Origin of the sequence: Sphaerisporangium corydalis (assembly GCF_025506355.1) — a bacterium.
Taxonomy (GTDB): Bacteria; Actinomycetota; Actinomycetes; order Streptosporangiales; family Streptosporangiaceae; genus Sphaerisporangium; species Sphaerisporangium corydalis.
The window spans coordinates 1-111327 of sequence record NZ_JANZYP010000002.1 but is presented as its reverse complement, the minus strand read 5'-3'; the positions used below and the strand labels follow the sequence as shown (position 1 = coordinate 111327).

At 70.4% G+C, this 111327-nt stretch carries 105 protein-coding genes, 3 tRNA genes, 2 pseudogenes and 1 riboswitch (1 of these 111 only partly in view); of the genes and pseudogenes, 50 read left to right on the top strand and 60 right to left on the bottom strand.

Annotated features, from left to right (window positions below; all coding sequences use genetic code 11):
- Positions 1–494: the 5' portion of an NADPH-dependent F420 reductase gene (locus NYZ98_RS02045; RefSeq protein WP_262840702.1), read on the bottom strand. It extends 277 nt beyond the left edge of the window; the window shows 494 of its 771 coding nt (coding positions 1–494); its start codon is at positions 492–494; its stop codon lies off the left edge, out of view.
- Between the two features lie 26 nt (positions 495–520).
- Positions 521–1552 carry an LLM class flavin-dependent oxidoreductase gene (locus NYZ98_RS02040; RefSeq protein WP_262840701.1) on the bottom strand — a complete coding sequence of 344 codons (1032 nt, stop codon included), beginning with the start codon at positions 1550–1552 and terminating at the stop codon, positions 521–523.
- A 123-nt stretch (positions 1553–1675) separates the two neighbouring features.
- Here NYZ98_RS02040 and NYZ98_RS02035 point away from each other — a divergent pair, with 123 nt between their 5' ends.
- Entirely contained in the window at positions 1676–2164 is a 489-nt protein-coding gene (locus NYZ98_RS02035) for a MarR family winged helix-turn-helix transcriptional regulator (protein WP_262840700.1), read from the top strand.
- A gap of 53 nt (positions 2165–2217) precedes the next feature.
- Here NYZ98_RS02035 and NYZ98_RS02030 read toward each other — a convergent pair whose 3' ends face one another.
- Complete coding sequence (locus NYZ98_RS02030; RefSeq protein ID WP_262840699.1) at positions 2218–3369, bottom strand: alpha/beta hydrolase family protein; 1152 nt, start codon at positions 3367–3369, stop codon at positions 2218–2220.
- Positions 3370–3479: 110 nt separating this feature from the next.
- Between NYZ98_RS02030 and NYZ98_RS02025 the strand changes: the two genes are divergently transcribed.
- Positions 3480–4586 carry a sensor histidine kinase gene (locus tag NYZ98_RS02025; RefSeq protein ID WP_262840698.1) on the top strand — a complete coding sequence of 369 codons (1107 nt, stop codon included), beginning with the start codon at positions 3480–3482 and terminating at the stop codon, positions 4584–4586.
- Complete coding sequence (locus NYZ98_RS02020; protein ID WP_262840697.1) at positions 4583–5230, top strand: response regulator; 648 nt, start codon at positions 4583–4585, stop codon at positions 5228–5230. The genes NYZ98_RS02025 and NYZ98_RS02020 overlap by 4 nt, the downstream gene beginning before the upstream one ends.
- 39 nt (positions 5231–5269) lie before the next feature.
- On the opposite strand, the gene NYZ98_RS02015 is transcribed toward NYZ98_RS02020, so the two are convergent.
- The 5 genes from NYZ98_RS02015 to NYZ98_RS01995 all read right to left on the bottom strand — a co-directional run bounded on the left by NYZ98_RS02015 (position 5270) and on the right by NYZ98_RS01995 (position 12401).
- Positions 5270–6097: a class I SAM-dependent methyltransferase gene (locus NYZ98_RS02015; protein ID WP_262840696.1), complete on the bottom strand. Its 828-nt coding sequence runs from the start codon at positions 6095–6097 to the stop codon at positions 5270–5272.
- A gap of 357 nt (positions 6098–6454) precedes the next feature.
- Positions 6455–8068 (bottom strand): outer membrane protein assembly factor BamB family protein, encoded by a 1614-nt coding sequence (locus NYZ98_RS02010; protein ID WP_262840695.1) that lies wholly within the window; start codon positions 8066–8068, stop codon positions 6455–6457.
- A gap of 305 nt (positions 8069–8373) precedes the next feature.
- Positions 8374–8682, bottom strand: coding sequence for a muconolactone Delta-isomerase family protein (locus NYZ98_RS02005; protein WP_262840694.1), 309 nt, complete (start codon positions 8680–8682; stop codon positions 8374–8376).
- Positions 8683–9021: 339 nt separating this feature from the next.
- Positions 9022–11151 carry a peroxidase family protein gene (locus tag NYZ98_RS02000; RefSeq protein ID WP_262840693.1) on the bottom strand — a complete coding sequence of 710 codons (2130 nt, stop codon included), beginning with the start codon at positions 11149–11151 and terminating at the stop codon, positions 9022–9024.
- 818 nt (positions 11152–11969) lie between these two features.
- Complete coding sequence (locus tag NYZ98_RS01995; protein WP_262840692.1) at positions 11970–12401, bottom strand: MarR family winged helix-turn-helix transcriptional regulator; 432 nt, start codon at positions 12399–12401, stop codon at positions 11970–11972.
- A 111-nt stretch (positions 12402–12512) separates the two neighbouring features.
- Here NYZ98_RS01995 and NYZ98_RS01990 point away from each other — a divergent pair, with 111 nt between their 5' ends.
- The gene (locus NYZ98_RS01990; protein ID WP_262840691.1) at positions 12513–12917 is read left to right on the top strand and encodes a MarR family winged helix-turn-helix transcriptional regulator; all 405 of its coding nucleotides are present in this window, start codon (positions 12513–12515) and stop codon (positions 12915–12917) included.
- 120 nt (positions 12918–13037) lie between these two features.
- Here the strand turns inward: NYZ98_RS01990 and NYZ98_RS01985 are convergent, their stop codons facing one another.
- The 6 genes from NYZ98_RS01985 to NYZ98_RS01960 all read right to left on the bottom strand — a co-directional run bounded on the left by NYZ98_RS01985 (position 13038) and on the right by NYZ98_RS01960 (position 20746).
- Positions 13038–14321, bottom strand: a complete 1284-nt coding sequence (locus NYZ98_RS01985) for a Gfo/Idh/MocA family oxidoreductase (protein WP_262840690.1) — start codon at positions 14319–14321, stop codon at positions 13038–13040.
- Between the two features lie 18 nt (positions 14322–14339).
- Positions 14340–15206 (bottom strand): carbohydrate ABC transporter permease, encoded by an 867-nt coding sequence (locus tag NYZ98_RS01980; protein ID WP_262840689.1) that lies wholly within the window; start codon positions 15204–15206, stop codon positions 14340–14342.
- Positions 15203–16186, bottom strand: coding sequence for a carbohydrate ABC transporter permease (locus NYZ98_RS01975; RefSeq protein WP_262840688.1), 984 nt, complete (start codon positions 16184–16186; stop codon positions 15203–15205). The genes NYZ98_RS01980 and NYZ98_RS01975 overlap by 4 nt, the downstream gene beginning before the upstream one ends.
- Before the next feature lie 5 nt (positions 16187–16191).
- Positions 16192–17658 carry an ABC transporter substrate-binding protein gene (locus NYZ98_RS01970; RefSeq protein WP_262840687.1) on the bottom strand — a complete coding sequence of 489 codons (1467 nt, stop codon included), beginning with the start codon at positions 17656–17658 and terminating at the stop codon, positions 16192–16194.
- 124 nt (positions 17659–17782) lie between these two features.
- Entirely contained in the window at positions 17783–19597 is a 1815-nt protein-coding gene (locus tag NYZ98_RS01965) for an endo-1,4-beta-xylanase (protein WP_262840686.1), read from the bottom strand.
- A 117-nt stretch (positions 19598–19714) separates the two neighbouring features.
- Entirely contained in the window at positions 19715–20746 is a 1032-nt protein-coding gene (locus NYZ98_RS01960; RefSeq protein WP_262840685.1) for a LacI family DNA-binding transcriptional regulator, read from the bottom strand.
- A gap of 302 nt (positions 20747–21048) precedes the next feature.
- Between NYZ98_RS01960 and NYZ98_RS01955 the strand changes: the two genes are divergently transcribed.
- Entirely contained in the window at positions 21049–23040 is a 1992-nt protein-coding gene (locus tag NYZ98_RS01955) for an MGH1-like glycoside hydrolase domain-containing protein (RefSeq protein ID WP_262840684.1), read from the top strand.
- Positions 23041–23293: 253 nt separating this feature from the next.
- Positions 23294–24679 carry an MFS transporter gene (locus NYZ98_RS01950; RefSeq protein ID WP_262840683.1) on the top strand — a complete coding sequence of 462 codons (1386 nt, stop codon included), beginning with the start codon at positions 23294–23296 and terminating at the stop codon, positions 24677–24679.
- On the opposite strand, the gene NYZ98_RS01945 is transcribed toward NYZ98_RS01950, so the two are convergent.
- Positions 24676–25152, bottom strand: a complete 477-nt coding sequence (locus NYZ98_RS01945; RefSeq protein WP_262840682.1) for an ester cyclase — start codon at positions 25150–25152, stop codon at positions 24676–24678. The two genes, NYZ98_RS01950 and NYZ98_RS01945, sit on opposite strands and share 4 nt — an antisense overlap.
- Positions 25153–25459: 307 nt before the next feature.
- On the opposite strand from NYZ98_RS01945, the gene NYZ98_RS01940 reads away from it, so the two are divergent.
- On the top strand, positions 25460–26311 hold the full coding sequence (locus NYZ98_RS01940) for a DUF72 domain-containing protein (protein ID WP_262840681.1): 852 nt from the start codon (positions 25460–25462) through the stop codon (positions 26309–26311).
- Between the two features lie 95 nt (positions 26312–26406).
- On the opposite strand, the gene NYZ98_RS01935 is transcribed toward NYZ98_RS01940, so the two are convergent.
- From NYZ98_RS01935 to NYZ98_RS01915, 5 genes are all read right to left on the bottom strand, one after another.
- Positions 26407–27636, bottom strand: a complete 1230-nt coding sequence (locus NYZ98_RS01935) for a serine hydrolase domain-containing protein (RefSeq protein ID WP_262840680.1) — start codon at positions 27634–27636, stop codon at positions 26407–26409.
- 38 nt (positions 27637–27674) lie between these two features.
- Positions 27675–28436 carry a response regulator gene (locus NYZ98_RS01930; RefSeq protein WP_262840679.1) on the bottom strand — a complete coding sequence of 254 codons (762 nt, stop codon included), beginning with the start codon at positions 28434–28436 and terminating at the stop codon, positions 27675–27677.
- Positions 28437–28597: 161 nt separating this feature from the next.
- Entirely contained in the window at positions 28598–29785 is a 1188-nt protein-coding gene (locus NYZ98_RS01925; RefSeq protein WP_262840678.1) for a sensor histidine kinase, read from the bottom strand.
- Positions 29786–29897: 112 nt separating this feature from the next.
- Positions 29898–30425 carry an SRPBCC family protein gene (locus tag NYZ98_RS01920; protein ID WP_262840677.1) on the bottom strand — a complete coding sequence of 176 codons (528 nt, stop codon included), beginning with the start codon at positions 30423–30425 and terminating at the stop codon, positions 29898–29900.
- Positions 30426–30717: 292 nt separating this feature from the next.
- Positions 30718–31836: a helix-turn-helix domain-containing protein gene (locus tag NYZ98_RS01915; protein ID WP_262840676.1), complete on the bottom strand. Its 1119-nt coding sequence runs from the start codon at positions 31834–31836 to the stop codon at positions 30718–30720.
- Between the two features lie 179 nt (positions 31837–32015).
- Between NYZ98_RS01915 and NYZ98_RS01910 the strand changes: the two genes are divergently transcribed.
- On the top strand, positions 32016–33056 hold the full coding sequence (locus NYZ98_RS01910; RefSeq protein ID WP_262840675.1) for a C40 family peptidase: 1041 nt from the start codon (positions 32016–32018) through the stop codon (positions 33054–33056).
- Positions 33056–34075 (top strand): hypothetical protein, encoded by a 1020-nt coding sequence (locus NYZ98_RS01905; RefSeq protein WP_262840674.1) that lies wholly within the window; start codon positions 33056–33058, stop codon positions 34073–34075. The genes NYZ98_RS01910 and NYZ98_RS01905 overlap by 1 nt, the downstream gene beginning before the upstream one ends.
- 142 nt (positions 34076–34217) lie before the next feature.
- Here NYZ98_RS01905 and NYZ98_RS01900 read toward each other — a convergent pair whose 3' ends face one another.
- Complete coding sequence (locus tag NYZ98_RS01900; RefSeq protein ID WP_262840673.1) at positions 34218–34640, bottom strand: winged helix-turn-helix transcriptional regulator; 423 nt, start codon at positions 34638–34640, stop codon at positions 34218–34220.
- 102 nt (positions 34641–34742) lie between these two features.
- On the opposite strand from NYZ98_RS01900, the gene NYZ98_RS01895 reads away from it, so the two are divergent.
- Complete coding sequence (locus NYZ98_RS01895; protein WP_262840672.1) at positions 34743–35675, top strand: NADP-dependent oxidoreductase; 933 nt, start codon at positions 34743–34745, stop codon at positions 35673–35675.
- A 17-nt stretch (positions 35676–35692) separates the two neighbouring features.
- Here NYZ98_RS01895 and NYZ98_RS01890 read toward each other — a convergent pair whose 3' ends face one another.
- Positions 35693–36520, bottom strand: coding sequence for a zinc metalloprotease (locus NYZ98_RS01890; protein WP_262840671.1), 828 nt, complete (start codon positions 36518–36520; stop codon positions 35693–35695).
- A 130-nt stretch (positions 36521–36650) separates the two neighbouring features.
- Positions 36651–37256, bottom strand: coding sequence for an NADPH-dependent FMN reductase (locus NYZ98_RS01885; RefSeq protein ID WP_262840670.1), 606 nt, complete (start codon positions 37254–37256; stop codon positions 36651–36653).
- 147 nt (positions 37257–37403) lie between these two features.
- Between NYZ98_RS01885 and NYZ98_RS01880 the strand changes: the two genes are divergently transcribed.
- The 4 genes from NYZ98_RS01880 to NYZ98_RS01865 all read left to right on the top strand — a co-directional run bounded on the left by NYZ98_RS01880 (position 37404) and on the right by NYZ98_RS01865 (position 40829).
- On the top strand, positions 37404–38246 hold the full coding sequence (locus tag NYZ98_RS01880) for a helix-turn-helix domain-containing protein (protein WP_262840669.1): 843 nt from the start codon (positions 37404–37406) through the stop codon (positions 38244–38246).
- Positions 38247–38366: 120 nt separating this feature from the next.
- Positions 38367–39278 carry an NADP-dependent oxidoreductase gene (locus NYZ98_RS01875; protein ID WP_262840668.1) on the top strand — a complete coding sequence of 304 codons (912 nt, stop codon included), beginning with the start codon at positions 38367–38369 and terminating at the stop codon, positions 39276–39278.
- 102 nt (positions 39279–39380) lie between these two features.
- Positions 39381–39902 (top strand): DinB family protein, encoded by a 522-nt coding sequence (locus tag NYZ98_RS01870; protein WP_262840667.1) that lies wholly within the window; start codon positions 39381–39383, stop codon positions 39900–39902.
- A 105-nt stretch (positions 39903–40007) separates the two neighbouring features.
- Positions 40008–40829, top strand: a complete 822-nt coding sequence (locus NYZ98_RS01865) for an NmrA family NAD(P)-binding protein (protein WP_262840666.1) — start codon at positions 40008–40010, stop codon at positions 40827–40829.
- A 53-nt stretch (positions 40830–40882) separates the two neighbouring features.
- On the opposite strand, the gene NYZ98_RS01860 is transcribed toward NYZ98_RS01865, so the two are convergent.
- A complete protein-coding gene (locus tag NYZ98_RS01860; RefSeq protein WP_262840665.1) occupies positions 40883–41482 on the bottom strand; it encodes an ArsR/SmtB family transcription factor in 600 nt (199 codons plus the stop codon).
- 112 nt (positions 41483–41594) lie between these two features.
- Between NYZ98_RS01860 and lpdA the strand changes: the two genes are divergently transcribed.
- From lpdA to NYZ98_RS01840, 4 genes are all read left to right on the top strand, one after another.
- Complete coding sequence (gene lpdA, locus NYZ98_RS01855; RefSeq protein ID WP_262840664.1) at positions 41595–42995, top strand: dihydrolipoyl dehydrogenase; 1401 nt, start codon at positions 41595–41597, stop codon at positions 42993–42995.
- Between the two features lie 243 nt (positions 42996–43238).
- Positions 43239–43739, top strand: a complete 501-nt coding sequence (locus NYZ98_RS01850) for an RICIN domain-containing protein (protein ID WP_262840663.1) — start codon at positions 43239–43241, stop codon at positions 43737–43739.
- A 126-nt stretch (positions 43740–43865) separates the two neighbouring features.
- Positions 43866–44408: an RICIN domain-containing protein gene (locus NYZ98_RS01845; RefSeq protein ID WP_262840662.1), complete on the top strand. Its 543-nt coding sequence runs from the start codon at positions 43866–43868 to the stop codon at positions 44406–44408.
- An 87-nt stretch (positions 44409–44495) separates the two neighbouring features.
- Positions 44496–45146 (top strand): PadR family transcriptional regulator, encoded by a 651-nt coding sequence (locus tag NYZ98_RS01840; protein ID WP_262840661.1) that lies wholly within the window; start codon positions 44496–44498, stop codon positions 45144–45146.
- On the opposite strand, the gene NYZ98_RS01835 is transcribed toward NYZ98_RS01840, so the two are convergent.
- The 4 genes from NYZ98_RS01835 to NYZ98_RS01820 all read right to left on the bottom strand — a co-directional run bounded on the left by NYZ98_RS01835 (position 45109) and on the right by NYZ98_RS01820 (position 48703).
- Complete coding sequence (locus tag NYZ98_RS01835) at positions 45109–46344, bottom strand: AI-2E family transporter (RefSeq protein ID WP_262840879.1); 1236 nt, start codon at positions 46342–46344, stop codon at positions 45109–45111. The two genes, NYZ98_RS01840 and NYZ98_RS01835, sit on opposite strands and share 38 nt — an antisense overlap.
- A 190-nt stretch (positions 46345–46534) precedes the next feature.
- On the bottom strand, positions 46535–46927 hold the full coding sequence (locus NYZ98_RS01830; protein WP_262840660.1) for a Rieske (2Fe-2S) protein: 393 nt from the start codon (positions 46925–46927) through the stop codon (positions 46535–46537).
- A gap of 100 nt (positions 46928–47027) precedes the next feature.
- Complete coding sequence (locus NYZ98_RS01825) at positions 47028–48101, bottom strand: hypothetical protein (protein ID WP_262840659.1); 1074 nt, start codon at positions 48099–48101, stop codon at positions 47028–47030.
- 110 nt (positions 48102–48211) lie between these two features.
- Positions 48212–48703, bottom strand: a complete 492-nt coding sequence (locus NYZ98_RS01820; RefSeq protein WP_262840658.1) for a hypothetical protein — start codon at positions 48701–48703, stop codon at positions 48212–48214.
- A gap of 166 nt (positions 48704–48869) precedes the next feature.
- Between NYZ98_RS01820 and NYZ98_RS01815 the strand changes: the two genes are divergently transcribed.
- A complete protein-coding gene (locus NYZ98_RS01815; protein WP_262840657.1) occupies positions 48870–49403 on the top strand; it encodes a peptidylprolyl isomerase in 534 nt (177 codons plus the stop codon).
- A 193-nt stretch (positions 49404–49596) separates the two neighbouring features.
- Positions 49597–50472, top strand: coding sequence for a rhomboid family intramembrane serine protease (locus tag NYZ98_RS01810; RefSeq protein WP_262840656.1), 876 nt, complete (start codon positions 49597–49599; stop codon positions 50470–50472).
- A gap of 92 nt (positions 50473–50564) precedes the next feature.
- On the opposite strand, the gene NYZ98_RS01805 is transcribed toward NYZ98_RS01810, so the two are convergent.
- The gene (locus NYZ98_RS01805; protein ID WP_262840655.1) at positions 50565–50810 is read right to left on the bottom strand and encodes a cell division protein CrgA; all 246 of its coding nucleotides are present in this window, start codon (positions 50808–50810) and stop codon (positions 50565–50567) included.
- A gap of 325 nt (positions 50811–51135) precedes the next feature.
- On the opposite strand from NYZ98_RS01805, the gene NYZ98_RS01800 reads away from it, so the two are divergent.
- The 3 genes from NYZ98_RS01800 to NYZ98_RS01790 are packed head-to-tail and all read left to right on the top strand — an operon-like array spanning position 51136 to position 52511.
- Positions 51136–51759 carry a class E sortase gene (locus NYZ98_RS01800; protein WP_262840654.1) on the top strand — a complete coding sequence of 208 codons (624 nt, stop codon included), beginning with the start codon at positions 51136–51138 and terminating at the stop codon, positions 51757–51759.
- A gap of 24 nt (positions 51760–51783) precedes the next feature.
- Complete coding sequence (locus NYZ98_RS01795; protein ID WP_262840653.1) at positions 51784–51942, top strand: hypothetical protein; 159 nt, start codon at positions 51784–51786, stop codon at positions 51940–51942.
- Positions 51939–52511 (top strand): anthranilate synthase component II, encoded by a 573-nt coding sequence (locus NYZ98_RS01790; RefSeq protein ID WP_262840652.1) that lies wholly within the window; start codon positions 51939–51941, stop codon positions 52509–52511. The genes NYZ98_RS01795 and NYZ98_RS01790 overlap by 4 nt, the downstream gene beginning before the upstream one ends.
- A gap of 211 nt (positions 52512–52722) precedes the next feature.
- On the opposite strand, the gene pknB is transcribed toward NYZ98_RS01790, so the two are convergent.
- The 7 genes from pknB to NYZ98_RS01755 form a co-directional block, all read right to left on the bottom strand.
- Positions 52723–54573, bottom strand: a complete 1851-nt coding sequence (gene pknB / locus NYZ98_RS01785; protein WP_262840651.1) for a Stk1 family PASTA domain-containing Ser/Thr kinase — start codon at positions 54571–54573, stop codon at positions 52723–52725.
- Positions 54574–54655: 82 nt separating this feature from the next.
- Complete coding sequence (locus NYZ98_RS01780; protein ID WP_262840650.1) at positions 54656–56092, bottom strand: serine/threonine-protein kinase; 1437 nt, start codon at positions 56090–56092, stop codon at positions 54656–54658.
- On the bottom strand, positions 56089–57537 hold the full coding sequence (locus NYZ98_RS01775) for a peptidoglycan D,D-transpeptidase FtsI family protein (RefSeq protein WP_262840649.1): 1449 nt from the start codon (positions 57535–57537) through the stop codon (positions 56089–56091). Before NYZ98_RS01775 ends, NYZ98_RS01780 begins: the two co-directional genes overlap by 4 nt.
- A complete protein-coding gene (locus tag NYZ98_RS01770) occupies positions 57534–58883 on the bottom strand; it encodes an FtsW/RodA/SpoVE family cell cycle protein (RefSeq protein WP_262840878.1) in 1350 nt (449 codons plus the stop codon). The genes NYZ98_RS01775 and NYZ98_RS01770 overlap by 4 nt, the downstream gene beginning before the upstream one ends.
- A 33-nt stretch (positions 58884–58916) precedes the next feature.
- Entirely contained in the window at positions 58917–60215 is a 1299-nt protein-coding gene (locus NYZ98_RS01765; RefSeq protein WP_262840648.1) for a Stp1/IreP family PP2C-type Ser/Thr phosphatase, read from the bottom strand.
- On the bottom strand, positions 60212–60679 hold the full coding sequence (locus tag NYZ98_RS01760; protein WP_262840647.1) for an FHA domain-containing protein FhaB/FipA: 468 nt from the start codon (positions 60677–60679) through the stop codon (positions 60212–60214). The genes NYZ98_RS01765 and NYZ98_RS01760 overlap by 4 nt, the downstream gene beginning before the upstream one ends.
- A gap of 17 nt (positions 60680–60696) precedes the next feature.
- Positions 60697–61437: an FhaA domain-containing protein gene (locus NYZ98_RS01755; RefSeq protein ID WP_262840646.1), complete on the bottom strand. Its 741-nt coding sequence runs from the start codon at positions 61435–61437 to the stop codon at positions 60697–60699.
- A 92-nt stretch (positions 61438–61529) separates the two neighbouring features.
- Here NYZ98_RS01755 and NYZ98_RS01750 point away from each other — a divergent pair.
- Positions 61530–61612, top strand: a tRNA-Leu gene (locus tag NYZ98_RS01750).
- 374 nt (positions 61613–61986) lie between these two features.
- A complete protein-coding gene (locus NYZ98_RS01745; protein WP_262840645.1) occupies positions 61987–63132 on the top strand; it encodes an MFS transporter in 1146 nt (381 codons plus the stop codon).
- Here the strand turns inward: NYZ98_RS01745 and NYZ98_RS01740 are convergent.
- Together NYZ98_RS01740 and NYZ98_RS01735 are read right to left on the bottom strand one after the other, a co-directional pair.
- Positions 63110–64180, bottom strand: coding sequence for a hemolysin family protein (locus tag NYZ98_RS01740; RefSeq protein WP_262840644.1), 1071 nt, complete (start codon positions 64178–64180; stop codon positions 63110–63112). The two genes, NYZ98_RS01745 and NYZ98_RS01740, sit on opposite strands and share 23 nt — an antisense overlap.
- Positions 64177–65538: a hemolysin family protein gene (locus tag NYZ98_RS01735; protein ID WP_316249525.1), complete on the bottom strand. Its 1362-nt coding sequence runs from the start codon at positions 65536–65538 to the stop codon at positions 64177–64179. Before NYZ98_RS01735 ends, NYZ98_RS01740 begins: the two co-directional genes overlap by 4 nt.
- A gap of 439 nt (positions 65539–65977) precedes the next feature.
- Here NYZ98_RS01735 and NYZ98_RS01730 point away from each other — a divergent pair, with 439 nt between their 5' ends.
- The 3 genes from NYZ98_RS01730 to NYZ98_RS01720 all read left to right on the top strand — a co-directional run bounded on the left by NYZ98_RS01730 (position 65978) and on the right by NYZ98_RS01720 (position 68674).
- Entirely contained in the window at positions 65978–67177 is a 1200-nt protein-coding gene (locus NYZ98_RS01730; RefSeq protein ID WP_262840642.1) for an LCP family protein, read from the top strand.
- A gap of 148 nt (positions 67178–67325) precedes the next feature.
- Entirely contained in the window at positions 67326–68204 is an 879-nt protein-coding gene (locus NYZ98_RS01725) for an Fpg/Nei family DNA glycosylase (RefSeq protein WP_262840641.1), read from the top strand.
- A 137-nt stretch (positions 68205–68341) separates the two neighbouring features.
- Positions 68342–68674, top strand: coding sequence for a rhodanese-like domain-containing protein (locus NYZ98_RS01720; RefSeq protein ID WP_262840640.1), 333 nt, complete (start codon positions 68342–68344; stop codon positions 68672–68674).
- A gap of 444 nt (positions 68675–69118) precedes the next feature.
- Here NYZ98_RS01720 and NYZ98_RS41470 read toward each other — a convergent pair whose 3' ends face one another.
- Both NYZ98_RS41470 and NYZ98_RS01715 read right to left on the bottom strand, forming a co-directional pair.
- Entirely contained in the window at positions 69119–69658 is a 540-nt protein-coding gene (locus NYZ98_RS41470; protein ID WP_380707008.1) for an RloB family protein, read from the bottom strand.
- Positions 69659–69735: 77 nt separating this feature from the next.
- Positions 69736–71028 (bottom strand): AAA family ATPase, encoded by a 1293-nt coding sequence (locus NYZ98_RS01715; protein WP_262840639.1) that lies wholly within the window; start codon positions 71026–71028, stop codon positions 69736–69738.
- An 882-nt stretch (positions 71029–71910) separates the two neighbouring features.
- Positions 71911–72022: riboswitch (TPP riboswitch) on the top strand.
- Between NYZ98_RS01715 and NYZ98_RS01710 the strand changes: the two genes are divergently transcribed.
- Positions 72013–73404 (top strand): purine-cytosine permease family protein, encoded by a 1392-nt coding sequence (locus NYZ98_RS01710; RefSeq protein ID WP_262840638.1) that lies wholly within the window; start codon positions 72013–72015, stop codon positions 73402–73404. It overlaps the preceding riboswitch by 10 nt.
- Here the strand turns inward: NYZ98_RS01710 and NYZ98_RS01705 are convergent.
- Positions 73298–73861 (bottom strand): methylated-DNA--[protein]-cysteine S-methyltransferase, encoded by a 564-nt coding sequence (locus tag NYZ98_RS01705; RefSeq protein ID WP_262840637.1) that lies wholly within the window; start codon positions 73859–73861, stop codon positions 73298–73300. The genes NYZ98_RS01710 and NYZ98_RS01705 overlap by 107 nt on opposite strands.
- Before the next feature lie 197 nt (positions 73862–74058).
- Here NYZ98_RS01705 and NYZ98_RS01700 point away from each other — a divergent pair, with 197 nt between their 5' ends.
- Together NYZ98_RS01700 and NYZ98_RS01695 are read left to right on the top strand one after the other, a co-directional pair.
- A complete protein-coding gene (locus tag NYZ98_RS01700; protein WP_262840636.1) occupies positions 74059–75945 on the top strand; it encodes a sensor histidine kinase in 1887 nt (628 codons plus the stop codon).
- Positions 75946–76097: 152 nt separating this feature from the next.
- Positions 76098–76532 carry an ATP-binding protein gene (locus tag NYZ98_RS01695; protein ID WP_316249517.1) on the top strand — a complete coding sequence of 145 codons (435 nt, stop codon included), beginning with the start codon at positions 76098–76100 and terminating at the stop codon, positions 76530–76532.
- Here the strand turns inward: NYZ98_RS01695 and NYZ98_RS01690 are convergent.
- The 4 genes from NYZ98_RS01690 to NYZ98_RS01675 form a co-directional block, all read right to left on the bottom strand.
- A complete protein-coding gene (locus NYZ98_RS01690; RefSeq protein WP_262840635.1) occupies positions 76515–77714 on the bottom strand; it encodes an arginine deiminase in 1200 nt (399 codons plus the stop codon). The genes NYZ98_RS01695 and NYZ98_RS01690 overlap by 18 nt on opposite strands.
- Before the next feature lie 81 nt (positions 77715–77795).
- Positions 77796–78449 (bottom strand): YidC/Oxa1 family membrane protein insertase, encoded by a 654-nt coding sequence (locus NYZ98_RS01685; protein ID WP_262840634.1) that lies wholly within the window; start codon positions 78447–78449, stop codon positions 77796–77798.
- 87 nt (positions 78450–78536) lie between these two features.
- Positions 78537–78806 carry a DUF6412 domain-containing protein gene (locus NYZ98_RS01680; RefSeq protein ID WP_262840633.1) on the bottom strand — a complete coding sequence of 90 codons (270 nt, stop codon included), beginning with the start codon at positions 78804–78806 and terminating at the stop codon, positions 78537–78539.
- Between the two features lies 1 nt (position 78807).
- A complete protein-coding gene (locus NYZ98_RS01675; protein WP_262840632.1) occupies positions 78808–78975 on the bottom strand; it encodes a hypothetical protein in 168 nt (55 codons plus the stop codon).
- A gap of 141 nt (positions 78976–79116) precedes the next feature.
- Here NYZ98_RS01675 and NYZ98_RS01670 point away from each other — a divergent pair, with 141 nt between their 5' ends.
- The 8 genes from NYZ98_RS01670 to serS all read left to right on the top strand — a co-directional run bounded on the left by NYZ98_RS01670 (position 79117) and on the right by serS (position 90684).
- Positions 79117–79842, top strand: coding sequence for a response regulator transcription factor (locus NYZ98_RS01670; RefSeq protein ID WP_262840631.1), 726 nt, complete (start codon positions 79117–79119; stop codon positions 79840–79842).
- Between the two features lie 28 nt (positions 79843–79870).
- A complete protein-coding gene (locus NYZ98_RS01665) occupies positions 79871–80998 on the top strand; it encodes a sensor histidine kinase (protein WP_262840630.1) in 1128 nt (375 codons plus the stop codon).
- Positions 80999–81887: 889 nt separating this feature from the next.
- Positions 81888–82238: an STAS domain-containing protein gene (locus tag NYZ98_RS01660; RefSeq protein WP_262840629.1), complete on the top strand. Its 351-nt coding sequence runs from the start codon at positions 81888–81890 to the stop codon at positions 82236–82238.
- A gap of 42 nt (positions 82239–82280) precedes the next feature.
- Entirely contained in the window at positions 82281–83021 is a 741-nt protein-coding gene (locus NYZ98_RS01655; protein ID WP_262840628.1) for a glycosyltransferase family 2 protein, read from the top strand.
- Between the two features lie 127 nt (positions 83022–83148).
- A complete protein-coding gene (gene mptB / locus NYZ98_RS01650) occupies positions 83149–84726 on the top strand; it encodes a polyprenol phosphomannose-dependent alpha 1,6 mannosyltransferase MptB (RefSeq protein ID WP_380706916.1) in 1578 nt (525 codons plus the stop codon).
- 2387 nt (positions 84727–87113) lie between these two features.
- Positions 87114–88418: a glycosyltransferase 87 family protein gene (locus tag NYZ98_RS01640; RefSeq protein ID WP_262840626.1), complete on the top strand. Its 1305-nt coding sequence runs from the start codon at positions 87114–87116 to the stop codon at positions 88416–88418.
- 30 nt (positions 88419–88448) lie between these two features.
- The gene (pheA, locus tag NYZ98_RS01635; RefSeq protein WP_262840625.1) at positions 88449–89369 is read left to right on the top strand and encodes a prephenate dehydratase; all 921 of its coding nucleotides are present in this window, start codon (positions 88449–88451) and stop codon (positions 89367–89369) included.
- A gap of 52 nt (positions 89370–89421) precedes the next feature.
- Positions 89422–90684: a serine--tRNA ligase gene (serS, locus tag NYZ98_RS01630; protein ID WP_262840624.1), complete on the top strand. Its 1263-nt coding sequence runs from the start codon at positions 89422–89424 to the stop codon at positions 90682–90684.
- A gap of 159 nt (positions 90685–90843) precedes the next feature.
- Here serS and NYZ98_RS01625 read toward each other — a convergent pair whose 3' ends face one another.
- Positions 90844–91047 (bottom strand): cold-shock protein, encoded by a 204-nt coding sequence (locus NYZ98_RS01625; protein WP_262840623.1) that lies wholly within the window; start codon positions 91045–91047, stop codon positions 90844–90846.
- Positions 91048–91284: 237 nt separating this feature from the next.
- Between NYZ98_RS01625 and NYZ98_RS01620 the strand changes: the two genes are divergently transcribed.
- Positions 91285–92082, top strand: a complete 798-nt coding sequence (locus tag NYZ98_RS01620) for an HAD family hydrolase (RefSeq protein WP_262840622.1) — start codon at positions 91285–91287, stop codon at positions 92080–92082.
- A 39-nt stretch (positions 92083–92121) separates the two neighbouring features.
- Here NYZ98_RS01620 and NYZ98_RS01615 read toward each other — a convergent pair whose 3' ends face one another.
- Positions 92122–92640 carry a bacterial proteasome activator family protein gene (locus NYZ98_RS01615; protein WP_262840621.1) on the bottom strand — a complete coding sequence of 173 codons (519 nt, stop codon included), beginning with the start codon at positions 92638–92640 and terminating at the stop codon, positions 92122–92124.
- A 15-nt stretch (positions 92641–92655) separates the two neighbouring features.
- The gene (locus NYZ98_RS01610; RefSeq protein WP_262840620.1) at positions 92656–93612 is read right to left on the bottom strand and encodes an NAD(P)H-quinone oxidoreductase; all 957 of its coding nucleotides are present in this window, start codon (positions 93610–93612) and stop codon (positions 92656–92658) included.
- Between the two features lie 114 nt (positions 93613–93726).
- Here NYZ98_RS01610 and NYZ98_RS01605 point away from each other — a divergent pair, with 114 nt between their 5' ends.
- Both NYZ98_RS01605 and NYZ98_RS01600 read left to right on the top strand, forming a co-directional pair.
- Positions 93727–95238 (top strand): hypothetical protein, encoded by a 1512-nt coding sequence (locus NYZ98_RS01605; protein WP_262840619.1) that lies wholly within the window; start codon positions 93727–93729, stop codon positions 95236–95238.
- A complete protein-coding gene (locus NYZ98_RS01600) occupies positions 95235–96305 on the top strand; it encodes a MinD/ParA family ATP-binding protein (protein WP_262840618.1) in 1071 nt (356 codons plus the stop codon). Before NYZ98_RS01605 ends, NYZ98_RS01600 begins: the two co-directional genes overlap by 4 nt.
- Before the next feature lie 31 nt (positions 96306–96336).
- On the opposite strand, the gene NYZ98_RS01595 is transcribed toward NYZ98_RS01600, so the two are convergent.
- The 4 genes from NYZ98_RS01595 to NYZ98_RS01580 all read right to left on the bottom strand — a co-directional run bounded on the left by NYZ98_RS01595 (position 96337) and on the right by NYZ98_RS01580 (position 99111).
- Positions 96337–96426, bottom strand: a tRNA-Ser gene (locus NYZ98_RS01595).
- A gap of 97 nt (positions 96427–96523) precedes the next feature.
- Positions 96524–97198 (bottom strand): TIGR03943 family putative permease subunit, encoded by a 675-nt coding sequence (locus NYZ98_RS01590; protein WP_262840617.1) that lies wholly within the window; start codon positions 97196–97198, stop codon positions 96524–96526.
- A gap of 5 nt (positions 97199–97203) precedes the next feature.
- Positions 97204–98148 (bottom strand): permease, encoded by a 945-nt coding sequence (locus NYZ98_RS01585; RefSeq protein WP_262840616.1) that lies wholly within the window; start codon positions 98146–98148, stop codon positions 97204–97206.
- Positions 98149–98196: 48 nt separating this feature from the next.
- Positions 98197–99111: an NUDIX hydrolase gene (locus NYZ98_RS01580; protein WP_262840615.1), complete on the bottom strand. Its 915-nt coding sequence runs from the start codon at positions 99109–99111 to the stop codon at positions 98197–98199.
- Positions 99112–99172: 61 nt separating this feature from the next.
- Here NYZ98_RS01580 and NYZ98_RS01575 point away from each other — a divergent pair, with 61 nt between their 5' ends.
- Complete coding sequence (locus NYZ98_RS01575) at positions 99173–100420, top strand: hypothetical protein (RefSeq protein WP_262840614.1); 1248 nt, start codon at positions 99173–99175, stop codon at positions 100418–100420.
- Positions 100421–100467: 47 nt separating this feature from the next.
- On the opposite strand, the gene NYZ98_RS01570 is transcribed toward NYZ98_RS01575, so the two are convergent.
- The 4 genes from NYZ98_RS01570 to NYZ98_RS01555 all read right to left on the bottom strand — a co-directional run bounded on the left by NYZ98_RS01570 (position 100468) and on the right by NYZ98_RS01555 (position 103071).
- Positions 100468–101034 carry a hypothetical protein gene (locus NYZ98_RS01570; protein ID WP_262840613.1) on the bottom strand — a complete coding sequence of 189 codons (567 nt, stop codon included), beginning with the start codon at positions 101032–101034 and terminating at the stop codon, positions 100468–100470.
- Entirely contained in the window at positions 101031–101621 is a 591-nt protein-coding gene (locus NYZ98_RS01565; RefSeq protein ID WP_262840612.1) for a hypothetical protein, read from the bottom strand. The genes NYZ98_RS01570 and NYZ98_RS01565 overlap by 4 nt, the downstream gene beginning before the upstream one ends.
- The gene (locus tag NYZ98_RS01560; RefSeq protein ID WP_262840611.1) at positions 101618–102226 is read right to left on the bottom strand and encodes a DUF4352 domain-containing protein; all 609 of its coding nucleotides are present in this window, start codon (positions 102224–102226) and stop codon (positions 101618–101620) included. The genes NYZ98_RS01565 and NYZ98_RS01560 overlap by 4 nt, the downstream gene beginning before the upstream one ends.
- 65 nt (positions 102227–102291) lie before the next feature.
- Complete coding sequence (locus NYZ98_RS01555; protein WP_262840610.1) at positions 102292–103071, bottom strand: M15 family metallopeptidase; 780 nt, start codon at positions 103069–103071, stop codon at positions 102292–102294.
- Positions 103072–103416: 345 nt separating this feature from the next.
- On the opposite strand from NYZ98_RS01555, the gene NYZ98_RS01550 reads away from it, so the two are divergent.
- Positions 103417–104589 carry an AAA family ATPase gene (locus NYZ98_RS01550; protein ID WP_456115245.1) on the top strand — a complete coding sequence of 391 codons (1173 nt, stop codon included), beginning with the start codon at positions 103417–103419 and terminating at the stop codon, positions 104587–104589.
- A gap of 193 nt (positions 104590–104782) precedes the next feature.
- Here NYZ98_RS01550 and NYZ98_RS01545 read toward each other — a convergent pair whose 3' ends face one another.
- Both NYZ98_RS01545 and NYZ98_RS01540 read right to left on the bottom strand, forming a co-directional pair.
- Positions 104783–105619 carry a MauE/DoxX family redox-associated membrane protein gene (locus tag NYZ98_RS01545; protein WP_262840608.1) on the bottom strand — a complete coding sequence of 279 codons (837 nt, stop codon included), beginning with the start codon at positions 105617–105619 and terminating at the stop codon, positions 104783–104785.
- A gap of 2 nt (positions 105620–105621) precedes the next feature.
- Positions 105622–106563: a hypothetical protein gene (locus NYZ98_RS01540; protein ID WP_262840607.1), complete on the bottom strand. Its 942-nt coding sequence runs from the start codon at positions 106561–106563 to the stop codon at positions 105622–105624.
- 295 nt (positions 106564–106858) lie between these two features.
- On the opposite strand from NYZ98_RS01540, the gene NYZ98_RS01535 reads away from it, so the two are divergent.
- The 3 genes and pseudogenes from NYZ98_RS01535 to NYZ98_RS41465 all read left to right on the top strand — a co-directional run.
- On the top strand, positions 106859–107377 hold the full coding sequence (locus NYZ98_RS01535; RefSeq protein ID WP_262840606.1) for a SigE family RNA polymerase sigma factor: 519 nt from the start codon (positions 106859–106861) through the stop codon (positions 107375–107377).
- Positions 107378–107522: 145 nt separating this feature from the next.
- Complete coding sequence (locus NYZ98_RS01530) at positions 107523–109118, top strand: long-chain fatty acid--CoA ligase (RefSeq protein WP_262840605.1); 1596 nt, start codon at positions 107523–107525, stop codon at positions 109116–109118.
- Between the two features lie 16 nt (positions 109119–109134).
- Positions 109135–109200 (top strand): annotated as a pseudogene (locus NYZ98_RS41465) (pentapeptide repeat-containing protein); the annotation flags it as partial.
- Positions 109201–109434: 234 nt separating this feature from the next.
- Here the strand turns inward: NYZ98_RS41465 and NYZ98_RS41460 are convergent.
- Positions 109435–109656, bottom strand: a pseudogene (locus NYZ98_RS41460) (MarR family winged helix-turn-helix transcriptional regulator); the annotation flags it as partial.
- 182 nt (positions 109657–109838) lie between these two features.
- Between NYZ98_RS41460 and NYZ98_RS01520 the strand changes: the two are divergent.
- The 3 genes from NYZ98_RS01520 to NYZ98_RS01510 all read left to right on the top strand — a co-directional run bounded on the left by NYZ98_RS01520 (position 109839) and on the right by NYZ98_RS01510 (position 111118).
- Positions 109839–110402, top strand: coding sequence for a YceI family protein (locus NYZ98_RS01520; protein WP_262840603.1), 564 nt, complete (start codon positions 109839–109841; stop codon positions 110400–110402).
- A gap of 337 nt (positions 110403–110739) precedes the next feature.
- Positions 110740–110829: transfer RNA gene (locus NYZ98_RS01515), tRNA-Ser, on the top strand.
- A 112-nt stretch (positions 110830–110941) separates the two neighbouring features.
- Positions 110942–111118 carry a hypothetical protein gene (locus NYZ98_RS01510; RefSeq protein WP_262840602.1) on the top strand — a complete coding sequence of 59 codons (177 nt, stop codon included), beginning with the start codon at positions 110942–110944 and terminating at the stop codon, positions 111116–111118.
- Positions 111119–111195: 77 nt separating this feature from the next.
- Here the strand turns inward: NYZ98_RS01510 and NYZ98_RS01505 are convergent.
- The coding region (locus tag NYZ98_RS01505; RefSeq protein ID WP_262840876.1) for an integrase core domain-containing protein at positions 111196–111327 on the bottom strand (132 nt) is incomplete at its 5' end.

Below are 111327 nucleotides of genomic sequence, written 5' to 3'. Positions count from 1 at the left end.
GCGAGGTCGGTGGGGTCGTCGCCGGCGATCGCGACCGCTGTGCGGCCGGATTCTCCGCTGGGACGGGCTTCGTCCTCGATGTCGTGGTAGCCCACATGGTTGAAGGCCTTGACGACACGGGAGCCGGGAAGGAACGCCTGGACGATCTCGCTGGTGGAGGTGCGCGGGTCGGTGAGGTCGTCCCGGATGCCGTCCACCTCCCACCAGTAGTTCATGGCGTCGATGACGAGCTTGCCGCGCAGCGCGTCCGCGGGAATGGCGCGGTACTTGCCGAGCGGGAGGGCGAGGATGACGACGTCGGCACGCGCCGCGGCGTCGGCGGCGGTCGTGGCGACCGCTCCGGGGGTGAGGACGTCGATCGTGAGCGCGATTTTCGCGGGGTCGCCGGAGCCGGCGATGAGCACCTCGTAGCCGGCGGCCAGGGCGAGCCGGGCGAGCACGGTGCCCAGCTTGCCGGCGCCGAGGATGCCGAGCGTTCGGGTGGTGTCGGTCATGGTCGGTCCGTCCGGGTTCGTGGGGGTCAGGTGGCGAGGATGTCGCGGACCATGGGGATCACCTTCGTGCCGTAGAGCTCGACGGCGCGCAGGCGGGCGCTGACCGGCTGGGCTCCCGCGGTGTAGATGAGGTCGAACCGGCCGACGCCGAGCGTGCGGATCGTACGGGCGATCTTGTGGGCGACGGTCTGCGGTGAGCCGATGTAGAGGGACCCGTGCTCGACATCGGCGTCGAACTCCTCGCGCCGGATGGGCGGCCAGCCGCGCAGGGCGCCGATCCGGTCGCGGATGACCCGGTAGTGCGGCCAGAACACCTCCTTGGCCTCCTCGTCGGTGTCGGCGATGAAGCCCGGCGAGTGCATCCCGACCGGATGCGCGGTCGTGCCGAACTGGTCGGCGGCTCGCCGGTACAGGTCGATGTAGGGCGCGAAGCGCTCGGGCCGGCCGCCGATGATCGCGAGCATGAGCGGCAGGTCATACCGTGCGGTGCGCACGACCGACTGCGGCGAACCGCCGACGCCCACCCAGGTGGTGAGGCGCCCCGACTCGGTCTTCGGATAGACGTCGGCGTGGTCGAGCGGGGCGCGCACGGTGCCGCTCCAGGTGACCGGCCGCTCGTCGAGCAGCGAGACGAAGAGCTCGATCTTCTCCTCGAACAGCACGTCGTAGTCGGCCAGGTCGTAGCCGAACAGCGGGAAGGACTCGGTGAACGAGCCGCGTCCGAGGATGACCTCGGCCCGGCCGTTAGACAGCGCGTCCACGGTGGCGAAGCGCTGGAACACCCGGACCGGATCGTCCGAGCTCAGCACGGTCACACCGGAGCCGAGGCGGATGCGTGAGGTGCGCGTGGCGATGCCGGCGAGCACGGTCTCCGGGGTCGACACCGAGTACTCGGGCCGGTGGTGCTCGCCGACGGCGATGGCGTCGACGCCGAGGTCGTCGGCCAGCACCGCCTCGTCGACGACCTGCCGGATCGCGGCGGCGTAGGAGATCGGCCGGCCGGAGTCGTCCTCAGGGACGTCGCCGAAGGTGTCGAGGCCGAACAGGACTTCAGACATTGCTGGGCTCCGTGGTGAGTAGTTCCCGTACGCGCGGGGCGACCTCGCGGCCGTGTAGTGACCCATCTGGTTGACATGTCAATTATGTGCCACGATATGATTGACATGTCAACTGGAGGCGGGATGACAAGGGACACACCTCAGCAGCGCAGACGGCAGCTTCCGACCACGGAGGAGCTGCGGATCTGGCGCGACTTCATCGAGACCACGGAGGCCCTCAGGTCCGTGCTCACCTCACGGCTGCAGAGCGAGTCCGCGCTGTCGCCCGGCGACTACTCGGTGCTGCTCGCCCTCAGCGAGGCCCGCGACGAGCGGATGCGCTCGTCCGAACTCGCGGCGCACATCCGATGGGACCGCAGCCGGCTGTCCCACCACCTCGGCCGCATGGAGAAGCGCGCGCTCATCCGCCGCGACGACTGCGCCACCGACAACCGCGGCGCCGAGATCGTGCTCACCCCCACCGGCGCCGAGGCGTTCCACCGAGCCACCGTGCCGCATCTGCGTGCCGTCCGCGAGCTCTTCGTCGACGCGCTCACGCCGGACCAGCTCGCCACGACAGGCGAGGTCGCCGCGACGCTCCGCGCGCATCTTCGTTCATCTCGCGACATGTGAGAATGCGGGAGCCCGCTGCCGCACGCAGGCGGCAGCGGGCTCCGCAGGAGGCGCTATGAAGCCACCTCCCGCGAGTGGTCGGTGACCTCGGGGTAGGTCCCGACCGGCGTGCGCTTGCCGAGAAGGTGCCGGTCGAGGAAGGCGGCCAGGTAGGCGCGGGTGATCCGCAACGCCCGCTCGCCGTCGAGCTCCTGCGCCGGAATGCCGAGCTGTGGCCGGACCACGGCGTAGTCGACGAAGGCCGAGTGATCGGTCCCGGCCACGGTCACCCAGCGCTTCCAGCCCGTCAGGTTCGGCCAGGCCGTCCGCCAGGACCGGTCGGTGCCGTCCGGTGTGTGCGACGCCGGCGCCCCGAACAGCATGAACGGCCGGTCGAGCGGCTGCTCCAGCTTGAAGGTGCCGTCCAGGTTGACGCCGGCCCTGATCCGGGGGTCGGCGAGCATGGTCTGGGCGGTGGCGTACCCTCCCATGGAATGGCCCACCATGGCGATCTTCGAGCGGTCGATCGCCCGTCCCCAGCGGCCCTTGGTCAGTTCGCCGAGGACGAATCGCACGTCCTTCACCCGGCTGGCGGCCACCTTGGCGCCGTCCTGACCCTTCACGCAGGCCAGGCACGAGGTGGTCCTGCCGTCGGGGAACGTGGTGGCGACCGACTCGTACGTGTGCTCTACCCCCGCCACCAGGTACCCCCTGCTGGCGAGGTCCTCGGCCAGCGAGGTCACGGTGGCGCGCGGGAAGGAGAAACCGGGCGACATGATGACCAGGGGCAGCCTGCCCGCTTTGACCGGGGCGCCGAGACCGGCGTACGTCCTGACCTTGGTGGCCGCGTCGGGAGCGACGTCCGGGAAGTTTTTCAGGACCGCGGCCGACTCCTGGGGCGTCATGTAGGGCGCGGGCCTGCCCGTGGGCCTCTTCGCCGGGTACCAGAGCGAGACCATGAGCTCGCGTTCGGTCGCCTCGGGATTCCACGGGTCGGGGCGGCTCGCGTCGACCAGGTGAAGCCTGGTCGTGCCGACGGGCGCGGAGCCGGTCGGCTTCGGAAGGGCCGGAGCGGGGGCTTGGGCTTGGGCTTGGGTGGCGCCGGTATCAGCGGCGGTTCGGGCTTGGGTGGCGCCGGTACTGGCGGCGGTGTGGGCTTGAGCCTGGGTGGTGCCGGTCAGGGCGGTCAGGGCGATCAACGACGCCATGGCAAGGGTTCTTCGCATGAGGCCCACGCTCGGGCACCGGTACGCCGGGTGAGATGGCCCGATCGTCGTTTGGCTTGTACTACTTTCGTCGTACACCTCCTTTCCGGCCTCCTCATACGCTGGGGAGCGTGCGATTCGTCCTGCTCGGCGGAGGTGTGTTCGCGGTCTCGCTGTTCGTGGTCCAGGGACAGGCGGGGGTGCCGTCGAGCCTGCCGCTTCCGGTACTGATCACGGTCGCCGCCGTCGCGGGCCTGGCCGCCTGGCGGGTGCGGTGGTCGTGGTGGGAACTGGCCGCGGTGGGCGCGATCGGGTACGTCTGGCTGGCGATGTGGCCGCCGCTTCTGGTCGCCTCGTACCACGCGGGCCTGACATTGAGCAGGCGTAGCGGCATCGCCGCGTACCTCGGCGGCTGCCTGGGCGTGTGCGGGGCCGCCGCGGCGGTGGGCGTGTACGAGGGCGGGCTGCGGGAGATGATGACCGCCACCCTGAGCAACGCCGCGTTGACGGCGCTCGCCACCATGGTGCTGCCGCTGGCCCTGGGGCTCTGGGTCCGGGCCAGACGCGAGGTGCTGGAGGCGGCCGGGGAGCGGGCGGAACGGCTGGAACACGAGCAGGTCATGCGGGCCGAGCAGGCCAGAGGTCAGGAGCGGGCCCGGATCGCACGGGAGATGCACGATGTGGTCGCACACCGCGTCTCGCTGATCGTGCTGCACGCGGGCGCGCTGGAGGTGCGGGCGGCCGACGAGGAAACGGTCCAGGCCGCCGCGCTGATCGGCGGGATCGGCCGTGAGGCGCTGGGGAACCTGCGCGAGATCCTCGGCGTGCTGCGCTCGCCCGTACGGGAGGTGCGGCCGCCGCCCACGCTCGGTGATCTCGATCGGCTGCTCGACCAGTCCCGTGCCCTGGGCATAGCCGTGACCAGGCACGACGAGGGTGAGGCGCGATCACTGGAGGCGACCGTCGAGCGGACCGTCTACCGGGTGGTCCAGGAAGCCCTCACCAACGTGCACAAACACGCCGGGAACGTCGGCACGGACGTGCGCATCCGGTACGGGCCCGGCGAGCTGGAGGTGGAGGTCCGCAACGACGCGCCGGAGGCACCGCGCGATGAGCTGACCGGCGCGGGCTGGGGGCTGGTCGGGCTGCGGGAACGCGTCGAACTGCTGGGCGGTACGCTGCGCACCAACGTGAGGGACGACGGCGGCTTCCTGGTGAACGCGAGGATCCCGGCGTGATCAGAGTGCTGGTCGTGGACGACGAGGAGCTCGTCAGGTCGGGGCTGCGGTTGATCCTGGAGGCGGCGGGCGACGTGGTGGTCGTGGGCGAGGCCCGCGACGGCGGTGCGGCGGTCGCCGAGGTGCGACGGCTGCGGCCCGAGGTCGTGCTGATGGACGTGCGCATGCCGGGTGTGGACGGCCTGACCGCCGCCGCCCAGATCCTTTCGCTGCCGGACCCGCCCAAGCTCGTCATGCTGACGACCTTCGACCTGGACGAGTACGTACACGAGGCGCTCCGCCTGGGCGCGGTCGGATTCCTGCTCAAGGACACCCCGCCGCGAGAGCTCGCCGCCGCCGTGCGCACGGTGGCCGGCGGTCAGGCCATGCTCTCCCCGTCGGTGACCAAGCGCCTGCTCGCCTCGTACGCCACCCGCGCCCCCTCCAGGGCCGAGGTCGCGCGCCGGCGGCTCGCCGGGTTGACCGGCAGGGAGGAGGACGTGATCAGGGCGCTGGCCCGGGGGCTGTCCAACGCCGAGATCGGCCGTGAGCTACGCCTGACGGAGGCCACGGTGAAAACGCACGTCAGCCGCGTACTGGCCAAACTCGGACTGGCGAACCGGGTCCAGGCCGCCATCATGGTCCACGACGCCGACCTCGGCTAGGCGATCGCTTGTGCGCGGTGGCAGGCCGGTGGACGTGTCTCATCCCCCATCGGCGGCGAAGTTCAGCAAGGTGATCGAGGGGCGCCGGTCGCGCAGGCCGGGCAGGACCGCGACCTTCCGCAGCGTTCTCGACCGCCACGCCCTGCGGCCGAGCGGGGGCTGCAGGTCCTCTGCGGTGGACACGCCAGGGATCCGCGCGGGCAGGCGGGCGGCCTCCGACACCGACATGCTGAACGGCATGGGCGGCGCGGTGTAGCGGTCCGACAAGGGGTAGCCCTTCAGCGTCTTGTCCCGGAACCACGGGGGTATCGAGTCGAAGAACAGCCGCCCGCCGGGGAACCTCGCGGCGCAGTCGGCGATCAGGGACATCACCTGGTCACGTTCGAAGTACATGAACAGGCCCTCGGCGGAGATGAAGACGCCACGCCCCGGATCGGCGACGTCCATCCACGAGCGGTCCAGCGCCGAGGCCGGGATCGCGGTCATGCGCGGCTCCTGCGGGAGCAGGCGTGTGCGCACGTCGATGACGGGTGGCAGATCCACCGACAGCCAGTCGACGCCGGGCCGGCCCAGGCGCCAGTACGTGGTCTGCAGGCCCTCGCCGAGGGCGACCACGGTGGCGTCGGGACGCAGGTCAAGGTAGGCGCGGATGGCGAGGTCCAGGGCGAGGGCGCGCATCGGGTGGGTCTGGCCTGGCTTGCCGAACCGCTCGTAGTCGTAGTCGATCCTGCGGTAGAGGAGTTCCGCCAGCGGGTCGTGGAACGCCGAGCCGGGGTGTGCCGACTCCTCGGCGCGGTTGCGCAGCGTCCACAGGCACGTGGCCGCCACCCCGTCCAGGGCCGCGCCGTCGATCTCGCTATCGGTCATGCCCGCTCCCTGGTGAGTCAGGTCGGGGCGAACACCTGACGACGGTTTCCATACGCGCAATGGTGGCCGATCACAGGTCGCCGGACGTCCCGCGAGGGGAGTATCCGCCCGCTACGCCACCGGCAGGAGAATCGGCCGATCTACATCGCGGGAAGTAGCCGGCATCGGGCGACGCCCGTTCCGGGGGAGCCCGATGCGCGCAGGGGGGATCCGGCGGCCTCACCATGAGCGGCCAGAACGCCCCGTCTCCGGTCAAGGGAGACGGGGCGTCGGCGGTTGAACGCGGTTTATCCGGAATCTGCGCTTTCGAGTCCGGGAGGAACGTACGCCCTCCGGGTCAGAGCAGCGGCCGGGTCGTCATCGGGCCGGTCCGTCCGCGCCGAGGCGGTAGGCGATGATCTCGGCCTTCTGGCCGTCCTCCATCGGCCAGCCACCACCGGCGAGCACGTACTTGCCCTGGACGGCGACGGGCGAGTTGGACGCGGCGGGCAGCGTGTCCTGCCAGACCGTCTCGCCTGTCCTGGTGCTCAGCGCGTGGATGGTGCCGTCGAAGGTCGTGGTGAAGACCAGGTCGTTGACGACGGTCGAGGCGCCGTAGGGCGTGTGGTCGAAGTCGCGCACCCACTTCACCCTGCCGGTGGCCAGGTCCAGCGCGAACATCTGACCGGTGCCCGTGGTGACGGCCGGGAAGTCCGGCGGCGGCTCCTGGGTGTTCCAGGTGACCGGGAAGTTGTTCACCGCGGCGTACACCGTGGTGTCGTCGACGGCCAGCGGCCCCATGACACCGCCGAGCACACCCGGGTAGACGGTGACCGGGAGCGAGGGCAGCTTGTCGAACTCGCCGCGCAGCGCGAACAGGTTGTCATCGTCGTGACCGTTGTGCAGGCCGACCGGCGTCTTCCACAACAGCTTGCCGGTCGCCTGATCGAACATGTAGACGATGCCCATCTTGCCGGAACTGAGCGCGACGGGCCTGCCGTGCACGGTCGTCAGAAGCGGGGGCAACATGAGGTCCCAGTCGTTGACATCATGCGGGAGCACCTGGTTGTACCAGATGAGCTTGCCCGTCTTGGCGTTGAGCTTGACGAGCGAGTTGGTGTACAGGTTCGGCCCGGGGCGGCTGGAGCCCCAGGGGAGTTCCTTCGTGCCGAGGAACGGCAGGGGGTTGGCGACCGTGAAGTACAGGTTCCCCTTGTCGTCGAAGCTCGGCGGGTACCACAGGCCGCCGCCGGCGTTCATCTCCGGGTTGCCCCAGAGGTCGACCGGTACGGTGTCGAACTTCCACTTCGTCCTGCCGGTGTCGGTGTCCAGCGCCCACAGGACGCCCCGGCCGGAGGCCGCGAGGAAGTGGGCGTTGTTGCCGGGCACGGTGGAGAAGTAGACGGTGCCGTTGTGGACGGCGGGCGCCATGTCGATGCCCTCGAACTCGTTGAGGACGAGTTCCTTGCTCCACACTTCCTGGCCGGTGGCGGCGTCGAGCGCGAACGCGTGCGTCGTGGTGGCGCCGAAGACCTTGCCGCCCGCGTAGGCGACGCCGTTGGGGCCGGTGCTGGACATGTCGTACATCTTCGTCCACAGCACATTGCCGGTCTTCAGTTCGATGGCGTAGACGTTCGCGTCGAGGTCCTGCGTGTACACGATTCCGTCGACCACGACCGGCGTCGTGGCGTACGTGCCGGGCCAGCGGTCGGGGGACGCCGGTGCCTTGATCGGCACGGTCCAGGCGACGCCGAGTTTGAAGACCGAGCGGGAGTTGATGGGACCGCTCACCCGGCGCGTGGCGGCCTTGTCGCCGTTCGGCTGCGTCCACGTGGAGGGGATCTTCGATGCGGAGTAGGTGGTCACGTCCGCGGCGGCCCTGGTGGGCACTCCGACCGCGTAGTGGCCGGTGATGAGCACAGCGCTCATCGCGATGGCGGGCAACGTCAGTCGTCGCAGGAGCCGGCCATGATCGATTTGTTTCGGGCGCATGTGGATCTCTTTCCTCTTGGCCTATGACCAAGCGCTGGGCTGCCTCAGCCCCTTTCAGCGCAGACGCTACCTCCGGCGGGTGATTTCGGTCTTCTTCGTAAATGCGATATTCGGCCGGGCATGCATCGACTTTCGGGGCGGCCTGATACACGCCCCGCGAGAAGACGCCCGAAGTTCGGTACATGTTGATAGGTGAGATACGGCCGGCTCCTAATCGGAGGCGGCTCTTTCACGCTGAGCCCGCCGATCCGGCGGCGCGTTCCCGGCGTCCCTGTGCCGCCGTCGATCCCTGACCCCGGTTTCGGTCACACGTGGTAACCCTTTCGCACGTCTTCGACGAACCCGAGGTAGCTTCGCAGCGGCCAGATCTCCTCGAATTCGAGGTACTCCCGCATCGGGAGGCGTCCGAGCGCGGTCCGGTCCAGTTCCTCGGCGTCGGGCGAATCCACGATCGCGATCAGCCGCTTCTGCGCGGCGACCTTCCATATGCCCACGCAGAACCCGGACTCGATGGACTTCAGAACATGCTCGGCCTCGTCCACCTCGATGTCCCACAGCTCGTCGAGGCCGATCCGGCCCTGGTGGTTCCACTTCATCTGGACGTAGAAGAGCATGAGTACCCCTTTGTTCGGAGCGTGACGGTCATCGCGGGTCCAGCGGGAATCCGGCGCGTTCCTCGCAGCCATGCCACAGCACATCGAGCCAGTGCGCGTAACCCTTCACGACCCCTGAATCGGAGATCAACCGAACCGGCCTGACGCCAGTTTCACCGCGCCCCGGCAAAACACCAAGCCACGGGGACCACATCCACTCCGATTACGTTATGTCCCGATTATCCAGATTGATCGAGACTGGCCCGTATCTACGGCGTCTCTAGGCGATCGACCCGAAAGCAAGCACCGGCCCTGGTGTGGCAGGGCCGGTGCTTTGGGTTATGGGGGGGGTGATGGGGGTCAGCGTGGGGTGTGCTGTCTGGTTCGGGTGGTGGTGCTGGAGCCGTCTGAGTCGAGGCGGGTGTTCCGGGATGGCGCCGAGGGGGAGAGGGGTGTGGCGGTGGTTTGCGGGGTGGTGAGGGCTGGGCTGGTGGGGAGGAGGAAGACGTTGGCGGGGAGGTCGGCTGGGGGGATGTCGGTGTTGAGGGCGATGAGCTGGGACAGGGTTTTGCGGTAGTCGATGCCGTATTGCTGACGGATGGTGGTCTGCAGGGGGTCGTTTTGGTAGAAGAACCGGTCGCCGTCGCGTGCGGCGCCGAACTGGTCGCGCCAGATGGCGCGCTGGAGTTCGCCGAGTTCTGAGCCGGTGGCGTGTTTTTCGGCGAGCATGCCGGTGAAGGCGTCCAGGTTGGCCACGGTGCCGTACACGGCTTTGAGGCGGGCGGCCAGGGTGGTGCGGCGGACGACGCGGGTGGCGTTGTCGGCCGCAAGGGTGGTGGGGGTGCCGTTGATGTCGAACAGCTGGGTGATGTCGAGGCTTTGGGGGTCGTTGATCTCGTTGCCGGGGGTGAGCAGGGGGTCGGCGGGAAAGGCGTCGGTGCTCTCGCCGGTGATGGCGGTGAAGGAGCTCTTGGCGGGCAGATCGTAGGCGGCGCGGAGCTGGTTGTAGGTGGGCATGCCGTGGTCGCGGCCGCGTTGCAGGTCGATGGCACCCAGGTCGACCACCCCGTGGAAGCAGGCCGGCAGGGTGGGGCCGTCCAGGCAGCCGGGGTTGCCGGCCACGGGGACCTGGAACAGCACGCTGCGCAGCTGGTTGTCGATCATTTCGTCGTTCTTGTACTCCGATTCCCCGCCGATGCCCTGCAGCATGGGGCCGAGCTGGATCTGGTTGACCAGGTCGGGGTTGAAGAACGCCACGTTGAGGGGGACGGCGAGGTCGACGTCGGCGCCGTCGACCTCGACCTCGACCCCTTGTGCTTCCAACGCGGCCAGGGTGGCGGGGGTGTAGCGGGCGGCTTGGGTCTCGAACTCCATCTCGCCGTGGATCTGGCTGTGGGCGCGGTACCCCACCGTCGCGAACTCGTTGGCGAGCGAGGGGTCGAGGCCGGGGTCGTAGCCCTGGTAGGCGGGCAGGGTGACGCCCATCGCCGGGAGGAACTCGTGGTAGGTGATGTACTGCTGTTCGGCGATCACCACGACCCGGGCGAGCTGGAACTTGTCCTCCTGTGACATCGACGCCGGCAGGAGCGAGACGATGCGGTTGTGTTCGCGGGCGAACAGGGTCTGGGTCGCGGTCAGTGCGATGTTCTCGTTGGCGCGGACGTCGCCGGCGACGGCGGCGTTGTTGGGGTTGCCCAGCAGGCGGCCGTCGACCTGCATGGCGGGCGCGGTCGCGGCGTTGCCTCGGCTGGTACGCCTAGGCAGATACCCCCCGGGCAGCAGCAAGGTGGCGTTGTTGTTGGCCGGGTTGCCGTCCACCGAACCATCGCGTAACCAGTCCAGGCGGGCGTCGGTCCCGCCGTACACCGCCCACGCGTCGATGAAGGAACTGACCGTGTTCACCTGCTGACGGGCATTGGACACCCCGGTCCCCGGCGCGGCGGCCGTGCGGGTGAACGGCACGACACCGAGGTCGTTGGTGAAGGTCTCCAGCGGGTCATTGCGATCGAAGGGGATGTCGGCCGCGGTCCCGTTCTCCTGCCGCAACCCGATGGTGTGGTCCAGGAACTGACCCCACACGTTCCCCCACTGCGTGACCCCCCGCTCGGAGAACACATTCACATTCGTATCGTTGAACACCCGATTGGACACCAGTCGCGCGTTCGGCCCGGCGACCACCTGGCTCCTGCCATCGGCGTACCGAGCAGGAGCCAGCCGTAGGTACCTGGTGCCGACGCTGCCCAGGGACGACGAGAACGGGTTGTTCCCGGTGCCGTCGAGGCTTTCGGCCTCCCAGGTGCCGAGGATCGGACCGGCGGCGACCGCCGAGGTGGCCGGGGTACTCGTGGCCACGATCGAGCCGAGCAGCAGCGCGAGCCCCGACAGGACGACGGGTACGCGGTGACGAGGAACGCGGTACGGGATACGGCGGCGATGGACGCGGACGGCGGGCCGGGAACGGCGGCTCGTCGAGGGAAGAACCGGTCGCATGGACGAACTCCCTGCTGGAGATGGGAAAGATGCGCGCAGCGCCGGTCCCGCCGCCGCGAGCTCAAGGAGCAGAGAGATCGCAGGCGCCGGTAGGGGGCATGGCCGATCGCGAACGCGCCGATCCGCGCAGGCGACGACCGGCGCCGAGGGGGACGACGTCGATCGTGGCAGGCGTGGATTACTGGACGAGGGCGCAGGAACGCGCGGTCAGGGCGCTCGCACTCATCTGTTCAGGGATTGCCGGCGGGCACGCCGGCACCTCCGCCGATGCCGAGCGGCGGCGGGGGTTGGACCATCATGGGCTCCTCACCCGCGCTGGTCCTTATATGTGGTGGTTCCGGCGGCGGCAGAGAATGGAAATGGCGGCCTCGAACCTGCGTTGTTCCATGGTTTCTCCCTCAGGAGATGACCGACCACCGGCACAGCCGGGATCGGGCCGTTAGAGGAGGGCGCCCTCCTGTTCACTATCAACAGCCGAAACCGATTAGTCAAGACCTTGACAAACTCGGCGAAAAAGGCCGTTGAAACGCGAGGAAGCGCCGGGCACCGACCCGTCGCTTCCCTGCTCACACGCACCGCGCCGCGTTTCGCGGACTCTTTTCCGGACGGCTCACGCCGCATCGGAAGCGACGCCGAAACCGGCCTCCGTCAAAGGTAAACCTAACCTTCGTTCGCTTTATGTGGTCTAACCGTCATCACTGGTGGCGGTTATGGCGTCACCGGCAGTGTATTCAGCGATTCGCCGGCGACCAGGCATCAATACCGAGTGGGCCCGGCGGCTTGCCGTCCCGAGCGATTGCGAAGTAAAGCGCGGGTGGTCAGTTGGAGGTGAGGTCCTTCGTGGCCTGTTGGGTGATCGCTTGGAGGGTGCGTACGGTCGTGGCGATGTCGTCGGGGTCGAATCGGCTCAGGAGCTCGGCCGTCGGGGTGGTGACGAACTCGCGCAGGCTGCGATGGAGGGTCTCTCCCTCGGGCGTCAGGGAGAGCTCCTCGTCGCCGCTGATCAGGCCTTCGGTCTCGAGCCGGGTGAGGAGTTCGCGCGTCGACTCGGTGTCCAGGGAACGTGAGTCCGCGAGGTCGTGGCTCAGTGCTTCGCGGGACAGCCTCGGGCCGCGCATGGCGATCAGTTGCAGGGCGTACCAGGTCTCGGGTGTGGTCCGGCGCTCGGCGAGGTGCCGGCGCAGGACGGCGGTCAGCGTCCGCTCGGCGAAGGCGAGGGCCGGGCCGAAGGCGATCTGCGGTGTGGTCATGGCGGGGTCCGCTCTCGTAGGATCGACAGGTTCCTGACCAATGTATCGACTAGACAGGGCCCTGTCTATATTATGGATGCAGACCTCCCTACACGCCCGCTGATAGGGCTTTTGCTCCGGCTGCTGTACCAGCACTACGCCCAGGACATCGATGTGGCGCTGAACGAGGCGGGTTTCGGCGACCTGCGGCCCGCGCACGCGAACGTGTTCCCGTTCCTGTCGGCGGAGGGCATCAGCGTGTCGGAACTCGCCGCGCACGCCCGGGTGCGCAAGCAGACGATGGCCGAGGCGGTCGAGCAGCTCGAGCGCCTCGGGTACGTGGAGCGCCGGCCGAACCCTGGGGACCGCCGCTCCCGGCTGGTGTTCCCCACCGGGCGCGGCGCCTCCGTCAAACCGGTGACGCACGGGACGGCCGAGCGCGTCGAGGAGCGCTGGGCGCAGCTGACGAGCCCGGAGGAACTGGAGGCGCTGCGCGCCTCGTTGCTGCGCCTGCTCACGGAACTCAAAGCGAAGTAGAGGTCGGTTCCCCGTTCAAAGTGAGCGGTGGCGATGTCTCGTGCGGAAGGTTCCTGGTCAGGAGACGTTTGTTTCCCGTTCACAGTGAGCGGTCGCGACGTCTCGTGCGAAGGTTCCTGGTCAGGAGAGGGAGACGGGTTCCCCGGTGAGGAAGGAGTGGTTGGCGGCCAGGCCGATCTTCAGGGCGTGGGCGCCGTCGCGTTCGTCGGCGAGTTCCACGGGAGAAGGGGTGCCGTCGAACATGGCGGCCAGCATGCGCTCGTCCGCCCCGCCGTGCCCCTCGTGGACCACCGTCACCGGAATGTCCTGCGGCGGCGACCACAGGGGGCGGACGCGGATCCGTGCCCCGCCGGCGTTGGGCAGGGCGACGTCCCCGTGCAGCGCTCCGGTGGCCGCGGACACGCCCGCGCGCGGAGCGGCCCACTGGGTCTCGTCGACCTCCAGTTCCAGCCGCCCCCGGGTGCCGTTGAACATCACCCGGTATCCCTCCCACGGCGCGTAGGCCGTGAGGTGGTAGGTCATGGTGGCCCCGCTCGCGTACGTCACCAGGACCGCCATGTCGTCCTCGATGGTGATGCCGTCGCCGAAGACGTTGCGGTCGCGCAGGTAGCCGTCCTCGTGCTCGGCGTTCAGGTAGAGCTCCCTGAGCTGGTCGTTCGCCGCCAGGTCGAGGGCGAACGGGTCGTCGGCCGCCTCGGGCGCCCCGTACGCGCGCTCGTAGTCGCGCGCGTGCCCGGCACGCCGCCCGCCGGTCGCGCCGTAGAAGCCCAGCCGTCCCTGCCCGTACACCCTGCTCGGCACGGTGCCGAGCCACCAGTTGACCAGGTCGAAGTGGTGGCCGGACTTGTGCACCATGAGCCCGCCGCTGCTGGCCTTGTCGCGGTGCCAGCGGCGGAAGTAGTCGGCGCCGTGCCGTACGTCCAGCAGCCACTCGAAGTGCACCGAGAGCACCTCGCCGATCTCCCCGGTACTCAGGAGCTGCCGGACCCGCTCGTGGACGGGGTTGAACCGGTAGTTGAAGGCGACCGTGAGGTTCGAGCCGGTGCGGTCCACGGCTGCGAGGATCCGCCGGCAGCCTTCGGCGCTGGTCGTCATCGGCTTCTCGGTGACCACGCGGCAGCCGGCCTCGAGCGCGGGGACGATGTAAGCGTCGTGTAGAGCGTCGACCGTCGTCACGACCACGATGTCGAGGTCGCGTACGAGGTCGGCGAACTCGTCAGGGTGCCGTGTGGCGGCGGGCGGGCGGCCGAGCTCGGTGATGATGCCGTTGTGCACCGCCATGCGGGTCTTGCTGGGGTCGCAGAGCGCGACCAGGTCGATGTGCTCCCGCTGGGCCAGGCCCCGGGTGAACAGCTGGGCGCGCTGGCCGGTGCCGACGATCGCGGCCCGCAGGGGGTTGGGCATGGTCGGGCCCCTTCTGAGTCATTGTTTGACGGCGCCGGCGAGTCCGTTGATGAAGAATCTCTGCAGCACCAGGAAAATGGCGATGATGGGTGCGAGGGTGATGACCGACCCGGCGCACAGCAGGGTCCAGTCGGTGGAGTTCTCGCCGATGAAGGCGTACATCCCGACGCCCAGGGTGCGTAGTTCCGGGCGGGCCAGGGTGAACACCAGCGGGATGAAGAAGCTGTTCCACGCCGAGATCGCGGTGAACAGGCCCACGGTCGCGAGCATCGGCCCGGACAGCGGCAGCATGATCCGCCAGAAGATCTGGTGGAAGTTCGCCCCGTCCACCCGCGCGGCGTCCTCCAGGGAGCGGTCGATCGCCCGGAAGTAGCCCATGAACAGGAACGTCCCGAACACGACCCCGCCGGACGCCTGGACGATGATGATCGACCAGAGGCTGTTGAGCAGCCCGAGTCCCCGCATGATGTCGAAGATCGGGATGATGGTGTAGCCGTGCGGCAGGAACACCGTCGCGGCGACCACGACCAGGACCAGCGCCTTGCCGGGGAAGTGCGTCCGGGCAAGGACGTACCCCGCGGTCGCGGTGACCAGCAGGGTGATGACCACGGTGGCGACGGTGATGAAGACGGTGTTGAGGAAGTACGCGCCGAAGGACGCGCCCTGCCAGGCCTCCGCGTAGTTGGACCACAGGGGTGATCCGGGCAGCGGGTTGAGCCCGCGGCCGAAGAACTCGTCGGTGCTCTTCAGGGAGCTGCCCAGCGTCCACGCGAACGGGTACAGCCAGGCGATGCCGCCGAGGAGGAGCAGCAGGTGCGTCACCCAGGGCCCTCGGCGCGTGGCGGCCGAGGTCAGCGGTCTCCGGCGCCCGGCGATGGCGGTCATGCGCGGCCTCCCCTTCGGCTGACCAGCGTGCGCAGGAACACGGCCTGGACGACGGCGAAGACGATGAGCAGCAGCCCGTAGAAGAACGAGGCCGCCGACGCGAGGCCGACGTCCGGCTGGACCGCGGTGGAGGAGGCTCCGCCGAACGCCAGGTGGTAGATGTAGGTGTTCACGACCTCGGTGGCGAAGTACGGGCCGCCGTTGGTGAGGACCTGCACGAGGTCGAAGATCTGGAAAGAACCGATGATCGACAGCAGCAGGATGACGACGCCCACCGACCGCAGCATGGGCACGGTGATGTAGCGGAAGCTCGCGATCGCACCGGCACCGTCGAGCTTCGCCGCCTCGTACAGCTCGCCGGGGATCGTCTGGAGGCCGGCCAGGAAGTACACCAGGTTGTAGCCCAGCGTGTGCCACACCCCGACGCCCATGATGATGATCATCGCGAAGGTGGGGTCGCCGAGCCAGTCGATATAGGTGTTGGTGATCCCGAGCGACATCAGCACGTCGTTGACGACGTCGCCGAAATTCGAGAAGAGCAGTTGCACGACCACGGCGATCACCGCCGCCGACGTCACCACCGGAAGAAAGAAAAGCGTCCGGTAGAGGTTTCTCAGTCGCAGCCGTGGATTGTTCAGGACCAGCGCCAGCGCGAGTGCGATGACGAGCTGGAGCGGCACCACGATGACCACGTAGAGGAATGTGTTGCGCAGTGCCTTCCAGAAGATGAAGTCCTTCATGACCTTGAGGAAATTGTCCAGCCCCACGAATTCCGTGGGATCGCCGATTCCGTCCCACCGGTAGAACGTGTAGCCGAGCGACGCGATGATCGGATAGACCACGAACGCCGCCAGCAGCACCAGCATCGGCAGGACGTACACGTAGGACCAGCGTGCTCCGGCGATCCTGCGGCGCAGCGGGGACCGGCGCCCCTGCCTCGCGCGGCGCGACCCCAAGAGCACCAGCTCGGTGTCGGCCATGACCGCTATCCGCGCTTGGTCGTGTAGGGCTTGGCCGGATCCCAGTCGGCGAAGGCGTAATCGGCCATGCTCACCTTGAGGCCCTGGCCCTTGGCCTTGGCGACGGCCGTGCTCAGGGCGTCGTTGAGCCGGTCCTCAAGCTCCTTCAGCGCCTTGGGCACGTCCTTGAGCTGGCCGGTGTAGATCCCGGCCGCGACGTCGGGGATGTCCGGCTGGGCGGGCGCGACCTCGACCTTGGCGATGTCCGGGTTGCGGATCGCGGGCACCGGGCCGTTGATGGCCGTGCCGGCCATGGCGACGTACTGCTTGAACGTCGGCGAGGTCACGGCCGCCGGGTCGTTGTTGTCCGGGTAGATCGACAACCCGTAGCCCCCCTCGACCCAGCGCTTGCCGGCCTCCTTGCTGTAGAACCAGTCGAGCCACGCCCACGCGTCGTCGGGGTGCTTGGCCTTGGCGGAGATCGCTCCGAGGTAGCCGCCGGGGAATCCGTAGAAGAACGCCTGCGGTGTTCCGGTGGGCGACGGCAGTGTCACGAGGCTGTAGTCGGTGAACCCGCCCTCCTCCCACGCTGGCTGGTTCCACACCCCGCCGACGATCATGCCGAACCTGCCCTTGGCGAAGTAGGCCCTGGCCTGCTCGTCGGAGATGCTCATCGAGCTGGGGTAGATGAAGTTCCGCTTCTTCCAGTCGAGAAGGAGCGTGAGGAAGTCGGCGTAGTTCCGGTCGGTGCCGTAGGTCCACTTCCCCGTGCGGTAGTCGACGGACTGGGTGCCGCCCGGCGAGCCCGCGCCACGGCAGAACAGCTCGATCAGCCAGGGCAGCGCGCCCTTCTGGGCGTTGCCGAACCCGAGGCCGAAGACCTTCCCGCCGCTCTTGGTGGCGATCGCCTCAGCGGCGCGGGTGATGTCGTCCCACGTCTTGGGCACGAAGACGGTCCCGTCGGGGTTGACCAGGCCCGCCTCCTTGAACACCCCGTGGTGGATGTAGAGCTGGAGCGAGGGCGCCAGCGCGCTGAACGGGGCGGAGTAGATCTTCCCGTCGAAGACGTTGACGCCCTCGACGAAGCTGCCCTCGGGGAACCGCGCCTGCCAGGCGGGGGTGGCCCACTTGTCCAGCGGCGTCAGCCAGCCCTGGCTGACCTGGTCCTCCAGCTTGGGGGCCTTCGGCAGCAGGAAGACGTCGGGGGCGGTCCCGCTGCGGACGGCCAGCGCCATGAGGTCGGGGTACTTGTCGGTGACCTGCGTGGTCTTCTTGATCGCGATCCCGGAGTGGGCCTTCTGGAACAGCTTGATCTCGTTCTGCACCCACGGCGCCTGGCTCACGTACCAGTCCCAGTACGCGAGGGTCGCGGCGGTCGTCGCGCCGCCGGTGGTCTTGTCGCCGGGGGTCGAGCAGCCCGCGAGGAGCGCGGCTCCGCCCGCGGTGGCGGCGGCCCGCAGGAGCTGGCGCCGGTTGAGCTGGATCGGTGACACGGTCTTTCCTTTCACATGTACTGGGGGTGGACGGGGAGGGCGCCTGCCCTCCCCGTCGGCGGCCCGCCGGGCGGGGAGGCCGGCCGGCGAGCCACGGTCGTCGCCGCGCGTCGTCCGTGCTGTGTCAGCCGGCGACCACGGTGATCGCCTTACCGGAGATGGTCGGCATGGAGACGGTGACCTCCTTGGTGACGCCACCGGCGGTGACCTTCACCTGGTAGTCGCCGAGGAAACCGCGGGCGGTGTACGAACCGGTGCTCCCGGTCGTGCCCGACGCGTTGGTCCACCACTTGCCGTAGATCAGGTCGCGCCAGGCGGTGCCGTTGGGCTTGATGCTCCAGTCGCGCCGGAACAGCGCCCGCTTCGGGTCCCAGATGTTGCCCTCCCAGAAGCCGAAGGTGCTGACCCCGGTGACGTTCGGGTGGCTGAACGCGACGGTGAGGAAGTCACGGGTGTAGTCCGCCTGGAGCTGCTCGTCGGTCGTGCCGACGTCGAACTCGGTGACCGCGATCGGCAGGCCCAGCCCGGAGAACCTGTTCAGGATGGTGATCAGGTCCGTGGGCGAGGTGAGCTGCTCGCCGGCGAAGTGCCCCTGGATGCCGATGCCCTCGACGGGCGCGCCACCGCTCTTCAGCGAATTGATGAGGTCGTAGAACTGGTTCTGGTGGCGTACCTCGTAGCCGCTGTCCTCAAGGATGTCGTAGTCGTTGAGGAACAGGCGGGCGGCGGGGTCGGCCTGCTTGGCGAGCTGGAACCACCGGCCGAGCTCGGCGTTGCCGAGGACGTTCTGCACGTCATGGTTGGCGTACGGCTCGTTGACCACGTCCCACTGGTCGATCTTGCCCTTGAGCGTGCCGACCTCGTCGGTGATGTGGCCGTCGATCCGGTTCCTGAGCGCCGCGGGGTCGCCGGCCAGGCCGCAGACGTCGGCGGCCATGTTCCCGCACGAGGGCCAGACCAGGGTGTGTCCCCGGTAGAACAGGTTGTTGTCCTTGATCCACTGCAGGGCGGGCAGGGTGATGTTCGCCCGCTCGGTGGTGTCCTCCCAGTGGTTCCACTTGAGGTTGTTCCCCATGGTGACCTGGTTGAAGTTGGCCAGCACGGTCTGGCGGTACTTGACGCTGGCGGTGTTGGGGTTGGTCAGGTACGAGCCGTCGGCGGCGGAGCCGAACTTGAACGCGTGCTTGGTCATCTCGGCGCTGACCGTCGCGCCCGGGATCAGGTGCCCCTGGGCGTCGACGACCTTGACGACGAGGTTGCCCTTGCGGGTCTGCTCGATGCGCTGGTCGGCGGCGGCGCGCCACGAGGCGGTGGACTCGCGTCCCGTGTAGGTGGAGGCGGGCCAGTCCGACGGAGTGCCCGCTCCGTACCGCTGCACCGAGACCCCGGCGATCTGCAGGACCTGCGGGCCGTACCCGAGCCAGAAGTTGGCGTGCGCCCCTCCGGCGGCGTAGCTGGCGGTCATCCGGAACGGGAGCTGGAACCGCTGCCAGGTGGACCCGAACTTCAGCGCGGCCTGCGTCGACTTCTTGAAGCCGCCGCCGTTCTCCTCGAACACGAAGTGGGCCAGGCCGACACCGGCCGGGGTGGGGGTGACCGACCGCATCCAGAACGTGGCCAGCATCGCCTCGTCCTGGACGACGGCGCCGGCGGTCGGCGCGCCGAGGCCCAGCGAGTACTCGCCGTCGAGCGTGAGGCTCGGCTGCCCGGTCACCGACACCTGCAGGGCCTTGGTGAATTCGGGTCGCCCCTGGACGGCGACGATCTGTGCCGTGGGCGACGGGGTGCCCTTGAACTGGGTGAAGGCTTCGAGGGTGGGCTGGGGCATGATCTCTACGGGGGCCGCGAAGGCGGACGCGGGGACGACCACGCCCCCCAGTGTCACGATGAGCGACCCCAAGACGGCGGACACCAGTCGTAGCTTCGTGAAGCGACGCATGGTCCGGTCCTTTCTGTAGGCGGGTAGGCCGGAACTCTGCACACGGGTAGGCCGGAGCGCGGCCGGGCGCCACGTGGGCACGGCCTTCGCTTCGTCGAGGTGGATGGGGCGGCGGGGTCAGCCGGGGGCGGGCCCGGTGCTGGCCCTGACGACGAGGGTGGTCTCCAGGCCGATGCGGATGGGCGCCGGCGGATCCTCGCCGGCGGTCCGCTCGGTGGAGGGGATGGCAGCCAGCAGCATCCGCGCCGCGTGCCTGCCCATCTCCACGAAGGGCTGGGCGACCGTGGTGAGGGCTGGTCTGACGTGCGCCGACGACGGTATGTCGTCGAACCCCACGAGCGAGAGGTCGTCGGGGATCCGCAGGCCGCGGTCGTCCGCCGCCTCCATGACCGCGTAGGCGGTGGAGTCGTTGTGCGCGAAGACGGCCGTCGGCCGGTCCGCGCGGTCGAGCAGTTCGCGCGTCCTCTCCCGCGCGAGGACCGGGTCGAAGTCGCTCGGCACCGTGAAGGCGGGGTCGGCGGTGACGCCCGCCTCGGCCAGCGCGTCCTCGTAGCCGCGCTGGCGGTCCTGGCAGCAGCGGTACTTCATCGGTCCCTGGAGTGAGGCGATCCTGCGGTGCCCGAGGTCGAGGAGATGCCGGATCGCGGTGCGCGCGCCCTCGTAGCTGTCGGCCTCGACCGACGGCAGGTCGACGCTGGAGCCGAGCGTGTTGATGAGGACGACGGGAACGCCCTGCGCGTGCAGGTCGAGGAGGGGGTCCATCGGCTGGTCCTGGGCGATCACCAGGACCCCGGCCGACAACCCCGACGTGAGCATGCGATCGATGACCGAGGCGTAGTCATGGTCGTTGGTACTCGTGTACAGAATGATCTCGTAGGGGGTCGTCTCGACCACGGACGCCACCCCGTAGTTCATCGGGGCGACCATCCGCCAGGTGAGGCCGGGGACGATCATGCCGATGAACGGGGACTTGCCCTTGGCCAGCGCGCTCGCGGCGACGCTGGGGACGTAGTTGTGCTTGCTGATGACCCTGAGCACGCGTCGCCGCGTTTCCGGGTCCACCTTCGGGCTGTTATTGATCACCAGGGAGACGGTCGACTTCGACACGCCGGAGATACGGGCGATGTCACGGATCGTGATTCTTTCCATGCACGTCCCATCTGCAGCGTAGGTGACCAGCGCGAAAGGAGGCCTCGAGCCCTGGGTCGACCTTTATGTCGAACCGGTCCAACGCCTTGTTGGGACGGTAGCGCTGGACCGGTTCGATAACAATACGCAAAGGAAAAATAATGGTAACTCGCCCGTAACTCTTGCCGTAGATTCGCAACGGATGCCAGCATCTGTCCTGAGCGCGCTGGTGAGCCGTCGCCGCGCCACGCGAGACCGTGCTCCGGTCATTCCGCGCCCTTCGAGAACGCCGCCCGCCGTCCCGGCCAGCAAGGGAATGATGCATGTCCTCTTACTCTCTCGACGAACTCGCCTACGACCTGCGCCAGAGCGTCGCGCCCGACCACACCTGGGTCACCAGCGGCTGGACGAGCGTCCGCGCACTGCTCGGAACGGTGTGCGGCGTCGGCGGGTGCTTCGCGCCGCCGTACGCGGCCCCCGACGCCGAACTGGTCATCGGGTTCGACGTGAACGGGCACCGGATCACCGACGGCGCCTCCCCGGGCGTCGCCGGCCGGGGGCTGCTCTACGCGGGCGGGACCTGGCGGCCCGACCGGATCGTCCGGCACGGCACCTACCACCGCCACCACGAGGGCGACCTGGTGTCCCTGCGGGTCCAGAGCACGCTCACCCCCCTGTACGGGCAGGCCGGCTTCGTCCTCGAGGTGGAGGTCGTGAACCGGGGCGACCGGGACATCACCCTGGATCTGCTGCCACGTGCCGACCCCGGCGGGCCCCAGCGCGTGCCGCTCGCCGAATGGGGCTGGGTTCCGCCGGCCCCCGGCCCCAGGGCCACCAGCGCGAGCGCCGACGGCCTGACCTGGCAGGCCGGCGACGTCTCGGTGGAACTCGTCCACGAAGGGCTCCGCCAGGACGTCCCGGCGGGCGGGACGACGGTGTTCGCGCTGGCCGTGCACATTGGAGGCGTGCCGGGCCACGGACGGCCACGCGACCTCGCGGCCGAGTCCAGCGAGCGCTGGCGGCGGCGGCTGGCCGGCGCCCTCGCGGGCGTCCCCCGGCTGACCAGCGACATCCCCGGACTGGAGGCGTACTGGCGGCGCTCCCTGGTCAGCGGGCTGGTCTGCCTCTGGGACAACCCGGGCTTCATCACCACCCCCTTCGTGGCCACGTCGGGCGTGGACGGCGGCGCGCTCTGCTCCTACGCGTGGGACACCGGCGGGTACGCGCCGCACCTGCTCACGCTCATGCTCGGCGACGCGACCGTCGACGTCCTGGAATCGATCATGAAGGTCGACCTGACCCGCCACTACGCGATCGCCCCCGACGGGACGGGCCTCGGGGTCGCCTACGCCTACAGCGGCTGGTCCCTGATCACCCTCGCGACCGCCGTCTCCGCCCATCTCGGCATCACCCCCGACCTGGTGACCCGGCTGCACGACATGGCCGAGGGTCTCGACCGCCGCTTCACCGCCGCCGGCCCGCTGCGCGACTACGGCACCCACCACAACCTGCTGGAGATGCGCAGCGCCGGCTGGGAGCACGTGGTCGCCAGCCCCAACGCCGAACGCGCCTGGTGCCTGGACAGGCTCGCGGACCTGTCCGAGGTCACGGGCGCGCGGCTGCCGGTCGGCGACCTGCGCGCCCGTGCGCGTGACATCTGGCGGGCCGTCGGCCGCGAACTGTGGGACGAGGACGAGGGCTGGTTCCGCTGCCGCTACCCCGACGGGCACACCGAGCTCGTCCAGCACGTCCAGGCGTTCGACGCGATGCGGAACGGCGCCTGCACCCCCGAGATGGCCTCCGCCATGCTCGGACGGCTGCGCGACGGCGCCTTCCTCGCGCCCTACGGCGTCAGCGGCGTGTCGCCGGAGGACCGGATCCACTACGAACTCGGCGACACCGACTGGTCGGGGGGCGGCGCCTACAGCGGGGAGGGGCCGCAGCTCGCCCTGAGCCTATGGGAGCGGGGCGAGGCCGATCTCGCCTGGCAGGTCATGGAACGGCTGCTCTGGATGGGGCAACATTTCCCCTATTTCCCCCAGGAGCACTACTGCGACCGCCCCGCCGCGCCGCCCTCGGGCCGGCGGGTCAACATCGTCGCCGGGCTGGCCGGCGCCGAGGCGATCCTGACCGGCGCGGCGGGGGTGCGGTTCCAGCTCGACGGCGGGCTGGTCGTCTCGCCCGCCGCCCTTCCGGACGGCGGCCTGGAACTGACCGGGCTGTCCCACCGCGGCAGGACCGTCGACATCTCGACCGCCTCGGGAACGGTCACGGTCGACGGCCGGCGCCATGCGGCCGGCGAGCCGATCCGGTGACCCGCCCGCCGCCCGCCCTGTTGTGACCCGCTCGCCGGGCCGGCCTGTGACCCCGCCCGCCGGGTCGCAATCTTGTGGTCCGCCCGTACGCGCGGACCCCCGGGTGGTCAGGCATCATCACGGATCATGACGTACCGGTCACGAAGATCCCTCTGGTCGAGCACGTGCGTGCTGTGGCACCCTCGACCAGAACTTTCTTCCAGCCGATCCGGCTGACCCCGTGCCGTCCGGCACTCCAGTGGAGGAGGGCTCGATGGCCGAGGTCGTTGCCGAGAAGCGGCGGCTGGGAGTCCCGCCGATCCGGGGGATAAGCGCCGGTGACAGCGCCCCCTACGGGTGGGCGCCGCTGGTGGTGCTCTTCGTGGTCGGGCTGGTCGACCGGGTCGAGGCGAGCCTGCTGTCCGGCATGCTGCCGCTGCTCCAGCGCGAATGGGCGATCAGCGACACGGCCGCGGGGTCCATCCCCACGGCCGCCGCGCTCGCCGGGGCGGTGGTCTCCCTGCCCGCCGGCTACCTCGCCGACCGCTACAGCCGTACCCGCGTCATCGCCATCGTCGTGTTCTGCTGGGGCCTGGCGACGCTCGGGTCCGGCCTGGCGGCCGGATTCGGCATGTTCTACGTGATGCGGGTGCTCCTCGCGACGGCCGAGCACATCGACAACCCGGCCTCCGGCAGCCTGCTGGCCGACTACTACCCCCCGCTCACCCGCGCCAAGGCCTACGGCCTCGTCCGGATCACCACCTACCTCGGCGGCGTCGGCACGGTGCTCGGCGGCGTGCTCGGCCAGGCCTTCGGGTGGCGCGTCACCTTCATGATCATGGCCGTTCCCGGCGTGCTGACCGCTCTGGTCGTGTGGTGGCTCAGGGAGCCCGCGCGCGGCTTCCTCGACCAGGTCGTCGCCCGGGGCTCCGGCGAGCCGACGCCCGTCCCGGACGCCTCGCCGCGCGGGGAGGTGGCGGGCATGACCGCCAGGCTGACCGGCGGCCTGCGGTTCGGAACGCAGTTCCGTGAGGTGCTGAGGATCCCCACCCTCACCATGGTCTGCGCCGGGCTGATGGCGCTCGCCTTCGGCCTGACCGGGATCGCCTTCTGGATACCGAGCCTGATCGTCAGGAGGTACGGGGTCGACCCCGGGGCCGCCGCGTCGCTGAGCGGCCTGATCAGCATCGCCGGCGTCGTGGGCGGCACGCTCACCGGGGCGTGGCTCGGCCGGCGCACGCACACGACCCGCAAGGGCGGGCGGCTCCTCGTCGGCGGCGTCGGCATCACGCTGGGCGCGCTGGTTCAGGCGCTGGCGATCTCCGCGAGCACCCTGGCCATGTTCGCCGTCCTGGTGCTGGCCTCGTCGTTCCTGTCGGCGACGGCGATACCGAACATGACCGCCTCCCTGGCCGACGTGGTCGGCGCCGCCTCGCGCGGCCTCGCCTTCGCGCTGCTGCAACTGTGCCTCACGGCCGGCGCCGCGTTCGGGCCGCTGGTCGTGGGCATCACCTCGGATCGGACCGGATCCCTGGCCACCGCCATGTACGCGCTGGTCGTGCCGATGGTGCTCGGCGGCCTGCTCTGCCTCGCGGCTCGGGGGTCGTTCGAGCGGGACGCCCGGCGGGTCCTGGGCGCCGCCGGCGGCCTCCACGACTAGCGCCGGCGGCCTTCACGACCGGACGCGGTCGCCTGCATGCAGGCGGTGCGCTGCTCGGTCAGGCCGAAGCCGAGCTGGGTGTAGAGCTCCAGCTGGTCGAAGTACTCCCGGTGCGTGCTGATCTTGCCGTCCTCGATATGGGAGAGGCAGGTGGCCCTGAGGGTGATGGGGCGGCCGGTACCCTCCACCTCGCGCCCGTCGGGCAGCAGGAAGGGCCCCCTGTGGGTGCCGGTGATCGTCCATTCCGTGACCGCGGGGTTGTCGCATTCGACCTCGTACCACGCCGTCAGGTGGAGGTCGGGGAAGCCCCGGAAGAACTGCTCGTAGAGCCAGGAGATCTGCTCGCGCCCCTCCGCCACGCCCGCCGGGGCGACGTAGACGGCGTCAGGGGCGTAGAACTCGAGCACCCGATCCAGGTCGTGCGCGTTGATCGCGTCGCACAGGTCGTGCTTGATGTCCCAGGATCTAGACATGACGTGAATCCTCCGCCGGTGCCGGCCCGCCGGCGGCCCCGACGTGATCGAGATGGCGGATGCCATGGTGCTCAGGGCGGGTCGGTCCTGCTCTGGGTGTCGACCGCATTCCCAACGCTACCCAGCGGGCGGTCACCCGCTGACGACGACGGTGCCGTGCGCGCGCCATGGAACCCCGCGCAACCTCCTGGAGCCCTCATAAAGCCGTAAACAGGGCAAATCCTCGCCTGGGTCTCCTGGCAGGAGGGGACGGCCGTTGCCGGGAGATCGGCCCCCGTCGCCGCCGGCCTTGGATAGCGTCGAAGCCATGCGGCTTCATGTGGGATGCGCGATGTGGACGCACGCGCCATGGCAGGGACGCCTCCTGCCCCATCCGCTCTCTCCCGGGGAGCGCCTGCGGGCCTACGCGACCTGGTGCAACGCGGTGGAGGGCAACACGACGTTCTACGCGACACCGTCGAAGAGCACCGTCGAGTCGTGGGCCAGGCAGACCTCCCCCGACTTCCGCCTGGTACCCAAGCTGCCCAAGTCGATCACGCACGAGCGCCGCCTGACCGGCGCCGACGAGGAGCTCCGGACGTTCCTGGAGGCGATCGAGCCCCTCGGGCCCCGGGCCCACGCCCTCTGGGTGCAGTTACCGGGATCGTTCGCTCCGGACGACCTCGGTGTTCTGGCGGGTTTCCTCCGCAGGCTTCCCCGCTCGTACAGATGCGCCGTCGAGGTCCGCCATCGGGCGTTCTTCGACGACGCGCGAGCCGAGGGGCTCCTCGAACGGGTGCTCGGCGACGTCGGCGCCGAGTGGGTCCCGTTCGACACCACGGTTTTCTTCCAGAACCCCCCGGTCAGTGACGCCGAACGGGAGACGTGGAGCAGGAAGCCGCGCGTGCCCCGCCGGACGACCGCGCTCACCGACCGCCCGATCGTCCGCTACCTCGGGCGGGACGACGCGCGGCGCACGATCGAGGGGTGGCGGGACTGGGTCGGCACGGTCGCCGACTGGCTCCGCGAGGGCCGCTCGCCGACCGTGTTCGTCCACACCCCCGACAACGCCGACGCCCTGACGCTCGCCCGCCGCTTCCACGATGACGTACGGGCCCAGGTCCCCGGACTCGACCCCCTCCCCGACCCCGCCCCGGCCGAACCCCTGACCCTCTTCTGACCCCCGGCCCGCCACGGACGGCGGCAGCAGGTTGCGGTAGCCCCGGGCGGCTCGCGGGCCGGCGATGGTGCCGGTACGGGCGTGCGCGTGATCCGCTATTCGGCGAACGCGGCGAGGGCGACGCCGAGGCCGCGCTGGTTCTGGCCGGAGGCCTTGGCGTCGGTGGAGTTGATCGAGTAGGCGACCGTCCGGCTCAGGTCGCGGGTCGCGCCGACGCCGGCCGCGCTGCCGTACCTGGCCCCGGTCTTGCCGAAGATCACGATGCCGCTGGGCAGCTCCATCTTGGTCAGGCCCGAGGTGTACGCGGCGGCCTCGCCGCCGGGGTACATCGTGACCTTCGGCACCGTGAACATGGCCTCAAGCCGCGCGGCCGGTACGACCTTGCCCCGGAACAGGGCCTTGACGAATTTCTCCAGGTCGGCCGTGGTGGAGATCAGGTCGCCAGAGGCCCAGGTCGAGGTGACGCTGGTCTCGGTCATGTCCACGACGTGGGTCTTGCCGAACTTGATCGCGTTCGGGAATCCCTCGGGGACGACCTGGTAGCCGTGGTTGTGCCGCCCCCGCACGCGGACCGACTCTCCGGGCAGGTAGGTGTCGCGCAGGCCGACGGGCCTGAGGATCCGGGTGGTCACCTCGTGCTCGTAGGACCGCCCGGTGATCTTCTCGATCAGCAGGCCCGCCACGAACGTGTTGATGTTGAGGTAGTGCTGCCGGGTGCCCGGCGTGAACTCGATCGGGTTCTTCACGGCCTCGCCGACGTACTCCCGTGGCGTCCATTTCCTGAACCGGGTGGCGTAGATCGACGCGATGTCACCGTCGATCTTGGGGGCCGGTAGCCCGCTGGTGTGGTTCAGCAACCAGCCGACCTCGATCGGCGGGTAGCCGGGGGGCAGCAGGCCGGGAAGGTGCCGCTGAACCGTGTCGTTCAGCGAAAGCCTGCCCTCGGCGACGAGTTGCAGGACCACGGCGACGGTGAAGATCTTGGTCACGCTGCCCGCCCGGAACCGGGCCCCCTCCTTCGCCGGCCGCCTGGTACGCAGGTCGGTCACGCCCGTGACCCCGTGCCACGAGCCCTTCGAGCCGCCCACCCTGACCTCGGCGGCGGTGGCGTCCGGAGCGGGCAGCCCGGCGATGCTGCGCTTCAACGCCGCCGCGTCGATCGGCGGCACCTCGATCCGCACGGCGGCGGAGGACGGACGCGTCTCGACGGACGCGAGCGCCGGCACTCCAGCCGTTGCGGCGGTGACGGCGAGCGCGGGTGCTCCTGCCGTCGAGAACAGGGCCGCGAGGGCGAGACCGGCGACGGCGGTACGAGAGGTCTTCATCGTGGGTCTCCAGGTGAGGGCACTCGTGCGGGACGCCGTCAATCCTGCCGACCGCGCCTGGACCCCGGATCGCTCCCACAGGCGATCTTCCACTCCCTCTCACGAGGGAGCCTGGGGGTGGGCTCCGGCGGTTTGTCAGGGCCTGCCGGGATCGCGAGGCCGGTCTCGTAGGCGGCGATCACCGCCTGTACCCGGTCGCGGAGCCCGAGTTTGGTCAGGACGTTGCTGACGTGGGTCTTGACGGTGTGCTCGCTGAGCACCATGGCCTTGGCGATCTCCGCGTTGGACAGCCCGCGCGAGATCATCAGGAGTGTCTCCTGCTCGCGGACGGTCAGGACGGCGAGCCGCTCGGAAGGGGGTACGGCAGGGCGGGCGACCGTCCGGGCGGTGAACTCGGCGATCAGCTTTGTGGTTATCGAGGGAGCGAGCAGCGACTCGCCGGCCGCCACCACCCGCACGGCGTGCACGAGATCGTCGCGGCGGACGTCCTTGAGCAGGAACCCGCTCGCGCCCGCGCGTAACGCGTCGTACACGTAGTCGTCCAGGTCGAACGTGGTCAACATGATCACCCGGCAGCCGGTCTCTGCGCACACGATCCTGGCCGCCTCGATGCCGTCCATCGTGGGCATGCGGATGTCGAGGAGGAGCACGTCCGGCCGGTGCGCACGGACCGCCGCGACGGCCTCGGCTCCGTCGCCCGCCTCGGCGACGACCTCGATGCCGGGCTGCGCGTCCAGGATCATGCCGAAGCCGACGCGCACCAGCTCCTGGTCATCGGCCACCACCACCCTCACAGCCACGCTCACACCACCCACGCTCACACCACCCACGCTCACACCACTCACGCCCGCACCACTCACGCCCGCACCACCCACGCTCACACCACCCACGCTCACACCACTCACGCCCGCACCACTCACGCCCGCACCACCCCCGGCCACGCCCCCACCTTCTTTTCGAGTCATGACCGTGCCGCTTCCGACGGGCGTGGTCGCGGGGTCTCGGTCAGCGGTAGCCGCACGAGGACGCGGAAGCCCGGTCCGTCGGTACGCGGGCCCATGATCGCGGAGCCGCCGAGGGCGCCGACGCGCTCGCGGATGCCGATCAGGCCGCTTCCCCCGGCGGGCAAGGACGCTCCGGAGCCCCGGCCGTCGTCGCTCGGACCCCGGGCGCCGTCGGTGACGCCCCGGCCGTCGTCGGTGATGCTGATCATGAGGCTGTCGTCCGCCCAGAGGAGCCGGAGATCGGCACGGGTGGCGCCCGCGTGCTTGACGATGTTGGTGAGGGCCTCCTGGGCCACCCGGTAGGCGGCCACCTCGATGTCGGGGAGCGGCGAGCGGGGCTCGCCCGAGGTGGAGAAGAGCACGTCGAGACCGGTACCGGAGACCTGGGCGGCCAGGGAGGGCAGATCGCCGATGGTCGGCTGCGGCGCCCGCGAACCCGTGTCCTCCTTGAGAGCGCCCAGCATGCGGCGGAGCTGGACCATCGCGTCGCGCCCGGCGGAGGCGATCGCGTCGAAGGTGGCCTCGGCGCGCGCCGGGTCGCTTCTGACCACGACGGGACCGGCCTCGGCCTGTACCACCATGAGGCTGACCGCGTGAGCGAGGATGTCGTGCATGTCCCGGGCGATCCGGGCGCGTTCCCGCTCGGCGGCCCGTTCGGCCTCGCGCCTGCGGTCGTGCTCCAGCCGGGCGGCCCGTTCCTCAAGGGCGGTGGCGTACGCGCGGGAGGTGGCGGAGGCGCGGCCGATCGCGTACGCCGCGACGAACAGCACGACGCCGCGCAGCGCGGTCTCAGAGGAGCCGACGAGGAGCATGCCTCCCACGACCGTGCCGCTGATCATGACGAGGCGGGGCAGGCGCGCCGAGCGTGCGGCCACCGTGTAGATCGCGACGAGGCCGGTGTACCAGATCGGCTGCGGGGCGACCGCGTCCACGAGGTCGTAGAGGGACGTCGCGAGGAGGGTGGCCATGAGCGTGACCACCGGTGCCCGGCGCCGCCACACCAGCGGCAGCGCGGAGGCGGTCACGACGACGTATCCCCACCAGTGCCACGGCCCGCCGTACGGGTTGTCGCGGGAGAGGAACGGCCACAACTGCACGACCAGCACCAGCGCGGCGAGCGCCGTGTCCGTCAGCAGGGGAGGCATGGACCTCACCCGGTCGCGGACGGTCTCGTAGAACGGTGGAGCGGACGCGAGGTCCAATCTTGCCTCCCAGGTGCGGCCTTCCACGGTACGGCGAAGCCGCGGACGACGAGGATCAGGAGGGGGATCGCGGCGGGTGGGGGGCGCAGAGGGCGGTGAGGCGGTCCAGGGTGGCGCTCATGCTCTCGATCCACACGCGGCCGTGGTCCATGCCTTCGCGCTCGTCCTCCGGCACGCGGGAGCAGTCGTAGATCTCGGTCACGATCGTCGCGCCGGGGCCGTCGGGGAGCAGGTCGAAGGTCCACCGATGCCCCCAGCGCGCGGCGGCGGAGGAGGCGTCGGGGTGTCCGCGTCCCGCCTCCGGCTCCCAGGCGATGCGCCGGTCCTTTTCGTACTCCACGACATGGTTGTTCATCTCGTAGTCGCCGTGTCGCGGGTAGTACATCCTCATCACGAAGACGTCGCCGACGCCCGAGACCGTCGCCTCGGAGACGGCGCCGCGCAGCATGCCGGAACCGTCGAGGTCGAGGTGTCTTCGGGGGTCGGCCAGGATCTGGAAGATGTCGCCCGCGGGCACGCCGATCCGCCTGGACACCGCCATGGGCTCGCGCTCCTCGCGCTCCTCGCGCTCCTCGCTCGCCATCGACGCGCCTCCTTCAGCCGTGGGAATGGTGCGGTCCAGTCGGAGAGTACGCACCGGGTACGACAAAAAGAGGGCCGCCCGCCGGCCCGTGTCACGGCGGTCCGGCCGTTATTTCCCCAGCAAGGAAAAGGTGTTCCAGATGAGGACCCGTGGATGCGGCGGCCCATTCACACAGCCATTCCAATGGCGAGGAACGGTGTGTTTCGGTCCAAATTAGCCGAATGTTTCGTTCCAATTAGCGGGCGCGGCAAAAGGCGATGTCGCCCGAGCCCGGTCGAAAGGGCTGAAGCGGTCACCCCGCCGTGGGAGTGCTCCTGGCGGCGGCGCCGTCCCGGAGGTTGACCGGGCGGTAGGCCCGGAACTGGCCGCCCGGCTTCAGCCCGTGGTCGACGATGCGGTAGTCGGTGCCGTACCCGGCACGCTGCTGGTAGGCCCAGTACGAGGTGTGCCCCGCGTCGGCCCATCGGTCGAAGATGACCACCGCGCGCGCCGTGTTGCCGCCCACCGGGTCGATCACGAGGTCGCCCTGGAGCAGCTCGGTCATCTTGATCGGCCGGCTGAAGTTCGGTGTGGCCAGGCTGATCGTGTTGGGCCCCGGCCGCGGCAGTTCGAGCGCCATGGAGGCGTAGCCGGAGCCGTCGGTGCGGTAGCCGTCGTGCTTCTTCACCTGGCTGTACGGCACCCGCCGTCCGGTGGCCGGCCGCCAGGTCCTGGCCCTGGCGATCACTCCGGCCCGGTCCACGGCCACGATGACCGGTTTGGGGGCCTTGGTGCGTACGGCGTGCACGCTCGCGCCGCCGGTCGCCGGCGCCGATCCCCCGCTGAGCGTGATGCTCAGCACGATGCCGGCGGTCAGGCCGACGGCCAGGCCGAGGACGGCCCCGACCAGGAACCGCCGTCGCGACCGGCCCGCGGGCCCGCGCGGCGCGATCACACCGGTCGTCTCGTCCGTGGTCCCCTCCTTCATCTCGATCAGCGTGTCCGACCCCGAGGCCTGCCCGACCGGCGGCGCGACGGCGTCCGATACACCGCCCGGCACACCGCCTGACACACCGCCCGACAGGCTGCCCGAGACGCCGGCCGGAACGCCGTCCGGGACGCCTTCGGGGAAGCCCGCCAGCCGCCGGGCCTGCTCGGCCGCCTCCCACAACTCGCGGAAGCGGCCCTCGTCCTCCCGGCACAGCCGGGCCAGCCCTTCCACGGCGTCCAGCGGGATCCAGGTGTCTCCCGCGAGCCATCGCCCCCAGGACGACCGGCTCGCGTGCGTCACCTGCTCCAGTGCCCGCAGGTCGAAACCCGCCCGTTCCTTCAGGGCTCTCAGTTCCCGCAGGAGTATGCGGGTCGGCTCGGGCAGGTCGTCGGACAGCGGTCGCAGTCGTCGACTCCTGCCAGTGTTCCCGATTCCGTTCACCACGGTGATTCGTCCCAACCTTGTCTCAGCGGCCTGAGTCATCGCAGGTCATGTCGACACCTATTGGAGGTATTGTCCCAACTTCATTAATTTCACGATGAGTTTCAGGAATTTCCTGCCAGCGTGTGTGCCCGGCCGGCCAAACCGAACGATCAACGGCAGGGACTATAGGAGAACACATGCCCTCGGACCGAAGCTTTTGGATCACGGCAGGAAACCTGGCGCTCGTCACGGCCGTCGCGTGTGGAGGCGGCCTCGCGCTGCCGGCGTCCGCCCAGGCGGCGCCCCTCACCCGCATCGCGCCGGTCACATTGGTGACCGCGTCGGCGACCACGGACGCGGCGTCCACCCTGGCCGCCGCGGCTCCGATCACCCGCTCGGCGATGATCGCCCGGGCCAAGACCTGGAACCCGCACACCTCGAAGCGCATTCCCTACAGCCAGGCCAAGACGCACGGCGGCTACCGGACCGACTGCTCCGGCTACGTCTCCATGGCGCTCGGGCTCGCCAAGCCCGGGCCGATCACCGTCGGGCTGGCCAAGGCGGCTTACACCAAGCGCATCAAGATCTCCGAACTGCGCAAGGGCGACCTGATCATTGACGCCATCGGCAACAACAACACCAGGCACGTCGTCATCTTCGAGAAGTGGGCCAACACCGGGCACACCTCGTACTGGGCTTACGAGCAGCGCGGCAGCTACGGGACCGACTACCGGACCCGCACCTACGGCCTGTCGTCGGGGAGCGAGTACAAGCCGTACCGGGCGCTGAACATCCGTGAGGACGCGCCGGTGCCGCCGCCCACGGTCACCCGCGCCACGGTGATCGCCCGCGCGAAGACCTGGAAGCCGGCCACCGCGCAGCGCGTGCCGTACAGCCAGACCGCCAAGCACGACGGCTACCGCGCCGACGGCTCGGGCTACGTCTCCATGACGCTCGGCCTCGCCAAGCCCGGCCTGCTGACGATGGACCTGGCGGCGAGCGCCCACAGCCGTCCCATCAAGATGACCGAACTGCTCCAGGGCGACCTCGTGATCGACCCGGTGGGCGGCAGCACCGCGCGCGCCGTGCTCATCTTCGACAAGTGGGCCGACGCCGGGCACACCTCGTACTGGGCCTACCAGCAGCGCGCCGGGTTCGGCACCGACTACCGCATCGTCAAGGACGGCCTGACGGCCGGCACCCAGTTCAAGGCCTACCGCCCGACCGGGATCCGCTAGTGCGCGGAACACGGCCCTGGGCCGGCCCGCTCGGCCCGGCCCGGATCGCGGGGGCGCTCCTGCTCGCGGCGACCCTCGCGGCGACCGTCCCCGCGACGACCGCGGAGGCCGCCGCCCCCCTGCCGACCGCCCCCTGCGGGACGGGAGGGGTGACGGCGGGCGACACCGGGACGGCCGCGCTCCTCAACAACCAGGTGACGATGAAGATGCGCGGCTACCTGGACGGGTACCGGGTCTCGTGCGCCAGGGCGGTGGTCGGGGTGGTCCGCGCTCGCGGGCTCCCGAGGGAGGCGGCGGTGATCGCGATCACCACGGCCATCGTCGAGTCGGGCGTGCGGAACATCAACCGGGAGGTCGACCACGACAGCCTGGGCGTGTTCCAGCAGCGGGTCGCCTGGGGCAGCGCCGCCCAGCGGCTCGACGTGGCCTGGTCGACCGGGGCGTTCCTCGACAAGATGCTCCGCAAGTACCCGGACGGTTCCTGGCGGACGGCCGTGGTGGGCGACGTCTGCCAGCGGGTGCAGGTGTCGAAGTACCCCGAGCGGTACCAGCCGCAGGCCGGGGACGCGCAGGTGATCGTCTCCGCGTTGTGGCCCGCGGCCGGTGTGACGCGAGCCCAGGTCATCGCCCGCGCGAAGACCTGGAAGCCGGCCACCGCGCAGCGCGTGCCGTACAGCCAGACCGCCAGGCACGACGGCTACCGGGCCGACGGCTCGGGTTACGCCGCGATGGCGTTGCGGCTCGGCGCACCCGGTCCCACCTCCCTGGGGCTGGTCTCCGCCGGCCACAGCAGGCCGATCCCGGTCTCCGAGCTGCGTCCCGGTGACCTGGTCATCAGGGCCACCGGTCCGGCCGCCGGACGGCAGGTGATCATCTTCGACAGATGGGCGGACGCCAAGCACCGGTCGTACTGGGCCTACCAGCAGCGTCGCGGCTACGGCACCGACCACCGGCGCCTGACCCAGGGCCTGTCCCCGGGGACCGGGTTCGCCGCCTACCGGCCGCTCGCCCTCAACTGACCCGGCCACGGCCGTCCGGTCCTCCACCGGCGGTCCGGCCCTTCACGATCAGGGGCAGGAGCCCGGTCACACCCGTGACCGGGCTCCTCGTGGTCCACACCGGCGCGCCGGTCGTGACGCTCCCGCATGACGTCCCGGCCGGTCAGGACGCCCCGCGCCGGTCGTCACGCCCGGCCGCGTCGTAGCGGTCGCGGGCCGCGCGCACGTCCTCGATGCGGTCCTCCGCCCAGGCCTTGATGGCACGCTGGAGCGGGAGCAGGCTCTCCCCGAGCGCGGTCAGCTCGTAGTCGACGCGCGGCGGCACGGACGCGGTGACCGCGCGGTCGACGAGCCCGTCGCGTTCGAGCTTGCGCAACGTCTGCGTGAGCATCTTCTGGGTCGCGCCCGCGACGATCCGGGAGATCTCGCTGTGCCTCAGCGGGCCGTCCGCGAGCGCGCTGAGCACCAGAGTGACCCATTTGTCGCTGAGGGTCGCCAGCAGCTCGTGCCCCGGGCACCCGGCGAGGTTCGCGTTGTACGCCCGCCGCGCGACATCGCGCCTCTCGGCGGAGCTCATCGTCGCCATGGGTCCTCCCGCGTCCGGCGCCGGCGTGGTTCCCCCGGCGTTCCATGGGCACTCGCGAGTACCTTCTTCCCACGGTACCCACCGTTTTCTAACGTCGGCCGCATGCGTTCCATTGCCGTCCGCCGGTTCGGCGGCCCCGAAGTCCTCGAGCTGATCGACACCCCGGTACCCGACCCCGGCCCCGGGCAGATACGCGTGAAGGTCGCGGGCTCGGCGCTCAACCCGATCGACCTCTCCGCGCGTGCCGGGCGCCTCACCGAAGCGGGTCTGGTCGCCCCCTCGGCGTCGCTCGGGCTCGGATGGGACGTGGCCGGGCACGTCGACGCGCTCGGACCGGACACCCGCCGCTTCCGGCCGGGCGACGCGGTCGTCGGCCTGCGCGACCTGCTGTTCGCGGGCGGGGCCCATGCCGGCCATGTCGTGCTGGACGAGCCGGCGGTGGCGAAGGCCCCCACGTCGGTGTCCCTGGTCGAGGCGGCGACGCTCCCGCTCAACGCCCTCACCGCCGACCGCGCGCTCGGCCTCGCGGGCCTCGGTCGCGGAGGGACGCTGCTGGTCACGGGCGCGTCAGGTGGCGTAGGCGGGTTCGTGGTCGAGCTCGCCGCGCTGCGCGGCCTGCGGACCGTCGCCCACGCCCGCCCCGGCGACGTGGAACGGGTGCGCGCGCTCGGCGCCGACGAGGTCGTCACGTCGGCCGACGACCTCGGTCCCGCCGTGCGGTCGATCGTCCCGGGCGGGGTGGACGCCGTGGTCGACGCGGCGGTCCTCGGCATCGCGGCGCATCAGGCGCTGCGCGGCGCGGGCACGTTCGTCGCGCTGGTCGCCCCGTTCGCCCCGCCGCCCATCCGGGGCACGCGCGTCGTCGTCCAGGAGGTCTTCGCCGACGGCGCCCGGCTCGCCGAACTGGCGGCGCTCGTGGACGCGGGAGCGCTCACGCTTCGTGTGGCGCGGACGCTGCCGCTGGAGGAGGCCCGGGCCGCGCACACCCTGCTGGAGAAGGGCGGTCTTCGCGGCCGGATCGTCCTCACCCCGTGAGACGCCCGCGCCGGGAATCAGAAGGGCAGGCCGGGGCGCAGGGCCAGCAGGTAGAAGGCCACGAGGGCCGCGTACAGGACGTATCCCCAGATGGGGACGCGCCAGGGGGAGCCGGACTCGGTGGACGCCGGCCGTTCGTAGGGCCGGCGGACACCGAGCGTCATGAAGCCGATCAGCGCCATGCCCGGCCCCCAGACACCGATCAGGCCGTAGAACACGATCAGCGGGTCGCCGCCGATCGCGGCGGGGAGCAGCAGGACGAAACCGAGGAGGAACGGGATCCACAGGCGGGTGACGCTCGTCGCCCGCTCGTGGGGGGAGGCCACGGGCGTGGCGGGCGGCAGGGTGTCCAGCCACATCGTGCCGAGCGGCCTGGCCACGAAGTACAGGGCCACCATCGAGCCGGCCGCGATGACGATCTGCAGCGCCATGGGGATGCCCAGGATCCTGGCCACGACGGCCGTGTCACCGGGGGTGAGTATCGGCATCACGACCAGGTAGCCGATGCCGCCCACCAGCCCGGTCATGGCCAGCCACATCATCAGCAGGTTGCCGAAACCCTGGCGCCTGATCGAGCGCCGGTAGATCGACAGGAACAGCAGTCCCAGCGCCACGCTGCCGACCGGACCGGCCGCGGCGATGACGGCCTCGTGGGCCGGGGAGGAGGTCGAGGGGTTGTCCTCCACGAACTGGCCGATCGTGGTCGGGTAGCCGTACGCGCGGGCGGCCACGGCGTGGCAGAACTCGTGCAGGAACACTTCGGTGAGTTGCGCGACGGCGTATGAGAGGGCGAGGGGAACCCACGCGCGGCGCGGCGATTCTGCGGTCGGGGGGCTGGTCAGCATGGTGCATGACTCAACCACAAACCCCCACGAAATAAGTGCTCTCAGATGAAGTGCGGCGGGTATCCCGTCCACGTTCACGGGAACCTGTGGAGGAGGGCCCGCCCCCGCCCTGGCCGGTCCGCCCGGAGGTCTACCCGGCCTGGTGGTACGGCCGATCGCGGCGGGCGTCGCGCAGGACCGACCCCCACCACTGGAGCTCGTCGAGCATCGCCTTCGCCGACCCCTCGGGACCCTCGGGGGCGATGAGCCGGCCGTCGGCGTCGAAGAGCTGGTAGTACCGGGGGAACGAGACATAGTCGCGGACCGTGTGCGCCAGCAGCTCGCCGAAGACCTGCCGCAACTGCTCCACCGCGAGGATGCCGCCGCTCCCCCCGCTGTAGCCGACGAAACCGATCGGCTTGGCCTCCCACTCGGTGTAGTGCCAGTCGATGGCCGCCTTCAGCGACGCCGGGAAGCTGCGGTTGTACTCCGGCGTCACTACGACGATCGCGTCCGCCGCGTCGATCCGCCGGGTCAGCTCCGCCATCTCCGCGGGCCTGGCCATGTTCGGTTCGAGCCTCGGCGGCAGGGGCGGCAGTTCGAGCGGCAGGGGCGTGTCCGCGAGGTCGATCAGGTCGACCTTGAACGCGCCGTGCGACTCGGCCCGCTCGGTGAACCAGTTCGCCACCACCGGGCCGAACCGGCCCTGCCTGACGCTGCCGATGATGACCGCGAGGTCGAGGGTCTCACTGGGCATGCTCGTACTCCTTGCCGGACGTCATGAGGTGACCGCTGCGGCCACGCGTCCCAACCTGCCGGTCTCGCGCGGACCCAGGAAGGCCGGACCGATGGGGGTAGCGGAAGGGCCAGGATCCGGGCGGGCCCCCGCTGTTACGTTCTAGAGGTGAGCGACAACGAGCTGGGCATGTTCCTGCGGCTCCGCCGCGAGGCCGTCACGCCCGCCGACGTGGGCCTGCCCTCGGGTCCCCGCCGTCGTACGCCGGGTCTGCGCCGGGCCGAGCTGGCCACGCTCGCCGGGGTCAGCGTCGAGTACGTGACCCGCCTCGAACGGGGACGCGACCGCCGGCCGTCCGCGCAGGTGCTCTCCGCGCTGGCCGACGTCCTCCGGCTGACCACCAGCGAGCGCATCCACCTGCAACGCCTCAGCAAGGTGGCCGACGGCGGCTTCCGATGCGCGGGCGACATGACGCCCGCCCGCACGGTTCGTCCGACGGTGCGCGTGCTGCTCGACGGCCTGGAGCCCGCGCCCGCGATGCTGGTCAACCGGGTGAGCGAGATCATCGCCTGGACGTCGGGGTACGAGCGGCTGGCGGGGCCCATCGGCCTGCTGGACGGCACCCCGCCGAACCTCGCCCGCTACGTGTTCACCGACCCCCGGGCGCGTGTCGCCTACCCCGAATGGGACCGGGTCGCCGACGAGCGGGCCGCCGCGCTGAAGCAACGGGCGTTCCACACGGACCGGCTGGTGGACGAGCTGACCCTCATCGCCGGGCAGGCCTTCGCCGCGCGCATGAGCACCCTGGCCGGGCTCCCGAAGCCCAATGGCGTCGAGCGGCTGGTCCACCCCGAGGCGGGCGAGCTGCGCCTGGCGTACGAGACCCTGGACCTGCCCGCGGACGACGACCAGCGCCTGGTCGTCCTGCTGCCCGCCGACGACGCCACGGCCGCCGCCCTCGCCCACCTCAACGGCCGGCGGCCGGGAGCGCTGCGCGCGGTGTCCGGCTGACGCGACCAGGCGGCCGGCAGCGCGACCGAGGTCGTACGCGACGGCCCTCCATGAGTTTGACCTCAACCTTGGTTCGGGTTGCATAGTGAACCGCAAATGGTGCGATCGAGGGGTTGAGTCATGAAAGCCGCTGCTCTTTCCGCGTTCGGCGGGCCCGAGGTTCTGCGCGTCATGGAGCTGGAGACGCCACAAGCCGGGCCCGGGCAGGTGCGGGTGCGGGTGAGGACGGCCGGCGTGCAGCCCTTCGACGCGGCCGTCAGGGCGGGCTGGACCCCGCCGGGGGCGAGTGGCGACCTGCCGAGGGTTCCGGGCAACGAGTTCGCCGGGACGGTCGACCAGGTCGGCGAGGGGGTGGCGGGCCCGCCCGCCGGGACCGACGTGCTCGGGTTCTCGCTGATGAACGCCTACGCCGAGTACATCGTGGTCGGCGCCGACCAGGTCACGCCGAAGCCGGCGGGGGTCCCGTGGGCGGTGGCGGGCGGGCTGACGGCCGGTGTGCAGACCGCCGAGCTGGCGGTGGGCGGGCTCGGGGTGGGGAAGGGCGACACGCTGCTGATCCACGGCGCGGCCGGGGCCGTGGGCTCGGCGGCCGTGCAGATCGCCGTCGCGCTGGGCGCCACCGTCATCGGCACCGCGCGGCCGGAGAACCACGAGCACCTCAGGGACCTCGGGGCGATTCCGGTCGCCTACGGAGCGGGACTGGCCGGCCGGGTCCGCCATCTGGCCCCCGGCGGCGTGGACGCGGCGCTCGACGGGGCGGGCGGGGAGGCGCTGGAGGTCTCCCTGGAGCTGGTCGAGGACCGCGACCGCATCCTCACCCTGGTCGACCACGGCCGGGCGGCCGAGCTGGGTGTTCGCGTGACGCGGGGCGAGCGGACGGCCGAGCGGCTCGGCCGGTACGCCGCCATGATCGACGCCGGCGAGTTCCGGTTCCCGGTGCGCAGGACCTATCCCCTGGAACGCGCCGCCGACGCGCACAGGGAGATCGAGACCGGCCACGGCCGCGGAAAGATCATCCTGACGATCGCCTGATCCCGCCTCGGGAGCCTCCGCCCGGGGGCATGATCGGGTCCGGGTGCCGCTCGGCCGGGAGCCTTCGTACGGCGGGGGCCGCCGGTCGGGCATCATGTGCGGATGACCTGGATCGCCCCGAACCCCGCCCGGGTGGAAGCCCCCACCATCGCCGACGAGCGCACGATGCTGGAGGGCTGGCTCGACTTCCACCGGCAGACCTTGCTGAGCAAGTGCGCAGGGCTGACGTCCGACCAGCTCAAGCAGCGCGCCGTCGCCCCGTCCAGCCTGTCGCTGCTGGGGCTCGTGCGCCACATGACCGAGGTCGAACGGTCCTGGTTCAAGAACCGGTTCGCGGGCGAGCCCGACACCCCCTACTACTACAGCGACGACAACCTCGACGGTGATTTCGACGACGTGGACACCGCCGACGCGGAGGCCTGCCTCGCCGCGTTCACGCGGGAGGTCGAGACGGTCCGCGAGGTCGCGGCGAGCCGGTCGCTGGACGAGACCTTCATGGACCCCTTCCGCAAGGTCGAGATGAGCCTGCGCTGGATCTACGTCCACATGATCGAGGAGTACGCCCGCCACAACGGCCACGCCGACATCCTGCGTGAGCGCATCGACGGCGTCACCGGCGAGTGATCTGAGACGGTGCGCTCCCTCGCGCGGTCGTGAATAGAGGTCAGGAAGTGGCCTCAATCGTCCATAGCCTTTTCTCGCAGGGCAGGACGAGCGAAGGAGCCCCCAATGACGATTCTCGTGACCGGAGCGACCGGAACGGTCGGCCGCCGCGTGGCCGGCGAGCTCATCCAGGCGGGTCACCGCGTACGCGCGCTGACCCGCGACCCGTCCAGGGCGAACCTGCCCGCCGGGGTGGAGGTGGTGGCGGGCGACCTGACGGTGACCGACAGCCTGGTGCCCGTGTTCGACGGCGTGACCGCCGCCCACCTGATCACCTTCGGCGGGAAGGACTTCGGGGCGCTGCGCAACGGCCAGGAGATCGTCGACCTGGCCGTCAAGGCCGGGGTGCGCAGGGTCACGGTGCTGGGCGGCTGGGACGAGGGGACGCTGGAGCCGGCCGTGCGGGCCGGCGCCCTGGACTGGACGTTCGTCCAGCCGACGGAGTTCATGTCCAACGCCCTGCACTGGGCCGAGGGCGTCCGCGCCGAAGGGGTCGTGCGCGAACCGTTCGGCGACGCGACCACCGCCATGGTCCACGAGGCCGACATCGCCGCCGTCGCGGCCACGGCCCTGGTGCGGGACGGCCACGCGGGCCGGACCTACGGCCTGACCGGTCCCGAACGGCTGACCACCCGCGACAAGGTCCGCATCATCGGCGAGGCGATCGGCAGGGAGGTCCGGTTCGTCGAGCTGACCGAGGCGCAGGCGCGCGCGAGGATGGCGGCGCAGGGGATGCCGCCGGAGCTGATCGACTTCCTGATCGGCGTCTTCGGCGACGTGCCGGTGGAGCCCAACACGGTGAACTCCACCATCGAGGAGGTCACCGGCCGTCCGGCCCGCTCGTTCGCCCAGTGGGCCGCCGAGAACGCCGCGGCCTTCCGCGCCTGACCCTCCCGGTGCCGGTTCGGCCGCGTGGCGGCGCGGGGGTCCGGCGACGGGCGTCAGGGGGTCTTGGACGGGCCGGGGAGGACCTTGGGGTGGACGGCGACGATGAGGCGGTGGTCGCGTCCCTCGCCCGCCGTGTCGTCGTGGTACTTGCCGACCAGGGTCGCGATCGTCGCGGCCAGCTCCTCGGCGAAGGCGGCGCGGTCGGCGGCCGAGGCGAAGCGGATCTCGCCGTCGATCGCGAACGTCGCCACCTTCTTGCGGGCCTTGCCCGCGCCGGTGATGAGGGCGCCCACGTCGCGCACCAGCCGGGCGGAGACCGCCAGCAGCCAGCGCGCCGAGAGCTGGTCGGGGGACCGGGCCGGATCGGGTTGCACCGCCGCCAGCGCCAGCGGCGAGATCACGTACGACGCGGCGGCGGCGCGCATGACCCGTTCGTTGACGTTGCCCTTGCGGCGTTCCTCGACCAGCACCACCAGGCCGTGACGTTCCAGGGCCTTCAGGTGGTAGTTCACCTTCTGTCGAGGCAGGCCGACCTTCGCGGCGAGCGTGGTGGCCGACGCGGGCTCGGACAGCTCGGCGAGCAGCCGGGACCGTATCGGGTCCAGCGAGACCTCGGCCGCGGCCGGGTCCTCTATCACCGCCACATCCAGCATGTCATCACGATGACACCGACAGAATTACTTGTCAAGAAGCTGTAAGTTGTCGGAGTTGGAGTCGGGGCCCCCGGTGCGGTGCGATACGGGCCCACCCCCTATCGTCCGGTGCATGACTGCTCATTTTGACGTCGTGGTGGTCGGGGCCGGCCCCGGTGGGTACGTCGCGGCCGTGCGCGCCGCGCAGCTCGGGCTCAGCACCGCGGTCGTGGAGGAACGCTACTGGGGCGGGGTCTGCCTCAACGTCGGGTGCATCCCCTCCAAGGCGCTGCTGCGCAACGCCGAGCTGGCCCACCTGTTCACCCAGGAGGCCAAGACATTCGGCATCCGGGTGGAGGGCCAGGTCACCTTCGACTACGCCGAGGCCTTCAAGCGCAGCCGCAAGGTCGCCGACGGCCGGGTCAAGGGCGTCCACTACCTGATGAAGAAGAACGGCATCACCGAGTACGACGGCCGCGGCACCTTCACCGACGCCAACACCCTTCAGGTGGCCCGCACCGGCGGCGGCACCGAGACGGTGACCTTCGACCACTGCGTCATCGCGACGGGCGCGACCACGCGGCTGCTGCCCGGCACCTCGATCAGCGACCGCGTCGTGACCTACGAGGAGCAGATCCTCAGCGACCGGCTCCCCGAGAGCATCATCATCGCCGGCGCGGGCGCGATCGGCGTGGAGTTCGCCTACGTCCTGCACAACTACGGGGTCAAGGTCACGATCGTCGAGTTCCTCGACCGCGTCGTCCCCCTGGAGGACGAGGAGGTCTCGGCGGAGCTGGCGCGGCGCTACAAGCGGCTCGGCGTCGAGATCCTGACCTCGACCCGGGTCGAGTCCATCGACGAGTCGGGCGACAAGGTGCGCGTGACGGTGTCGCGGGACGGGGAGTCGCGCACGATCGAGGCCGACAAGGTGCTGCAGGCCATCGGCTTCCAGCCGCGCGTCGAGGGCTACGGCCTGGAGAACACCGGGGTGCGCCTGACCGAGCGCGGCGCCATCGACGTCGACGGGGGATGCCGGACGAGCGTGCCGCACATCTTCGCCATCGGCGACGTCACCGCGAAGCTGATGCTCGCGCACGCCGCCGAGGCGATGGGGATCGTCGCCGCCGAGACGATCGCCGGCGCCGAGACCATGGAGCTCGACTACGTCATGATCCCGAGGGCGACCTTCTGCCAGCCGCAGATCGCGAGCTTCGGCCACACCGAGGCGCAGGCCAGGGAGAAGGGCTTCGACGTGAAGGTGGCGAAGTTCCCGTTCACGGCGAACGGCAAGGCGCACGGCCTCGGGGACCCCACCGGCTTCGTCAAGCTCCTCAGCGACGCGCGGTACGGCGAGCTGATCGGCGCCCACCTCATCGGCCCCGAGGTCACCGAGCTGCTTCCCGAGCTGACCCTCGCCCAGCAGTGGGACCTGACGGTCAACGAGGTGGCGCGCAACGTGCACGCCCACCCGACGCTCGGCGAGGCCGTCAAGGAGGCCGTCCACGGGCTCGCGGGCCACATGATCAACATGTGACGCCCTGACGGCCGTCATCCCCCACCGGCGGGCCGCCCGCGACGCGGCGTCCCGCCGTCGTGTCAACCAGCCTCGTTCCATAACTTCGCGTGTAAGTTCAACTACCGAGAGTAGTTGGTCGGGCGTGCTCTCAGGACGGGCACGTCAGGCGGGGGCCGGGACGAGGCGCATCCTCACCCTTTGTCTTCCTTGTTCCTCCCTTCGCCGCCGCATGACTCGCGCACGAAGAGGAGACCAGGCACGATGCGACGGAAACTCACCACGGCGGCTCAGGCGTTCACGGTCGCTTTCGGCTGCGCGGCGATCGTCGCCGGCTCGACGGGGGTGTCGGCGGCGCTCGGCTCGACCGGCCCGATCCGCAGCCATTCCAACTGGCGCTGCCTGGACGCCGACCTGAACACCATCAGCGACAACGGCACCAAGGTCCAGTTGTGGAACTGCAACGGCTGGAACAACCAGAAGTGGGCCTACGACGTGAAGACCCACACGATCCGCACCAAGTACAACAACCGCTGCCTGGACGCGGACCTGAACACCATCAGTGGCAACGGCACCAAGGTGCAGCTTTGGGACTGCAACGGCTGGAGCAACCAGAAGTGGATCTATGACGCGATCAGCCACACGGTGTACAGCATGTACAACGGGCGGTGCCTGGACGCCGACCTGGGCGGCATCGGCAGCAACGGCACCAAGGTGCAGCTCTGGGACTGCAACGGGTGGGCCAACCAGAAGTGGACGGTCTGACGCCCGGCGGCCCTCCGGCACATGAGCGCCTGACCCGGCCGTGTCGAGCCCGGCCACTCCTCGCCATCATGTGTAAATTCGACTACGGAGAGTAAGTGGACAGGTGTGCACGGAAGGGGACCGGCCATGCGACGGGTACTCATCAGGGCGGCTCAGGCGTTCACGGTCGCTTTCGGCTGCGCGACGGCCGCCGCCCCTCCTGTGGCCGTCTCGGCGGCCGGTCCCGGGCCCGGTCCTTCGGCCGGGGCCGTGTCCGGCGTGACGCGCGGCCCCGGCCCCATCCACAGCAGGGCCGACGGCCGCTGCATGGACGCCGACCTCGGCCGCATCGGGAGCAACGGAACGCGCGTCCAGCTCTGGGACTGCAACGGCCGGGCCAACCAGTCGTGGACCTACGACCCGGCCACCCACACGATCCGCACCCTGGCCAACGGCCGCTGCCTGGACGCCGACCGGGGGAACCTCGCCAGGAACGGCACCCGCGTCCAGTTGTGGGACTGCGACGGCCGGTCCAACCAGCAGTGGATGTTCGACCGGATCAGCCGCACCATCTACAACCTCGCCAGCGGCCGCTGCCTGGACGCCGACCTGAAGGGCGTCGGCAGCAACGGCGCCCGGATCCACCTGTGGGACTGCAACCGCTGGAGCAACCAGCGGTGGCGGCTGTGACCGGCGGGTTCGCCTGGACGAGGTCGTTCCCTCCAACTACAGTGCGCACTGCAATAGAGAATCTCGCACGCACTGAAGGCGGGGACGATGGCGCGGCGGCGGAGCGACCACGACCTGGTGGGGCTGACCGCGCTGGCGCTGCTCTCCATCCGGTCCAGCCACCCCTACGAGCTGCACCGGTTCATCCTTGAGACGCACAAGGACTACATCACGGGCCTGCCGCGCAGCCTGTACCACGCGGTCGGCCGGCTGGCCGCGGAAGAGCTGATCACCCCGGTCGAGACGACCCGCGAGGGCCGGCGGCCCGAGCGCACGGTGTACGAGATCACCGCGGAGGGGCAGGCCGAGCTGACGAGCCGCCTGCGGCGCCTTCTGGAGGAGCCCGGTTCCGACACCCGCCCGTTCCTCGCCGCGGTCTCGCTGATGGGCTGCCTGCCGGTCGAGGACGTCGAGCGCTGCCTGGGGACCCGGGCCGCCACTCTGGAGGGCATGGTCGTGTCCTACGACGCCCACATGAGCGGGCTCGCGGCCTCCGGCCTGCCCCCGATCCTCACGCTGGAACTGGAGTGCGACCGCGCCCTGCGCGCCACCGAGCTCGACTGGGTGCGCGGGGTCGTCGCCCGCCTCCGGTCCGGCGAGCTCGGGTGGTCCGGCCCGGTGAAGGCCGGCCTGCTGTCCGGCCTGCTGGACGACCAGGCGGTCACAGGCGTTCCTGACGGGGGAAGACCACCTCTCTGACCAGGAGCAGGACGGCCGCCGCCAGCGGGATGCCGAGCAGCGCGCCCACGATGCCGAGCAGCGCGCCACCGAGCAGCGCCCCGATGATCGTCGCGATCGGCGGGACGGCGACCGACGACCGGAACACCGGCGGCGAGATGACGTAGTTCTCGATCTGCTGGTACACCACGAAGAAGATCAGGCAGATGACACCGACCTGGACCGAGGTCAGGAAGCCCACACCGGTCACCACGACGGCGCCGACGACCGCGCCGACCATGGGGATCAGGTCGGTGATGGCGACGAAGATGGCGAGCGCCAGCGCGTACGGCACCCGCAGGATGGCCAGGAAGACGAAGGTCACCACGCCCGCGATCAGCGAGATGATCAGGTTGCCGGCGACGTAGCCGCCGATCTGCTTGAGGATCTCGTCGCCCAGCAGCCGCACGCGGGTCCGGCGCGAACGCGGGACGAGCCGGTAGCCGATCTCCTTGATCGAGTTCAGCGAGCCGAGGAAGTAGAGGGTCAGCACCAGGATCGTGAGCCCGCTGAACAACGCGCTGATCACGACGCTCGCCACGCCGAGCAGGCCGCCGAACATCTGACTGGCCAGGCTGCCGCTGCTGACGTACTGCTGGAGCTTGTCCAGGACCTGGTAGCGCTGATCCACCGAGCGGATCAGCGGATGGTTCTGCAACTGCTGCACGTACTCGGGGAGGTGCTGGATGAACCCCGTGGTCTGGTCGGTCAGCGGGGGCACGATTGCGAGCCCGAAGCCCACGAAGAAGATGATGACGCCGCCGAAGACGATCGTGATGGCCAGGCGGCGGGACAGGTTCCGGCGTTGCAGCGCCTCGACGGCGGGGTTGAGGCCGATCGCCAGGAACAGCGAGACGATGATCAGGATGAGCGCCGAGCTCACGCCGGCGATCGCCTGGACGAGCAGCCAGGCGGTGAGCACGCCGAGGGCCGCGGTCAGGCCGAACAGAAAGGGGTTGCTCCGCAGCGGGCGCCCGGGACGCCCGAACGGCTGCTCGAAGTCCTTCTGGTCGACCTTCCGCGTCCCGTCGGGGGAGTCGCCGGCCGGCGCGGTGGCCACGTCCCCGCCGTCGCCGTGCGTCTCGCGCTCGGGGGCCTGCGGTCCGGTGGGAGGGTCGTTGACGGAGACGCCGGCACGCGCCGTACCGGAGCCGGCCACGCCGGACGGGAGGCTCGGCATGTCGGCCACGCCGTCACCGTCTGCGGGGAACGAAGGGAAGACGCTGGAGATATCCGCGCGTTCGGAACTACCGGTCTCGGACACGGCTTGCCGCTGCCCGCCAGGAGGATATCTAGTCCTTAGCCTGGTAAATCTCGGTAAAGGATGATCTGGCGTCCCCGGCCGCTGGACGGGGACGCCGACAACGATCTTACTTCAGCCGGATGACGCCCTTGGAAATCGTGATCTTCTTCTTGGGGAGGGGGCGGGCCGCGGGGCCGTGCGCCACGGCCCCTGTAGCGATCTTGAACTTGCTGCCATGGCAGGGACAGTTGATGGTGCCTCGGCTGACACTCGCCACCGCGCACCCCTGATGGGTGCACTTGGCGCTGAACGCCCGGAACACACCCTTCTTGGGCTGCGTGACGACGTACTTACCCTTGATGATCTTTCCGCCGCCGACCGGAATGCTCTTGGTCTTGGCGAGGACCGCTCCGGCCGCCGTCTCCGACTCCTCGGACGCCTCCACCGAGGCCTGGGCCGGCCGTACACCGATCAGGCCCAACATGGCGGTGAACCCGCCCGCGAGGCTTCTGAAGATCATTGTGCGGCGTGTCGTCCCTGACTCATCGGCCGACATACCCACCTCCGCTCCTGGGAATGGGGGATTCCACTCTCAGGAACGTACGCGAGGATCCCCTGGTTCAGGCGGGGAAGGACGGATGCGGGCCGAGCGCCCAGTATTCGTACAGGCCGTACCCGACGTTGCCCTCGTACTCGAAACGGCCGACGGCATCGACCATCCCCCACATGCCGCCCTGGTCCTGCGGGAACGTGTAGGTGACGCCCTGGACGACCGGTTCGGGCCCCTGGTACATGCCGTGTTTCCAGCCGGGCTCCAGGCCGTACCCCGTGCCGACCATGAGGTGGACGGGCAGGATGGGCGTGCAGTGCACGTCGAACGGCTTGCCGCCCGGGGGCGCGAGCGTGATCGTGGCCGAGGTGACGTCGCGGGTGCCGGGAGCGTACTCGGGGCGGTACTCCGGCCGGCCCAGGTACTCCTCCTCGCCCGACGGCCACACGCGCACGGCCTCCTCAAGGACGCGGCGGCCCTTCTCGTCCTCCTGCACGATGCACAGGATGGCGTGGTCGTCGAACTGCATGGGGGCGTAGAGCCAGTAGAAGGTGCCGGCGTTCTTGGCCTGGATGCCGGGCGGCTCGGCCTCGCCAACCGGGCGGATGCCCCAGGACCGGTCGCGGGTGCCCTGCCAGCGGTCGGGGGTCACCTCGATGCGCTCGTCGCCGACCATGATGTGCCCGGTCCACCGGCCTGTCTGCGCCATCCGCGTCGAGTCGAACATGACCCGCTCCTGCCAGCGGATGAAGTGCCGTGGTTCGAGCGTCGCCGGGATGGTGCCCTCCCAGGTGAGGTCGAACGACAGGCCGTGCTCGTTGTCCGAGAGCACCACCCGCAGGCGCTTGAGCCCCTCGATGACCTCGACGCGGAACGGGCCGACCGTTGTGTCCATCCGGTCATTCCCGAGCTCGCGTGAGGCGCGGACGACGCGGTGCAGGCCAGGTGTGCGCACGCAGGCGAACGCGTCGGTCACGCCGAGGTTGGGGTACTGGCCCACGCCGATGATCAGCATGAGCTCGTCGGATCCGGCGTGGCAGTTGAAGTAGTACCGGTCGTAGAAGTTGCGGTCGGAGGTGGCGACATGGCGCATCACCTGAGAGGTCTGGTGGATCGGGAAGTCGTCGAGCGGCGACAGCGTCATCGGTGCTCCACTGATCGGTGATGTGGAACACGTTCTAACAAGCGCTTGGCCAACCGTCAACAACGGAACGCGCCCCCGGGGTGACCCCGGGGGCGCGATCGCCTATCCGATCAGTGCGTTCTGCGCGACGGGTCGTCGGCCCTCCTGCCGCTCTCGTCGGGCCGTCCCCCGTCTTCCATGCGGTCGCCCGACCACCTGCTGGCGTCGGCCGCGCTGTCCTTCATGGAGTCGGCCCACTGGCGGGTGTTGTTGCGGTAGATCATGATGCCCACCGCGCACGCGGCGACGCCGGCCAGCAGCGCGACCGTCGACCAGCGTCCACGTCGCCTGATCGACGGCGCGGGATCGATCTTCTCCGCCGCCTGGACCAGGAACGCGCTGACCTTCGGCGCGATCTGCTCTTCCACCGAATGCGCCGCGCGATCGAGCACGGGCGCCGCCCAGACTCGGGCGTCCTCGATGCGGTGAGCCGCGACCTCTCGGGCGTTGCTCGCCATCGGGCGGACTTGGTCCGCCGTACGCACGGCCTGGGCCTTCATCCGATCCATCCGCGTCCCGGGTACGACCAGCCTGACGCGGTTCTTTCTCAGTGTCAGGGACACGATAACCTCCCAGGTCCTTGGGGCCCCGCAGGCTCACCTTCCCGCTCGAAAGCGGCTCAATCCTTACGCGGCATGGGAGGATGCGGGGGAGGTCAATGCGTCATACTCACCAAAACCTCATGAATCTGACCCAGAAATCGGACATATCGAAGGGGGCAGTCCTCTCGTGGCTGAGAATCTCATCGCAAAACTGCGGACCACTCTCGGAGACATCACGCTCCGTCTCTTCCCTGACCACGCGCCCAAGACCGTGCGCAACTTCGTAGAGCTCGCCCAGGGCGACAGGGAGTGGACCCACCCCGAGACCGGGCAGAAGAGCAACGACAAGCTGTACGACGGCACGATCTTCCACCGGGTCATCCAGGACTTCATGATCCAGGGCGGCGACCCGCTCGGCCAGGGCATCGGCGGCCCCGGCTACGACTTCGACGACGAGATCGCCCCGGACCTGAGGTTCGACCGGCCCTACCTGCTCGCCATGGCCAACGCCGGCAAGCGCTTCGGCCGGGGGACCAACGGCTCCCAGTTCTTCATCACGGTCGTCCCCACCCCCCACCTCAACGGCAAGCACACCATCTTCGGTGAGGTGATCGAGGGCGCGGACATCGTGGACAAGATCGTCAAGACCCCGACCCGGCAGGAGCGCCCGGTGACCGACGTCGTCCTCCAGGAGGTCGTCATCGAGCGTGTCCAGGCCTGAGCCCACGGCTCTAAGGCGCGGGCGCGGTCCCGCGTGACGGGCCCTCCCAGGCGGCCCCGGGCGACCGGAGGCCGCCGGGAGCGGCCCTCCCGGGCGATTTCGCGCAGGGCCGCATGGCGCGGGGTGCCCGGAGGCGTGAATAGGGTGGCAGTCTGTGGACTAAGCGCACAGGCGAAGGGGCCTCGAACAGGCGATGACCACTCAGCCAGATCACCCGAACCCGTCGGACCGGCCCGAGGGCCAGGCACAGCCTGAGCCGAAGGACGCCGTTCCCACCTGCTATCGGCACCCCGACCGCGAGACCTACGTGCGGTGCCAGCGCTGCGACCGGTCGATCTGCCCCGACTGCATGCGCGTCGCCTCGGTCGGCCACCAGTGCGTGGAGTGCGTGCGCGACGGCAGCAGGAACATCCGCCAGGCGGAGGCGCCGTTCGGCGGCCGGCCGGTCACCACGCCATTCGTGACGTGGACCCTGATGGCGATCAACGTGCTGGTCTACCTCGCCGAGGTGGTCAACGCCCAGGAGGTCGTCAACCGGTTCGCGATGTCGGCCGACCATGTCGCCGCGGGCCAGTGGTGGCGGCTGTTCAGCGGCGCCTTCCTGCACGCGCCGCCGCCGTCGTACTGGCACATCCTGTTCAACATGTGGGCGCTGTTCGTCATCGGCCCGCAGCTGGAGAGGATGCTCGGCTCGCTGCGGTTCCTCTCGGTGTACCTGCTGGCCGCGCTCGGCGGGTCGGTCGCGGTCTACCTGTTCGGCGACTACGCCGTCGGGGCCTCAGGCGCGATCTACGGCCTGTTCGGGGCCATGTTCGTGGTCGCCCGCCGCCTCGGGTACGACGCGCGTGGCGTGCTCTGGCTGATCGGGATCAACGCGGTGCTGACCTTCGTCATCCCGGGGATCAGCTGGCAGGGCCACCTCGGCGGCCTGGTCGTCGGCGCGATCGTCACCGCGCTGTTCGCCTACGCGCCCGAGCGCAACCGCAAGGCCTTCCAGCTCGGCACGGGACTGGCGGTGCTCGCGGCGTGCGTGCTGATCGTGGTGTTCCTGAGCCCGATGGGAGTTTAGGGGCCGCCCGCCGGCGGGCTGCTTCCCCAGGTTGTGGATAAAACCTGTGGAAAAATGTCCGCCGCTTGCCGGGCGCGCCCCCTGACCTGCCGCTATCGCCAGCGCGTGGACAGGACGACGCCGAAGATGATCAGGACGAAGCCCACCAGCAGGTTCCAGTTGCCGAGCGTGGCGATGCCGGGCGTGTTCGGCGCGATGTAGAACACCGCGATCCACAGGATGCCGATGATCCACGACGCGACCATGACCGGTGCCAGCCAGCGGGGGCTCACCTTGATCTGCTGCGACTTCTGCGGCGGAGTGTAGACCGCCTTCTTGCGGGTGTTGGACTTGGGCACGGCAGCTCTCCTGGTGGGGACCCGCGCGGTGTCGCGGGCTGTGGCAGCCAGCGTAGTCGCTGGGGTGTGAAGACCCGAGTAAGCCTAGTCGGCGCGGGACGCGAACGGTGATTCCCGGCCGGACAAGCTCGTTATCACAGCCCGAAATCATGGCATTCCGGGCTCCGCATGACCGCGGACCCGGCCGCGAGGGCAAAATCCGGGTCAAGGCCCCGGGTGTCGCCGGACCCGCGCCCGTCCCCGGTGAATACGCTGACCGGCCAGGGCGTGCTCCGCGCGCCGCCGATCCCGGGTCCGGACATCTCATGATCATGCCGCCTGCCGCGTGAGGGCGCTGCTTCGGGCCTGCGGTGAACTGAGCGTCACCGCCGGCCTGGTGATGCTCCTGTTCTGCGGCTACCTGCTGTGGGGGACCAGCTCCTACACCGAGTGGTACCAGCGCGTGCTCAAGCGCGAGCTGCGCGACGCCAGGGCCGGGACCGCCGCCCACGGGAACCGGCCGGCCCACGTCCGCGCGGGCACGGTCGGGCTCATCCGGATCCCCCGGCTCGGCCGCGACTACGAGTACGCCGTCCTTGAGGGCGTCACCACCGAGGACCTGCGCCGGGGACCGGGACACTACCCCGGCACGGCGATGCCCGGCGGGGTCGGCAACTTCGTCCTGTCCGGGCACCGCACGACGTACGCCGCCCCCTTCAACCGGATCGACGAGCTCCGGCGCGGCGACGAGATCATCATCGACTCCACCGGGCGGCGGTACACCTACCGGGTCTCCGGCAAGCAGGTCGTGGACCCGGCCGACGTGGACGTCATCGCCCCGGTCCCCGGCCATCCGGACAGGACGCCGTCCAAGGCCGTGATCACCCTGACCACCTGCCACCCGGAGTACTCCGCCCGGCAGCGGCTCGTCGTCTTCGGCGTCCTGGCGGGCACCCGGGACGACGCCTGACACGGTTCCAGCGAGGAGGGTCCCATGTACGGATGGATCTGGCGGATCATCCCCGGCGGCACCGGGGTCAAGCTGGTGACGGTGCTGGTGCTGGCCGGTGCCGCGGGGGTCGTACTCTGGTGTGTCGTGTTCCCCATGCTGGAGCCGCACGTGCCCGTCGACCGGGTGACCGTGGGCCCATGACCCGCGTGCTCGTCGTGGACAACCACGACAGCTTCGTCCACACGATCGTGCAGTACCTCCGCGGTCTCGGCGCCGAGTGCGAGGTGCGGCCGAGGGACCGCGTGCGCGCCGAGGACGCCGAGGGCTTCGACGGGGTGGTCATCAGCCCCGGTCCCGGCACGCCCGAGGACGCCGGGGTCAGCGTCCCCCTGGTGGGCTATTGCGCCGAGCGCGACCTGCCCCTGCTCGGCGTCTGCCTCGGCCACCAGGCCATCGCCGTGGCCTACGGGGGCGTCGTGGCCCGCGCGCCCGAGCTGATGCACGGCCGCACCAGCGAGATCACCCACGATGGCAAGGGCGTCTTCGAGGGCATCCCCTCGCCGGTCACCATGACCCGCTACCACTCCCTGGCGGTGGTGCCCGGCACCGTGCCCGACGTCCTCGCGGTCAGCGCCGTCGCCGAATCGGGCGTGATCATGGGGCTCCGGCACCGGTTCGCGCGCGTCGAGGGAGTGCAGTTCCACCCCGAGTCGGTGCTCTCCGAGCACGGCCACCGACTTCTTTCCAATTGGCTTGGCCAGATCGTGTAACGCCGGAGGGCTTTGGGACGACTACCGAGTGAGGGTCTCCGCCGTCGCCCCCGAGCGGCGGAGATCCTCTTCTCTGTTCTGGTGGTGGAGACGCCGATCGCGCGTGCCTCACCAGTGACTTTCATAGCGAGAAAGCCTCTCCCTCGACGAGGGAGAGGCTTTCGCTTCGCCGGGCCTGCCGGTGCCCGGCGGCGTCAGTTGCCGAAATCCGTCAGTTGCCGAAATCGTCGCCCGGCGGGTCGCTGAACGGGTCGTCGGCCGTCGGCTCGTCCGAGGGCTGGTCGGTCGGCTGGTCCGAGGGCTGGTCGGTCGGCTGCTCGGTCGGGAAGGTCTCCTCGGGCGGGCCGGAGGAGATGAGCAGGGTGATCGTCGTACCGGGGGTCAGCTTGGCGCCCGCCCTCGGGCTCTGGCTGATGACGGTCCCCTTGAGGACGTCCTCGCTCGGCTGCTGCTGGGTCTTGACCCTGAAGCCCTCCGCCGTCAGCGCGGCCTTGGCGTCCTTGAGGGTCTGGCCGGTGACGTCGGGGACGGCGGCCTGCTGCTTGGGCACGTAGATCTTGACGATGCTGTTCTCGTCGGCCTTGTCGCCGGCGGCCGGCTTGGACTGGAAGACCTTCTCCTGCTCCTTGGCGGACGCGACGTTGACCACCTGGGCCGTCAGCTTGTTGGCCTTGAGGGTGTCGGTGGCCTCCTGGACGGTGCTCCCCACCACATCGGGCACGACGACCTGCTTGACCCCCCTGGAGACCTTGAGGTCGACGTTGCTGCCCTTCGCGACCTGCTCGCCGGCCCCGGGCTCGGTGTCGATGACCGTGCCCTTGTCGACGTCGGAGTTGTACTCCTGGACCACGTTGACCTTCAGGCCCTGGCCCTCCAGCTTGGCCTGCGCGGCCTCGGCGGTCTGCCCCTTCACCACGGCGATGGCGACCTGCCCCTCGGTGGCGTTGGGGTCGCCGGGAGAGCTCAGGAAGGCGTACCCGATGCCGATGAAGGCACCGATGATCAGCAGGGGGACCAGGATCCACGCGGCCGTCTTCAGCGCGGTGTTGCCCGCGTTGGCGCGGCGCCGCTCGTACCGGCCGCCGGTCTCGGCCGGCGCGTACTCGTAGGCGGGGACCGAGTTGGTGCGCTGGGTCGCCGGGCCGCCGGGCGCGTTCATGGTGCGGGTCTGCTGGCCGGTGTAGTTGTGATTGCTCATGGCCATCGTCTGCGCGTCGACCGGCATGCCGGACATCGCCCGCTGGATGTCGGCCCGCATCTCGGCCGCGCTCTGGTAGCGGTGGGCGGGATCCTTGGCCATGGCCTTGAGCACGATCGCGTCGGCCCACGGCGGGATGTCGCGGTCGATCTGCGACGGCGGGATCGGGTCCTCGCGCACGTGCTGGTAGGCGATCGCCACGGGGGAGTCGCCGGTGAACGGCGGCTGGCCGGTGAGCAGCTCGTACAGCACGCAACCGGTGGAGTAGATGTCGCTGCGGGCGTCGACGCGCTCGCCCCTGGCCTGCTCGGGCGAGAGGTACTGGGCGGTGCCGATGACCTGCGCGGTCTGCGTCATCGTGGCCGCGGAGTCGGCCATCGCGCGGGCGATGCCGAAGTCCATGACCTTGACGTCACCGGCCAGGGTGATCATCACGTTGGCCGGCTTGATGTCGCGGTGGACGATGCCGCCGCGGTGGCTGTAGTCCAGGGCCCGCAGGATGCCGTCGACCAGCTCGGCCGCGCGCTCGGGCAGCAGGCGCCGATCGGCCCGCAGCAGGTCGCGGAGCGTGCGCCCGTCGACGAACTCCATGACGATGTACGGCACCGGGGTGCCTTCCGTCATGTCCTCGCCGGTGTCGTACACCGCGACGATCGAGGGGTGGTTCAGGGACGCCGCGGACTGGGCCTCGCGGCGGAAACGGGCCTGGAAGGTGTGGTCTCTCGCCAGGTCGGCACGAAGTGTCTTGATGGCGACAACGCGGTCCAGCCGGATGTCCCGTGCGCGATACACCTCGGCCATGCCGCCGCGCCCGACGACCCCGTCGAGCTCGTAGCGACCACCGAGTAGCCGAGGCTGAGTCATTTCCTGCACTGTCCCTTGCCGTTCATCTTGGGTACCGGCCCGCGGTGCGGCTGCCGGTGTCCATCATCGACCCCGCGCCGCATTACGTCTCCCCGTTCGGGGGGATTGTGGTGCTTGCGGATGAGGTGGGGCTTGGCGTCTCACTCGGCGTGGGGGTCGGTGTGGGCGTCGGAGTCGGGGTCGGAGTGGGAGTCGGAGTGGGCGTCGGCGTCCGTCGGCGGGTGGGTGTCGCCGACGTACTTACGGTAGCCGACCGTGACACCGACGGCTTGACAGACTTCACCGGTTTCGGTCGTCGCGATGTCGTGGCCGACCTCACGGGGGAGGCGGGCCGGGTGGGCTCGCCGCTCACCGGCTGGGCGGGCCGCAGCGTTCCGGTGTCAAGGCCCAGCTCAGGGACGCTGCTCGCCGCCAGGGCGCCGAGCCCGACCGCGGCCGCGCAACCGGCGGCGGCGACGAGCCCGATGGCGGCGCGCCGCCGTCCGCGCCTGGCCGGCGCCGGCCGTCCGGTCGACCGCGAACCGGCCGGCGGGCGGCCGATGCGCGTGGGCTCGGGAGGCGGGACGTCGGCTCCCGCGGTCTCGTACAGGCCCGCGAACGGGTCGCCGGGCTGCTCGAACGCCCCCGACCGCTCAAGCGCTTCGCGCACAGCGAAACCCGACGGGTCGGTGAACATGCTCAGATCGGCGGCGCTGGCGGTGGCGAGCGAGTCGCGCAGCACCATCGCCCGGTCGGCCAGCTCCCGCGTGGTGGCCGGGCGGTGGTCGGGGCTCTTGGCCAGCATGGCCATGACCAGGTCGCGCACCGGCCTGGGCACGCTCGCGGGAAGCGGCGGGACCTGTTCGTTGAGGTGGAGGATGGCGATCGCCACCTGGTTGTCCGCCGTGAACGGCGGCCGGCCCGCCAGGCACTCGTACGCCACGATGCCGAGCGAGTAGATGTCGGTCGACGGGGTCAGGAGGCTGCCGGAGGCCTGCTCGGGGCTGACGTACTGGGCGGTGCCGAGCACGGTGCCCGTCATGGTCATCCGCGACCCCTCGAGGGCGCGCGCGATGCCGAAGTCGGTGATCTTGATGAGGCCGGTCTCGGTGATGAGCAGGTTCCCCGGCTTGATGTCCCGGTGGATGATGCCCGAGCGGTGCGCGGTGTACAGCGCCCGCGCCGTCTGGCCGATCACGTCGAGGGTGACCTCGGCGCTGAGCGTGGTGTTGCGGGCGAGGACCGCCGACAGCGGCTCGCCCGGGACCAGTTCCATCACCAGGTAGGCGATCTCGTCCTGCTCGCCGTAGTCGAAGACCTGGGCGATCCCGGGGTCGGCGAGACCGGCGGTGATCCGCGCCTCGTTGTGGAAGCGCTCGCGGAACTCGGGGTCGGCGGCCACGTGCTGGCGCAGGAGCTTGACCGCGACCTCCCGGCGCAGCAGCTCGTCGGACGCGCGCCAGACCTCGCCCATGCCGCCGGTCGCGATGCGAGCGGTCAGCCGGTAGCGGTCGCTCAGCGTCCGGTTGGCGAAGCTCACCGGTCGAGCACCGCCTGCATGACGTCGTGCGCGATGGGCGCGGCCACCAGGCCGCCGGTCGCGTCGTTGCCGGCGCTGCCGGACTCGACGAACACCGCGACCGCGACCTTCGGGTCCTCGGCCGGGGCGAAGGAGATGAACCAGGCATGCGACGCCGCGCCCTTGGCGGTCTCGGCGGTGCCCGTCTTGCCGGCCACGCTGATGCCAGGAAGCTGCGCGGCGGTGCCGGTGCCGTTCTGCACCACGTTGACCATCATCTGGCGGAGCTTGTCGGCCACGTCCGGCGTGATCGCCTCGTCGAGCTCCTGGGGCCGGGCGGCGTCGATCTCGTCCCCGTCCGGGCTGACGATCTTGTTCACCAGGTAGGGCTTCATGACCTTGCCCTTGTTGGCGACGCCGGCGGCCACCATGGCCATCTGGAGCGGGGTCATCTGGTTGCTGCGCTGCCCGATCGAGGTCTGCGCCAGCGCGGCCTTGCCCTCGTCGGGGCCGATGTCGCTCTTGACCACGCCGAGGGGGATGCTCATCGGCTGGCCGATGCCGAACTTCGCCGACTGCTCGCTGAGCTTGTCGTAGCCCATTTCCAGGCCCATCGTGCCGAACGCCGTGTTGCACGAGATCGTGAGCGCGTCGATCAGCGAGGCCCGCCCGCCGCACGACTCGCCGTGGAAGTTGCGCAGGCCGATGGTGGTGCCGGGCAGCGGCAGGATGTCGGGCGCGTCCACCGTGGTGTTGACGTCGCGCGTGCTGTCCTCGCTGAGGTACGCGGCCGAGGTGACGACCTTGAACGTCGACCCCGGGGCGTACGTCTTGCTGATGGCCCGGTTGATGAGCGGCTCGTCCTTGTCGGCGTTGAGCTTGTTGTACGCCGCCGCGGCCTTGGCCTTGTCGGGGACGGCCATCGGGCTCGGGTCGTAGCTCGGCACCGACACCATGGTCAGGATCGCCCCGGTCGTCGGGTCGATCGCCACCACCGCGCCGCGCTTGCCGCTGCGCTTCATGTCCTGGTAGGCGGCCTTCTGGGCCTTGGGCACCAGCGTGAGGTCGACGGCCGCGCCGCGGGTCGGCTTGCTGGTGATCAGGTCGACCGTGCGGCGGACGAACAGGTCGGGGTGGGTGCCGTCGAGGTACTGGTTCGCGGCGTCCTCGATGCCGCGGGCGCTCTCCGGCGCGAAGAACCCGATGACGGGCGCGTACACGGGGCCGTCGGCGTACTTGCGCTGGAACCGGAACGTGCCGCCGACGTCGACGGACTTGGCGAGCGTCTCGCCGCCGGCGGTGATCATGCCGCGCTCGTTCTGGTAGCGGGCGAAGAAGCTCCGCTGGTTGCGCCCGTCCTTGCGCAGGTCGTCGGCCTTGACCGCCTGGAGGTAGTTGATGTTGATCATCAACAGGGCGAACATGAGCAGGCAGGCCACCGAGGCTCGCTTGAGCGTGCCGTTCATCGCTTGAACACCTGCGTCAGTCCCTCGTCCTGGATGGCTTGCGGCGGCGGCCGGCGTGCGGCGTCTGACATGCGTACCAGCAGTGCGATAAGGATCCAGTTAGCCAGGAGGGCGGATCCGCCCTGCGACATGAACGGTGTGACCAGTCCGGTGAGCGGGATGAGGTTGGTCACGCCACCGACGATGATGAAGACCTGCCAGGCGAGGATGAACGACAACCCGCCCGCCAGAAGCTTGCTGAACGGGTCGCGCGCGGCCACCGCCGTACGCAGGCCGCGCTCGACGACCAGGGCGTACACCATGAGCAGGGCCATCAGGCCGGTGAGCCCGAGCTCCTCGCCGGTCGCGGAGAAGATGAAGTCGGAGAACGACAGCGGGATCAGGTCGGGGTGGCCCTGGCCGAGCCCGGTGCCGAGGATGCCGCCCGAGCCCATGCCGAACAGGCCCTGCATGAGCTGGTAGCTGCCGCCGAACGGCAGGTCGTACAGCGCCTGGCTCGAGGGGTCGAGCCACACCTGGAACCGGGCGCCGACGTGGCTGAACAGCGCGCCCGCCACGCCCGCGCCGCCGATGAAGAGCAGCAGGCCGATGAGCACCCAGGAGGTGCGCTGCGTGGCGATGTAGAGCATCGCGATGAAGGCGCCGAACAGCAGGAGCGAGGTGCCGAGGTCCTTCTCCAGGACCAGCACGCCGACGCTGACCACCCAGGTGATGAGCACGGGGCCGAGGTCGCGGGCGCGGGGCAGGTCGATGAAGAGCAGGCGGCGCCCGGCGAGCGCCAGCACGTCGCGCTTGGCGACCAGGTAGCCGGCGAAGAAGATGACCAGGGCCAGCTTGGCGAACTCGCCCGGCTGGATGGAGAACCCGCCGACGCTGACCCAGATGCGGGCGCCGTTGATCTCCCTGCCCACGAAGGGCAGCAGAGGGAGGATCAGCAGCCCGAGGCCCACGAATCCGGCGGTGTAGGTCATACGCTGGAGCGCCCGGTGGTCACGCAGCACGATGAGCGTGACGGAGAACATGACGACCCCGAGGGCGGTCCAGAAGAGCTGGGTGCTGGCGGAGGCCAGCTTCGGCACGGCCTGCTCGATGCGGTAGATCATCACCAGCCCGAGGCCGTTCACCAGGGTGACCAGCGGAAGCACGAGAGGATCGGCCCAGGGGGCGAACCTGGCCAGCACGAGGTAGGCGGCGAGCATCACGCCGCCCAGCCCGAGGCCGTAGGTCAGCATGCCCGCGGGGACCTTGCCGTCCTTGCCCAGGCCGACGTTGGCATAGGCGACCATGACGATCGCCACGGCGAAGGCGAGCATGACGAGCTGCGCCCCCCGCCGTTTGGCGGTCATGGGGATGGCCTCGGCGGCGTCGACGGCACTCACTTAGGAGGACCTCGAGGGCTTGGGGGTCGGCGTCGCGGTCGGCTGTGTCGTCTTCTGGTCGCCGCCGGACTTGGCCTTCAAGTCGTTGATCTTCGTCTGTCCTGCCTGGAGGTTGGCCACGGGGATGCCTCGCCGCACCTGCTCGCGCTCCGGTTCGGGGATCGAGGACACCGAAAGGCCGGTGCTCTGGGCCACGGAGTTCAGTTGGATCGGTCCGATGGTGCTGTCGACTCCGCGAAACAGGACCAGCTCGTCACCTTGGGCCCCCACATAATACTGATCTTGGGTCCACTTGTAGCCGAAGTAGCCCCCGCCGCCCACGACGACGACGATCAGGATGAGCGCCGTCACCGCGATGGGCCACAGCCGCCGGCGCCTGACGCGCCGCGGGGCGGCCACGGCGTTGGCCGCCGGGCCGCCCACGGGCCGATCGTCGAGGTCGTCGTCCACGATCACGGGCTGGGGAGCGGTGATCGTGGACGCGCGTCCCGCCGGTGTGTCGGGAGGCTGGGAGCGGAGGCGGTTGGAACCGGCGGCGCCCACCACCGCGGCGTCCCCCGCGACCACCTGGCCCTCCTCGATCTCCACGACGTCGGCGACGATGCAGGTGATGTTGTCGGGACCGCCGCCTCGGTTGGCGAGGTCGATGAGCTGGCGGACCACCGACTCCGGTTCCTCGACGGTGGTCAGGGTGTGGTGCAGGGTCTCGGCGCTGACCACGCTGGAGAGACCGTCGGAGCAGAGAAGGTAGCGGTCGTTGATCTGGGCCTCGCGCAGCGAGAGGTCGGGGTCGACCTCGCCGCTCCCGTCGAGGGCCCGGAGCAGGATCGAACGCTGCGGATGGCTGGCGGCTTCCTCCTGCGTGATCCTTCCGTCGTCAACGAGCGACTGCACCAGGGTGTGATCGTGGGTGATCTGGTACAGCTCGCCGTTGCGGAGAAGGTAGGCGCGGGAGTCGCCGACGTGGACGAGGGCGACGCGGGTGCCTGACCAGAGCATGGCCGTGAGGGTGGTGCCCATGCCCTTGAGGCTGGGATCACGGCCGACCATCTCGTGCAGTTTGCGGTTGGCGTCGCGCACCGCGGCCTCGATGGCGCTGAGCAGGTCACCCCCGGACGCGTCCCGGTCGAGGGACGACAACGCGGTGATGGCGACCGAACTGGCCACCTCACCGTGAGCGTGCCCGCCCATACCGTCTGCGACGGCGAGCAGGCGCGGGCTCGCGTACGCCGAGTCCTCGTTTCCTTCGCGGAGGAGGCCGACGTCCGAGCGGGCGGCGTAGCGGAGTGCGATTGTCATTTGCGCAATTCGATGACGGTTTTACCGATGCGGATCGGCTGGCCGAGGTGCACCGGAGTCGGGCGGGTGACTTTTGAGCGGTCGAGATACGTGCCGTTGGTCGAGCCGAGGTCTTCCACGATCCACTGACCGTCCTGGGGGAACAGCCGGGCGTGCCGGCTGGAAGCGTAATCGTCGCTGAGTACCAGCGTGGCGTCATTCGCCCGACCGATAGTGATTGGCGTCTCCGTGAGGTTGATGATGGTTCCTTGCAGGGGACCACCGGTAACGACCAGTTGTCGCGGCTCCCCCTTCTTCGGCTTGGCTGGCTGACGTGAGGGTTTGGCGGGTTTGCGTACGGCCACCTGGGCCGCCGTACGTGATCCGAACAAGTCTGTCCGGATCACACCCACCGCGGCAATCACAAAGAACCACAGCACCGCGAGGAACGCGAGCCGGATCAGCAGCAGAGTGAGCTCGGACATGGACCGTTTGTCTACCCTTAATCGCGCCGGAACACCAGGGTTGTGCGACCCAAGGTCACTCGGGTGCCGTCCTGGAGTTCGATCCGGCGAACCGGCTGGCCGTTGACGAAAGTGCCGTTCGTGGAACCGAGATCGACGAGGGCCACCAACGGACCCTCGACCCTGAGCTCGGCGTGGTGCCTGGAGACGCCCGGGTCCACCAGCCGCAGATCGCAGTCGGTGCCCCGTCCGAGAAGCGTCACGGGGGTCGTCAGGTCATATGACCGCTGCCCCTGCGGGTCGTCCTGGGTGGACACCAGCAGGCGTGGGCGGCCGCCGAACGCGTTCGGCTTGCTCGCGGGAAGATCGCTTACGGGCTGCCGGATCTCGTCCTGCTCGACCGTGGCCCCTCGGATGACGCCCGAGCGGATACGGAACAACCCGACCGCCAGATCGTCGGCCGTCTCGAACCGAACCCGGACGGGTCCCACGAACGAGTACCCCTGTTCCTTGGCGTACTCCCTGGCGAGGTTGGCGAGCTCATGACTGATGCTGTCGGCGTACACCTCCAGCCGCTCGCTGTCGGTCGTGGACAGCTCCACCACGAAGTCGTTGGGCACAAGAGTGCGACCCTGTGCCACGATCGCGGCGCGTTCGTCCATCTCCCGCTGCACAGCGCTGGCGACCTCGACCGGCTGAAGGTCAGATTTGAACGCCCGCGCAAAGGCCCCCTCAACCAAGCCTTCGAGCCTTCGCTCGAAGCGCTGAAGGACTCCCACCGGGTACCTCCCTTCCTCCATCGTCTAGGAGGATCGTATCCGGGTTCGGTGGCATGCACGGATCCGTGCTAGCCTTTCCACGCACTCAAAGAGGGCGAGTGGCGGAACGGCAGACGCGCACGGTTCAGGTCCGTGTGTCCGAAAGGACGTGAGGGTTCAAATCCCTCCTCGCCCACACGGTCCCCGGTGACGGAAGCGAAAGCTTCTTACGCCGGGGTTTTTTCGTTATCCCAGTGAGACGATCCGCCGGTGTCCCCAAGGGGTCTCCGCCCGGTCGAGGCGTGAGCCTGTCCCGTGCGATCAAGGTAGTCGTTGGCACCCGGTGAGAGAAGGCCCGGCCCAAGGTCTGAGGCCGTTCCTTTACCCTCCCGTGCGGTTCGCTCATCCAGGATGTCTAGCCCCTCGGGCTTTCAGCCCGCTTTCGAGGGACTTGCACCCGTGCGCCGGCGGCCCGGCCCGCCGTGGGCCCCCGGTCAAGAAAATGTCCCGCGATCTCGAAATACGAGACGGACTGTCTTGTAAGACGAGACGCGGTCTATCGTGCCTCGCATGAGGGCACCGAATCGCTGGGTGATGCTCGGCCTCGGCATGGCCGCGCAGGCGGCCGGCTGCGTGTTCATGTACGGTCTGCCGTTCCTCCTCCCGGTGCTCCGTGCGGAGCTCGGGCTCGGGCTGGCACAAGCCGGCCTGATCGTGGGCGCGCCGAGCGCCGGGATGCTGCTCACCCTCATCGCCTGGGGATGGGCGGCCGACCGGTTCGGCGAGCGCCCGGCGATGACCCTCGGGCTCGGCCTCGCGACCGCCTTCCTCGTGTGCGCGGCCTTCACGACCACCCCCGGACCCCTCGCCGCCCTTCTCGCGCTCGCGGGCGCCTCGGGGGCCTCCGCGAACGCGGCGAGCGGCAGGGTCGTCCTCGGGTGGTTCCCCGCCGAGCGGCGCGGGGTGGCGATGGGGTGGCGGCAGACGGCCCAGCCCATCGGGGTGGCGGTCGCGGGCGCCGTGCTGCCGCTCATGGGGAGCGTGCGCGAGGCGCTGCTCGCGATGGCCGCCATCTGCCTGGTCACGGCCGTCGCGGTCGCGTTCCTGGTCGTCGACCCGCCGCGCAGGCCGCCGGCGGCCGGGGAGCGCACGGGCTCCCCGTACCGCTCCCCGGGGCTGTGGCGCGTCCACGGGGCGAGCATGCTGCTGGTCGTCCCGCAGTTCGCGACCGCGACGTTCGCCCTCACCTACCTGGTCGCCGAACGCCACTGGGACCCCGCGCACGCGGGGCAGCTCGTCGCGGTCGCGCAGTTCGGCGGGGCGGGCGGGCGGCTGCTGTGCGGGCGGTGGTCGGACCGGGCGCGCAGCCGCGTGCGGCCCATGCGCCGCCTCGCGCTCCTCAACGCCACCGTGATGGTCCTGCTGGCGCTCGCCGTCCAGGCGGGGTCCCTGGCGGGGACCCCGCTGCTGATCGCCGCGCTGGTGATCTCCATGAGCGGCAACGGCCTGGCCTTCACGGCGGTGTCGGAGATGGCCGGGTCCGCCTGGGCCGGGCGGGCCCTGGGCGGCCAGAACACCGTGCAGAACCTGGTCGCCGCCGCCACCCCCGCCGCGCTCGGGGCGCTGATCACCCAGGCCGGGTTCGGCGCCGCCTTCGGGCTGGCGGGGGCGCTCGCCGTCGCGGCGGCCCTCGCTACGCCGCCGGAAGGCGCCTGACCCTGCGGTCGCGGGCCGGCGTGGAAGCCGCGCGGGTGTCGAGGAGCTCGCCGACGAGGTCGGTGAGGCTGACCAGGCCGACGACCCGGCCCGCCGCGTCCGTGACGAGCCCCAGATGGGCGTGAGCGTCCTGGAGAAGGGCCACCGCCTCCGGGATCGTGGTGGACGACTCCAGGCGCGGAGCGGGGCTCATGAGCTTCTCAGGCGCGCTGCCGGGGTGGATCAGCGTGTCGCGCACATGCAGCACGCCGAGCACGTCCTCGGGCGCGCCGCCGTTGACCAGCAGGCGCAGGTGCCCGCTCATGGCCGCGACGTCGCGTACGAGATCGTCGGCGGCGCCGGCGGGCACGGCCGTGGCCGAGGCGATCGGCACCGTCAGCCGCTCGATCGTCTGGGACTGGACCTTGAGCGCCCGGGTCAGCAGGTCGTGCTCGTTCCGGTCCAGCAGGCCCATGCGGCCCGACTCGCCCACCAGCATCGCGAGCTGCGGCGGGGTGCGCGTGGTGGCGAGCTCGTCCTTCGGGCGGACGCCGAACGCGCCCAGCAGCCCGTTGGACAGGCCGTTGAGCGCCGACAGGACCGGCCGGGCGATCCACGTGAAACCACGGAACGGCAGGGCCAGCCCCATCGCGGCCCGCTCGGGGTGGGTGAGGGCCCACGACTTGGGCGCCATCTCCCCCACCACCATGTGCAGGAACGTGATGATCGTCAGCGCGATGACGTACGCGACGCCCACCCGCGCGGACTCGGGGAGGCCGACGAGCCCGAAGACCGGCTCCAGAAGGTGCTCGATGGCCGGCTCGGTGACCATGGCCAGGCCCAGGGAGCACAGCGTGATGCCGAGCTGGGCCCCGGCCAGCATGAGCGACAGCTCGCGCCCGTTGCGGAGCGCGGCACGCCCGGCCGCCCTGGTCAGCCGGCCGCCGCCACCGGCGGCCTCCTCCAGGCGGTGCCGCTTGCCCGACACCACGGCGAACTCGGCGGCCACGAACAGGCCGTTGCCGACCAGCAGGACGACGCCCAGCAGGAGCGCGGTCAACGGGCTCATCGGGGCTCACCGCCCACGATCGCCGCGTCGGCCAGCCGGGGCGCGAGCCGCACCCGGCCGGGGATCCTGCGCTGCACTTCCAGCACGGTGAGCAGGACGTCCTCGCGCGCGGGCCCGTCCTTGTCGAAGAGATGGTGGTCGGTGACCAGGGACAGGGTCATCTCGTCGCCGGGCTCGGCGAGGCGGCCGAGGCGGGCCATGATCAGGCCGGCCACCGTCTCGTAGTCCTCGCTCTCAGGGAGCCGAAGGCCGGTCGCCCGCTCCACCTCGTCCAGCCGCAGGGTGGCCGGCACGTCCCAGACGCCGTCGCCCTGGGGCACGGCCTCGGCCGCGTCGGCGTCGTTCTCGTCCATCAGCTCGCCGACGAGCTCCTCGGCGAGATCCTCCATGGTGACGACCCCGGCGAGCCCGCCGTACTCGTCGATGACGCACACCATCTCGCTGTGCGCCGCGCGCATCCGTTCGAGCAGCGCGGGCAGCGGCAGCGTGGTGGGCACGAGCAGGGGCGCGCCGCTGATGCGCTCGATCGGCACGTCGGGCGACTCGCTGCGGAGCAGCTCGCACAGGCCGATCACGCCGACGACGTCGCCGCCGTCCGCGCCCAGCACGGGGTAGCGGGAGTGGCCCGAGGACCGCACGGCCTCCAGCAGATCGGACGCGGGGCGCCCGGCGCGGAGCGAGACCACCCGGGGCCGGGGGACCATGACGTCCTCGGCGATCCGGTCGCCGAACTCCAGCGCGCGCTCCAGCAGGTCCGACAGGCGCTCGGACAGCTCGCCCGCCGCCTCGGACTCGGCGATGATGCGCGACAGCTCCTCGGGGGTGGCACCGTGCTGGACCTCCTCCACCGGCTCGACGCCGACCAGCCGGAGCAGGCGGGTGGCCGCGGTGTCGAAGAGCCGGATGACGGGGCCGGCGACGGCGAGGTAGGCCAGCGTCGACCGGGACAGCCACTTGGCGAGCGGCTCGGGCCTGGCGATTCCGAAGTTCTTGGGGACCAGTTCGCCCAGTACCATCTGGATGACCGTGGCGATCACCAGGCCGAGGACCACCGCGATGCCGGGCACCGCGCCCTGGGGTACGCCCGCGGCGGACAGGGCCGGGCTGATCAGCGGGGTCAGGGCGGGTCCGGTGACGAATCCGACGAGCAGCGTGGTCACGGTGATCCCGAGCTGCGCGCCCGACAACATGAAGGAGAGCCTGCCGGTGACCGCGAGGGCCCGACCGGCGGCGGCGTCGCCCGACGCGGCTTGCGCGCGGAGCGCCGACCGGTCGACCGCGATGAACGCGAACTCCTGCGCGACGAAGTACCCGGTCGCGAGGGTGAGAAGCAGTACGGCGGGCAGCCCGAGAACCATGCTCACAGGTCTGCCGTCCCCGATTGGATTGGGCCCGTGCCGTGGCACGGGCTTGTACTCCAGGGGTCGGGAGTGGACACGACTGTCCTTTCGCTAGACATAGTCGTCAACCGTAACGATCCGCGCCCGGCCATTGTTTCCCGCGACGCGACATTGGTGACTTATTGTGACTCTGCGTACTTTTACATGAGAAAACCTTGGTGAGGAAGCTTCCCTCGCATGGACGACGGCGTAGCTTCGAAGCAAAGGCGGCTCTAGCCACAGGACGGGGTAGACGAACGTGGGCGAATGGCCTGGAGACCGGTCGGGGGGGTCCGACGAGGGGGGGTCCCACGAGGGCCCGACCCGGGCTCTGCGACGTCCGGGCGGCGCTGACGCGCCTTTCCCGCCACCGGCCCGGAACGACGGGTCCTACTCGGCGGGCCAACCGGCCCACCGCTTGCCCCCGCGTGAACCGGACGCGGGCGCCGGGGAGATCGGCGACGACAGGACCGTGCGGCAGGCGATGCCCGCCGGCGGCGGCGCGCCGCCGGCCGCAGAACCCGCCGGCGCCGCGCGGGGCAGGTCGCGCGTCTACGGCAAACCCCGCTCCGGCGAGGCGCCGGTGCAGCCCCTGTCGGCCGAGATGGCCCCGCCCGGCGGACGCAAGGGCGGCGGCGACGACGGCGAGCCGTCCGGCGGGCGCCCGAGGCGGACGGGCCGCATCGTGGTCCGGGTCATCGTGATCCTGCTCGTGCTGCTGGTCGTCCTGGCCGCGGGCGGGTTCTTCTGGATCAACTCGCGCATCGTCAGCATCGAGTCCCTGGCCGACTACGCGGGCCGTCCCGCCGCGACGCCGGGCGAGGACTGGCTGCTGGTCGGGTCCGACAGCCGGGCCGGGCTGACCGCCGCCCAGCGCAAGAAGCTCGCCACCGGGCGGGCGGTCGGCAAGCGCACCGACACGATGATGCTCCTGCACATCCCGAGCGGCGGCGACCGGCCGACCCTGGTCAGCCTGCCCCGCGACTCCTACGTGCCCATCGACGGGCACGGCAGCGACAAGCTGAACGCCGCGTACGCTTTCGGCGGTCCCAAGCTGCTGGCCAAGACGATCGAGAAGGTCACCGACATCCGTCTCGACCACTACATGGAGATCGGCTTCGGCGGTTTCGTCGGGATCGTGGACGCGATCGGCGGCGTCAACATCTGCGTCAAGCAGAACATCAAGGACCCCAAGGCCGGTATCAACCTGAAGAAGGGGTGTCAGGACATGGCCGGCGGAACCGCGCTCGGGTACGTCCGCACCCGCGCCACCGGCGCCATCCCCGACTTCGACCGCACCCAGCGGCAGCGGCAGTTCTTCTCGGCCGTGGTCAAGAAGGCCGCCAGCCCCGGCATCCTGATCAACCCGTTCAAGTCGATCCCGCTCGCGGCCAGCGCCACCGACTCGGTCGCGGTGGACCCGGGCACCGGCGCCTTCGACCTGCTGTCGCTCGGGCGCGCGATGAGCGGCGACCCGATCGCGACCGCCGTCCCCGCGGGCTCGTTCCCGACCATCAACGGCGCCTCGGTCGTCAAGTGGGACACCCAGCGCGCGCTGCGGCTGTTCAAGGCGCTGGCCGAGGACAAGCCGGTGCCGAAGGACGTCCTGCCCAAGTAGGGCGCGGTCCGTTCAGGTGACGTGGGCAGGACGTCCTGCCCACGTCGTACGGGCAGGGACCTGCCCACCTGTGGCGGGCCCGGCGCGCGCCCTCGAGGTGTTCGCCGGGCCGAGGTTCAAGGCGCTGATCTGCGGTTAGTGTGAGGACATGCCAGAGCTTCCCGAAGTGGAGTCGCTCGCCGGGTTCCTGCGCGAGCATGCCGTCGGCCGGCCGATCGCCTCCGTGGAGGTGCCGGGCTTCCAGGCGCTGAAGACGGTCGACCCGCCGGTGACGTCGCTGGCCGGCCTGACGGTGACGGGGGTCGCCCGGCACGGCAAGTTCCTCGACCTCGACTGTGACGGGATCCACTTCATCACCCACCTCGCCCGCGGCGGCTGGCTCCGCTGGCGGGACGACCTGTCGGGCGCCAAGCCCGTGCGGCCCGGCAAGAGCCCGCTCGCGGTGCGGGTGCGGTTCGCCCCCGACGACGACGGCAGGCAGCCCGGGTTCGAGCTCACCGAAGCGGGCACCCAGAAGCGGCTCGCGGTGTACGTCGTCCGCGACCCGGGCGAGGTGCCCGGCATCGTGAGCCTCGGCCCCGACCCGCTGGCGCCCGAGTTCACCCCCGAGGCGCTGGGCGCCATCCTGAACGGCAGCCGCACGCGGATCAAAGGCCTCCTGCGCGACCAGAAGGTGATCGCCGGCATCGGCAACGCCTACTCCGACGAGGTGCTGCACGCCGCCAGGATGTCCCCGTTCAAGATCGCGGGCTCGCTGACCGAGGACGGGGTCGCGGAACTGCACGAGGCGATCGTCACCACCCTGCGCGACGCCGTCGAGCGCTCGCGGGGCATCGCCGCGAAGGACCTCAAGACCGAGAAGAAGTCGGGCCTGCGCGTCCACGGCCGGGCCGGGCAGGTGTGCGAGGTCTGCGGCGACACGATCAAGGAGGTCTCGTTCGCCGACTCCGCGCTGCAGTACTGCCCGACGTGCCAGACCGGAGGCAAGCCCCTCGCCGACCGCCGCCTCTCCCGCCTCCTCAAATAATCCCACCCCACCTCCCGCCGCACCCGGCCCCTGAGGTGCCGGAACGTCCGGACCAGGCCCTGGGACGGCCGCGGCGACGGAATGTTATCAACACACAACCGTCCGTTAGCGGGCGGAACGCTCGCAGAGCGGGGACAATGGACGGCATGACCGTCCCAGAGATCGAGGCAACGGCCGTGCCCGACGACGTCTTCCTGCTCGACGTGCGCGAGCCCGACGAGTGGCAGGCGGGACACGCCCCCACGGCCGTCCACATACCGCTCGGCATGCTCCAGCAGCGAGTGAACGAGGTCCCCACCGGCGTGCCGGTGTACGTCGTCTGCCGCGTCGGCGGCAGGTCCGCCAGCGCCACAGCATGGCTCAACCACGTCGGCCGCGAGGCCGTCAACATCGAAGGTGGCATGCAGTCCTGGGAGGCCGCGGGCCGCCCTATGGTCGCCGAGAACGGAGGCCGCCCGTTCGTCGCATGAAAAGGCCCGGCCGGTCCGCCGGCAGCCTCACCCCGGGCTGACCGGCCCGCGCACGGCCTCGCCCCCAGGGAGTGACGCGACCTCCGGGGCGTCCCCCGGCCCTGCGGCGGCCGAGCCGTATCTCCCCCTCCACCACCCACACGTCTCAGCGCGCCTCCACCCCCAAGGCGCGCCGAGCCGTACCCAGGCCTCAAGACGCCCATCCAGAAAACGGTGCTTCGCGCGATTCCCAGCCGCTTCGCGGCGATCAACCCCCGCAATGGCCGGGCCGTGAGGTATCTCTCGTGGTCGGGGGTGTCTGGTGAGGCGACAGGGAAGCGCCAAGTGCAAAATGATCGTCGGAGCAACGGGCTGAGAGAGTAGTTGACATCGCTACCGACCGCATGAACCTGTGAGCGAGGCGAACACAGTCGGCGAATCATACCGTGCTGGCCACGTCCGTCGCTACTCACCCTCAAGATCTAAAAGAAACTTATACATCCCGGAGGAGGGATTGTCGTGTGGGAAACATGTGCCGTCCTGGATGTGTCTTTCCTCGAGAAGTTTAGCGTAATGCGCAGCCTTTTTTCGTAAGGGCATATAGATTGCAGAATCAATACTTTTCCCAAGTCGGCCGTCTAGTGAACGAGATTGACGTTCTGCGGAATCTGTGTCCATGAATGCGCCACAGTTCTGGTAGTGCAGGATTAGCCACAGTTCAAAGCATGGATTTGATATTGCGAGGTTTATTTCGTTTGAACTTGCGAGACTGATTGCTTGGTTTAAGTTGGGGTGATGTTTAGGCCATTCGACGTCAAAAAGGCACCAGCATTCGTCAATTTCGGGGTCGTTCTTATACTCTATGGCGTTCTTGACCAGGGTAAGTGGTACCCCTTGATCGGGGTGAATCTTTATGCTCAGTGCTGTATTTTCAGCTATATGGGGCAGTTTTCTCAGACCGTTCACGTAGTCGGGCTCGGAGTTTTTGCCTTCACAAAACACCATTATTGTACGTAGTTCGGGCCGCTTCGCGGCCGTTCTCCTAAGTGGTCGGCCACCTCTCTGGTATCTATTCAAAACCATCAGCCGATCAATCCTAGAGCGCGTAGCAAAGCCGTCTGATCAACCTGAGGAAGAGCGCCGAACCTTCCATGAAGGTATGCATTCTCGAGATTCTGGGATCTGCGCACGCGCTCCCCGGCGAAATCGGCCAATGCGCCGAGCCGGGTGGATCCGTCAGCCTGCTTTTCCGTTAGCCAGACCTCGTCCCTATTTAGGTGATTCAGAAGACTCGTGTCGTGAGACGTGAAGATCAGCTGAGCGCCCCGGGGATTCGTAGCTGGGCTGTGGAAGAGGCTCACTAATTCTGCCGACAAGGTTGGATGTAAACTCGCATCCAATTCATCGAAGAGCACAACTGAGCCCGCCTGCAGGGCGGTTAGAACCGGACCGATTAAAGAGAACCATGTTCTCGTTCCATCCGACTCGTTATTGAAATCAAACGGTGCGCTCTCTTCGGAGGTCTTGTGGAGCAGCCGGATTCTACGCTGGGTACGCACCTCCGAATCAGAGTAATTAATCTCTTGGTGATCGACGATTACGTCTTCGATACCAAGATCTGCCAAGCGCAGCAGCGCCAAAGCCTGTTGACGAGTTCCCGTGAATTTATCACCAAGGTCGCTATCACTAAAGAGTGATGGTTGGTTGCTGGCTTCTTCAAACCATCGAACCGTTGGGCGATAAGACGAGCTTCGGAGTATTCTCCTTGAAATGCCTGGGAAGATGCCATTTCTGGGCATGTGGCCTAGGTTCTGTATGCCCAGCAATTTCTGTGTGAAGTTCGATATCAGTGGCTCATCGAACCGTCGCGCGATTGAAAGTGCCAGCGACCTGGGCGTCATGAGTTCGCGAGTGCCGGATAGGCCACCCAGGCCTCTTTGCAGTTTTAGTTCGGAGTTCTCTCGTTCAAATATTCGCTTGCGCTTCTTCTCGGGGTAGTGGAACAACCCTTCGTGGATCACATGTTCGCGATCCACTATGAGTATATATTCGAAACGAACACCATTGACCACAATTTCGATGTTAAATTCACTAGCGGATGCAGGGCCACCACCAAAGGCAAATGCGTCAATTGGTATTTCATCCTCCCAAATTTGGAGTGAAAGGTGTACTGCGTCACGAAGCCAAGCAAATGCGGATATGACATTGGATTTCCCGGAGGCGTTTGGCCCATACACCGCCGCAACTGGCAGAAGGCTCTCTCCGAGCAGCGGCTCGAAGCGGGCTGCTTCTCGATCTCGATCGATCGCGACCATCGAGAGTTCGACCGTCTCCCGGATGGAGCGATAGTTCGTCGCTTCAAACCTGATCAACATGATCTCACCGTACCTTGCAACCTCGCCGCTAACACAGAGGCTAGACCGTAAAACTTGGACGAAATCCGAGATCTGAGCGCAGCACGCATGCAGACACCTAGCCGCTTGGGCTGACACAACCATCGTCACGCCGAGGTTGGAGCTGGTACGTGGTCGGGAGCGAGTAACTACAGCGCAGCTTCCGGGCTGTGGGCCCAGCGTGGCCCCTGGTGTGGGTTGCCGGACGAGTGACCGACCAGGAGGGCTGCACGCAGAGTTCTCTCATCCGGTTGATCGCCACCGGCCTTGTGCACGCCCCCGAATACACTCATGGGAGCCTCTGCGTCCTGACCGGCATCCGTTTGCAGTAGGTGCCCCAGCGCCTAACAGCAAGGTGGTTTGGCGGACTGCTTCAAAGGATCACTTGCTGGATGAGGATCGTTCGCTGAATAGGTTTGAAATTTCCGCTTAGAGACACTTTCCTCCTGATCAGGGTGCTTTTTGTGGTGGGTCTGCGATGCCGTCGGAGTATTGCATTTGATTCATCCAGTCGATTGGCATACCCATATGTACAGCGCCAAGTCAGGTTTGCTGGTGGCATAGCCGCTCTTGGTCAACCAGATGGTCACGATGTTGAGATGCAGCCCTTCGAAGCCAGGAGGAGGTAGACGCGTCTAGCGGCTAGATCCTCTGGGTGCGGTTGGGTGTGTCCCTGTCGCGTCGCTACCGGATGGTCGCGCGAAGCCCTGGTGCTCGTACGCGATGTACAGCCGGAAAGTACAGCTACCGCTGCGGACTTGGCTGTACTTTGGCGGACGTTCACGGACGTACCCGTTGGTCGGGCCGTGAGCTACCTCTCATGGTCGGCGGACGTCTGATGAGGCATGATGGGGGCGCCAAGTGCGAAAAGATCGCGGGAGCTCGGGGTAACGGGCTGAGAGGGTAGCTGGGACCGCTGCCGACCGCATGAACCTGTCCGGGTAATGCCGGCGTAGGGAGTGTGCGATGTCGTCCGTCGTCGATGAGGTTCCCCTGACCCTCGGTGAGGCTCCGCCAAGGACACTCGGGCTGCTGGACCAGGGGGCGTTCTGGGCGAATCTCGGGGTGAGCCTGCTCGGCTTCTCCGGGGCCCTCTACCTGCTCCACCCGCCGGGCGGCGCGCCGTTGAGCCTGGTGGCGGCCGTGCTCGCGGCGGTGGTCGGCAGCCTGGTCGGCACCGTCATGGTCGGCCTCGCGGCGGTGCCGGGCGCCCACACCGGCGCGCCGGCGATGGTGCTGCTGCGCGGGCTGTTCGGGGCGAAGCTGTCCTACGTCCCGACGGTCCTGAACATCCTGCAGATGCTGGGCTGGGGGGCCTTCGAGCTGTGGGTGATCGCCGAGGGCGCCGCCGCGATCTTCGGTGACGCGGTGTCGAAGCAGGTGTGGGTGGTGGCGGCGGGCCTGCTCACCATCGCGCTGACGATCCGGCCGCTGGGCGCCATCCGCCTGCTGCGCCGGTTCGTGACGGCGGGGGTCGTCGTCGCGATGGTGTGGCTCGCGGTGGCGCTGCTGCGCGAGGCGCCCTCCCTGGGCGGCGGGGGCTGGAGCGGGTTCGCCCCGGCGGTCGACTACGTGATCGCGCTGTCGGTCTCCTGGGTGCCGGTGGCGGCCGACTACGCCCGCCATTCGCGGTCCGGCCGGTCGGCCTTCGCCGGCGTGGTCAGTGGCTACACGATCGCCCAGGTCGCGTGCCTGGTCCTCGGCATCCTCGCGCTGAGCCTGGTGGGGAACGACCCCGCGCGGGTGTGGGACGCGTTCGTCGCGGTGCCGCTCGGCGGGCTGTTCTTCGGCGTCCTCGTGCTCCGCGAGGCCGACCAGTCGTTCGCCAACGTGTACTCCACCGCCATGTCGCTGCAGAACTTCCTGCCGAAGGTGGACCGGCGCGTCTTCTCGGTCGGCGTGGGCGTGCTGACGACGGTCATCGCGCTGTCGGCCGACGTGAACTCCTACGCGGCCTTCCTGAGCGTCATCGGCGCGGTGTTCGTCCCGATGTTCGCCGTCCTCGCGGTCGACTACTTCCTGCTCGGCGGTGCCGCCCGGTGGGACACCTCGGCGGGGGCGCCGTCGCGGTGGGGGATGCTCGTGCCGTGGGTGCTCGGGTTCGTGGCGTACTGGCTGGTCACGACGGCCGAGACGGTGTCGTGGTGGGACGCGGTGTGGACGGGCCTGCGGGACGCGATCGGGTTCGAGCGGCCGGTCTGGATGAACGCCGCGCTGGCCGCGTTCCTGGTGTCCGCGCTGGTGACGCTGGTCAGTGGGTGGCGCCTTCGTGGCGGAGGAGCCGCTCCTTGGCGGCGAGGCCACCGGCGTAGCCTCCAGGACGACCCGGCGCCTCGATCGCCCGATGGCAGGGGATGATCACGCAGATGGGGTTGGCCGTCAGCGCGTTGCCGATGGCGCGCAACGCCTGCGGCCGTCCGATGCGTTCGGCGATCTCCGGGAAGGTCGTGACGCTGCCGTAGGGCACCGACATCGTCATCTGGAGCACCGTGCGGGCGAAGGGCGTGGCGAGCCGCAGGTCCACCGGCAGGGTGAAGGCGCGCAGCCGGCCGGAGAAGTAGCCGTCCAGCTCGCGGCGGATGGGGTCCAGGCGGCGGGGGTCGGGGCCGATGAAGGTGCCGATCTCCTTGGTGATGCGCGCGAAGACCACGTGCTCGTTCTCGTAGCTGCAGGCGACCACGCCGCGCGCGGTGACGCCGAGCGCCAGCCGCCCGACCGGGGTGTCGGTCATCCCGAACGCCACGTCCGGCGGGGTCTCGCCCACGTATCCGGGAGCGGTCACCCGCACCAGGGCCTCGAGATCCCCTGTCGTCATGGCCGCACCCCTCCCGGTCCCGCTATCCGCAGCGTATAGGAGCGGAGCCGTCCACCGGCCGCGACAGAGGGCGCGGCGCCCATGTCGTCCCGCCAGGGTGCCACAAAGGCCGCGATTAGGTACGTGACCGGCGAATGCGACGATTCGCACATCGAAAGTGCCGAGGCGCGGTTGCAAAAACGGGCACGATGGGGGTCATGAGTGACGACGGGGTAGAGAACGCCGATGACGGCCTGGCCACCGCTGTCCTCGCGAGTTCCCCCAACGCCGTCATCGCCGTCGATCGCGACCTGTCGGTCCTGGTGTGGAATCCCGCCGCGGAGCACCTCTTCGGCTGGACCGCGGGCGACATCACCGGGCGCAGGGCGCCGCTCGTCCCCGGGGAGCTGGTCGCCGAGCACAACGCGGTGCTGGAGCGCGTACGCACCGGGGGGCCGGTCTCGCTGCGCACCAAGCGCCTGCGCAGCGACGGGTCGGCGATCGACGTCGGGGTGGACATCAGCGCGCTGCGGTCCGCGGCCGGCGCGCTGCTCGGGTACGTGAGCGTCTACCACCCCGTCGAGAGCGACTCGGTGACCAGGGAGAGGGGCGCACGCAGGGCCAGGCTCGTCCGGCGGCTGACCGACGTGGTCGGCGGCATCAACGCCGAGCTGGAGCTGCCGCCGGTCCTCGACCGTATCGCGGCGAGCCTCACCGAGCTGACCGGCGCGGACGCCGGCGGTTTCGTGCTGATCGAGAACGGGCGCCTGCGGCTGGTCAGCACCAGCGGCCTGCCCGACCGGCTACGGGGCGCGACGGCCGACCTGCGGACCAGCCTGGTCGGCAAGCTCCTGCGCACCGGCAAGACCGTGCTGCTGGAGACCGGCGACCAGGCCGCGCTCGACGAGCTGATCTGGTCGGAGCTGCCCGGCCTGCACACCATCGCGCTCGGCGTGGCCGCGGTGGGCGGCCGGCCGTACGGTGCGCTGTACGCGCTGTTCGCCAAGCGCAAGGCCGGTCACCTGGAGCTGGAACTGCTGGAGCTGCTGGCCGGGCACGCTGGGATCGCCCTGGCCAACGCGATGGCCTACCAGGACGCCGTGCGGCAGCGCGCCCACGAGCGGGCCGTCGTCGACGCCAGCGCGGACGGCATCGCGGTCCTCGACGGCCTCGGGCTCGTCCGCCAGTGGAACCCCTCGGCCGAGGAGCTCACCGGGCTGCGTGCCGAGGAGGTGATCGGCGGGCCGCCGCCCTTCCCGCTGCCCTCCCCGGGGGAGAAGCTCACCACCCAGCTCCCCTCGGGCCGCTGGCTGGACGTGGTCAGCGCGGGGATCAACGAGACCGACGAGATCGTCGTCGACTTCCGCGACGTGACGCGGGCCAAGGAGCTGGAGGAGGCCAAGGACCTGTTCCTGGCCACCACCAGCCACGAGCTCCGCACGCCGATCACCGTGGTGCGGGGGTTCGCCAGCACGCTGGACGCCCGCTGGGACAAGCTGTCGGACGTCGAGCGGCGCTCCGCCGTCCGCACGATCGCCGAGCGGTCACGCGCGCTCGGCCAGCTCATGGACCACCTGCTGCTCGGCGCGCGTGCCGGGGCCGAGGAGCTGAAGGTCCAGGTCGAGAGCTTCGACCTCGGGGAGCGGGTGCGCGCGGCCACGCTCGGCATGCCGGTCCTGTCCGACCGGCACCGCGTCGAGGTCGTCATCCCCGGCGACCTGCCATGGGTGGACGGCGACGCGCTGGCCACCGACATCCTGCTCGGCCAGCTTCTGGAGAACGCCTTCAAATACTCACCGGAAGGCGGATTGATCCGCGTTCTGGCCTGGTCGGAAAAGGACCGAGTGGTCCTGGTGGTGGACGACGAGGGCGTGGGAATCGCGCCGGGCGACCGTGAGCGCGTGTTCGAACGATTCGTCCAGGCCGACGCGGGAGACCGCCGCAGGTTCGGCGGAGTGGGGCTCGGGCTTTACATCGTGCGCAGCCTCGCGCGCGCTCAGGGAGGCGAGGTCACCGCGCATCCCCGCCCTGGTGGAGGCACCCGAATGAGGTTCGTCCTCGGCACCGCGCCGGCCTATATCGGATCCGACACACCGAACCGGTAACGGGCTGGTAACGAGTGTGCTCGCCTATTGTCGAATCTGCACAAGCAATGATCGCCGTGCGGTTTCCAGAACCATCGAACGGGGCATTTCGGTCGTACTGGGATGTGTTTTCCTCAGGGGGAAATGCAGGGTAACGGGGAAGTGAGGGCGTCGTGCTGTTGCCGTATACGCCGACCAGCGTCGCCGTCGCACGCCAGCGTCTCAGCGCCGATCTCGAGTCATGGGGAGTGTTCGCCTCCGCGGTCGAGGATGCCGTGCTAGTGGTGAGCGAGCTGCTGAGCAATGCGTTGCGTCACGCACACCCGCTCCCATCAGGCCAGATCATGGCCACATGGGACTGGGCCGACGAACATCTGGAGGTCACGGTCAGTGATGGTGGAGCGGCCACCGAGCCTCGCGCCGGACGCCCCACGCTCTCCTCTCTCGGCGGCCGGGGGCTCGGCATCGTCGAGTTCCTCGCGGTGCGCTGGGGGGTGCGCCACGACGGCGAGACGACCACGGTATGGGCGACGTTGCACGCCCCGGTCGCTGTCCTTAATTCACAAGTACGAACGCCCGAAATGGGGACCCTACGCGAGTGCGGGTAGCCGCTCTCTGCTGATAGGGCAGGACATGCACCTCGGGCCGCCCCGGCCGCTGCCGAGTTCGCTGCCCGCAATTCGGATCACCTTGACGCCCGACGCCTCTAGGCGGGCGTTCGTCTCCACGTTCCGCTCGTAGGCCACCGCCACGCGCGGGGCCAGCGCGAGGGTGTTGTTGCCGTCGTCCCACTGCTCGCGCTCGGCCGTGACGGGGTCGAGGCCGGTGTCGATGACCTTGACCCGCTCGATGCCCATCGCCTGGGCCGCCGCCTCCAGGAAGGGGCGGGGTTCGAACACGCGAAGCTCGTCGTTGTCCATCATGGTCACGGTGTACGCCTGAAGCGAGTAGGCCACCGGCGGGTACATGACCACGGTGTCCACGTCGACCATGGTGCAGATCGTGTCGAGATGCATCGTCGCCCGCTGCTGGGCGATCGGCACCGCCAGCATGGTGTGCGCCAGACCCGCCGCGAACACCCGCCGGCACAGCCGCTCCACCCCGGCCGGCGTCGTACGCTCGCCGGTGCCCACGGCGATGACGCCCGGGGCCATCAGCAGCACGTCGCCGCCCTCCACGTGCTCCAGCCACGGCTCGTACAGGTGGTCGACGCCCGCGAACCTCGGGTGGTGGGTGTAGATCAGGCGGGTCAGCAGGCTCTCGCGCGTACGGGCCGGCATGGCGAGGCTGGTCACGGCCACCCGGTCGCCGATCCACACGCTGGAGTCCCTGGTGAACAGCAGGTTGGGCAGCGGGTCGATCACGAAGTCGTGCCGGTCCATCAGCCCGTACACCAGGCCGCGCCCGGTCTTCAGCTCCTCCCGGGCGAGCCCCGCGATCAGCGTCTGGGTGAGGTCCTCGGGGTCGAGGTCCCCCAGGTGGTCGCGGGTGAGCTGCGCGAGCCGGTCGCCGAGCCGCCGATCCTCCAGCACGGCGGTGATGATCTCCTGCCGCGCGGCGTCGTACTCCAGCGTGTCCTGGAGCAGCTCGGTCAGGTAGAGGACCTCGACATCGTGGTCGCGCAGCGCCTGCGCGAACGCGTCGTGCTCCTCCTGGGCCTTGCCCACCCAGGGGATGCCGTCGAAGAGCAGCTTGTCGCTGTTGCGGGGCGTCAGCCGTTTGAGCTCGGCGCCGGGACGGTGGAGCATGACCGTCTCCAGCCGTCCGACCTCGCTGTCGGCACCGTTCATGGTTCGCCCTCCGGTCGCAGCACTTCGCTCGAACATACGACAATCAACCGTAGTGGCGTACAAGCACCCCAAGGGGCCACATCAGACCGGCTTCGGGTACAACAGGGCCCGTTCCCCCGCCGTCCACGCCGTGCTGACCAGCAGATAAAGTCCCGCGGCCAGCGGGAGGAACGCCGCGGCCACGATGGTGGCGAACGGCATCAGCCGCAGCGCGCGGGGCCGGACGTCGGCCATGCGCCGCCACGTCACCCAGGCCAGCACCGCCAGCAGCGCGAACAACCCGAGGAAGACCAGCGCGGGCGGGCTGAGCAGGCCGCCCGCGACCACGGTGGCGAAATGCTCGCCGAGCGGCACGCCGAGCGCGCTCTGCGCGAGCAGCAGGTTGGGGTGCCCGGCGATGACCGCCGAGATGAACACCCGGTAGGTGACCATGAAGAACGGCGCCTGGCCGAGACCGGGCAGGATTCCCGCGAACATCGAGGTCCCCTCGGCGGCGTACAGCTTCGAGGTCTCCTTCATGAGGCGCTCGGGGTCGCGGGCGAAACGCTTCCTGAGCGCCTCGACCTGCGGGGCGACGCGCAGGCGCGCCTTCTGCGCCCTGGCCTGCCGGACGCTGAGCGGCAGCAGGAGCAGGCGGACGGCCAGGGTGAAAAGGACGATGGCGACGGCCGCGCCCGTGAGGGAACCGAGGGCGTTGATGAGGTGGTAGGCGGAGTCGATGACGGTGTCGAACATGATCGGGAGGACCCTTCGTCGTGGGGGTGAGCATGACGAAGCGCCCGCCGGAGCGGGCCGGGCACGGAGGGGCCGTGACCTGGACCGCTAGACGGGCGCGGGGCCTGCCGATGGTGCTCTGGGCCTCGGGCGGCCGGCGGTGGCCGGGTGGCACAGCCGCACGAACACGGTGTGCGCGGCACGGGGGCGTGGTCCGGTGGCCACCGCCACCCGGGGGACCGAGGCCAGCCGTCCGAGAGCCCAGGCGAACAGCAGAAGGGTGACCCCCACCAGCCCGGCCGTCGTCAGCGTCGCCGGACCAGACGGCCCGGCGAGGAGCTGCGCGAGCAGCGCGACGGTGGTGTGGAGGGGGGTCACGTTACTTCGAGAGCCTTCCCACCAAGGTGACGCCGGCGACGACCACGAAGCCGATGACGGCGATGACGAACAGGAGCTTGAGGATCCCGACGACGGCCGGGATCAGGATCCCGAACACCACGAAAAGCGCGAGCAAGACGCCGAGAACGGAGAGAACTATGCGGGCCATATCCAGAAGGTACGTCGCACCGCGCCCGCTCGCGAGCGTTGCCCGATCATTGGCCGAGATCGTGACTTTCCCGCGCGCGCCGGTCTTACGAAGTGGTGACGGGATTCGTGGAAGGGTCTGCAACGGCTCTAACGTGGGGTGATGAACGCGACGCCCCGACCTCGGATCCTCGTGGTGGACGATGACCCGACCGTCGCGGAGGTCGTCGTCAAGTACCTCCAGCGCGACGGGCACCTGGTCGAGAGCGTCGGCGACGGCGCCGAGGCGCTGCGCAGGGCGCTGGCCGACCCGCCCGACCTGCTGGTCCTCGACCTGATGCTCCCCGGCATGGACGGCCTGCAGGTCTGCAAGAAGCTCAGGGAGCGCTGGCCCGTACCGGTGATCATGCTGACCGCGCTCGGCGAGGAGATGGACCGGGTCGTCGGCCTGGAGACCGGCGCCGACGACTACGTCACCAAGCCGTTCAGCCCGCGCGAGCTCGCCCTGCGCGTCCAGTCGGTGCTGCGGCGGGCGCGGGGCGCCCTGGTCACCTCCGGCACCGGCGTGCTGCGCGACGGCGACCTGCTGGTCGACGTGGGTGCCCACGAGGTGCGGCTGGGCGACCGTGAGATCACCCTGACGGCCCGCGAGTTCGACCTGCTCGCGTACTTCATGCGCAACCCCCGGCAGGCGTTCAGCCGGGCCGCGCTCCTGGACCAGGTGTGGGGATGGTCGTTCGGCGACACCTCCACGGTCACCGTCCACGTCCGCAGGCTGCGGGAGAAGGTCGAGCAGGATCCCACCGCCCCCCGCCGTATCGTGACGGTATGGGGAGTGGGGTACCGCTACGAGCCGGTGGCCGGCGACGCCGACGGGCCGCGCGCGTGACCCGCCGCGCCGGCGCCCTGGCGGTCCGGTGATCCTGCAGATCACGGCCGTCACGGCCGGGCTGGGGCTGGTCATCGCCGCGCTCGGCCTGGCCGTGCTCCGGCTGCTGCGCGGGCGCTCCATCGGCGTCATGCTGACCGTCGTCGCGGTGGTGACCGTCACGGCCACGCTGGCGGGAGTGGTGGCCATCACCATCGACATGATCATCGACGGCCATCCCAAGAACGTCGTGCTCACCGTCGTCGTGGTCGGCGGCCTGGTCGGCGTCGGCGTCGCGATGGTCGTGGCCCGCCAGGTGGTCGCCGCCAGCACCACACTCGTCGGCGCCGTTGAGGCGGTGTCCCCTTCGCAGGACTACGTCCCGCCGCCCGGCCGCCTCCCCGCGGAGCTGGAGACGATCTCCCGGGCGCTGGACCAGGCGTACGAGCGGCTGCGCGAGGGGCGGGAACGCGAGCGGGCCCTGGAGGGCGCGCGGCGCGAACTGGTCGCCTGGGTCAGCCACGACCTCCGCACGCCGCTGGCGGGCATGCGGGCCATGGTGGAGGCCCTGGAGGACGGCGTCGTGGACGACGCGGCCACCGTGCGCCGCTACCACGGCCAGATCGGGGTCGAGGTCGACCGCCTGTCGCACATGGTGGACGACCTCTTCGAGCTGTCCCGCATCCACGCGGGAGCGCTGCGGCTGTCCCCGCGCCGCGTGGGCCTCGGCGACGTGGTGGCCGACGCCCTCGCGGGGGTGGAGGCCCTGGCCAGGGCCAAGGGAGTGCGGCTGACCGGCGAGGCCGGGCCCGTGCTGCCCGTCTACGCGGACGCGGCCGAACTCGGCCGGGCCCTGCGCAACCTCGTCGTCAACGCGATCAGGCACACCCCCGAGGACGGCACCGTGACCGTGCGGCTGGTCGCCGACGCGTCGACCGCGCGCCTGTCGGTGGCCGACGGGTGCGGCGGGATCCCCGAGGACGACCTACCACGGGTCTTCGACGTGGCCTTTCGCGGCGAGGCCGCGCGGACCCCTGGCCCCGATCGGGGCGCGGGGCTGGGGCTCGCCATCGCGCGCGGGATCGTCGAAGCGCACGAAGGCGCCATCGCCGTGGTCAACGAAGGCGCGGGGTGCCGCTTCGAGATCCGGCTTCCGGTCTGCGACCCCGCGACCTGACCGGAACTCCGGCCCCACCCCGGCCGCCGGGCGGAACTCCTGCGCCCCTCCGCCGGGCGGCGGGAAGCCCGGCGCGCCGCCGGCCGGGCGGAACTCCGGCGCGGGTCCGGTGACGGTGCCTTCGACGGGCCCCCCGGCCCAGCCGCTGACGAAGCGGTAGCCGGACATGTCGATGGACGCGTTGGTGTCGGCCACGTCGCCCGCCCGGAAGGGGACGGCCGCGCCGAAGCCCTCCGACGCGCCCGCGGGCCCGGCGGCGGGCGCTTGGCCTCGCGCGGGCTCCTCGGCGGACAGGGCGTCGAGCGCCTCCGACATCGCGCGGAACGTCGGGCACGGCCAGCGCCACATGCAACTGCGGCAGCGCAGGATCGGATGGGCGGCGTCGCTGGTGATGCCGCCCGCGTCACGCGGCTGGTGCAGGTCGAGCAGGCGCAGGCCCAGCTCGGAGAAACAGAGCAGTTCTTTACGCACCCCCACGAGCATTTCAAGATCGTCGACGGACAGGCGCGTCTTTATCGGGACGAATCCATCTCTGTTGATCAACGACTGGAGTGGAAGGGCCGCGTCTCCCCAGGCGCGGGCCCTGTCCGTCCGGGCCAGGATCCCCTCCAGGCGCCGCCGCATGCACTGTCGCTGGGGATCCTCAGGTATCTCAGTGTTCATCAGCTGTCGGGCCCGTCGCTCTTCACGCCCGCCCCTCCTTCTCGAAGTGACGACCGGACGCGGAGGTTCCGGGCCTCCCCCCTTCCGGCCGAGCCGGTGTCGCATAGCGTCAAGCTTTGCGTACTCAGCGTTTCCATGAGGCGGAAACAGGGAACAAAGGGCGGACGACTCTTCGGTTATCGCGTAGAACGTGACCCGGAGCCGGTACGGCGCTAGTGTGCCCGCTGTGGAGCTCAAGGTCTCGACCCGATCACATGCCGGCCAGGCCATCTTGACGGTCGTCGGCGAAATCGACCTGTACACCGCGCCTCGCCTGCAGGCGGAGTTCACCCGCCTGCTGGAGACCGGGCCCGAACGGGTCGTCATAGACATGTCCGGCGTGGAGTTCTGCGACTCCACCGGCATGAACGTCCTGCTGTCCGCGCTCAAGAGAATGCGAGAACGCGGCGGCCTCCTGGAGGTCGCCTCACCACGCCCGGCCGTCCGCAAGATCCTTCAGGTGACGGGTCTCGACTCGGTGTTCACCGTCCACGACACCATCCCGGCCGAGTTGCTCACGTCGGAGCATCCGGGCTAGCGTCGATCGGCCGCCTCACGGCACCGAATCGGACGAGGAGCGATGAGCGACCCATCCGCACAGCCCGACACAGCGGTGATCATCCCGGCCAAGGACGAGGCCGACCGCATCGGCGCCACCGTGACCGCCGCCCTGGCCATTCCCGGGGTGGACCTGGTCATGGTGGTCGACGACGGCTCGTTCGACGACACGGGCAGGGTCGCCAAGGCGGCGGGCGCGCGCGTCGTCCGCCACAGCCGCAACCGCGGCAAGGCGGCGGCCATGGAGAGCGGCGCCGAGGCCGTGCGCCTCTTCGACGGCGAGGTGGCCCACCACCTGCTGTTCCTCGACGCCGACCTGGCCGAGACGGCGGGCAGGGCGGCGCCGCTGGTCGACCCCGTGCGCGCCGGCACGGCCGACATGAGCATCGCCGTGTTCACCACGCGCGTGAGGCTGGGCGGCCACGGCTTCGTCGTGCGGCTGGCGCGCGAGGGCATCAAGCGCGCCTCCGGCTGGGACGCCGGCCAGCCGCTCAACGGGCAGCGCTGCCTGACCCGGGCCGCGTTCGAGGCGGCCCGCCCCCTGGCCCACGGCTTCGGCGTCGAGACCGGCCTGACGATCGACCTGGTGCGCAAGGGCTTCCGGGTCGTCGAGGTCGAGGTCGAGATGGCCCACCGCGCGACCGGCACCGACTGGCACGCCCAGGTCCACCGCGCCCGGCAGTTCCGTGACGTCGCGCTGGCCATCGCGGCCCGCGAGCGCGTGCTCGCCGACCTCAAGGGCGCGGTACGCGGCTCCCGCTGACCCCGCCTCTCCCGGCCTCACGGGCGCGCGGCGGTCTCTCCCGGTCCGACGCGGTCCCTGGTGGCCGCGCGGTCCCCTGGGCGCCGGTGTGGCGCGGGGAGCTCCGGTGGTGTGCTGGAATCGTCCGGTGAACGGGAGCGAGGGGCCGGCGGCCGCCCGGCTGGGCGGCGTCGCGGGGGCGGGCGTCGTGCTCAGCGTCATGGTCACGTTCGCCATCGGCGCCCTGGGCCCCTCGGCCGTAGTGCCGCGCCTGGCCGGACCCGCGTGGCAGCCGCCGTACTCGCTGGAGGCCCACCCCGGCGGCCACCTTGTCATCGCCATGGAGGCGGCGGCCGTCATCCTGGGCGCGCTCGGCCTCGGCGCCGGGCTGGTCGCCGCCCGCAGGGGCTGGTCGCCCGACCCGCGCGTCCTGCTGTTCGCCGGATGCCTCGCCGTCGTGGTGCTGGCCTTCCTGCCGCCCTCGGGCTCGGCCGACCACCTCAACTACGCCGCCTACGGCCGGATGGCGGTACTCGGCCACGACCCCTACGCCACCGGCGCCCTCTCGCTGCCGGGAGACCCGATCGCGGACGCGGTCGAGGTGCCCTGGCAGGAGGAGCCGAGCGTCTACGGGCCCGTCGCGACGGCCGTGCAGGCCCTGGCCTCCCTCGTCGGCGGCTCCTCCGTGCGGCTGACGGTGTTCGCGCTCGCGGCGGTCAACGCGGCCGCGTTCGTGGTCACGGGGCTGCTGCTGCACCGGTCCACGCGCGGCGACCGGTCACGGCAGGCCCGCGCCGCGCTGATGTGGACGGCCAACCCCCTGGTGATCTACCAGCTCGTCGCCGGGATGCACGTCGACACCCTCGCCATCGTCTTCATGGCCGCCGCGCTGGCCGCCGGCGGCGGTAGGCGCTGGTGGACGGCCGGTGTCCTGCTCGGCCTGGGCGTCGCGGTCAAGGTCAACGCGGGGCTGGTCGCCCTCGGCCCCGCGTGGCGGCTGCGGCGGCATCCGCTCCGGCTCGTGGCGGTCGCGGTCCCGGCGGTCCTGGTCGTGGTGGCCGCCTACCTGGCCGCGGGCCCGCGCTCGCTGGACCAGGTGCTGCACGCCAGCAAGTCGATCTCCTGGGCCACCCCCTGGCACCTCCTGCAGCACGGGCTCCAGTCGGTCTTCGGGCCGGGGGCCTACCGGGCCTGGATCCAGGCCGCGTCGCTCCTCTCGCTCGCGCTGCTCGCCACCGTCCTCGCGCGCGCCCTGCGGGAGCCGTACGGGATCACCGGCGCGGCGCCGGTGAGGCCGTACGGGCGGCGCGTCCCGGGGTGGCGAGGGTTCCGTGAGCGGGTGGCGCGGGCCGCACGCGGGCCCGAGGAGATCCTCGGGCGGCCGGTCGAGGCCGCGGGGGTGGCCGCGGTGGCGGTCGCCGCCTGGCTGTTCGCCACCCCGTACGCCCTGCCCTGGTACGACGGGCTGGCCTTCGCGCTGCTGGCGATGGTGCCCGCGACCGGTCTGGACGGGTTCGTGGCCGCCCGCATGGCCGTGTTGTCGCTCGCCTACCTGCCGGCCCGCCAGAAGGACCAGCCGCCCGACCTGGGCTGGCTGGTCACGGTGTGGCGGGGTCAGGTGGTGCCGTGGATCCTGCTGGCGCTGACGGCCGGCCTGGTGTGGTGGGCCCTCCGCGCTGCAGCGCGCGGATGGACGCGGCCAGGGTCAGCGGCACCGCGACCGTGAGCGCCATGGCCGGGATGGCGATGCCGGAGTCGTTGACCAGGAAGCCGGCCAGCGCCGTGGTGAGCACCCCGAACAGCCCGGCGCGCAGCGCGGGCGCCCCGGTGTAGGCCAGGCCGAGGGCCGAGACGCCCCACCGCGAGGGGCGGGCGAGCACGAAGAACAGGAACGCAAGGGCGGCCAGCGAGAGAGCCGTGAGCTGCCAGTTCCCGAGCGTGCCGAGCATCGCGCCGAGCTTGCGGCCGACCACCGGCAGCGCCTCGCCGTCGGCCACCTGCTGGACGAAGGCGCCCAGGTGGGTGCGCTGCTCGCTCGGGCGCAGCCAGTCGGCCACCGCGATCACGCCGACCAGCGCGGCCCCGCCGGCCGCGACGACCACCAGCCGCCCGGGGGTCACCTTCCTGCCGGACAGCATCAGCATGAACACCGCGAACCCGAGGACGAACGCGGGCACCCCGCCGAAGTCGGCCCCCCACCCCGGCCACCCGTCCGCGAAGATCGCCAAAAGCCCGTACACCAGGCAGACGGCCAGGGCCACCGCGCGGCGCCCGCGTTCCATCAGGACCTGCGCCACGCTGGCGAGCGCGAGGATCGTGCCGGTCGCGTACACGGCGAACGCGATGTTGCTGAAGCCGTAGAACCGGCCGCCGGTGACCGGTTCGTACCCGGTGACGGCGTTCACCTGGAGCCGGGACCCGGTCATCACGTCGATCATCAGCGCGAGCGAGGTCACGGCCGCGACGACGGTCAGCGGGCCGAGGACGTGGGCGCGCCACGGCCCGGCGAACGCGAGCGCCGCCAGCAGCCCGGCGCTCGCCGCGATCGTCGCGATCAGCGCGGCCATCGGGTGCGGCAGGTTCCACCACGGGACGAGCTGCGCCAGGAACGTCGACACCGCGACGGCCCCGGCGGCCACGGCGAGGACCTGGGTGGCCGCCAGGACGCGGGCGCCGCCCCACCCTCGGCGGACGGCGAGGGCGGCCAGCCCGTAGAAGATCAGCTGGAGGGCGACGAGCACCGCGAAGAAGGGCGCGCGCACCTCGACCAGGACACGGCTCGCCAGATCGGCGTCGGACAGCTCCCTGACGGCGTCGGAGACCCGTTCGGGGGATGGCCCTCCGGAGGCCCAGGGGCGCCCTACGGCGCCTTCAGGGACCGGGACGCCGAGAGTGTCCAGGACGGTGGTGGTCACGTCCGTGATGGTGACCAGGGCGTCCTGGCGGGTCGAGGTGGCGGTGAGGTGCCCGTGGCGGTACGGCGGCCCGCTCGGGGAGGGGCCCTCGGCGATCGCGACGTGCAGGTGGGAGCGCGCGGAGGCGTCGGACAGGCCCGCGATGAGGGTGGTGGCGCCTGGGGGGACCAGCCGCAGGATCTCGCCGGCCTGGCGGTCGGCGCGGGCAACCGCCTCGGCCCGTGCCTGCCGGGTCAGGTCGGGGGGCGGCGCGGCCGCGCCCGGCTGGGTGATCCAGGCGCGGGCCAGGTCGTCGATGCCGGCCACGACGAGGTCGTACCGGCCGAGATCGCCGAGCCCGCCCACGTTCTCGGCATATTTCGCGATTTTTCCGGATCTGTCGGCGGCGCCGAGGGCGGCACCGGGCCCGGCGGCGGCCACCGTCCCCCCGGCGTCCCGCACGGCCTGGCCGAGCAGGCCGATCGTGGCGCGGTAGGAGGTGGCGGCGTTGAAGGACGCCAGATCGGCCCACCCGGGCACGCTCGCCGAGCCGTCGGGAGCGGCCACGGGGGCGGGGGGAAGGCCGCACTCGCCCGCCGCCGACCCCGCGCGCTGGCCGGCCGAGACCGTCAGCCATCCGGCGACCGGGCAGGTGCTCGCCCGGTCGGGCCGGGGATAGGCACGGATCGACATCGACGCCGACGCGCCCCGGCCCGCCAGCGCCCACAGGTTGGGCGTGCCGGCCTCACTGAGATCGGCCCACTCCAGCCCCGGCACCCCGACCAGCACCACACGCCCGGCGATCGCCCCTCGCCCGGCGGCGCCCGCGCCGCGAACGGCCGGCACCGCTCCCCGCGCCCCGGGTCCGCGCTGCCGGAGTGTCGCCTGGGCGGTGGATTCGCGCGGGGGCGCCGAATACGTCCCGGATCCGCCGTGTCGGAGCGTCACCTGGGCGGCGGATTCGTGCGGGGGCGCCGCACCGTGCCGGAGCGCCGTGACCTCTCGCGGGGCGGGAGCGGTGTGCGAGGCGGCCTGGGCCGGGCCGGTGGGCAGGACGGCCAGCCCGAGCGCCCACACCAGCGCCGCCCACGTCCGGACGGCGTCTCGCATGTCCAACGGGAACCCTCGCTTCCACCCTCCGGCGACCACTTCGCCCTGGAAACCATAGCCAGGACCACGACCCCCGCGTCCCCGCGAAGAGGCGGTAGCCTGCCAGGTCGTGAGTACTGAGCCCGCGCCCTTGCCCGTACGGCGGTGGTGGACGTGGCCGCTGGCCCTGCTGATCATCGGCGCGGCGGCCGTCCCCCTGGTCGCCTACTGGCTGTCCAACCCCCTCGACCAGCGCCTGGTCGACCTGGACGTCTACCGTCTCGGCGGCGAGAGCGTCCTGCGCGGGTTCCCGGTCTACGACGCGTTCACGCCCGCGCCCCAGTTGCTGCCGTTCACCTACCCGCCGATCGCCGCGCTGCTCGCCGTGCCGCTGGCCGCGATGTCCTGGCCGGCGGCCCAGTGGGTGTGGACGATCGGCGTCCTCGCCTCCCTCGCCGTGACGGTCTGGTTCGCCTTCCGCGAGCTGCTCGCCCGGTTCGAGCGCCACCTTCCCGGCCGGCCGGCGTGGGCGGTGCCGGCGCTGTTCGCAGTGCTGACGGTCGCGGGCATGTACCTCATGCCGATCAGGGACCAGGTGCGGTTCGGCCAGGTGGACATCATCCTGGTGATGTTGTGCCTGGTGGACTGTGTCGCGCGCCGGCCGTGGTGGCCGCGCGGCATGCTGATCGGGCTGGCCACGGCGGTCAAGCTCACCCCCGGCGTCTTCCTGATATATCTCCTGATCACCGGCTTCGGGAGGGACGGCCTTCCCGAGCAGCGCAGGACCTTCTCCATCGCGGCCCTCACCACGCTGCTGCTGACCGTCCTGCCGTTCCTGGTGATCCCGCACGACGCCGGCGCCTTCTGGTTCTCCGCCCTGCTCGACTCCGATCGGGTGGGGTCCAACACCTCCACCACCAACCAGTCGATCCGCGGGATGCTGCTGCGCCTCTACCTGCCCGGCTGGCTCACCTCGCTCCTCTGGCTGGCCCTGGTGGCCGCCATCGCCTGGTACGGGTTCCGCCACGCCCGCAGGGCGCTGCGCGACGGCGACCAGATGACGGCCGTGGCGCTGACGGGCCTGATGGCCGTGCTGATCTCGCCGGTCGCCTGGATCCACCACCTGGCCTGGATGATCGTCGTCCTCGCCGCGCTGGCCGGGCACGCCACCGCCACCGCCTCCGCGCGGGGGTGGCGCGAGCTCGCGTGGCTCTGGGTGCCCGCGGGCGTCTGGCTCTACTACGTGCTGCCGATCCCGTGGTGGGGGGTCTCGCTGCGAGCCGCCGAGATCCCGGTACTCAGCCCCGTCGCCGGGCGGATCGTCCAGGACGCGTTCGGGCTCGGGGCCGTCGGCCTGGTGTGGCTGCTGGCCCGTCGCGGGGCCGCGACCCCTGTCGGGCCCGGCTCCAGCGTCAGTCATGGATATCTCGAGTGAGAGGGGCGGACAGGCCGGTAGCCTTGTGATATGCCGAAACTCGCCTATCTCGGACCCGAGGGCACGTTCTGCGAAGCGGCCCTGCGGATCCTCGCGCCGGACGCCGAGCGTCTGCCGTGCGCCAACGTGTCGGCGGCGCTGGACGCCGCGCGGGGCGGCGAGGCCGACGGCGCCGTCGTCCCCCTGGAGAACTCCGTCGAGGGCGCGATCACGGTCACGCTCGACGAGCTGGCCTGGGGCGAGCCGCTCCTGATCAGCGCCGAACTGCTCCTGCCCGTCGAGTTCTCCCTGCTGGTGCGGCCCGGCATCGGCCTGCCGCAGATCAAGCGGGTCTACACCCACCCGGCCGCGATCACCCAGTGCCGCAACTACCTGGCCCGCGAGCTGCCCGACGCCGTGGTGGTCGCCGCGCCGTCGACGGCCGCCGCCGCGCTTGAGGTCTCCATGCCCGGCTCGCCGTACGACGCGGCGATCGGGCCGGCCATCGCGGGCGAGCACTACGGGCTGTTCGAGCTGGCGGCCCGCATGGGCGACCGCGACGACACCGTCACCCGGTTCGTCCGGGTCTCCCGGCCGGGCCCGCTGCCCGAGCCGACCGGTGCCGACCGCACCTCGTTGGTGGCCTTCCTCCGCGACGACCACCCGGGCGCGCTGCTGGAGATGCTGAGCGAGTTCGCGGTGCGCGGGGTCAACCTGACGCGCATCGAGTCGCGGCCGACCGGCGACGGCATCGGGCGCTATTTCTTCCACTTCGACGCCGAGGGTCACGTCGGCGACGCCCGGGTCGGCGAGGCCCTGTCGGGTCTGCGCAGGCTTTCCGACGACGTGCGCTTCCTCGGCAGCTACCCGCGCGCCGACCGGGTCTCTCCGCAGCTCAAGTCCGGTGTGGCCGACCCCGACTTCGCCGAGGCGGCCGGCTGGCTGGCCAGGATCCGCACCGGCCAGGCCTGACAGAGGACAATAGGCGCGCGAGCGCCGGTCGGACATCGGTAGCCTTTACCACGTGATTGACCTGCGTACCCTTCGTGAGGACCCGGACCGGCTACGGGCGTCGCAGCGTGCCCGCGGTGAGGACGACTCCGTCGTCGACACGCTGCTCGACCTGGACGAGCGGCGCAGAAGCGCGCTGAGCGGCTACGAGTCGCTGCGCGCCGAGCAGAAGACCGTCGGCAAGTCGGTGTCCAGGTCCTCCGGCGACGAGCGTGCCGCGCTTCTCGGCCGTGCCAAGGATCTCGCCGCCAACGTGAAGGGCGCCGAGGCCGAGTCGGAGAAGCTGGCCAAGGAGCTCGACGCGCTCCTGGCGGGCGTGCCCAACATCATCGAGGAGGGCGCCCCGGCCGGCGGCGAGGACGACTACGTGGTGCTGGAGGAGGTCGGGGACAAGCCCAGCTTCGACTTCACGCCGCGCGACCACCTCGAACTCGGCGAGATGCTCGGGGCGATCGACACCGAGCGCGGCGCCAAGGTGTCCGGTGCCCGGTTCTTCTTCCTGACCGGCGCGGGCGCGCGGCTGCAGCTCGGCCTGCTCAACATGGCCATGCAGCAGGCGATCGAGGCCGGTTTCGTGCCGATGATCACTCCGGTGCTGCTCAAGCCCGAGGCGATGGCCGGCACGGGCTTCCTCGGGTCCCACTCCTCGGAGGTCTACCGCCTGGAGGCCGACGACCTCTACCTCGTGGGCACCTCCGAGGCCCCCATGGCCGCCTACCATGGCAACGAGATCCTCGACGGCGGGTCGCTGCCGATCCGGTACGCCGGGTGGTCGTCGTGCTTCCGGCGCGAGGCCGGGTCGTACGGCAAGGACACGCGGGGCATCATCCGGGTCCACCAGTTCGACAAGGTCGAGATGTTCTCCTACTGCCGTCCCGAGGACGCGCGCGAGGAGCACGCCCGCCTTCTCGGGTGGGAGAAGGAGATGCTGGCCAAGGCCGAGCTGCCGTACCGGGTGATCGACACCGCGGCGGGCGACCTCGGCACCAGCGCCGCCAGGAAGTTCGACTGCGAGGCGTGGCTGCCGACGCAGAACCGCTACCTGGAGCTCACCTCGACGTCCAACTGCACCGAGTTCCAGGCCCGAAGGCTCGCCGTGCGCTACCGCGACACCGACGAGAAGCCGAGGCACGTCGCCACCCTCAACGGCACCCTGGCGACCACGCGATGGATCGTGGCCATCCTGGAGAACCACCAGCAGGCCGACGGGTCGGTGGTGGTGCCCAAGGCGCTGCGGCCTTATGTCGGACTGGACGTCCTGGAGCCGGTCAAGTAGTCAGGTCCTGACGAAGAGTAAACCGCTATTCCCCTTTGGAAGGGGGCTTACTCTCGCACTGTCTGCTACCTATGTCCGCTTTGTCAGAGTGGTGTGGGCGATATACGACACGAAGGCGGGGTTCGCTTTACGCGAACCCCGCCTTGTGTGTGTCAGTGGTCAGACGGCGCGGACCTGCGACGCCTGCGGACCCTTCTGTCCCTGCGTGACCTCGAACTCGACCCGCTGGCCGTCTTCGAGACTGCGGTAGCCGTTGCCGACGATCTCGGAGAAGTGCACGAAGACATCCGGAGCCTCACCGTCGGGGGCGATGAATCCGTAGCCCTTCTCGGCGTTGAACCACTTGACGGTTCCCTGAGCCATTAAAGCTCTCCCTGCGATTGATCTTGGGGTCCACACCTCGCGAACCCCGGGGTGTGTCGCACAGCTTCCCGGGGCCGCTCAGACAGTCAAGCTGGTTTCGCACATCGGGTTCAGCTAATACAACGCCACCACATCTAACACCATCTGCGGCCCTTTGTTCCCCCTCCTGGCGAGATTCTTTTACTCCCTGGGCTGACGGGGGTCCCGGTTCTCACACAGGGCAAACTAGAGCTTGTTATGGCCAGCCCCAGACTCATCGCCACCGACCTGGACGGCACCGCCCTGCGGTCGGACGGCACCATCTCGCCGCGTACGGCGGCGGCGTTCGCGCTCGTGGAGCAGGCGGGCGCGGTCCTGGTGTTCGTCACCGGCAGGCCGCCGAGGTGGATGGGCAACGTCGCAGGGTCCGTGCGCCACCGAGGACTCGCCATCTGCGCCAACGGCGCACTGGTGTACGACCTGCACGCCGAGCGCATCGTCGAGTCCCACCTCATCGACCCGGCGGTGCTCTCCGAGGCCGTGCGCCGCCTGCGGGAGCGCATCCCGGGGCTCACCTTCTCGGTGGAGTACGAGGGCGGCTTCGCCCACGAGAGCGGGTTCCGGCTCGGCGGCTGGGACCGCGGTGAGGTCCCGGGGCCGCACGTGGGCGCCGCCACGCTGATCTCGCGGCCCTGCGCCAAGCTGCTGGCCTTCCACCGCACCATGAACCCCGACCTGCTCCACCTCCTCGTGGAGGAGGCCGTGGGCGACCTGCTGACCGCCACCCACTCCAGCGGCAGGGCGCTGATCGAGATGAGCGCCCAGGGCGTGACGAAGGCGACCGCGCTCGCCGCGCTCGCCCGGGAGCACCTCATCGGCGCGGAGGAGGTGGTGGCCTTCGGCGACATGCCGAACGACCTGCCGATGCTCGACTGGGCCGGCACGTCGTACGCCGTGGCCAACGCCCACCGGGACGTGCTGGCCGCCGTCACGCACGTGACGGCGGCCAACGACGACGACGGGGTGGCCCAGGTACTGGAGAAGCTGTACGGCTGACAGGGGTGCCGGCCGGAGGGCCTACAGGGGGCGGGCGGGTTACAGGTAGGGGCCGGAGCTGCGCTGGGGCGGGTGCTCGTCCTGGGAGACGCCGCCAGGCAGCGCGCGCCGCATCTGCTCCAGCTGGGCGCGGGCGGCCATCTGCTGGGCGAACAGCGTGGTCTGGATGCCGTGGAACAGGCCCTCCAGCCAGCCGACGAGCTGGGCGTGGGCCACACGGAGCTCCGCGTCGCTCGGCGCGGGACCGTCGTCGCCGCCGCTGAACGGCAGGGACAGCCGCTCCAGCTCGTCCACCAGCTCGGGGGCGAGGCCGTCCTCCAGCTCCTTGATCGAGCTCTGGTGGATGTCCTTGAGGCGCTTGCGGCTCGCCTCGTCGAGAGGGGCGGCGCGTACCTCCTCCAGAAGCTGACGGATCATGCTTCCGATGCGCATCACCTTCGCCGGCTGCTCCACCAGCTCGGCGACCGAACGCTCCTCGTGCTCGCCGCCGGCCCCGTCCACCGTCAGGCCATCGGGACCGACGACCACGATATGGGGGGTGCTCTCCTCAGCATTCATGACATTCAACCTAGCTCACCTGGCCAGCAGGACTTTCCCGATGTGGTCCCCGGATTCGAGGATCCGGTGCGCCCGCGCGGCATCCGCCATCGGGACGACCTCGTGGACGATCGGCAGGACCGCTCCCGCGGCCACCAGAGGCCACACGTTCTCGAGGACGCCGCGCACGATGACGCCCTTGTCCGCCACGGGCCGGTTGCGCAGCCCGGTCGAGATGATCGAGCCACGCCTGGCCATCAGCGCCCCGAGGTCCAGCTCGCCCCTGAGCCCGCCCTGGAGGCCGATGACCACCAGCCGGCCCCCGGTGTTCAGCGCGGAGACGTTCCTGCCGAGGTACTTGGCGCCCATGATGTCGAGGATTACGTCGGCGGTGACCTTCTCGGCGAAGTCCTCCTCGCGATGGTTGATCGCCTCGTCCGCGCCCAGCTCCAGGCAGTACGCGATCTTCTCCGGGGTGCCCGCCGTGACCACCACGCGGGAGCCGAACGCCTTGGCCATCTGGATCGCGCAGGTGCCGATGCCGCTCGCCCCGCCGTGCACGAGGAGCGTCTCCCCGCGCCGCAGCCGCCCGGCCATGAAGACGTTCGACCAGACGGTGCACACGACCTCGGGCAGCCCGGCCGCCTCCGCCAGAGTGACCCCAGAAGGCGCGGGGAGCACCTGCTCCCAGGGGACGGCCACCCTCTCGGCGTACCCTCCGCCGGCCAGCAGCGCGCACACCTCGTCGCCGGGCGCGAAGCCCTCGACGTCCTCGCCCACCTCGGCGACCACGCCCGAACACTCCAGACCGGGAATTTCCGAGACTCCTGGCGGCGGAGGGTACAAACCCTGCCGTTGCATCAGGTCGGCACGGTTGACCCCGGCGGCGGTCACCTCGATCAGCACTTCTCCCCGTGTGGGGCGAGGTTCTGGAACCTCCCGCCACTCCAGTACCTCGGGTCCACCGGGCTCGGAAACCACGATCGCGCGCATGTGACCAAGGTATCCGGGTAGCCAAGTCGGCGGTTGGCCACGTTGGTCGTGATTGCGGGCGGTAATCTTCATTCTATTTGCTGCCCCTTTAGCCCAGTCCCGAGGGGGAACACGGTGGCAAGGCACGATCGTGAGGATCCTCATTCTCTTGAAGAGCAGCTCGCGTGGCTCGACGCCATCAAGGAGACGGAGGAAGCACCCGTCCAGGTGACCGTCACCGCGGACGAGACCGTCGTCTCGCCATATCCCAAGGACCCCTGGGCCATGGTGCCGGCCGACCCGCCGGCGGCCTCGTCGCCGCTGTTCCGCGCCGCGGGGGATCCCCTCCACGGCTCCACCCAGCCCGACGACACGGGCGAGCGCGACCACGGCGACACCGCCGAGGTCCGGCCGTCCGGCGACCGCGACCCGTGGGGCACGCCGTCCGAGCCCCCGGCCAAGCCGGCCGGGCGCGACACGGGCCCGCGCGGCGGCCGCGACACCGGCCCGCTAGGTGGCCGTGACACCGGAAACCTCGGCGGGCGGGACGGCGGCGCGTTCTCCGCGCCGATCAACGCGCCGTCCGAGCCGCTGTCCCGCTCCGGCCTGTCCTCCACGGGCGGCGCCTTCGGCGACCGCGCGCCGTCCGCGGGGTCGGGCGCGTTCGGCGAACGGCCCCCGGCCCCCGGCTCCAGCGCCTTCGGGGAACGGTCCTCAGGACCGGCCACCGGATCCAGCGCCTTCGGGGAACGGTCCTCAGGACCGGCCACCGGATCCAGCGCCTTCGGGGAACGGTCCTCAGGACCGGCCGCGTCAGGCGCGTTCGGGGAACGGTCCTCCGGGTCGGGCGCCTTCGGCGAACGCCCCCCCGCGCCGGGGCTCGGCGCGTTCGGCGAGCGGCCCGCTTCGGGGGCGGGCGCGTTCGGCGAGCGACCCGCCTCGCCGCCCCAGCCGTCCTCCGCCGCGCCGGCCGCCCAGGAGCGGCAGGGGGTCAGCGAGGACACCGACAGCTTCACCTTCGGCTCGCTCACCGAAGAGCCGCCCGGCGGCACGTCCTCCGGATGGATCCCGGCGGGCCCGCTCACCTCCGGCGAGAACGCGCGGAAGCCGCCCAAGGCCGCGGAACCGCCCAAGGAACCGGAGTCCTACGAGCGGTCCGAGCCGTACGAGGAGCCCGAGCCCTTCCGGCAGCCGGAGGCCGAGACCACCGGCGAGCAGCCCGTGCGCGGCTGGCTGGAGGCCGCGCTCCCCGCGGTGGAGACCGCCGAGCCCGAGGCCCCGCAGGAACGTTTCGGCTCCTTCGCCTCCGGTGGCGGCGCCGACACCGACGACGTCGTGGTCCCCCGCGTGGAGCACGTCCTGTACGAGCCGGTGACCGAGAAGGCGGCCCCGCCCGCGCAGCGGCGCCCGTCGCCGAGCCGAAGTCGCCCACCGGCCCGGTCGATCCCCCCGCCTCCGCCGACCCCTTCGGCCCCGGCTCCCTGGGTAAGGGCGGTTCTCCCGCCTCCCGGGGTTCCCTCGGTTCCGCCGCTCCGGCCGCTCCGCCTCGCGCGGCGGTCGCCGCCGCCGGGCCCGCGACCAGGGAGAACGACCCGGCCCCGATCAGGGAAACCGATCCGGCGGCGACCAGGGAGAGCGGCCCGGTGACCCGGGAGGATCCGCTGGAGGAGCGTGAGCCGTACCGGCCGCGCCGCCGCCAGTCCCCCCCGCCGCCCCCGCAGCCCGCGTTCGGCTCGCCTGGACGGCAGGCGGCGGGCGCCAAGGGCACGGCCGGGGTGCGGCAGACCGCCGACAGCCTCGACCCGGTGTCCCTGCTCCGTGGCCGCAGGAACGCTCCCGCGGGCGGCTGGCGCAAGCTCGTGTTCAAGGCCTCCGCCGGGCTCATCAAGCCGGGGGAGTCCCCCGAGGTGCGCCGCCGCCGCGAGCTGCTCACACGGGCCCGTACGCCCGTCGCCACCGGCCACCACCGCGTGGCCGTGCTCAGCCTCAAGGGCGGCGTCGGCAAGACCACGACGACCGTCGGGCTCGGGGCCACGCTGGCGTCGGTGCGCGGCGACCGGGTGATCGCGGTCGACGCCAACCCCGACCGGGGGACGCTGTCGGACAAGGTCGAGCTGGAGACCTCGGCGACCGTGCGCGACCTGCTCAACGAGCGGCAGCAGATCAAGCGGTATGTCGACATCCGGGCGTTCACCTCGCAGGCGCCCTCGCGGCTGGAGATCCTTGCCTCCGACCGCGATCCTTCGGTGTCGGAGGCGTTCAGCGCCGCCGACTACCAGTCGGTCTCGCAGGTCCTGGAGAACTTCTACTCGATCTGCCTCACCGACTGCGGCACCGGCCTGCTGCACTCCGCGATGTCGGGCGTCCTCGGCCTGGCCGACCAGCTCGTGCTGGTCAGCTCACCGTCGGTGGACGGCGCGCGTGCCGCGTCGGCGACCCTCGACTGGCTGGAGGCGCACCACTACGCCGACCTGGTGAAGGCCGCGACGGTGGTGCTGTGCAGTGTGCGCCCGCGTTCGAAGTCGACCGTCGATTTGGACCGGCTGGAGGCGCACTTCGCCGCCCGCTGCCGCGCCGTCATCCGCGTGCCCTACGACCCCCACCTGGAGGAGGGCGCGGAGATCGACCTCGACCGCCTGCTGCCGGCCACCCGGGAGTCCTACCTGCTGCTCGCCGCGTCGGTGGGCGACGGTTTCGGGGGCCCGCAGGCGTGAACCCCCGAAGGGCCCCGGGCGTGGACCGCCGTGGCGGAGGGTGTGGGATTCGAACCCACGAGGCCGTCGCCGACCTGGCCGCTTTCAAGGCGGCTGCACTCGTCCACTATGCGAACCCTCCAGTGCGAGACCAACGATAGCGGTGCCCGGCGGGCGCTCGCGCGCGAGTTCTCATCGGCGTGCGCCCGCCTTCGCGGCCGGACGCGCGCCCGCCCTGGCTACTCGTACGGCTCGGCGGGCGGGGCGATCACGGTAAGGCGCGTGGCCCGCATCTCGGGGGCCGGCGCGCGCTCGTCGGGCGTGGGCACCCACGTGCCCGTGACCGTGACCCAGGTGTCGTCGCGCGGCGCGGGCACCCCGAGCACGGCCACCCTCAGGGGCGACGCGTCGGCGGCGCAGCAGCCGATCCGCATGCGGGTGAGGTACCACCGGCCGCCGTCCGCGCGCACCGCGAAGCCGGTCAGCGTGACCTGGCGGCCCGCGAGGGACGGGCTAGTGCCGCTCCGGGCCCGGCCGATGAACTCGCCGAGCGACATGGCCGGGGGCCCGCCCGCCGGCAGCGCCGCGTACGGCCCGGCCGGCATGGGCCGCGGCGCCGGGTCCAGTCCGGCGGCGTACGAGCCGAGCGCGGGCGGGGCGATCAGGAAGATGATCACCACGGGCAGGCACAGCAGCCAGGCGGCCCTGGGGCCTGACGGGCGTGCGGTTCCCGGGGCGTACGGCCTGCGCCACTCCTGGACCAGGCCGAGGACGCCGAGCGCGAGGACGACCACGCCCGCCGCGACGAGCGGCACCCGGAAGCCGGGCCGGACGTAGTTCACATAGAGGGAGGACAGCGCCGAGACCCGCAGGACCGCCCCGCCGAGCAGCGTCAGGATGATGCTCTGGGTCATGCGGTTCACAGCAGCACCCGTCCCGCGAGCACGCTCACCAGGACGGCCGCCGTGAGCACCGGCGGCACGAACCGCACCGCGTACGCCCGGGCGGGCGCGCCCGCCCGCAGGGCGGTCAGGTCCACCATCGGGCCGGCCACGAGGAAGACGAGCCTGGCCGTCGGCGAGAAGCCCGTGAGCGAGGCGGCCACGAAGGCGTCCGTCTCGGGGCGGAGCGAAAGGACGACCGCGAGCACCGCGAGGACCAGCACCGGCAGCCACGGGATCCCGCTCACCGAGGCGAGCCATGATCGGGGGACCACCACGTTCAGCGTCGCGGCGACCAGGCCGCCGATGACCAGGAACCCGCCGGCGCGCAGGAGGTCGTACCGCATCTCCGACAGGAAAGCGGCCCACCGGGACTCGCCCTCCTCGGCCGCGCGGGCGGGGACGCGCGCCGGGCCGGGCCGGCCGGTCGCCTGCCAGATCCAGCCCGCGAGCACCGAGACGACCAGCGAGGCGGCGAACCGGGCGAGGACCAGGTCCGGGTGGCCGGGGAAGGCGACGGCGGTCGCCACGAGCACGACGGGGTTGACGGCGGGCGAGGCCGGCAGGAACGCGAGCGCCCTCCTGACCGCCGTGCCCGGTACCGGCGCGGCGTACGGCCGTCGCGGCACCTTCGCCCAGAAGGACGGCGGCACGAACGCGGTGATCGCCGAGGACAGCGCCACACCGCACACCAGGAAGGGCACGGCCTGCACGCAGATCGACACGAAGATCGTGGACCAGGTGCGCAGGGCGGGGGCGGTGAGGTGGGGCGACAGCAGTACGTTGCCGAGCAACAGGAAGCCGGCCAGGGCCGCGAACACCCAGAGGAGGACCTGGGCCTCCGGGGCGCGCCGCCCCCAGGTCGGCGGGGGGGCCGAGCTCTCGGGCTCAGGGCTCCAGTCGAGTGTCGTTCGGTCGCTCATAAAGGATTTATGGGTATTTCTGGATATTGACGGGGTCTGGGATGAAAGTCAGTTTTGACGGCCGCCCTGACGGTACACCCGTCCTCTGGGGCGGAGCTGCCCAAGCACCCAACTGGGGCCGGTGTACTCAGCGCCCAGCCCCTCCACCCGCCGTCGCAGCCCCCGGTCGGCGGTCACGACCAGCACCCGCTCCCACGGCCTGGCCCGCCGCAGGTCGCCGACCGTCTCCACGATCGCGTCGTCCCCGCTGCCGGGCGCCTCGACCACGGTCACGGAGCCGGTCCCGTGCACGCCGCGCGCCGCCCCCTCGACCACCAGGACGATCCTCGGGAACCACCTGGCCGGGGCGGGGAACCCCTCCGGAGGGGTCAGGCCCAGCACGGCCCGCTCCTCCACGTCCTCCAGCAGGCGCTTGGCCGCGCCCGCCCGGTCGCGCCACCAGCCGTGCTCGGCCCGCGCGCCGACGATGTTGGCCGCGTCGAGGACGACCACGGACGGCGGGAGGGCCGGCAGGATGGCCGGCCAGGTCTCGGCGAAGCCGGGATGCAGCAGCTTCTCCGCGGAGATCACCTCGGCGGGCAGCCACCGCATGTCGGTGCTCTCGTCGTTGGCCGGTGCCGCGGGGAACAGGGACTCCGCCTCCGCGATCACCGTCTGGAACGACCAGCCGCCGTGGTCGTCGGTGTAGACGCCGAGGACGCGCAGCCCGTCCCCCCGCAGGGCCGCCTCCTCCAGGGCCTCCCGCATCGCGCCCGTCACGGCGTCCTCGTGGCTGTCCAGGGCGCCGCCGGGGAGCCCCCACGTGCCCCCGTGGTGGCTCCAGGACGCCCGCTTCTGCATCAGGACGTGCGGCAGGCCGGTGAGGTCGTAGTGGACGGCCAGCAGCCCCGAGGCCCCGTGCACTCCCCAGTGCCGGTGGCCGCGCTCGCACAACGCCCAGCCGTCGCCGTCCTTCGCCGCCATGTTCCTATCCTGCCTCAACCAGGCCATGGGGATTCGTCCGGTTCGCTACGATCCTCCAGCGATGGACGGATCACTCTCCCCGCTCCGATTGCCCTTCGACACCTTCCGTCTCGTGGGGCGCCTCTTCCTGCCGCTCGCCTTCTTCTACTCCCTCGGCCTGCTGGTCCACGAGGGGGTGATCCTGCTCGCCGTCCGCCTGGCCGAACCCAAAGGATGGCACGCCTACCTGGGGTTCGCCGTCCTCAGCTTCGGGGTGCTGGTCACCCTGACCGCGTATATCGCGATGCTGAACGCGGCGGGCAGGGCCCTGCGCACCGAGGAGATCCAGGCCGCCACCGCCGACGAGCGCGAGCGCGAACTGGTCGACGCGATCGCCCACACCCTGCTGCCCTTCCTGGTGTTCTACAGCGCGTGGGGGCTCTTCAGGGCCGACCTGAGCACCTTCCAGCGGCTGTCGAACGAGCTCAGGCCCGGCATCGACCTGGGCACGATCGACCTGCTGCTGAACCTCTTCGACGTCAACGCCCTGATCGTGGTCGTCACGCTGGTGATCTTCCTGGTCAAGGTCGTGTGCGAGCGGCTGTACCGGGCCAGGGGCAACCGGCTGCTCGGCGTGGCGAACAGCACCTTCGAGTGCATGTGGATGTTCTTCGGCCTCATCTCGCTGGGCAACTGGGTCGGCGACGCCGTCGACTGGCTGACCAGCCGCGTCGTCTGGGCGGAGGCCCTGGACGCGATCGGCTGGGCGCCGCTGGCCGCCGACCTCAAGAAGGGCCTGGAGGTGATCGCCCCCTACCTGCCCGACCTGAAGGACGGCCTGGTCGAGCCGCTGGTGTGGCTCGCCATGGCGGCCGTCGTGTACAGCTCCTCGACGACCGAGGAGGCGCGGCTCATCGAGGGCACCCGGGTCGAGGCGCGCGTCTCCTGGCTCTGGCGGCGGATCCCCGCCCCGGTCCAGACCGCCGCCGAGTTCCTGTCCCGGGGGGTCCGCGACAAGTACGTCCCGCTGGTGAACGGCTTCCGCTTCGTCCTGAGCGGTGGCGCCCTGTTCTACCTGACCTTCTGCCTGGTCTACGCCGCCCTGGAGGCGCTGGCGTCCGTCGCGTTCATCGGCGTCACCCGGCTGATCGGGCCGCACGAGGTCCTGTGGTGGCAGATGTGGGAGGGCGCCGCGGCGTTCCCGGTCAGCCTGCTGCACGAGGTGCTCCGCGTCTGCCTGCTCGCCGTGACCTTCGACCTGGCCCTGCGCCGGGCGTACGCGCGCGGGGCCGCCAGGACGGCGCCCGTGCCCGCCGCGTCCGCCGGGTGAGCCGTGACGGTCCTGTCCTGACGGTCCTGTCCTGGGGCGCGCCTCGTCTATGGGGTGAGCCGCACCGTCCGTGATTCCGGCCCGAGGTGGACCTCGACCTCCAGGCTCGCGAACGCGTCCTCGGGGACGACGTAGACCGTCTGGATCGTCAGCTCCTTGCCCGCCGGAGTGGGGACGATCTTGTAGTCCTGGTCCATCGTCCAGCACGAGCCGGCGTTGCCGTTCCTCGGGGCGAGGTCGCCGCGGAAACTCGACGGCCAGCTCCGCCCGGCCCGGTCCACGACCCGGAACTTGCAGTCGCGCGTACCGGCGGCGAACTTCTTCGCGGCCTGGTCGGTCAGCGGCTTCATCGAGGTGAGGACGATGGCGATCCGTGTGCGCGGCGGCAGCGGGCGGGCGGCCGGGTCGGCGAGCCGCCCCTCGGTGACGCTCTTCAGGCGCCACTCCACCCCGTCGAGCACGGCGGCCCGACCGCCTGCCGCCACGACCCGCCGGCCGCCCTCGCCGGTGAGGGTCTCGTACTTGTCCCGCCACGGCAGCACCCTGGCGGCGATCACGACGGGGACGAGCACCAGCAGCCCGAGCCCATATCCGGCCTTCCTCACCCAGGTCACAGGTTCCGCACCGGCCCGACGGTCACGGTGGGCGGCATCCGCTGGAGGAGCCCGGTCGCGTAGGAGGCGGTCAGGCCGAGGTCCACGTCCGCGGCGGGTCCCAGGAGGTCGAGGCCCTTGACGGAGTGTGTCGTGACGCTGAGGACGGCGCCCGTGAGGCGGTCGGGCGGGATCTCGAAGAGGATCGGGCCGTACGCGGGGATGCCGGGTGAAAGGTCGGTCTTGTCGAGCGTGCCGATCGTCGAGCTGGCCAGGTACTCGGACCCGTCCGCGGTGCGCAGCCGCGCCCCCTGCACCTGGAGGGACGTGGACGCGGCGGCGACGGTGGCCCAGACGACCACCCAGATGCCCGCCGTGGACTTCGGCTCACCCGTGAGGCCGTAGTCGTCGGTGATCCTGACCGCCCCGCCGAGCTCCAGGCGGTCCACACGCAACTGGAAGGCGGCGGTGTCGACCTGCTCGCCCAGCGCGCCCGAGACCGCGATCGGCGCGTACCGCTCGTCCACGCCGGGAGTCGCCCGCCGCACCCCGATGATCGCGGCCAGCAGCACCACGCCCATGACCACGCTCAGGACGGCGCGTCTCACCGGTCCACCTTGAGGTCGTAGATCGCCAGGTCGGGGCCCTCGTACCACTCCGAGAGCTCTGAGCTGAACCCGGCGACGTACTGGTCGTCCCGGAAGGTGACCGTCAGGTCGGTGGGATCGGGAAGCGGCGCGGGAACCGTGTAGACGATCATCACGCGCTCCGAGAGGCCCGGCTGGATCTGGTCGCGGTCGTACCTGCCGTCCCGGATCACGAAGCCGGCGGTCTTGTCCCTGATCCTGTCGATCGTCGAACCGCCGGGCGAGACGGTGAGATAGAGCCTGAACGCCAGGTCGCCGACCTTCGCGGTCTGGTCGCTGACGTTGCGCACCTCCAGTTCGACCGCCAGGAACCGGCCGGCCTTGGCGTCGCCGAACACGGGCGCGGGGTCCTTGGTCGCGTACGTCACCCTGTAGGGCGCTATCGCCAGGCGGTGGCCGGTGGTGGTCTCGCCGAGCCGGCGGTGCGGGATCTCGGCCGCGGCCTCCTTGAGCCCTCCGGCCGGCCACGCCAGCGCCAGCACCGTCGCCACCACGAACGCCACACCGGTGACGACGGCCCACGGCCCCACCGCCCCCCGCCCAGATGAAGGATCCGGAGTGGTCACGGCCACGGATCTTATCCCCCACTCACCCCCAAAAGCCGCAAATTCCAACATCAGGGACGGGCGCCCTACCCGCCGCCCTTGGCGAAGTGCTGGTAGTCCTTGGCGCCGTTGAAGTAGCCGCCCCACTCCCATCCGTACCGGCCGAACAGCTTGACCACGCGGTCGCCGGGGTTGATGACTCCCGGCTTGTGCAGAGGGCGTGTGGTGAACCGGCGGGCGTTCTGGTGGGCGTTGGAGCCGTCGGGCTCGACCCAGGGGTTCTCGCGGGGGTCGAGGTCGACGGCGCGGCCGTAGGAGTGCTTGGACCAGCTGCTGGCGCCGGTGGTCCTGCGGCAGTTGAACGCCGAGGTGTTGTCGGCCTCGATGGAGTCGAAGTCGCTGCCCTGGTAGGCGTCGATCGGCTCCATGCGGGTGATCGGGAACCGCCACTCGTACAGCCGCCCGAACACCGCGACCACGTCGTCGGTGACCGCCCGGTCGACGACCAGCGCCCCCGTGTGGGCCTTCTTGTCGAAGCCCCAGTACGTCATCGTCACCTTCCGCAGGTCGTCCGGGCCGACCGGGCAGCCGGAGTGCCACGAGCGGCCGAGCTGCGCGGCGGAGACCTTGGAGACCTTCGCCGAGAAGTCCGGCGGGCCCGGCGGGGAAGGGGTGGCGGTCGGCGTCCCCGGCGTCTCCGGCGCGGCGGGGGACGGCGGGGCGGCCGTCGCGTCCGGTCCTCTGGAGGGCGCCGCGCTCGGGCCGGGGGACGGCGACGGCGCCGCGGCGCCGCAGGCGGTGATGACGGCCGATACGCAGGCCAGGGCGAGAAGGCCCAGGTGGCGACGCATTCGTATCTCGGACATACGCCAGGGTAAGGCCCCGCCGGTGCCGCTCGTGACGCAATCGTGATGTCGGGCGCGCCGACTCGGCGTGGCAGGGGAATCGGGATCCGTACCCTGGCTTTTACTCGAAAGACCTCGCGCATGTGTTCGAGGGCGCGCTACAGTCTTGGCCATCGGATCGAACAGGGGTTCGGGCCGAGAGGTCCAGGTGAGGGGTGATGTGCCATGGCGTTGCTCTCGCCTCCCGCACAGCGGATGCCCGGCCGGGCGCCCGCCACCCGCCGGTCCGCGACACGCCGTAGCCCTTTCTACGGAAATCTAGGACGGCCGCTATATCCGGTCATAAAGTCCGAGAGCGTGGACCCCGTGCGCAATCCCTACGCCCCCGGTGCGGGGCAGCGCCCTCCGGAGCTCGCCGGGCGCGATCGTGAGCTGCAGCAGTTCGAGATCGTGCTGGAGCGGGTGGCCCGTGGCCGCCCCGAGCGCAGCATGGTCCTGACCGGGCTGCGCGGTGTCGGCAAGACCGTGCTGCTCAACACCTTCAAGTCCATGGCCATGCAGCGGCTGTGGGGCACCGGCAAGATCGAGGCCCGCCCCGAGCAGTCGATCCGCCGACCGGTCGCCGCCGCCCTGCACATGGCGATCCGCGAACTGGCCCCCCGCCACCGCGCGCCCGAGCGCATCGAGGAGTTCCTCGGCGTGCTCAAGGCCTTCGCCATGCGCGATCCCGGCGCGGCCAAGGGCACCTCCCACTGGTCCCCGGCGATCGACGTGCCCGCGGGCAGGGGCCGGGCCGACTCGGGTGACATGGAGATCGACCTCACCGAGCTCTTCGTCGACGCCGCCTCGGTGGCGACCGACCTGGGCGTCGGCGTCGCCCTGTTCATCGACGAGATGCAGGACGTGCAGGCGTCCGACATCTCCGCGCTGTGCGCCGCCTGCCACGAGCTGTCCCAGAGCGGCGGCCCGCTGATCGTGGTCGGTGCCGGCCTGCCCCACCTTCCCAGCGTGCTGAGCGCCAGCAAGAGCTACTCCGAGCGCCTCTTCCGCTACGCGCGCATCGACCGGCTCGACCGGGAGGCCGCCGACCTCGCGCTCATCGCGCCCGCCGAGCGGGAGAAGGTGGAGTTCACCCCGGAGGCCCTCGACGCGCTGTACGAAGCGGCCGACGGCTATCCCTACTTCGTCCAGGCCTACGGCAAGGTCGTCTGGGATCTCGCGCCCGGCAGCCCGATCACGGCCGACGACATACGGGTGGCCTCTCCCGAGGCCGAGGAGGAGCTCGCGGTCGGGTTCTTCGGAAGCCGCTACGAGCGCGCCACCCCCGCCGAGCGCGACTACATGCACGCGATGGCCTCGGTCGGCGACGAGCCCGTGCCGACGTCGGACGTGGCCGAGCTGCTCGGGCGCAAGCCGTCCAGCCTGTCCCCGGCCCGTGACAGCCTCATCAAGAAGGGACTCATCTTCAGCGCCGAGCGCGGCTTCATCGCGTTCACCGTGCCGCACTTCGGAAAGTTCCTCCGGGCGCAGCCGCTGTAGGCCGCTCCGGAGCCCCAAGCCGGACGTGGTGATCACGCCCGTCCCCATTGACCTCTCTACGGCTTTCTAGAGGGGAAGCTAGAGAGCCGTAGAGAGATGAATTCGCCACGCCGTGAGCTCCTGCGGCGCGCGGACACGACCCCCGGGTGCTGGGGTCGTGTCCGCGTGTCCGGATCGGGGAATCTAAGGCTCTCTAGCCTGTGGCCGATAGGCCGATAGATTTCACAAGAGGGTCGCCCGCCGTCTCGGTCTCCACCACGGCGACCCGTACGGCCGGCCGCCGCCCGATGAGGTACACCGCGAAGACGACCTCCGCCCGCGCGCCCGACGCGGTGCGCCCGGAATAGACGAAGAACCGCCAGCACAGCTCCCGCCAGGTGTCCTCCGGCTCGGCGGCGGTGAGCAGCTCGTTGTGCGACCGCCACTCGGCGCTCGACCGCAGCCGGGACAGGATCCGGGACGTGGACACCGGCCGCTGCTCGCACGGCGCGCGGTACCGTACCCGCGCGATCCCCTCCTCCAGCTCGGGCGAGAGGACCATCAGCACGGCCGCGCCCACGGCGACCGCCGCCACCAGCTCCCACGAGAACTCGGACAGCAGGTCGGCCCCCGAGACCGGGACGATCGCGACGACCACCCCCAGACCGGCCAGGACGACGGCCCGCCCGATCGAGCGCAGGCCGACCGGGGCACTGCTCGCCTCGCCGAAGCAGCCGCACCCCACGTCCGGCCGCCGTCGGCGCAGCTCCCACAGGACGTAGGTCGCCACCGAGAAGAACGCGATCGTCCCCCACCGGGGCAGCGGGTTGCTCGTGAAGACCAGACCGGCCGCGAGCACGGCCTCACCGAAGGAGCAGAAGATCATCACGGGCTTGCGCCACCGCTCGGGGACCAGGACCCCCGGGCCGAGACGGGAGAGCCCGCCCGGCTCGGAGTCGGTCCCGGCGGTCGCGAGCTTCGCCGTACCACCGAGAAGCAGCAGGAACACGAGAAGCGCGAGCGCGGCGGTGGCGAGCGTCACGACGTCCATGGTCACCCCAGTCCGACGCGGGCGTTGAAGCAGCCTTTGACCAGGTCCCCGCCGAGCTGGACATAGGAGACCGGGGAGAGCTCAACGATCCGCCCCCGGGGGGAGGTGCCGCACTCGACGCACCGGTCGCAGAACCGCCCGGCGACGCATCCGCACGCGACGATCGGTATCACCCCGGCGCGCCCCTCGCACACGTTGCCCACGTACAGCATCGAACCGATCGCCAGGTAGGGCAGGCCGGTGCACGACACCCCGGCGTCGTCGCATCCCGAATCGGCGCGTTCCAACATCGGATACGCGGCGCCGGTCTCCCCGTCGTCGAAGGCGTCCGACCAGACGGCCGCCCCGGAGATGCGCGACTGCACCCCGCCGTACGCGGGCGGGGGCGGCGGGACCGATCGGGCCCGGTAGGCGGGCTGGGACGTCGCGGGGAGCTGGGCGAACGTCACGCCGTCCAGCCGCGTGCCGATGGCGTCGAAGAGGTAGCCGGGCTGGAGCTGGGGGTGCCGCACCCGGATGCGCCCCGAGGCGCCGTACGGTATGACGACGCTGCGCGTCCCTCGGTGCGGCCCGCAGTCGAGCTCGATGGTCAGGTCCCTGCGCTCCCGGCCCAGGGAGAGGATCACCCCGGTGACGCGGGTGATGTCGCCCCAGAGCCGCTCGGCCACCCGGCCCGACTGGCGGGCGCGGATCGTGACCCGGGAACCGATCGGCAGGCCGGATGGGCCGACCTGCTGCCCCCGCCAGGCCGTGGCCCAGGGCGCGATGACCAGACGCTCCTCGACCCCCTCGGGGTTCTCCACGATGATGAGGTGCGGGCTGATGTCGAGGATCTCGCCGGTGACCCCGGTCAGCTCGGGGCGCTCTTCCTCCTCCGCCTGTGGTGGTACGGCGCTTCGTCCGAGTGCGGCGGACGCCAGTGCATAGCGACGCTCAACTCCCATCGGCCCCTCCCCGGTCGCCGTCGCGAGTCTCCTGTACATCCGCTAGCGTCACACGTTTCGCCGGCCTCCTACGCCACATAGGAGAGAAATTTTCCCCCGGGGGCCGTGCCGGTAGCAAATTACCCACCCCAGGATGAACTACTCGCAGCCCCGGCGGGTCGCCCGACTGTAACGATCTTTGCCGTTGGCGGGACGAAACATGAATTCCGGTTCAGCCGAATCCGGGCGTCCGGCTGCGATTCTGACCACAAGATCCGCACGAATCATTGTCCTTCGTCACGGCATCGGTGATCGCATGAGCGGTAAGGACGACGAGTTCCGCGAGTACGTGGTGGCCCGCGGTCCCGCGCTGCTGCGCGTGGCCTACCAGCTCACCGGTCAGCCCGCCGACGCCGAGGATCTCCTGCAGGCCGCCCTGGCCAAGACCTACCTCGCCTGGGACCGCATCAACGACCGCGCCGCGCTCGACGGGTACGTCCGCCGGGCGATGGTCAACATCAACATCTCGTGGTGGCGGCGCAGGAAGCTGGAGGAGTACCCCTCGGAGGAACTGCCCGAGGCGCCGGTCAGGGACGGCCCCAGCCCCGGCGAGATCCACGAGCTGCTGGAGGACGCCATCAACCGGCTGCCCGCCCGCCAGCGCACCGCGATCGTGCTGCGGTACTACGAGGACATGAGCGAGCCGGAGATCGCCAAGGCCCTCGGGATCAGCATCGGGACGGTGAAGAGCACGGTGTCGCGGGCCATGGCCAAGCTCCGTGGCGACATGGTCCTGGTCGAGCGCCGCCAGGCGGGCATGCAACCGCAACTATGATCTTTCGCTCGCGGTCGGCCCAGGCCCGCGCGTGCCGCGTGCGGCGCCCGCGTCCGGCGCCCGCTCCCGGCTTCGCGGCGGATCCGAACGAGCGCTTGTGTACGGCCCGGCGCCGGGCCAGACTCGGGAAACGGAGGTGGCACGAATGCGCAGCACCATGCCCGAGTTCCCGCTCACCATCACCTCGATCATGCGGCACGGCACCGGCCTGTTCGGAGACCGTGAGGTCGTCACCTACACCGGCGACGGGTACCGCCGCCTGCCGTACCGCGATCTCGCGCACGAGGCCGCGCGGCTGGCGAACGCCCTGCGGGGCCTCGGCGTCGACGGTGACCAGCGGGTCGCCACCTTCGGCTGGAACAACGCCGAGCACCTCACCGCCTACCTCGCCGTGCCGAGCATGGGCGCGGTGCTGCACACGCTGAACATCCGGCTGTTCCCCGAGCAGGTCGTCTACATCGCCAACCACGCCGAGGACGACGTCGTCATCGTCGACGCCTCGCTGGTCCCCCTGCTCGCGCCGATCCTGCCCGAGATGAAGACCGTCCGGCACGTGATCGTCTCCGGCGAGGCCGACACCGGAGCGCTCGTGTCGGCGGGCAAGGACCTGCACGACTACCGCACGCTCCTCGACGGCGCCGACGACGTCTTCGACTGGCCCGACGTGGACGAGCGCGCGGCGGCCGCCATGTGCTACACGAGCGGTACGACCGGCAGCCCCAAGGGCGTCGTCTACAGCCACCGTTCGTCGTACCTGCACTCCATGAGCGTCTGCACGGCGAACGCCATGGGACTGTCGGCCGACGACCGCGTGCTGCCCATCGTGCCGATGTTCCACGCCAACGCGTGGGGCCTGCCGTACGCCGCGCTGATGGCCGGCGCCTCGCTCGTCATGCCGGACAGGTTCCTGCAGGCCGAGCACCTCGCGAGGATCATCGCCGAGGAGCGCCCCACGGTGTCCGGCGCGGTCCCGACGATCTGGGGCGACCTGCTGCGCCACGCCCGGCGGCACGGCGCCGACCTGTCCTCGCTGCGGCTGGTGCCGTGCGGCGGGTCGGCCGTGCCGGAGGCGCTGATGCGCGCGCTTTCTGATGAGTTCGGGGTCCGTGTCGTCCAGGCGTGGGGGATGACCGAGACCTCCCCGCTCGCGACCGTGGCCCACGGCGACTCGTGGGACCGGCGCGTCACCCAGGGCCGGCTGCTGGCCGGAGTCGAGGGCAGGCTCGTCGGCGGGGGCGACACCGTCCTGTCCTGTGACGGGGTCGCGGTGGGCGAGCTGGAGGTCCGCGGATCCTGGGTCACCGCCTCGTACCACCTGGACGAGGACACCTCACGGTTCCACGACGGCTGGCTGCGTACCGGGGACGTGGGGAAGCTCGACGCCGACGGCTACGTCACGCTGACGGACCGCGCCAAGGACGTCATCAAGTCCGGCGGGGAGTGGATCTCGTCGGTGGAGCTGGAGAACGCCCTCATGGGGCATCCCGCCGTGGTCGAGGCCGCGGTCATCGGGGTGCCGGACGAACGCTGGGGCGAGCGTCCGCTGGCGTGCGTGGTGCTCGACGGTACGGCCGGGGTGGCGGAGCTGCGCGAGTTCCTGTCCGCCAAGGTGGCGCGCTGGCAGTTGCCCGAGCGGTGGGCGTTCGTCGAGGCCGTGCCCAAGACGAGCGTGGGGAAGTTCGCGAAGCGCGTGCTGCGCGAGATGCACACCCGAGGCGAGCTCACGATCCTGGAGAGCTGACCGTTCCGGCGGTGGCATCGACGGCGCCCGATTCGACCGCGCCCGGTTCGACGGCGCCCGGTTCGACGGCGCCCGATTCGACCGCGCCCGGTTCGACCGCGCCCGGTTCGACGGCGCCCGGTTCGACCGCGCCTTCGACCGCGCCCGGTTCGACCGCGCCGGCGGTGGCACACGGCCGCACGATGTCACGGATGACGCGCAGCGTGGCCAGGAACTCCTTGAGTTGCTCGGGGGTGAGCAGGCTGATGAACCACGTCTCGATATCCTTGACGTGCTGGGGGACGACGGTCTCCAGCCTGGCCAGGCCGGCGTCGGTCAGCGTGGCGTAGGACGCCCGCCGGTCGCTGGCGCAGGCCACGCGCTCGACCAGGCCGTCGCGCTCCAGCCGGTCGACGACACGGGTCACGCCGCTGGTGGACAGGGACGTCTGGGCCGCCAGGTCGCTCATGCGCAGCCGGCGGGCGGGGGACCGCGCGAGGCGGATGAGGGTTTCGAAGTCGATTTCGGCCAGTCCGGCCGCCGCGAACGCGGGGCGCATCTTGGTCACCAACCCGGCGTGGACCTCGGAGATCAGGCCCATCGCGGTGAGGCTCGGGTCATCAGATGGGATCACGTCCATAGTCTAGACGACGTTAGTTGACGAGAGGAATATTCCTCGTGTAGACATCTGTTGGAGCAGACATCCGCACGGCAACTACTTCCTTCACGGAGATGGATTCAATGAGCACTCGCGCCTGGGAAGGCATCGCGATCCCCGAGCCCGGCACCTTCGATCTGGATGCCGCGCACACGCGTCTGGGCTTTTCCGCGAAGCACATGATGGTGAGCAAGGTCCGGGGCCGTTTCGGCGAGTTCGCCGGCAGCGTCACGATCGCCGAGAACCCGCTCGAGTCGTCGGCCGAGCTCACCATCCACACCGCCAGCATCGACACCGACAGCGCGGACCGTGACACCCACCTGCGCAGCGACGACTTCCTGTCGGTGGACAAGTTCCCCTCGATCACCTTCCAGAGCACGCGCGTCGTCAGCCACTCCGGCGAGGACCTCGTCGTCGCCGGTGACCTCACGATCCGTGACGTCACCAAGGAGGTCACCCTCAAGGTCGAGTACGGCGGCGCCGGCACCAACCCGTGGGGCCTGGAGCTCTTCGGCTTCTCCATCGAGACGGAGATCGAGCGCGAGGAGTTCGGCCTGACCTGGAACGTCGCCCTGGAGACCGGCGGCGTCCTGGTAGGCAAGAAGGTCAAGATCGAGATCGAAGGCGAAGCCACCCGCCGCGCCTGACCCACCCTTCCCACACGCCGACTCCACGGCCCGCGTGCTCGATCCATCGTTCACACGCTGTGTCCACAGCCTGTGGATACAGCGTGTGGGAAACTCTCCGCCGGTCGGCACCACACAGACCGGAGGAGACCCGAGTCCGGTCTGACCAGCGGGTTCGCCGGTGAGACCCACCTGCGCCCCTGGTCAGACCTGACCGGGTTTCCAGAACAGCCAGGGGACAAACCACCCCTTCCCTGACATGTTCGGTCGGCACGGCGAATCCACTTTGCCGCCCAGCATCAAGGCCGGTACTCTGTGCTGAGCCAGTCGGTCTGCCAGTGACCCGACGGGGCTACCAGGAGGCTTCGCCTAGTCAGGTCTATGGCGCCGCACTGCTAATGCGGTTTGGGTCTACAGCCCATCCGGGGTTCAAATCCCCGAGCCTCCGCACTTCAGAGGCCCTCTCCCCTTCCGGGAGAGGGCCTTTTTGTGTCCTGAAGTACCGCCGGTACGAGCAGGCGCCGCGCCTGGGCCGGAACCTGTGGCTGGATGCCCGGTCCGTGGCGTACATGGTGGAGCGGGCCGCCTCGGCGATGGCGCGCCCGCTGGGCGACCGGCGGTGGGAGCGGGCGCTGCCGATCCTGGACCAGGGCGACCTCGGCTCGTGCACGGGGAACGCTGCGGCGGGGGCGCTCGGCACGGCGCCGTACTGGGAGGTGGCCGGCCGATTCCGCTGAGTTCGTCAGAGGAGGCCAGGTTGCGAGCCAAGGATGTCCTTGATTCATGCTGTATCGCCTCGCCAAGTAGGCGCTGGCTAGCTGTACTGCCCTGTGAGGTTGGGTACGCGGCTGGCGGGTGGTTGGCCGTTGAGTGCGGTGTGGCCGCGGTGGTGATTGTAGGTGTGGAGCCAGCTGGGGAGTGCTTGGCGGCGTTCGGTCTCGGACTG

What these genes read in the sequence shown, in the direction of transcription:
- NYZ98_RS01775 (WP_262840649.1), bottom strand. Translation starts at nt 57,537, where the DNA reads ATGAACGGCACGCTCAAGCGAGCCTCGGTGGCCTGCCTGCTCATGTTC.
- NYZ98_RS01545 (WP_262840608.1), bottom strand. Translation starts at nt 105,619, where the DNA reads ATGGACGTCGTGACGCTCGCCACCGCCGCGCTCGCGCTTCTCGTGTTC.
- NYZ98_RS01870 (WP_262840667.1), top strand. Translation starts at nt 39,381, where the DNA reads ATGACCTGGATCGCCCCGAACCCCGCCCGGGTGGAAGCCCCCACCATC.
- NYZ98_RS01865 (WP_262840666.1), top strand. Translation starts at nt 40,008, where the DNA reads ATGACGATTCTCGTGACCGGAGCGACCGGAACGGTCGGCCGCCGCGTG.
- NYZ98_RS01920 (WP_262840677.1), bottom strand. Translation starts at nt 30,425, where the DNA reads ATGGCGAGCGAGGAGCGCGAGGAGCGCGAGGAGCGCGAGCCCATGGCG.
- NYZ98_RS02015 (WP_262840696.1), bottom strand. Translation starts at nt 6,097, where the DNA reads ATGACCGATAGCGAGATCGACGGCGCGGCCCTGGACGGGGTGGCGGCC.
- NYZ98_RS01610 (WP_262840620.1), bottom strand. Translation starts at nt 93,612, where the DNA reads ATGCGCGCGATCGTGGTTTCCGAGCCCGGTGGACCCGAGGTACTGGAG.
- NYZ98_RS01825 (WP_262840659.1), bottom strand. Translation starts at nt 48,101, where the DNA reads ATGACGCTGTCGCCGCTCGACGACTTCCCGATCCACCAGACCTCTCAG.
- NYZ98_RS41470 (WP_380707008.1), bottom strand. Translation starts at nt 69,658, where the DNA reads ATGGTGTTTTGTGAAGGCAAAAACTCCGAGCCCGACTACGTGAACGGT.
- NYZ98_RS01850 (WP_262840663.1), top strand. Translation starts at nt 43,239, where the DNA reads ATGCGACGGAAACTCACCACGGCGGCTCAGGCGTTCACGGTCGCTTTC.
- NYZ98_RS01985 (WP_262840690.1), bottom strand. Translation starts at nt 14,321, where the DNA reads ATGCCCAACCCCCTGCGGGCCGCGATCGTCGGCACCGGCCAGCGCGCC.
- NYZ98_RS01890 (WP_262840671.1), bottom strand. Translation starts at nt 36,520, where the DNA reads ATGCTGACCAGCCCCCCGACCGCAGAATCGCCGCGCCGCGCGTGGGTT.
- NYZ98_RS02035 (WP_262840700.1), top strand. Translation starts at nt 1,676, where the DNA reads ATGACAAGGGACACACCTCAGCAGCGCAGACGGCAGCTTCCGACCACG.
- NYZ98_RS01840 (WP_262840661.1), top strand. Translation starts at nt 44,496, where the DNA reads ATGGCGCGGCGGCGGAGCGACCACGACCTGGTGGGGCTGACCGCGCTG.
- NYZ98_RS01690 (WP_262840635.1), bottom strand. Translation starts at nt 77,714, where the DNA reads ATGAACGGTGCCGACAGCGAGGTCGGACGGCTGGAGACGGTCATGCTC.
- NYZ98_RS01740 (WP_262840644.1), bottom strand. Translation starts at nt 64,180, where the DNA reads ATGAGCCCGTTGACCGCGCTCCTGCTGGGCGTCGTCCTGCTGGTCGGC.
- NYZ98_RS01590 (WP_262840617.1), bottom strand. Translation starts at nt 97,198, where the DNA reads ATGACCCAGAGCATCATCCTGACGCTGCTCGGCGGGGCGGTCCTGCGG.
- NYZ98_RS01765 (WP_262840648.1), bottom strand. Translation starts at nt 60,215, where the DNA reads ATGACAATCGCACTCCGCTACGCCGCCCGCTCGGACGTCGGCCTCCTC.
- NYZ98_RS01655 (WP_262840628.1), top strand. Translation starts at nt 82,281, where the DNA reads ATGAGCGACCCATCCGCACAGCCCGACACAGCGGTGATCATCCCGGCC.
- NYZ98_RS01685 (WP_262840634.1), bottom strand. Translation starts at nt 78,449, where the DNA reads ATGTTCGACACCGTCATCGACTCCGCCTACCACCTCATCAACGCCCTC.
- NYZ98_RS02010 (WP_262840695.1), bottom strand. Translation starts at nt 8,068, where the DNA reads ATGCGCCCGAAACAAATCGATCATGGCCGGCTCCTGCGACGACTGACG.
- NYZ98_RS01845 (WP_262840662.1), top strand. Translation starts at nt 43,866, where the DNA reads ATGCGACGGGTACTCATCAGGGCGGCTCAGGCGTTCACGGTCGCTTTC.
- NYZ98_RS01555 (WP_262840610.1), bottom strand. Translation starts at nt 103,071, where the DNA reads ATGTCCGAGATACGAATGCGTCGCCACCTGGGCCTTCTCGCCCTGGCC.
- NYZ98_RS01700 (WP_262840636.1), top strand. Translation starts at nt 74,059, where the DNA reads ATGAGTGACGACGGGGTAGAGAACGCCGATGACGGCCTGGCCACCGCT.
- NYZ98_RS01790 (WP_262840652.1), top strand. Translation starts at nt 51,939, where the DNA reads ATGACCCGCGTGCTCGTCGTGGACAACCACGACAGCTTCGTCCACACG.
- NYZ98_RS01535 (WP_262840606.1), top strand. Translation starts at nt 106,859, where the DNA reads ATGAGCGGTAAGGACGACGAGTTCCGCGAGTACGTGGTGGCCCGCGGT.
- NYZ98_RS02000 (WP_262840693.1), bottom strand. Translation starts at nt 11,151, where the DNA reads ATGCGACCGGTTCTTCCCTCGACGAGCCGCCGTTCCCGGCCCGCCGTC.
- NYZ98_RS01710 (WP_262840638.1), top strand. Translation starts at nt 72,013, where the DNA reads ATGTCGTCCGTCGTCGATGAGGTTCCCCTGACCCTCGGTGAGGCTCCG.
- NYZ98_RS02040 (WP_262840701.1), bottom strand. Translation starts at nt 1,552, where the DNA reads ATGTCTGAAGTCCTGTTCGGCCTCGACACCTTCGGCGACGTCCCTGAG.
- NYZ98_RS01625 (WP_262840623.1), bottom strand. Translation starts at nt 91,047, where the DNA reads ATGGCTCAGGGAACCGTCAAGTGGTTCAACGCCGAGAAGGGCTACGGA.
- NYZ98_RS01980 (WP_262840689.1), bottom strand. Translation starts at nt 15,206, where the DNA reads ATGACCGCCATCGCCGGGCGCCGGAGACCGCTGACCTCGGCCGCCACG.
- NYZ98_RS01520 (WP_262840603.1), top strand. Translation starts at nt 109,839, where the DNA reads ATGAGCACTCGCGCCTGGGAAGGCATCGCGATCCCCGAGCCCGGCACC.
- NYZ98_RS01705 (WP_262840637.1), bottom strand. Translation starts at nt 73,861, where the DNA reads ATGACGACAGGGGATCTCGAGGCCCTGGTGCGGGTGACCGCTCCCGGA.
- NYZ98_RS02030 (WP_262840699.1), bottom strand. Translation starts at nt 3,369, where the DNA reads ATGCGAAGAACCCTTGCCATGGCGTCGTTGATCGCCCTGACCGCCCTG.
- NYZ98_RS01580 (WP_262840615.1), bottom strand. Translation starts at nt 99,111, where the DNA reads ATGGCGGCGAAGGACGGCGACGGCTGGGCGTTGTGCGAGCGCGGCCAC.
- NYZ98_RS01925 (WP_262840678.1), bottom strand. Translation starts at nt 29,785, where the DNA reads ATGCCTCCCCTGCTGACGGACACGGCGCTCGCCGCGCTGGTGCTGGTC.
- NYZ98_RS01885 (WP_262840670.1), bottom strand. Translation starts at nt 37,256, where the DNA reads ATGCCCAGTGAGACCCTCGACCTCGCGGTCATCATCGGCAGCGTCAGG.
- NYZ98_RS01760 (WP_262840647.1), bottom strand. Translation starts at nt 60,679, where the DNA reads ATGTCCGAGCTCACTCTGCTGCTGATCCGGCTCGCGTTCCTCGCGGTG.
- NYZ98_RS01945 (WP_262840682.1), bottom strand. Translation starts at nt 25,152, where the DNA reads ATGTCTAGATCCTGGGACATCAAGCACGACCTGTGCGACGCGATCAAC.
- NYZ98_RS01940 (WP_262840681.1), top strand. Translation starts at nt 25,460, where the DNA reads ATGCGGCTTCATGTGGGATGCGCGATGTGGACGCACGCGCCATGGCAG.
- NYZ98_RS01955 (WP_262840684.1), top strand. Translation starts at nt 21,049, where the DNA reads ATGTCCTCTTACTCTCTCGACGAACTCGCCTACGACCTGCGCCAGAGC.
- NYZ98_RS01960 (WP_262840685.1), bottom strand. Translation starts at nt 20,746, where the DNA reads ATGGAAAGAATCACGATCCGTGACATCGCCCGTATCTCCGGCGTGTCG.
- NYZ98_RS01995 (WP_262840692.1), bottom strand. Translation starts at nt 12,401, where the DNA reads ATGACCACACCGCAGATCGCCTTCGGCCCGGCCCTCGCCTTCGCCGAG.
- pknB (WP_262840651.1), bottom strand. Translation starts at nt 54,573, where the DNA reads ATGACTCAGCCTCGGCTACTCGGTGGTCGCTACGAGCTCGACGGGGTC.
- NYZ98_RS01620 (WP_262840622.1), top strand. Translation starts at nt 91,285, where the DNA reads ATGGCCAGCCCCAGACTCATCGCCACCGACCTGGACGGCACCGCCCTG.
- NYZ98_RS01935 (WP_262840680.1), bottom strand. Translation starts at nt 27,636, where the DNA reads ATGAAGACCTCTCGTACCGCCGTCGCCGGTCTCGCCCTCGCGGCCCTG.
- NYZ98_RS01725 (WP_262840641.1), top strand. Translation starts at nt 67,326, where the DNA reads ATGCCAGAGCTTCCCGAAGTGGAGTCGCTCGCCGGGTTCCTGCGCGAG.
- NYZ98_RS01670 (WP_262840631.1), top strand. Translation starts at nt 79,117, where the DNA reads ATGAACGCGACGCCCCGACCTCGGATCCTCGTGGTGGACGATGACCCG.
- pheA (WP_262840625.1), top strand. Translation starts at nt 88,449, where the DNA reads ATGCCGAAACTCGCCTATCTCGGACCCGAGGGCACGTTCTGCGAAGCG.
- NYZ98_RS01835 (WP_262840879.1), bottom strand. Translation starts at nt 46,344, where the DNA reads ATGCCGAGCCTCCCGTCCGGCGTGGCCGGCTCCGGTACGGCGCGTGCC.
- NYZ98_RS02005 (WP_262840694.1), bottom strand. Translation starts at nt 8,682, where the DNA reads ATGCTCTTCTACGTCCAGATGAAGTGGAACCACCAGGGCCGGATCGGC.
- NYZ98_RS01900 (WP_262840673.1), bottom strand. Translation starts at nt 34,640, where the DNA reads ATGGCGACGATGAGCTCCGCCGAGAGGCGCGATGTCGCGCGGCGGGCG.
- NYZ98_RS01735 (WP_316249525.1), bottom strand. Translation starts at nt 65,538, where the DNA reads ATGGTTCTCGGGCTGCCCGCCGTACTGCTTCTCACCCTCGCGACCGGG.
- NYZ98_RS01745 (WP_262840645.1), top strand. Translation starts at nt 61,987, where the DNA reads ATGAGGGCACCGAATCGCTGGGTGATGCTCGGCCTCGGCATGGCCGCG.
- NYZ98_RS01770 (WP_262840878.1), bottom strand. Translation starts at nt 58,883, where the DNA reads ATGACCGCCAAACGGCGGGGGGCGCAGCTCGTCATGCTCGCCTTCGCC.
- NYZ98_RS01540 (WP_262840607.1), bottom strand. Translation starts at nt 106,563, where the DNA reads ATGGGAGTTGAGCGTCGCTATGCACTGGCGTCCGCCGCACTCGGACGA.
- NYZ98_RS01720 (WP_262840640.1), top strand. Translation starts at nt 68,342, where the DNA reads ATGGACGGCATGACCGTCCCAGAGATCGAGGCAACGGCCGTGCCCGAC.
- NYZ98_RS01895 (WP_262840672.1), top strand. Translation starts at nt 34,743, where the DNA reads ATGCGTTCCATTGCCGTCCGCCGGTTCGGCGGCCCCGAAGTCCTCGAG.
- NYZ98_RS01975 (WP_262840688.1), bottom strand. Translation starts at nt 16,186, where the DNA reads ATGGCCGACACCGAGCTGGTGCTCTTGGGGTCGCGCCGCGCGAGGCAG.
- NYZ98_RS01585 (WP_262840616.1), bottom strand. Translation starts at nt 98,148, where the DNA reads ATGAGCGACCGAACGACACTCGACTGGAGCCCTGAGCCCGAGAGCTCG.
- NYZ98_RS01675 (WP_262840632.1), bottom strand. Translation starts at nt 78,975, where the DNA reads ATGGCCCGCATAGTTCTCTCCGTTCTCGGCGTCTTGCTCGCGCTTTTC.
- NYZ98_RS01950 (WP_262840683.1), top strand. Translation starts at nt 23,294, where the DNA reads ATGGCCGAGGTCGTTGCCGAGAAGCGGCGGCTGGGAGTCCCGCCGATC.
- NYZ98_RS01860 (WP_262840665.1), bottom strand. Translation starts at nt 41,482, where the DNA reads ATGCTGGATGTGGCGGTGATAGAGGACCCGGCCGCGGCCGAGGTCTCG.
- NYZ98_RS01530 (WP_262840605.1), top strand. Translation starts at nt 107,523, where the DNA reads ATGCGCAGCACCATGCCCGAGTTCCCGCTCACCATCACCTCGATCATG.
- NYZ98_RS01830 (WP_262840660.1), bottom strand. Translation starts at nt 46,927, where the DNA reads ATGATCTTCAGAAGCCTCGCGGGCGGGTTCACCGCCATGTTGGGCCTG.
- NYZ98_RS01615 (WP_262840621.1), bottom strand. Translation starts at nt 92,640, where the DNA reads ATGAATGCTGAGGAGAGCACCCCCCATATCGTGGTCGTCGGTCCCGAT.
- NYZ98_RS01715 (WP_262840639.1), bottom strand. Translation starts at nt 71,028, where the DNA reads ATGTTGATCAGGTTTGAAGCGACGAACTATCGCTCCATCCGGGAGACG.
- NYZ98_RS01575 (WP_262840614.1), top strand. Translation starts at nt 99,173, where the DNA reads ATGGACGGATCACTCTCCCCGCTCCGATTGCCCTTCGACACCTTCCGT.
- NYZ98_RS01910 (WP_262840675.1), top strand. Translation starts at nt 32,016, where the DNA reads ATGCCCTCGGACCGAAGCTTTTGGATCACGGCAGGAAACCTGGCGCTC.
- lpdA (WP_262840664.1), top strand. Translation starts at nt 41,595, where the DNA reads ATGACTGCTCATTTTGACGTCGTGGTGGTCGGGGCCGGCCCCGGTGGG.
- NYZ98_RS01965 (WP_262840686.1), bottom strand. Translation starts at nt 19,597, where the DNA reads ATGCGTCGCTTCACGAAGCTACGACTGGTGTCCGCCGTCTTGGGGTCG.
- NYZ98_RS01795 (WP_262840653.1), top strand. Translation starts at nt 51,784, where the DNA reads ATGTACGGATGGATCTGGCGGATCATCCCCGGCGGCACCGGGGTCAAG.
- NYZ98_RS01875 (WP_262840668.1), top strand. Translation starts at nt 38,367, where the DNA reads ATGAAAGCCGCTGCTCTTTCCGCGTTCGGCGGGCCCGAGGTTCTGCGC.
- NYZ98_RS01810 (WP_262840656.1), top strand. Translation starts at nt 49,597, where the DNA reads ATGACCACTCAGCCAGATCACCCGAACCCGTCGGACCGGCCCGAGGGC.